The following is a 115,343-nucleotide window of genomic DNA, read 5'->3' on the forward strand; positions in this document are numbered from 1 at the left end:
TCGGTACGTTTGCTTTTATTCCCCTTTTTGCGTTCCTAGTTGTTATGATTTTTCCTTTACTACTAGGAGTTGCGATGACTTTTACTACTTGGACTGGCTTTTCGGGTTCATTATTAGAATTCAGAGGTTTTGAAAATTATGCGATAGCTTTTTCAGACTCAGGATTTTGGGACTCGATGAAAATTACGTTTAAATACGTAGTCTATACGTTAGTCTTAACTAATGTGATTGCTTTTGGGTTAGCGTTACTCGTAACAAGTGGAATGAAAGGGCAAAACTTTTTTAGAATGGGCTTTTTTACACCAAACTTAATTGGTGGTATTATTTTAGGTTTCATTTGGCAATTTATTTTTACAAGAGTTATCGTCCACTTCGGTGAAGCTACGGGGTTATCTATTTTTTCTTATTCATGGTTAGCTGTTCCAGAAAAAGCTTTTTGGACACTTGTAATTGTTGGAGTATGGCAAAGCTCAGGTTATATGATGTTGATTTACATTGCAGGATTAATGGGCATTAATAAATCGTTGCTTGAAGCTGCTGATTTAGATGGAGCTAATCCTTGGCAACAAATGTTGAAAATAAAAATTCCATTAATGATCCCAGCGTTCACGATAAGCTTATTCTTAACATTGCAACGTAGTTTCTTAGTTTATGATACGAATCTTTCGTTAACTAGTGGTGGTCCGTTTCGATCGACAGAATTAATTGCGATGCACGTATACAATGACGCATTTCTTTATCAAAATTTCGGTTCTGGTCAAGCGAAAGCATTTATTCTTTTCATTATCGTCGCAGCAATTGCCATTACTCAAGTTAGAATTATGAAGAAAATGGAGGTTGAAGCATAATGAAAAAGAGGAGAAAAATAAAATCAATCATTTTACTAACTCTTTCAGTTGTTCTATTTATCTTATATTTTTTCCCATTTGCCTTAGTTTTTATTAACTCATTTAAAGACCGTCTAGATATTGTTAGTAATCCGTTGGCACTACCGAAAGCACTATCATTTGAAAATTATATTTCTGCTTTTCAAACAATGAATTTTATGTCGGCATTATGGAATTCAATATTAATTACATTAATTTCGGTTTTATTAATCATTGTATTTGCTTCGATGCTTGCTTATTTTCTCGTGAGATGGAAATGGAAAATGAATGGTGTGATTTTGATGTTATTAGTAGCGTCGATGATAATTCCTTTCCAAGCTTTAATGATTCCTTTCGTATCGATTTATGGAAATTTAGGTTTGCTAAACAGTAAATGGATGTTAATGTTCTTTTATTTAGGCTTTGGATTAAGTTTAGCAACATTTATGTATCATGGATTCATGAAATCTATTCCAGTAGAGCTTGAAGAAGCTGCATTAATTGATGGTGCTTCAAGATTACAAGTTTTTTGGTTAGTTGTATTCCCAATGTTAAAGCCGATTACGGTAACAATTGTTATATTAGATGTCCTATGGATATGGAATGACTTCTTATTACCATCATTAGTGTTAGTTTCAGAAGGAAATCGAACAATTCCATTATCAACCTATTATTTCTTTGGACAATATACATCTAGTTTTGGGCCTGCCATGGCGGGACTTATCTTAGCAATGATACCGATCGTTATTTTCTTTATTATTCTGCAAAAACAAGTAATTAAAGGTGTTATCGATGGAGCAATAAAATAATAGGACAAAGTGGCACAATAAATAAAAAGAATTAATGAGAAGTTAAAGTTAGATTGTAATATTTTGTAGACCGAATTGAATAGAGGAAAAAAATGATGAGGGTACCTTTAGTTGTGTTTAAAGGTACCCTTAAAAATTTGTAATAATAAAGTTCTGTAGAAAAGTTCACGGGCTTTTCACGAAACGACTATTATATACTTGCAGGAATGGCTGTAGTATCTCTATAATAGTTTTAGAAAAAGTTATTTCAGTTTCATTATAATAAAAATATGATGTAATAAGGAGACAATTGAATGAAGAAAAAAATCTTAGCAGCTTTTTTTCTATTGCTTGTTGTAGTAATTGCTGGCTGTAATGGTGGCGACGATACACAAGAAACAGAAACAGTAACGTTTAGTAAAGAAGCCTTCGATATTTCACTTTTAGATAATACGGAAAATTTTGTTAACATTAGCCCTGAAGGAAAAACAATTTATGCATACTTTACAGGAGTTGGCTGACAAATTTGCATCACTCAGCTAGTTGAGCTGAATAAATATAGTAATGATGAATTGCAAGGTGTAAAACTCTATGGGATCAGTTTATCGACGCCTGAAGAACATGCTTATTTACAGGAGGTATTTCCTCTTGACAATTTCGAGTTTTTGACGGATTACCAAGGTGAATTTGGTCAAAAATTTGGTTTTCTTGATTTAGATGGAAATCAGGTTGTTAGGTACGAAAGAGGTTATGTAGGTGTTAATCCTGAAACAGAAAACATGGTCGTGGAAATAGACTATTTAATTGGAGAGAAGATCAACGAAGTTTTGAAAAAAATGGAAGAATTATAAAAGTTAGAAGAAGCGGTAACGGTTAATGTTATCGCTTCTTATTATTATAGAAAGTATAAAATTTTTTTAGTGAAAAGCTAACTATCTGCCTGCAGCTCATTTTAGGGATCGAGAGTAAGGAGTTTGAGGCTTTTCTTATTAGAAGGAGGAAATATGAAACCAATTATGGCTCATAGAGGTTGGTCCAGCAGGGCACCTGAGAATACTTTAGCTGCAATTAAGTTGGCTATTGATGAAAAGTGGATCCAATCGATTGAATTAGATGTACAGCTAACCAAGGATGGCGTACCAGTCATGATTCATGATTTTCGCTTGGAAAGAACGACAAATGGAATTGGCTTTGTAAAAGATCTATCCTTAAAAGAACTTAAAAAGTTGGATGCTGGAACCTGGTATTCACCAAAGTATCAAGATGAAAAAATTCCTACTTTGGAAGAAGTACTTCAGCTTTGTAAAGGGAAGAAACGTTTAAATCTTGAATTAAAAACAGCAGGTAATATGTATAAAGGTTTGGCAAATAAAGTTGTTCAGTGCGTTCAAAATATGAACATGGATCTAGAAGTTGTGATAACGTCTTTTGATCATGAGGAAGTAAAAAGGGTAAGAGAGCTTACTTCATGTATTCAAACAGGTTTAATTATTGTAGGAAACCCTACCTTACTCAATGAACAGTTGGAGCATGTCGAAGCTAATACAATTTCTATCTCATTTCCCTTTTTAACGAAGCCTTTTGTAGATAGCCACCTAGCAAAAGGAAGGAAAATTGTTGCTTGGACGCCAAATTCAGCTCAAGAAATTGAATATGTTAAACGACTGTCAGGAAAAATAGAGGTTTGTACAGATTACCCGGAGAGAGCATTATGAAAAGACAGGGGATATATTTAGCTGGAAATTTGAAATGTTTGTGACTTTTACTCAATATCAATAGGAATCAAAGAAAATCCTTACACTTGCAAATGTTGTTTTAACAACATTTATGAGTGTAGGGATTTTTTTATTCACAATTACGTTTTTTCCCTACAAGGAGTATCTGTTTTTCTGATAGAGAAAAAAGTTCTAGATCATGCAAAATGAGATTATCAGAAAGGTGAGCACGACCTACCTAACCTTTTCCAAAGGATATAAAGTATAAGTTTATTTGTGCAATGTTTCACAGGTGGTTACGTAATATTGTACGTTATTCGCGTAGAGGGGAAAAGAAGGTAAATAATTAATATTAAGGAGGCGTTTCACATTTTAACGAACATCGGAATTCCAGGGTTGATATTGGTCTTAGTTATCGCACTAATCATTTTCGGTCCTAAAAAACTTCCAGAAATGGGTAGGGCAGTTGGTGACACTTTAAAAGAATTTAAGAAATCTACAAGAGAGTTAACTGCAGATGATATAGAGGAAAAGAAGTAAAGATAAAAATACAAAAAACTACTTTGGTATGTAACTACGATTGGTAAAAGACTAATAAATGACTACATTTATTAAAGAGTCTACAGTCAAATCTACTAAAGATTTATTACGCGCGCGTAAATCACTTATAAAAATAGATTTAAATAAAGCATAAGCTATGAAGTTAAAGACTTCTTTATGAATTAATGGAGGTGGTATTTGTGAAAGTTAATAGAAGGAATTTTATTAAATTATCAGCTGTAAGTGGTCTTTTTGTAGCAGGAGCAAGTCAAACAAAGCCTGCGTTGAATGCATTTACCAAAAATACTGAAGCTGCAGCTAAAAACGAACCACAAGGTGAATGGATTGCAAGTACTTGTCAAGGCTGTACAGCTTGGTGTGCGGTTCAAGTGTATCGTATTAATGGGCGAGCCACAAAAGTAAGAGGAAACCCAAATGCAAAAGCAAATCATGGACATTCCTGTGTTCGTTCACACCTTGCTCTTCAACAAGTGTATGATCCAGATCGTGTAAAACAACCGATGAAGAGAACGAATCCCAAAAAAGGTAGAGATGAAGATCCTGGTTTCATACCTATCTCTTGGGAAGAAGCAATGGATATAATCGCAGATAAAATCATGGATCTTCGTAAAAGAAATGAAACTCATAAGTTTTCAGTATGGCGCGGACGTTATACCGCACTTAACGGTATTCTTTACGGTAATATGCCAAAGATTATTGGTACACCAAATAATGTTTCTCACTCATCGATCTGTGCGGAAACAGAAAAACACGGCCGTTACTATACAGAAGCGTATTGGGGATATGCCGATTATGACCATGAAAATGCTTTTTACGAGTTAATGTGGGGAGCTGATCCAATTGCCTCAAACCGTCAAGTACCTCATACTGCAAGCTTATTTGGTAAATTAAAAGATCAAGCGAAAATAGCAGTAGTTGATCCAAGGTTATCAACTACTGCAGCCAAAGCAGATGAGTGGTTACCGGTTATCCCAGGTGAAGACGGAGCGTTAGCGATTGCGATTGCACACGTATTATTAACGGAAGAACTTTGGTATAAGCCATTTGTAGGAGATTTTAAAGATGGTGTAAATCGTTTCGAAGCGGGTCGAACTGTTGATAAAGAAGATTTTGAAGAAATCCAAACACACGGATTAGTCAAATGGTGGAACATCGCTCTGAAAGATGCAACTCCAGAATGGGCTGCTGAGCGCAGTGGAATTCCAGTAGAACAAATATATCGAGTGGCAAGAGACTTCGGTCGTGCCGCACCGAGAGCAATTTCTTTCATGTCACCCGGCTCGAATATGGTCGTTCGTGGTGGATATACTGCACAAGCAATGGCAGCTTTAAATGGATTAGTAGGATCAGCTGATAATGTTGGAGGAGTAATTTGTGGTGGCGAAAGCTGTCCAGTAAATAGTTTCCCAGACTTTGAGAAATATATAGATCCTATTGCTGCGAATGGTAATAGCATGCCACGTGCTGATTTTGGCGGAAGAAAATTAGAAATGCCAGCGATGAATGCAGGTAATTCTGGTGGGATCAAGCCAACAAATACAATAGCCGACTCAATATTAAACGAAGATCCATATAGTTTGGAAGTAGTGATGAGCTACTGGACGAATTTCAACTATAGTAATCAGGGGACAGAGCGTTGGGATGAGGCATTAGCTAAATTACCATTTATGGTACACATGACATTAAACCCAGCAGAGCAAACACACTTTGCCGATATTGTCTTGCCTGTACCACACCACATGTTTGAGCGTTTGAGTGCCGTTCGTGGAAGTAATGGTAATTTATACAGACATTGTCATATTCAAAATGAAATTATCGAGTCACCTTTTGACGTAAGAATTGATGAAACAGAGGTTCCGTGGATGCTAGGTGAAGCATTAGAAAGAAAAGGATTCTCTAACCTTATTGATTATTTCCGCAACGAGTTTGTGGATCCAGAAACGGGTAAAAAACCTACAAATGGAAAAGAATTTAATGAAATTGCAACAAAAATATATACTCAACCATTATGGGATCCAACAATTGAAAAACAAGGTGATGTCATTAACGGCTGGGAAGAGTATAAAAAGATTGGAACGTGGAACTCAATTCCTTATCGCTTCCGTCAAAAATGGAACGGTAACTGGGGAACTGAAACAGGACAGTTTGAATTCTATAGTGAGACATTAAAGAAAGCCTTAGAAGCCCATGCAGAAAGACATAATGTAAATGTAGATAAAGTGATGGAAGCAACAAATTATACCGCACGGGGAGAGTTAGCGTTTGTTCCTCACTACGAACCAGCCTACCGTGTTGGGGATGAAAATGAGTATCCACTTATTTTCTCTGATCACCGTTCAAAATTAAATCGTGAAGCTCGTTCAGCTAATACCTCATGGTATCAAGAATTTAAAGATGCTGATCCAGGGGATGAAGCATGGGACGATGTAGCGAAAATTAATCCAATTGATGCGAAAAAGTTTGGAATTGAAAATGGTGACATGATTAAGATTACTTCAGCAACAGGCTCAATCACTGTCAAAGCAAAGCTATGGGAAGGTACTCGTCCAGGTGTTGTAACGAAGTGTTACGGTCAAGGCCACTGGGCTTACGGTCATATCGCATCTCTAGATCGTAAAAAGCAAATTGCTCGTGGAGGAAACAATAACACAATTTTAGCACCTGTTCATGAAGCACTAAGCGGAAGTGGTGCAAGACATGGTGGCCAATCAAGAATTAAGATAGAAAAAGTTTAATAGATCGTTAAAAACGTACGGAGGTGACGGTTGTGGCTAAAAATTATGCAATGACAATTGACCTACAATCATGTATTGGTTGTGCAGCATGTTCAGTTGTATGTAAAAATGAAAACAATACAGAACCAGGCATGAATTGGTCTCATCACATTCATAATACTACGGGTAAATTTCCAAATGTAAAATATGAATATATTCCAACATTATGTAATCACTGTGAAAATGCGCCATGTGTGAAAGCTTGTCCGGTAAAAGCGATGTATAAAGACGAAAATGGCTTAACTTTACACAACGCGGATAAATGTATCGGTTGTAAAAGCTGTATGGCGTCCTGTCCTTATGGAGTTATCTGTTTTAATAAGAAAGATCCACACCAATATTGGAATGAAAAAGAAGCGTGGAGTGAATTATCAGCGACACCTGCTGAAATTAAAGAGAAAATTGGTACACCAATCCCTTATTATAATCCTGAGCGTGATTTTAATTATGAAGCCATTCGTTACCGTGGGATTGTTGAAAAATGTCAACTTTGTGATCATCGGCTAGATCGTGGTGAACAACCATATTGTGTTACTCGCTGTCCAGCAGAAGCGAGATATGTAGGAGATTTAAATGATCCAAACGATAAAATTCATGAACTATTAAGGCATGATCATAAAGGGTTACGAGAAGATCTTGGAACAAAACCAAAAGTATTTTACTTAAGAAGCTTCTAAAATAAACAAACTAACTAGAATAGTAGGGGAAGTGACTAAGTATGGGAGAGAAACTAGGAGTTTTTCAACATAAGGCAAACCTTTATAAAGTGTTGTCTGAATTATTTAACAAGCCGAATCAGGATTTGCAAGTGTTGTTCGAACCATTAAGAAATAGTCTACAAACTCTTTACCCTGACCTTGTCACAGACGGTAAAGAGCTAGAGAATGAGTTCAATAGAATATTTGAACAAGATGAAGAATTAACAACATTAGCAGTAGAACATGCAAAGTTGTTTATTGGACCTTTTGATGTACTTGCACCACCCTATAGCTCTATTTATCTAGAAAATGGACGTCAGCTTCAAGGGGAATCCACTACGTACGCTGAACAAATGTATCAAGAAGCTGGCATTGTCATGTCAAAGGACTTCAAGGATGTTCCTGATCACATTAAAGTGGAGCTTGAGTTTATTTATTACCTTTACTTTCAATATGTTCAAACGAATGAACTGTCATATTTAAACTTACTTACGAAGTTTATTCATACTCATTTAAGTAGGTGGATACTACCGTTTAAAGAACAAATAAACAAAAGAGGAAATCTAGATTTCTATAAAAAACTAGTAGATTTAACTGCTAAAGTAGTTATGTGTGAACGTGAAGAATTACATCCACAAACATCAATAAATAATTAATATTTTAGGAAAGGGGCGAACTACGAATGTGGAGTAAGTTTCTATTAAAGCGAATGGTTGATAAAAGTTTTGTTCGTCTAAGTGAAAGTCGCTGCCTGAGAAACCGCAATAAACATTCACAATGTTCTTTATGTGAAGAAGTTTGCCCCCAACCAGCTATAAATATTACAGATGGAAAGTTAACGCTTGATAGCTCTAAGTGTAGCAACTGTCGATTATGTATACATGTATGTCCGACAGAAGCGTTCAATTATGAATTTGAACAGCTCCATAAATATGAACAAAAAATTCAAAGCTGTGAAAGTGTTTGTTTCTCATGTGAAGAACAAGGTGACCCTAGTACAGATGTAATCCTACCGTGTGTCTCTTCGCTTAGACCTGAAATGTTAATGATAGGAACATTGTATGAAAAAGAGATACAAATTTTATGGAATGAGAAACGGTGTCTTTCCTGTAAGTCTAACTGGACCCACAAACGAGATTTAATTTGGATAAATGAATGGAATGGTAGTAATATTTCAGAATGTAATGTTGAGATCATCGATAATAAAGACGCAAGAATAGCTTCTAAACGGAAAGTATCAAGAAGAGAATTATTCTCTTTATCAAAAAATAAAACGAAAGATCAAGTAGCACATCTTGTTTTTGACTCTTTTGATCAGTCTAGTAATCTTAGAGATAAACTTTCGTTAACGGATCGAAGAAAATATTTATTATCTTGCCTAAAGGGAAAAAATAGTATAGGGAATATACCAGATAAGATTGCTAAAAAGCTGGGAATTGTAAAATTAGAAGTTACTAACAATTGCCAGTTGTGTCGGAAATGCTCTGCTACATGTCCAACTGGAGCGCTTAAATTAGAAGAAACAGAGGAAAAAACCTCGCTTATATTTCAAGCGCATTATTGCATCGATTGTGATATTTGTGAAAATGTCTGTTTAGAAATTCGTAAAAGCTCAATTAATTTTGAAGAAATCCGAAAAAGTACATTGCTTCACGAAACAAAATTAAATGAGTGTCCTGGATGTGGAGATAAAAAAATAGAAACAAAAACGTATTGTGAAGAGTGTAATGTAAAACAAGTGCGGAAAAGCATTCTTTATCAAAACGGGGAATTTGATTAATTGGCAATGTCCAATTAAATAATAAGGAGGGAACTAGCAATGACAGCCAAGCAATTGACAAAGGGGTTACCTGTCGTAATCCTTGCTAGTATTGTTCTAGCTATTGGGATATTTAGTATGGGAAACACAATCGTACAAGGTCAAGTAGTGTTTGGATCTACTGATCAAGTACCTTGGAACATTTTAATCGTAGCCTATGTATTTTTAGCTTTAGCTGCTAGCGGAATGTGTTTAGTATCAACATTCGGCCATGCATTAGGATTTAAAAGATTTGAGATTATTAGTAAAAGATCTCTGTATTTAGCTATTTCAGTTTTACTACCTGCTTTACTAGTCCTTGCCATGGATTTAGGAAGGTTGGACCGTGTGTTTTATTTTATTACTTCACCTAATCTACAAGCGCCAATGTGGTGGATGGGTGCAACTTATGGAATATATGTAGTTGTATTACTATTTGAATTTTTCTCGGTACAAACAGGGAACGAAAAAGCAGTTAAAGTAGCATCGTATATTACTCTTTGTGGAGCAGTTGCAGCGACAAGTATTTTAGGTGGGATCTTTGCTGTTGTTATTCAACGCCCACTTTGGTTTGGAGGAGCAACATCAGTTTATTTCGTACTCTCAGCGTTAATAACTGGAATTGCAACGTTATTAATTGCAACAGTATTAACATATAAAGTAGCTAAAGATGAGGTTAACTTTCAGTTACAAGAAGTATTAAGTTATTTAGGGAAAGCAATGGCTATTTTATTAGCTGTAGCTTTAGGTTTTCATGCATGGCGTTTAATCACATTGTTCTATGTAGGTTCAGAGAACTTTACTATGATCTTAAATGGAACCTATTCAGTTGCTTTTTGGGGTGTCGTCATTGCTTTAGGCTTAGTTATACCAATTTTTATGCTAATGAAGAATAGAACACCAGGAAAGTTAGTTTTAGCAGGACTTCTAGTTTTAGTAGGAATGTTTGTAGATAAATATATTATGGTTATCGGAGGGCAACTTGTGCAACCATACGGAGAAGTGGCTATCTACACTTCTACCTTTACAGAATGGGCAATCATTGCTGGTGGAATAGCAGCCGCAGTCCTCATTTACATGTTTGGAGTAAAGAAATTCTCCTTAGATGCTTACGGTCATGAAGATACGAAGGTTATCAGAAGTGCTAATCCATCTAAAATCGGATAACTTAGAAAGTAAAAATTTTCGAAAGGCTGTTGGTATTTGACCGACAGCTTTTTTTATAGTATCAGAATTTATAACTTTCTAACTTGGAAACTGTCTAGCTCCAGGCGCCATCGGCTCGATCACTTCAGACAAGCAACGGACTTCAATAACTACTTGAATAACGTCTCTGAATAGCTTCATGCAGCTTTGCTTCGAGGAAGCCTACTTCGAAGCAAAGCTGTCAGACGCAGAAGCACATAGATTTCGGTCAAAAACCGACCGCTACGAGCAGGTCTTCCAGTGTTTGTCGCCGATAGGCGGGCGCCTTGCGCTTTTCTTATGTTTTTACCATATGGATCTCAATGTATACAGTTTGAATAAAATGGTATTGCTTCCATTTGAAATCTAACCGTTTGGTGACAATTAAATAAAAAAAACTTTTTTAGTACATCAAAATGTATAATAGAATGATGAGATAAATATTAATCTTTAAATAAATTTAATTTTAAAAATAAGAATTCTAGGGGGGATTGTCATTAGACGGTTTTGGACGATGATCATTTTATCATTAATAATAGTAGTTGCTTGTAGTGAAAAACAAGAACTAACCTACGTTCCCCTTATCTCAACAGAAGAGGAGAATGACACTTCTCTTCTTGAAGAATCTGAGAATGTTATTCGTACAGCATTTGCTTCGGTTGTTTCCCCTGAAGAAACAAGATATAAGTATGATTTATTAATTAAATATTTGGAAGACCACCTCGAGCGACCAATACTGATTATTCAAAAACAAACGTACGATGAGGTTAATGAGCTATTAAAAAACGGAGAAGTTGATTTAGCGTTTATTTGTTCACTTTCCTACGTTATTGGCACTGAGGAAGGGTATATGGTTGATGTAGCAACTACTATTATTGACAATAGTGATACGTACAGATCCTATATTATTACTCATAAAAATAGTGGCTTAGAAACGTTGGCAGATTTAAAAGGAAAGCGTTTTGCTTTTGCTGATCCGTATTCTTATACAGGAAGGTTAGCAGCTTTAGAAATGATAGACCAAATGGGTTATACAGCTAACGATTTTTTTGAGGAGACATTTTATACGTACAGTCATGATTATTCAGTTAGTGCAGTAGCAAGGGGAGCTGTTGATGGTGCAGCGGTAGATAGTATTTTATTTGATATGTTACTAGATTTGGAGAATGAAGATGCAATGCAAATTCAAATTGTACAAAAAGGACCTTGGGCAGGGGCACCTCCAATTGTTGTGTCTCATAAAACGGATGAAAACTTAAAAACAGAAATTAAGGAACTAATTTTATCGCTTAATGAAAATCCACGTGGGCAACATATATTACAAGAATTGAAAATTCAGGAGTACGTTCCTATAAATCGAGAAAAGTATCAACCAATAAGAGATGCAATGAAGTTTATGGGTGAAGACTAATGTTGAGACATGTAAAGGTTCCGAGCTTTATGACAAGTTGCTCTATTCATGTGAAAATTTATGGAATGGTTTTTGCGATCATTTTTTTAATAACAATTATAAGTTTAATAGGAGTAAGGATCTCCATTACAGAAACGTTAACACAACAATTGGATGAAAGGGTTAAATCAATTGGAAGTGATGTAGCATCTAAAAGTAGTGACTTATTGCTTACCAATAATATATACGCCTTGCAAAAGTTAGTGAATGATACGATACAAAATAATAGGGATATTGAGTACGTATTTATTTTAAATGAAAACGGAAGGACGGTTGTTCATTCGTATGAGGATGTATATATAAGTACTGAATTACTTCATGTTAACGAAGTAGACAAAGATGATCTTCATAATTTGGTTATGTTCGACACTGAAAAAGGAATCATTCGAGATGTGGCTGTTCCGATTGTTAAAGGTTTTGGTGGTACAGCGAGGGTCGGTTTACGCAGTGATTCACTTGATCAAGCGCTTCAAGATGTCACACAGCAAATGTTTGTCACGATGTTAATTGTACTTATGCTCTCTTTATTAATTGTGTTAGGGCTCACAAGGGTTATAACTTATCCGATCACACAATTAGTAAATTTAACGAAACAAGTAGCGAAAGGTGATTTTTCATCACGCATTCATAACTTTTCAAATGATGAAATCGGTAAACTCACTCATTCATTTAATTCAATGTTAGAGAATTTAGAAAAGGCAAGAAACGAAAAAGAAAAATACTATAAAGAAGTGTTAACAAGAAACAGAGAATTAACATTATTAAATAACATCTCTGCAAATATAAAAACAGTTGAGGAATTAAGAAACGTTTTAGAAAAATTTGTAGAGAATTTAGTAAGTGAACTTTCCTTAAACAGTGCCTTAATTCAAATAAAAGTAGATAATGATTATGAAACGTTTTTTAATTCGAAAGAAAACTGTTTAGTAGAATTTGAATTACTTAATAAACAAGATAGCCATTGCCTTTGTACTAGTACCGAAAAAAAGGTTAATAATTCACTACCTCTTATTGTAAAGGAGCAAAATGTTGGGAAAATAGAAATATGTAGTTTAAAAGAGCTCGACCCTTACTCCGTAAAAATAATAAAATCTATTTGTAATCAATTATCTGTCACTATTGAAAATATACAACTATGGCAAGAACTTAGGAAGAAAGAAAAAGTTCGACAAATGCTCCTTGGAAAAGTAATGACGGTACAAGAAGAAGAACGGAAACGGATTGCACGAGAACTTCATGATGAGACGAGTCACTCTTTATCATCAATATTGTTAGGGTTAAAGGTATTGCAAGAGGTAGACGATGAAAATCAGAGACAGCGTGAAATTACGAAGCTAAGAAACTTGGCTCATCAAACAATTGAAGAAGTTCATGACTTAGCCTGGCAACTACGTCCGAGCATCTTGGATAAGTTTGGATTAAAAGTAGCTATTGAGCGCTACACTGATGAGTTTAAAAAGAAATATCCTGTAGAATTTGATTTGATTTTAAAGGGTATTGAGAAAGAAAGACTTAGACCGGAAGTGGAAACGGCTATATTTAGAGTTGTCCAAGAGTCGTTAACCAATATTTTGAAATATGCAAATGCAACATCTGTTAGTGTCATTATTATGAAGAATGGCCAGATGATTTCTGTGATCATTGAGGATGATGGTATAGGTTTTCAAGTAGAAGAAGTGTTAAATAAAGATCCTTCAAAATATAATTTAGGGATTAGAGGGATGCAAGAAAGAGTTTCGTTATTAGGTGGAACGTTTAATATTGAATCTGAAATTGATGAAGGGACTGCTGTCATGGTGAAAATCTCATTAAAAGATGGAGGAGGAGAACTTCTTGACAATCAAAATCATGCTAGCTGATGATCACCCAGTTTTTCGCTCAGGTTTAAAAAATATAATTTTAACAGAGAAAGATTTTGAAATTGTAGCGGAAGCCGAAAATGGAAATATTGCTATTGAGAAGGCAGAAAAATATACACCTGACATTATAATCATGGATATAAATATGCCCCAAAAAGATGGAATTGAAGCGACGAAAATAATAAAAGAAAAAGTTCCAGATACAAAGATACTAATCCTAACGATGTATTCTGACGAGGCCTATTTAAAAGAAGGATTAAATGCAGGAGCATCAGGGTATGTTTTGAAGAGAGCTGTTGATACGGAGTTAATTGCTGCTGTTCAGACGGTATTAAGTGGAGAGCACTATATATATCCTACATTAATCCCTAGTTTATATGCTAAACCTAATGAAAGTGAACAAGAAAGTGAAGTAGGATCAGAAGTTGACTTATTGAGTCCAAGAGAGAGAGAAGTATTAAAATATATCGCTCTTGGTTATACACAAAAAGAAATATCTACGGAATTATTTATTAGTATTAAAACCGTAGATACGTATAAGGCAAGAATAATGGAAAAAATAGGCGCAAAGAAAAAATCAAATTTAGTTAGATATGCACTAAAGCATGGGATTATATCTAGTAAAGATTAATAATGTTGGCAGTTTTTTAATGTAAAATACATTGGAAAACTGCTTTTTTTGAGGGAATGAATTTAATGTTGTGAGTGATTTTGCTACTTTTTGCAGTCAAAGTTGGATTTGTGCAAGTAGGAGGGTGAACTCTCGTAAGTGAAACTTTAAAATGAAAAGTGAAAGGATCAACCCAACAAGAAAACCGTCAGTAAATGCCTCCTTTTAGACCTACTATTTCCACATTATCTTCATCAACTATAAAAAAATTCCTTTTTCATCCTTTCATCCCCTTGACAAAAGTCAGAAATTTTCTTAAAATCTTATTAAGTAATTAAACATATGAAAATACTCGGAATTAAAAACTTGGAATTGAGCTGACTAGACAAACTAGAGGTGACATTAAGTTTCTAAAGGGAACTTTGTGTCGCCTTTTTAAAAAAGTAATAACAAACAATTAGGTTTACGTAGAAACAGTTATCAATCAACTATCATTAATGAATTAAAGCGCATGAAAAATTTATGAACTGTAAAAATTTGAACGTGAGGGGGAAGCTCAATGGCGAAACTGTCCTACAAAACAGTGACAGACGATGAGTTGAAGAATTTAAATGAACAGCTTGCCAAAAAGGATGCTATCGATATTTTAAAATGGGCATATAATCACTTTGGTGACGATATTGTTTATGCATGTAGCTTTGGTGCAGAGGGAATTGTACTTATTGATTTAATTAGTAAAGTAAATAAAAATGCTACCATCGTATTCTTAGATACTGAGTTACATTTTGAAGAAACATACGCACTTATTGAAAAAGTAAAAGCAAAATATCCAACATTAAACATTGAATTAAAGAAGCCTGAGCTTACAGTAGCAGAACAAAATGAACAATATGGAAATGAACTGTGGAAAACGAGTCCTGATCAATGCTGTAAAGTTAGAAAGTTAAAACCTTTAGAAGAGGAATTATCTAAATACCAAGCATGGATATCGGGATTAAGAAGAGAGCAGTCGGAAACTAGAGCACATGTCCAATTCGTAAACCACGATAATCGCTTTCAATCTATAAAAGTATGTCCTCTCATTCATTGGTCTTGGGATGAGATTTGGATGTATATTAAATTACATCAACTTCCATATAATGAGCTTCATGATCAAAATTATCCGAGTATTGGCTGTGCAAACTGTACGCTCCCAGTAGCCGATGGGGGAGATACACGTGAGGGTCGCTGGGCTAATTCTGGTAAGGTAGAATGTGGGCTTCATCAATAAAGTAAGTAATATTTTTTAGGAGGAGTTAATAATGAGTTTAAGTATTCCACACGGTGGTTCTTTAGTAAATCGTTTTAATAGTCAATATGATTTTTCACATATAAAAGCTGAGGTAGAGTTAGATGATTTTGCCTTATCAGATTTAAAGTTAATTGCTAATGGTGCATTTAGTCCTCTTACAGGATTTTTAGGAGAAGCAGATTATGAGAGAGTCGTTAATGAAATGCGTTTAGCGGATGGTACGGTTTGGAGCATTCCAATTACCCTCCCTGTAACAAAAGAAAAAGCAGATCAACTAACAATTGGCGAAGAAGTAAAACTTACAGTTAACGGAACAGTTTATGGTGTACTAGAGCTTAAAGAAGTTTATGTACCAAACAAAACAGAAGAAGCAGCGAACGTATACAAGACGACAGACCTTGCTCATCCTGGTGTAGCAAAACTTTTTGCTCGTCCGGATGTGTATATTGCTGGTCCTATTACTCTAGTGAAAAAGATTGAAGCAGATAGATTTCAAGAGTTTTATCTTGATCCAGTTGAGACGAGAGAAAAGTTTACTAGTTTAGGATGGAATACAGTTGTAGGTTTCCAAACTCGTAATCCAGTTCATCGCGCTCATGAATATATTCAAAAGTCAGCTTTAGAAATTGTCGATGGCTTATTTTTAAATCCATTAGTTGGAGAAACAAAGTCTGATGATATTCCTGCTGATGTGAGAATGGAAAGCTATCAAGTGTTACTTAAAAACTATTATCCAGAAAACCGAGTTTTCTTAGCAGTTTTCCCTGCAGCGATGCGCTATGCTGGACCAAGGGAAGCTATCTTCCATGCCATGGTTCGTAAAAACTATGGATGTACTCATTTTATTGTTGGGCGTGACCATGCTGGTGTTGGTGACTATTATGGAACGTATGATGCTCAATTAATTTTCCGTAATTTCACTGAAAAAGAGCTAGGTATTACACCACTTTTCTTTGAACATAGTTTTTATTGCAAAAAGTGTGGGAACATGGCAAGTACAAAGACGTGCCCACATGGTAAGGAAGATCGAGTTATCTTATCTGGTACAAAAGTACGTCAAATGCTTAGTAATGGGGAGGTTCCACCTCCAGAATTTAGTAGAAAAGAAGTTGTTGAAGTATTGATTAATGGTCTAGCCGGAAAAGTAGCACAGCTAACAAAATAGTTTATGGGCAATGTAGTAGAAGAAGTTTGATTGAGCGAATAAGACAGTCACCTAAGTATAAATGGTATTCACTTAGGTGACTGACAATTGTAGCCAGCTGACAAAGAAGTTTGCCGTTTATCAATTGCCAAAACACGTTACAATTTCCGATAGTAGGAAAGGAAGAGGAAGATGGTATTAATCATCGTAGCTTTTATTATTGCCTTCTTTTTTGCGATGAACATTGGTGCTAGTGGAACGGCTGCAGCAATGGGACCTGCATATGGAAGCGGTGCAGTTAAAACGAAAAGAACAGCGATGCTTATTGTAGCAGTTTTTGCTTTTTTAGGAGCATTAGCAGGTGGAGAGGTTGTTAAAACAATTGGAGGGGGGATTATTCCCTCTGACATTGTAAATGTTGAAATTACAATCATCATATTAGCTGCTGCGTGTTTGACATTATTTATCGCTAATTTACTAGGTATCCCACTCTCAACAAGTGAAGTTGTAGTAGGTTCACTCGTTGGAGCAGGTATGGCCTTTCAAGCAGTATATTTCGACCGTCTCATCGTAATTGTTTCTTTTTGGGTAATTGTACCAATTGTTGCGTTTGTTTTAGCTATTGCTGCTGGTCATCTTATTCGTTTTTTAGAAAGGAAGTTTCCGGCATTAAAGAACAAAGGGAAATGGCATAAATGGCTCGTATTTTTATTAGTTATTTCAGGTGGTTTTGAAGCCTATGCTGCCGGAATGAATAATGTAGCAAATGCGGTTGGTCCCTTAGTAGGTGCAGGATTGATTGAAGTAAGTACAGCTGTTATTGTTGGAGGCTTGTTCGTTTCATTAGGTGCAGTAATTCTTGGTGGGAAAGTACTTGAGACAAATGGTAAGAAGATTACTAGACTTTCATTATTACAAGGAAGTGCCGTTTCTATTACCGGTGGGTCATTAGTTATTATTGCTTCCATCTTTGGTTTACCTGTCCCATTAACACAAGTAACGACCTCAGCAATTATTGGAATTGGAACAGTAAATAATGGTTTTAAGGTAATGCAAAAAGATATTATAAAAAAAATCGCAATGGTCTGGGTAGTTTCGCCTGTTTTTTCTCTAGTAATTTGTTACGGTTTAATTACACTCTTTTTAAAAGCAGATTTTTACACAAGCTTTGTTATTATTAGTGTGTTTATTGCGACGATTGGATCGGTCCAACTGGCTCAAGCAGCGAGAAGAGAAAGAAGCGCTATTCACGATCAAGGTGGCGGAATTTAAATTTTAAAAAGTGGGGGTTACTATGTCAAGCAATATTGTCTGGCACGAAACGACAATTTCAAAGAGTGAACGTCAAGAAAAGAAAGGTCATAAGAGTTGTATCTTATGGTTCACAGGTTTATCTGGCTCTGGAAAGTCTACCTTAGCCAATGCTGTTGAAGCAGCATTAATTCAACGTAACGTACATTCATATGTACTAGATGGTGATAACGTTCGACATGGATTAAATAAAGGCCTTGGGTTTACCGAAGAAGACCGAAAAGAAAACATTCGCAGAATTGGAGAAGTTTCAAAATTGTTTGTAGATGCGGGTGTTATTACATTAACAGCGTTTATCTCGCCTTTCCGTGAAGACCGTGATCAAGTAAGAGCACTAGTAGAAAAAGGGGAATTTATCGAAATCTTTGTAAATGCATCACTTGAAACATGTGAGAGCCGCGATCCAAAAGGACTTTATGAAAAAGCTCGTGCAGGTATTATTCCTAATTTTACAGGAATAAGTTCTCCGTATGAACAACCAGAAAATCCAGAGTTAACAATAGAAACCGATAAACTTTCAATTGAAGAAAGCGTAGCAAAAGTTATTCAATACCTAGAAACGAAAGAAATAATCTAGTCGTATCTATCCTGATGTATAGGAAAGTTTCAAAACTGACTAGTCTTTATTAAAAGAGCGTTTGTTCATAACTGTGTGAACAAACGCTCTTTTATACTTTAAGAAAGTTTAACTTCTCTAAAGGAATAAAGTATAAGAAACACTAGGGCTTTCGCTTTAGGACTTGGTGATAAGCCAAGCTTTTCTAACATTCATTGTGTCCATTTTAGGTAGAATCTCAAACTTAGGTGTCATTTACAGTCTCTTTACCATAGATTAGTAATAAGACAACGCTCATCAGCCATATACATTATAAAATATTAAAACTTGAGGTGAGGCATTGATGAAGGGTATTGATTGGCAAATGGTAAGTTTTGTTGGCTTAACGCTTTTCCATGAATATATTACATGTCGTCGTCTACCGAAAGTGTATTATTGGAATCGACAGTTTATGAAATAATTAATCTTTAGTATAAATGGGTGTATACAAAGTGTATATTCTATTATTCTATCAAAAATAAGGGCAGTTGTTTAGAAGTGTAACTTCTAGCAACTGCCCTATTTTACATAATCAGAATTTATAAATTTCTAACTTGGAAACTGTCTAGCTCCAACGCCCTATCGACTAGAAAGCTTCCTTCGTCTCGTCTAAGATAAGTCGAGAACGAAAGTCTAACGACTTTCGACTCTCCTACATCTCACTCGACTCAGTCAAGCTTATTACGTCTAGAGCTGCGGCGCTTGCGCTTTTCTTGCTGTACTCTAAAAGGAAAGTTTTTATCCCACTCTTAAGGGGCAAGTAAGACCCCCACCTCAAAACTTAAGAAAATCGAGAAGTTTAGGTGGGGGATAAACTGCCCCTAAATGTCCGATATAGAATAACTTTCATCAGTGAAGCTGATGATTAGTTATTCTTATGCCCGTGGTATAAGTTGAACTAACAATCAGTGGGGGATGAAGGAAAACCCCCACTGATTGAAGTTCAGCTTTATTTAAATAGTCCGCCAAACATCTTCATAACTGGGCTTACTTGGTTTACGAAACCCATTGCTGTTTGAACCCCATTTCCAATTTTTTTAAAATCGAGTTTGCCTTCTTCATTATGGAATATACCCTTTTTTGGCTGTTGGAATGAAGACTGAGGTGCCATAAGCTGTTGTGAATAATATTGATGTGAATTTGGTTGTTGATAATAGTGAGGGGGTGGCAACTGCTGATGTTCAAAAGGAGTACCTAATTGTCTTCGTTTCCCAAACAGTCCTTTTGGTCGTGGACTTTCCTGATAGCCATATGGGTGTTGTTGATAGTAAGGATAATGATATCTATGAGGTGGCTGTTGGTACATTTGACTTCTTTGTGGAAACACTTAATCTAATCTCCTTTCTTTATATCTTGTAACAATACTATTTTAATTTATGAATTAAGAAGTAAAAAGGAACGGTTTATTAACTATGAAAATCAAATTTATATAAAAATAGTGAAACTATACTAGTTTGTAGCCTTTTTTATAAAAAAATAGTATATGTACAATCAAAAAATGAAGCTGCAAATAAGATAATTAAAGAATAGGAAAAGGAGGTTACTATGAGTTATTACCAGATTTGTTGTCAGCATAAAGGTAAAGTTGTGCACATTTATGAAAAAACAGGAAAAGTGCATTACGGAAGAATTGTAGAAGTAGACACAGAATATGTTTGGCTAGATCCAATGATTAGAGGACCAAGAGGTTTTGGATACGGCTACGGTGGTGGCTATGGCGGTTATAGATATGGTAAAAACCCTTATTTTGTCCCAGTTGCTCTAGCGGCAGTAGGTGGTTTTGCTTTAGGAGCCGCATTCTTCTGGTAAAAATCCCTTCAATAAAGAGGCTGTCTTTGACAGCCTCTTCTGTGTAAATATTATGCAGTTTATCCCACTCTTAAGGGGCAAGTAAGACCCCCACCTCAAAACTTAAGAAAATCGAGAAGTTTAGGTGGGGGATAAACTGCCCCTAAAGGTCCGATATAGAATAACTTTCATCAGTGATAGCTGATGATTAGTTATTCTTATGCCTGTGGTATAAGTTGAACTAACAATCAGTGGGGGATGAAGGAAAACCCCCACTGATTGAAGTTCAGCTTTATTGAGCTTCATTAATACAGTTATAACGCAACAGTTAATTGTATACTAAACAAAACGGGCGTCATTACGATTGACACTACTTATTTCTCTTAAAGCCAAGCAGTACCGATAATTACAAGTAAGATAAATAATACAAGAATTAGTGTGAAACCACCTATATAACCTGTTGTTGGTGTTGTACAACCTGTCATTTTAAAAAAACTCCTTTTTAAAGTTGGATACAATGTAATGTATGCATACAAACCTAAATTGATAGTAAGCTCTGCACATAACCATTAAATGGTAGATAAAGGTATTTTTTGGCCAAGCTTTGCATAATAATGTAGAAATAATTTTTGGAGGGGAAAAGATGGATAGTACGCTCATGATGTTTTTTATAGCACTTTTATTGTCAGTGATTGTTCATGAATTTGGCCATTATGCTTCATTTCGTCTTTTTGGTGGTAGGGTTGAGGAGATTTCTCTTGGTTTTGGTCCTACACTTCTTCGTAAAAAAATAAATGGTAGTGTACTTTCAATACGTATTTTACCATTAGGTGGTTTTGTGCAACCGAATGAGAAGGATTTTAGTAAATATAATTACATTCAAAAAATTATTTTCTTTTCTGCTGGTATTTTTATGAACTTTGTCTTATATTTTGTCAGCATTGGTTTAACAAGTATAGGTCAAGGGAGAAGTTTTATTAATGGGTTAGTAGTAGCTATGGATGGGTTAATTTACATAGTCACTCATTTAGGGGAACTGTTCAAGTCTCTACAAATTGACCTGTTATTTGGTAGCCAAGGTAGCGTTGAATCTCAAGTTCAAATGGTTCACGATTTCGGTCATAATATGGAATTTTGGATGATGTTAGCTGCAATTAATATTACACTTATTTTGTTAAATAGCTTACCAATCCCTATCCTTGATGGGGGAAGGATTGTCATGACAACAGTTGAACATCTTTTTTTGAAAATTGGTGTTGCCAAGGGGAAAATTGAGAAAGTAACTAATCCTATTTACTTTTTGTCATGGATGTTTGTTATGGGGCTAATTTGTCTACAAATTATTTCTGCCAATACATTTCAACTAATTGAAAATGCAAAGGACTTGAAAGATAATTACGGAATGACAACTATTGAACTGTTCCTTTGGCTAAGTTTAATAACTGTATTTTTTATAAACATTTTTGTATTTGTTTCTAACCGTTTCAAAAGTGTCAGACCCTAACGGACACAGGATACCTTATTTCACCGAATTGATCAAATAATTCGAGCTATCGGACATGAAGTACGCTATTTCATGAAAATCTGCAATATTTGGAGCTAAATTAAGTAAATAACGAACCTGATGTCCGTTAACCCTTTTAAAACACTCCTTTGTTCACAAATAACGGCTCTCTTGTCCGATAGAGTTAATATAATCAACACCGCTTATTGCACTAACATCCTTATTTGAACAACAAATGTCAGTTATTTGATACCATATATTTTGTATCTCATAAATTCAAGAATGGAAAAGTTAATACAAGTAAATATAGGAACGAAAAATGCGAATATAAGTATGCCTAAACTTGCAAATAATCCATCTACTTCTTTCACATTGAAAATTTTGTGAAAAATAATTGTTGCTCCTAATAATAGAAGTGTATTGATACATAAACCTATTAACATTCCTAACCACTTATTTGTTTTCTTTTTATATATCCAAATAGAGGTGATGGTAGATACAATTAAAGAAAATAATAAAGTCATATAAATAGCAATATTCAATTTAAACATCCCAATAATTTCTTGTTCTATTATAGCTTTCGTTAGCTTACTATGTTGCCAGAAAATAGCGTACCACATTGCAAATTGGTACGCTATTTCTATTGCTATATGTTATTTTCTCTCCAAAAGCTGAACTCGTTACTAAATGTGACAGTCCTTTTTAAGGATAAATTCGAACTCAGTGAATAGCTACCATTTCCCCCTGCGATTACTCGCCGTACAAAACATTGCTTCTGCATAAACAAAGGGTGGCCCTTAATCTATAAGACTGATATTACTGGATTTTCTTGTGAATTTTTTGAATGAACTGATGTTCTTAAATAGATAATACGTTGGTTACGACTTCCGCGATAGGTTAGGGAAAGGTCTTTTTCTTTTTCAATGAATCGACCATCTACTAGCACGTCAACATATTCAAGCAGTTCGAGTTCATGTTGTTTTCCTCGTTGTAATAGTTCCTCGATTGTATAGCCAGTGTATGCCCAAATATTTTTTCCAGCTTGCTTCAAAGCTTTTGCTAATGGAACAATGTTTTTAGCTTGGAAAAATGGATCTCCTCCAGAAAAGGTAATATCGTTCAGAGGATTTACACATACTCTTTGCAAAAGTTCTTCCAAAGTATAATCATTTCCGGCATGTAATTGCCAACTTTGTGGATTATGGCAACCCGGACATTGATGCGAGCAACCCGCAAAGTAAATGACTGTCCGTAATCCTTCTCCATCAACAATTGAATCTTCTTTGATTCCAAGGACTTTCAATATTTTCAATCCTTTCTGTTAAGAAGACCTATGCTTAACACGCCTACCTTCTTCTTGTAATTTTGCGTTATTCCAACGTTTCAAGTCACCTACTAAATAACCAGTTATGCGGCGTATTCTTTCAAAGTTTAGCTCTTCAGTTTCACCGCAATTAGGGCATGTATTACCAATAATTCCGCTGTAATCACATGTAATACAACGATCAACAGGATGGTTGATAGATCCGTACCCAATATGCTTTTCTTTCATAGCTCTCACGATTTTTTCTAGAGCCTTTATGTTTGCTCGTGCATTTCCGTCCAATTCAATGTACGTGATATGTCCTGCAAGACACAACTTATGAAAAGGAGCTTCTCTACGTATTTTTTCAAATATTGATATGTTGTACTCAACAGGAATATGAAATGAATTTGTATAATAATCCTTATCTGTAACCCCTTCAATATTTCCGAATTCATCGCGATCTTTTTTTGTGAATTTACCTGAGAGACCTTCGGCAGGCGTTGCAATCACACTAAAGTTAAGCTGATGATCTATTGTCGCTTGTTCTGCGCGTTCTTTTAAACATCTTATAATGTTGTAGCCTAAGTCCAAAGTTTCCTCACATTCTCCATGGTGCTTGCCAGTAAGTGCAACTAGAGTTTCAGCTAGTCCGATAAACCCGATACTTAACGTACCTTGTTTTAGTACTTCGCTGACACTATCATTTGGATTAAGCTTTTCTCCGTCTCGCCATACCCCTTGTGAATATAAGAAGGAAAATTCGCTGGCCGTTTTCGTGCATTGAAATTGAAACCGTTCAAGAAGTTGTTTAATAGTGATGTCTACAGCTTGATGTAATAATTCATAAAACTTGTTGATGTTCTTTTTGGCATTTAGTCCAAGTTTAACTAAGTTGATCGAACTAAATGAGAGGTTACCGCGACCTACTGATGTTTCTTTTCCGTGAATATTACCCATTACCCTTGTTCTACAACCCATGTAAGCAACTTCGCTTTCGGGTGTACCGTCATCATATTGTTGATTAAAAGGAGCATCAAGGAAAGAAAAATTAGGAAATAATCGTTCACTTGTAGTTTCTAAGGCGAGTTGGAACAAATCATAGTTTGGATCACCCTCATTAAAGTTAATTCCCTCTTTTACTTTGAAAATTTGAATTGGAAAAATAGGTGTTTCACCGTTACCTAGTCCTGATTTTGTAGCTTTTAATAATTCCTCAACTAGTAAGCGACCTTCAGGAGAAGTGTCTGTACCATAATTGATAGAGACGAAAGGGACTTGACCACCACCTCGCGAATGCATGCTGTTTGCGTTATGAATAAAGGCCTCACATGCTTGATATGTTTGACGTCTAGTATCTTCCCAAGCTATTCTATCAACCTCTTCATTTGTAAGCTTCCCATTAACTAGCTTCTGTATGGAAGCCTGATTGCTTTCGTAAGTTAACCGAATATACGGAGCCAAATCATAATCAAATTTTTGATATGATTGCCCACCGTGTTGAGTATTTTGATTAGACTGAAAAATAATTGATGCTAGGGCCATTGCGGTTTGAATCGATTTTGGTGGCCGTATTGAACCGTGACCAGTGTTAAACCCTCTTGCTAATAATTTATCTAATGGTATTTGGCAGCAAGTCGTCGTTCCTGTAGGATAGAAATCTTTATCGTGTATGTACAATATATTATCGTCGAAGAATTTTCTAATATCCTCAGATAAAAGGAAATGATCGGTAAACCACTTTCCACTTTCAGAAGCAAATTTATTCATTTTACCTAAAGGAGAACGTCCATCTACATTGGCATTTTCATTTAGGATATCTTTATTCTCATCTACTATTTCTTTGAAACTTTCTATCAATATTTCCAAATTATTGCACCCCTTGTCAAATATTATCAGGTCAAAATAAAAAGCCCTTTCAAACTTGAAAGAGCATGAAACGGCATAGTAAAAGTAGAGAAAAAAAGTTTTTTCCCTTTTTGGCCATTTCAAAATCTTACTCCCCGAAGAAATGAAATCTTTGGAATGAATGGCAGGTCTCCTGGCTAATGCTTCATCCTACTACCTGAGCCTTCCCGTAAAAAAAGTAGTTTTTATACAGTGGTTGTCTCAGTTCGTCAGCACTTACAGTTGCGGGGACAGCTCCGGCTTTAAACCGAATTCCCTATTAAGTCTGAAAAGACACCTTTCCATTCCGATATATAGTATTTTTGTGTGGAAAACACACTAGATATTGAATAAATAAATGATAATTGATTCATAGTTTTTTAGCAAGGTATTTCGTGAATTATACCTACTTTTTTTGACAAATAATTCACGAATATAATTTAACTTTGTTCATTTAGTAATCGTTTTTTGAAAGTATTAGCTAATAAAAATAAGCCAAACCAATATTTGATAATAGTAAGACAATTAGTTTTCCTATCGGTTTCTTTTTATAAATTGTGTAAATACTAGTGTGAATGGTGAGCAGAAAAAGAAAAGGATAATTATTGTATTTGTTTTTCATACGTAATCCTCTTCCCTTAATTAAGCTTTAACAATAGTATTGGTTTTTCGTTAATATCTAATGAGTGAACTTCAACAGTAAAATATGTTTGATACAATTCTAAATGGAGTTAGAGGCGGATTAATTTAGAGACTAGTAATAAAAATTTACATTTTTTGTAATAATATAAAAGTCGAAGTAGGGAGGAGAATAAGGTACAAAAAACTAAAAGTGTGTTAAATAATATAATACATTGGAGGGTGTGTATATGTAGGAATTCACGCTTTTTCAGAAGTGGAGAAATGTACCAAAACCTCTTTGTTAAAAGATGTTTAAGGAGCGGAAAATGAAACAAGGAAAACGAAATTACGAAGCTTTATTTTGGAGTATTGCACTTCCAGGTTTTGGTCAATTTATCAATAAAAAATATTATAAAGGTACCATTTTACTAATCCTTGAAGTCGTTATTAATGTAATGAGTAACTTTAATTTAATAATTGTATATTCATTTAACGGTAACATTGATCAGGCTATAGGAGCGACGAATTATCAATGGCTAATGTTTTATCCGTGTTTTTATTTGTTTTCGTTGTGGGATGCGTATCGAGATGCTAACGAAAAAACGAAACCTTATTTATATTTACCATTTGCTTTTGGAGCATTCTTTGTAACGGTAGGGCTTATATATTCTCCACGTTTACTAATTTTTGGTGTGCTATTAGGTCCTGTTTTTTTACCGATGTTATTTTTAATACCTGGTTTTTTCTTTGGTTTAGTACTTAGAGGACTTTTATTGAAAAGAAATTATCGTGAATTAAGAGTAGGATAAAAAAGGTATAAAATATAAAATTATTACATGCGTGAATTTCATCATTACCAAAACTGAGCTACATAAAAATTGTTAACTAGTCAAAAACTGTTCATTGATGGATGAGAATAATCAATAATAAATCATTTACACTGCATAGAAGCCGCTTGGAGCAAAGCGGCTTTATACATGTTATAGGGAAGTTTTAATTTCACCCCACTCTTAAGGAGCAGTAAGACCCCCACCTGAAATTTAAGAAAATCGAAAAGGTTAGGTGGGGGAGTAACTGCCTCTAAAGGTCCGATATAGAATAACTTTCATTAGCGAAAGCTGATGATTAGTTATTCTTATGCCCGTGGTATAAGTTAACCTAACAATCAGTGGGGGATCAAGGAAAACCCTAACTGATTGAAGTCCAGCTTTATTGGATTAATTTACTTAATAAGAAAGTGTGTTGTCTATCGCGATCTAAGATTTCTTCGATTAGTTCACGACTTTCATCGTCTAAGTCGCTTTTTACAATTTCTTCAGACATCTGAATCCCAAAATCTTCCCCTTTAAGAGCTCCTTTAATTAATCCTTCAGGTGTGTCAGGGAGATTTAGTTGATTAATAAATCCTTGGATAGAACCTACAAATCCTTCATCATCAACAGGTTTGCCTCCTAGATTTTGAATTCTCTTTGCTACTTTCATTGCATGAATTTTATGCTCTTGTTGAATTTGTTGGAATTCCTTCTTAATTTTAGAGTCTTCTAGCTTTTGGATATAATGCTCGTAAGAATGAATTCCCATGTATTGACCTTTCAAAAATTCATTTAGCTCTTTAATAACATGTTCCATTTTTTCACCACCTTATTAATAGTATTTGTGGAATTATTAATGTCATTCTTAATATCTATTTGCCAGTATTTCTTTTCAATTAGTTTGAAACTATTCACTCATAAGACCCTGATAAATTCCCCTTAATTAATCCAGCAGTTAATACAAAAATACAATTGAACCCCAAATTACAATAAACAAAGAAAAGGTAATCAACCAATCTTGTTCAGTCACTCCTAAAATACCAATTTGTTGCTGCTGCTCTGAATTCTAGATATAAGTTTCAAATAATTAATCAAGACTAGATGGGAGATGAAGGATTTCTCCTTCGAAAAAAGACTTGAAATTTTATCCAGAGACGTTATAATAAAACTGTACCACTTAATATAATACGGATAGTACACGTAGTACTATTTGAGAAATAGTTATTTCTAAAATTAATACTGTAATTGTCTCGTCGTCCACTTTTTTAACTGAGTTAGCAGCTTCGAGGTCTGTTTATCCCACTCTTAAGGGGCAAGTAAGGCCCCCACCTCAAAACTTAAGAAAATCGAGAAGTTTAGGTGGGGGATAAACTGCCCCTAAAGGTCCGATAAGTTGAACTAACAATCAGTGGGGGATGAAGGAAAACCCCCACTGATTGAAGTTCAGCTTTATGTAGTATTGAAGGTTTACTTACCTTTAACTTATTAAATCCCAAACAAATATTCTCTACCAAAATGTAGGAGGAAAAAATTGGTTCAAGAGAAACTCTTAAAATATCTACCAAGGTAGATACCGAGTGTCATCATACGAAAGGAGGAAAATAGTGTATGTTTCAATTAGACATGCGTAGTAGGGTTCCAATATATGAGCAGCTAGTAGAAAAAATGAAGGAATTGATTATTCATGAAGTCGTGAAAGCTGATGAACAACTTCCTTCAGTTAGGGCGTTAGCAGCCCAATTAACGATTAATCCAAATACGATTCAAAAAGCTTATCGAGAGTTAGAAAACCAAGGTTATATTTATTCGGTTCCTGGAAAGGGAAAATACGTTGCTCCACAAGCAGATACCACTAATAACGAAAAGGTGAAGAAGATGAAAAAGGAATTAGTGAAATTGATATCTGAAGCGTTATACCTAGGTATGAAAAAAGAAGAGATTTTATCTTTAATATCCATAGCGGAACAATCTGTAAAAGGGGGAGAGCAAGATGATTCAAATTGAAAATATTAAAAAAATATTTGAAGGAAATGAGGCAGTAAGTGACCTTAATCTCTTTATTAAAAAAGGCACTATTTATGGATTACTAGGTTCAAATGGTGCTGGTAAAACAACATTATTAAAAATGATTGCTGGTATCTACAAAGAAGATTCAGGCTCTATTTTTGTAGATGGTCAACCAATTTATGAAAATGTGAAACTAAAACAAAGAACAATATTATTAACAGATACTCTTTACTTTTTCCCTCAATCTACTGTAAAGCAAATGGCTAGCTTTATGAAAAATATGTATCCGAAATGGAATGAAGAACGTTTTCAAAAGTATAAGGAAGTCTTTCCTATTAACATAAATAAGAAAATTCACCTTATGTCTAAAGGAATGCAGCGTCAGGTTGCTTTTTGGCTAGCTTTAGCAGCAATGCCAGATGTATTAATACTAGATGAACCGCTTGATGGTCTTGATGCGGTAATGCGGCAAAAGGTGAAAAATTTGCTTGTACAAGAAGTAGCAGAAAGGGAAATGACGATTTTAATCTCATCTCATAATCTTCGAGAAGTTGAAGATTTATGTGATCATATCGGAATTTTACACAATGGAAAATTAATCATTGAAAAGGAGCTAGATGATTTAAAGTCTGATATTCACAAAATACAAGTGGCGTTTAAAGGTGAAGTCCCAGAGTTATTTCTAAAGCCATTTGATATTTTGTATAAAGAACAGCGTGGTAGTGTCTTGTTATATATTGTTCGAGGTAAAGAAGAAGAAGTATCAGCTCATATTGAGTTTTACCACCCAGTGTTATTCGATGTTTTACCGCTAACGTTGGAAGAAATCTTTATATATGAAATGAGGGATGTTGGATATGCCATTGAAAACGTTATTGTTTAATCGGGGTGTTTTTATTGAGAACACGAAAAATATAGGCTGGATAGGTATTGCCTATTTCCTGTCTTTATTCTTTGCCGTACCATTACAAATTTTAATGATTTATACAAGAGATAACTATTATCGTAGCTATACTTTAGTAGCTGATAACTTATTTCGATTATCTGACGGATTTCAATTAATTTTACTTTCTGTTATCCCAGTGTTACTGGCACTCGTTTTATTTCGTTATGTACATGTCAAACTATCAACTGATTACATTCATAGTCTACCAATAAAGAGGGAAGCTTTATACCATCAGCATGTGTTATTTGGATTAGGAGTACTTGTTATACCTGTTTTTTTTATAGGCCTTATTTTATTAATCATTAGCAGCTTTATAGAGTTGCCACATTTATTGAGCTTAGCTGATATCGCTACTTGGATGGGGACGACAATACTATTCACAGTCTTTATATTCATGGCAGCTGTATTTGCAGCAATGTTTACAGGAATGTCAGTTTTACAAGGAGTTTTGACGTATATTTTGCTGTTCTTTCCAGCTGGAGTGACCATGTTGTTATTTATGAACGTGAAATATTCCTTTTATGGAATTGCGGTAGATTATTATTTAAGCAAAAAAATAGAAAAACTTATTCCTTTTGTTAGAGCAAGTCAATTAGGCTTTGAGGCATTAACTGGAAAAGAAATTTCCGTGTATTTCCTCTTTATTGTGGTATTTTATGTAATTGCACTCTTAGCTTATTGTAAACGAAAGGTTGAAGTAGCTTCACAAGCAATTGCTTTTAAGTCACTAGAACCGGTATTTTTATATGGGGTTACCTTTTGTGCCATGCTTCTTGGTGGGTTGTATTTTGGAGAAACACAAAATTCAACCAGTTGGTTGCTATTTGGTTATGTTTTTGCATCTATCATAGGTTATTTTGTAGCCTTAATGATAGTCGAAAAAACGTGGCGTGTTTTGACAAAATGGAAAGGGTATGGAATTTATGCCCTAAGCATATGTGTGTTGGCAATTGTATTTCAATTTGATATAACTGGATTTGAAAAACGAATTCCAGCCGTAGGAGATATTGAACGTATATATTTTGCTCCTCATTTTTACTTAATGGACGGTCATGATTATTATATAGAAGAGGAATATTTGACTCAAAACTATTATTATCAGGACGAACAAAATAAAGAAAACATAGTTGCTCTTCATGAACAAATTATTAAGAAACAAAATTCTAACGAAAAAGGTGGTTGGGAACGAAGGCAATTCGCAATAGCATATGAATTGACAAGTGGAAAACAGCTGGTTCGCCACTACCAGGTTCCTGTCACATTTCTAGAAGAGCATAAGGGTTTGTATGGAGCAATCATTGAATCTGACGAGCACAAATATAACGTAAATTCAGTATTAAGAATTACTGATACTAACACAGTTGATAAAATTACCATTATTTCTAACCGAGGAACTCAACAAGTTTCTTTAAATAATCGTTCTGATATTTCAGAATTTCATCAAATTTTACAGACGGAAATAATGGATGAAACTTATGATGATTTGATGGATGATAGGTCTGAATGGTCAAATATTGAGTATTTATTAAGTGATGACAAAAGGGTATTTTCAAGTTGGAAAAAATCTCATGATCAGATTGAAGCTTGGCTTCAAGAGAGAGATTTAGTGAAACAAGCACGATTAACGGCTGATGATATTGATTTTGCAGTAATAGTTAAAAGAGATGAGCGGCATCTATATGAATACATGAGGTACGAAAATGATCTACTTAACTTTGAGAAAACACCTGGTAGTATTCGAATTGAAGAGTTTGATGAGTTAGAAGAATGTTTACTAGCATCATCATGGAATGATTCAGGTAAATATGTTATCGCTTATTATTATGAAAAAGATACTTTCTCACCTTTATTTGAAACGATAGATGATAAACACGTTCCTGAGTTTATTAGGAAAAAATTAAATTAACATCTAACTCTGCAGTTCGGATAACGTGAAAAAACATTAAAATATAGAAAACGCACAGATCATTCTGTGTGTTTTTTAGTTAGATTAATATTTATGGTTTGCATGTTTACCTGCTCCTTAGGACACAGGTTCCGTTATTTTAGAAAGAAAACGAATTTTTACACTTTCGCGGACATCATGAAGTTAGAATAATATGAAAAACACACTTTCAAGACTAAATAGCGGATTTTGTGTCCGTAAAATCCATAAATTAAGGCTTTTTTTCAAAATAAGGGATCTGGTGTCCAAAAAAATTTTAATCTCTCCCTTTTCTAACTTAGAAACTGTCTAGCACAAGCAGCCTACGAGCTCGGTCCCTTCAGTAAGTTTATAAATATATACTAATACGATTTGTTGCTCTCACCTTTTTGAATATTTCCCTTGGAAAATCGACAAGATTCATATAATCTTATATTAGTTTACCCCATACTTAAGTTGAGAGTGACCTACTTAAAACACAAGGGTCGGGGATTAATGGTTATGAAAGATAGGATAGGCTAAACTTATAATCAGTTGGAGGAGGATCGAACCCCACACTGATTGAGGTTCAGATCAGCTTTAAAAGTGAGGAGAATTGTATCTAGTGTGGTCTGAGAAATTTTTTACGAATTCATATGGAATTATTTTGTCTGCAATTGTTTGTACAGCTTTATGGGGCAGTGCTTTCCCAGTTATTAAATTAAGCTATGAGGCATTAAATATTCAGCAGGATGAAACGGCTCAACAAGTTTTATTTGCAGGATATCGTTTTTTCCTATCTGCGTTACTTATTTTTACCTTTATGATTTTGATTAGGAGAAAAGTTAGCTACAAAAAAGGTTCTTTTAAGCCTCTATTAAAGATTAGTTTTTTTCAAACATATTTTCAGTACGTTTTGTTTTATATTGGACTAAGCTATAGCACTGGAATCCAAGGAGCAATTATTGCTGGAACAACTTCTTTTTTTCAAATTATTTTTGCTCACTTTATGTATAAAAATGATAAAATTTCGATGCGTAAAACGGTAGGGTTATTCGTTGGTTTTACTGGTGTTATATTAGTTAATATTACACAAGGGACATTTGAGTTTCAATTCGGATTTGGAGAGTTATGTTTATCAGTAGCGATGATTTCTAGTGCGTATGGAAATATTCTTGCACGTAACGGTGCGCAGACGTTGAATGTTATGTATTTAACAGCATCACAAATGCTGATTGGCGGATTTGGTTTATTAATCACGGGCGTTGTTTTTGCTGGATTTATGCCATTTCAATTTACCCTCTATTCATTTGGATTACTCTTGTATTTATCTTTTTTATCTGCAGCTGGGTTTGTTATATGGAATAATGTTATGAAATATAATAATGTAGGGCAAGTATCAATGTATTTATTCTTGATACCTGTATTTGGAGTTTTGCTTTCTTCAATACTGTTAGATGAGGTCATTCATCTTTTTGTTCTACTCGGACTAAGCTTTGTTACATCAGGTATAATTATCGTTAACCGTAAAAAGTCTGATAAGCAAGTTAAGATAAGGTCTGCAAGTTAATAATATAGTTTTTTGGAAAAAAACAATGATTTTAGTATGAATTAAAAAGCTGAGGAAGGTGAAATAAATGAAAAAAATTGCTGTTTTTTGTGGATCAAGAACAGGTCATGATCCAAAATATATGGAAGCTGCAAAACAACTAGGAAAAAAACTCGCTGAAGCTAAGATAGATCTCGTATATGGTGGTTCTATGGTTGGATGTATGGGTGCTGTCGCTGATGCGGTAATGGAAGGTGGCGGTGAGGTTATTGGGGTCATTCCAAAAAAATTAGCCAAAATTGAAGTTGCGCATCAAAATTTAACGAAGCTTCATATTGTGGAAACGATGCATGAAAGAAAGGCGATGATGGCTGATCTTGCCGATGGTTTTATTGCATTGCCGGGTGGAAGTGGAACAATGGAGGAATGGTTTGAAGTGTTAACTTGGGCACAAATAGGTTATCACAAGAAGCCTTGTAGCTTGTTGAATATTAATGACTACTATACCCCTTTAATTTCTTTTTTTGATCATATGATTGAACAAGGCTTTGTAAATAAAGAGCATAAACAGTTGATCATAGTTGAAAATGAAATTGATAAATTAATTAATATTCTTAAACAATTTTAATATGAATCCTTTACTTCATGAAATAGAGGTTACCTTCTACACCCCTAAATTTTTCTAATTTAAGTTTTAAGCTGGATTTTGTGTATTAATTTAAATAAAAGCTCATCAATGAAGGTGAGCTTTTATTGTGAAATAACTCGAGTTGCTCCTATTACTACTTTTTTCCAGTAAAGATCTAAGTCAGAAATTACTACTTTTTTTCCTTTTCGGTGAGTGTGAAGTATTTGATTGTATCCTAGAAATATAGCGACATGACCTATTTTTTCAATTCCTTTTCTGTGGCTTCTATTTTTGGTTGTGAAAAATAATAAGTCTCCTTTTTTTATGTTAGAAACAGTTATTTTTACTCCAACTTTATATTGCTCGCGTGAATTTCGTGGAAGAGCAATTCCGTTTTCTCTAAAAATATATTGAATAAAAGAACTGCAATCAAAGGTCTTTGTTTGTAATGAGGGAGAGTTAAAAACGTAAGGCTTATTCAACTGTTTTAACCCTGTCAAAATAATTTTATCAGCTATTATCATACTAATCTCCTTTCTATTCGAAAAGTGACACTATATTTTATTAACTTATTTCGAAATTGATTGGACAAGAAGAGTAGATAAATAGCATATTTTTGAGTATGTTATTAAATGAAAGGAGTATAAAATTTAAAAAGTTGGTAAACTGTCATCTTCAACACAGACTAGCTCGGGACTTCTAACTTCTTCGAAAGATCTATTAATCTATCTCCAATCCCATGATTATTGCACTGTGAAACGTATGATTTTCGTAAAAATATCTAGAAATTTTTCCTTCGACAACAAAACCTAATTTTTCGTATAAATGAATGGCATTGATATTCTCCTCATGTACTTCCAAGTTAATCTTTCTAGTAACCTTATTTGTTTTTGCCCAATCTATCAAAAAGTACATCATTTTTTTAGCGATACCTAATCCCCAGTATGCTTTTTTCACACTTACACCAAATTTTCCGAAATGGATTGTTTTTGATCTAGTGCCTGAAGAAAAGTATAAATTACCAACAATTTTACCACGGATTTCAGCAACTAAAAATATACTTGTATGATCTTGAAGACTCATTTCAATTATGTCTTCTTCTTCCTCAACAGTTGTGTCAAACTCTCCCTCACCAAATGTAAGGAATTTTGATTCGTTAGCAATTGTCTTTACTAACTCAATTAGTTGGCTTGCATCTTCCTTTTTAGCCTCTCTTATAATGAATTGTTTATCTACCATTATTTAACAACCCTCCTTTGGTAAATTTTCAGTACATGAATGGATTTCATCATACATATTTTCAAGGTACTTTATTTAGTGGTGTGGTTACGCTTTCAAATAGCTACCGTTGTAATAGTTACTAATTGCTATAAGGGGGAGATTTTAAACTGAACTTGTTACATTAACGAGTGTATATTAATTAATGACTATCTTATCTTCTCCACTCTACTTTAACAAGAAATATGCACCCTTTCATTTAGATTGCTATAGTTTTTGACACTATAATAATTTATTTCATCCCACTCATAATGGGCAGTAAGCCCCAAACTCAATACTTAAGAAAATTGAGGTGGGCGATAAAGGTCCAAAATAGAATATTTTTCATGTGAAAGCTGGTGATTAGTTATTCTTATGCCTGTATTATAAGTTAAAAACAACAACAATCAGTTGGGGATGAAGGAAAACCCCTATTGATTGAAGTTCAGCTTTATAATAAGATTTTATGCGCATAAGTTTTTTTATAGTTTGGTGTCGTTGGATTTCTGGAATCATGAAATTCATTCATATAGAAAAAATTTCCTATTTGCGTAGAGTTGATCCCTTATTTAGAGTTATACTAGTTTTGTAAAGGTAAAATAACATTCTATATTAAGGTGGGATAAGTATGAAGGTAATGCCGTTACAAAAAAGAAAGATTTCAAACAGTCGTCTCCTGTTTGGGTGTATGGGTTTAGGTGGCGGTTGGAATCAAAATGGTATAACTGAGGAAGATATCATCCTTGCAGAAAAAGCAATTGATGCGGCTCTTTCAATTGGGATAACCATGTTTGATCATGCTGATATCTACACATTTGGTAAAGCGGAGCAGGTTTTTGGGGAGGTTTTAAAACGTAGCCCACAATTAAGAGAACAAATCGTTCTCCAATCGAAATGTGGGATTCGCTTTCCAGAAGGTAAAATTCCAAACCGCTACGATTTTTCAACTGAACATATCATAAACTCTGTTGATGGAATACTTGCGAGACTTGGTGTTGAATACATAGACATATTATTACTACATCGTCCAGATCCATTAATTGAACCTGATGAAGTAGCTGATACTTTCGAAATTTTAGAGAAGTCAGGCAAGGTTAGAAATTTTGGGGTTTCTAATATGAATGTTGCCCAAATGAAGTTATTACAATCTTATTGTTCTTCGCCGATTGTCGTAAATCAACTAGAAATGAATTTACATAAGCTAGACTGGTTAGAGCAAGGAGTTTTAGTAAATCAAAGTTTAGGAACTCAGTATAACTTTTCTGATGGAATTATCGAACATTGTCGATTAGAAGATATTCAAATCCAAGCTTGGGGACCGTTAGCAAAAGGTATCTACTCAGGAAAAGAGGTAGAGAATGTAACGGAATCTTATTTACAGACGAAACAATTAGTCAAAGAAATGGCTGAAAAAAAGGAAACGACAATGGAAGCTATAGTTCTCGGGTGGCTAATGAGACATCCAGCTCTTATTCAGCCAGTAATTGGTTCAGCTAATGAAACTAGGATAAAAAATTGCGAAGATGCTACAAGACAATCACAGCTTATGACAAGAGATGAATGGTATTCTTTATATGTAGCTTCACGTGGGAAGTTGATGCCTTAATTAGTGGTGATCGAAATTAATGAAAGAGGCTGTCTGTTTAAATTTAGACAGCCTCTTTCTCTTTATCCAACTCTTAAAAAGGGCAGTAAGACCCTCACTTTTACTTAATGTAATTGTTGTTGAGCCATTTGTACAAGGCGTTTCGTTATTTCTCCACCAACTGAGCCGTTGGCACGAGAAGTTGTATCAGGTCCAAGTTGAACTCCAAATTCTTGTGCAATTTCATACTTCATTTGATCGAGGGCTTGCTGAACTCCAGGTACTAATAGTTGATTTGAACTGTTGTTTCTCTGTGTCATTACAATTACCTCCTTAATAAAGTTGGTAATAGTATGTGTGTATAGAAATAGGATATTCATATTTCTTGCCACTTCCATAAAAAGGATGTATTAAGATGTTGAACGTTTATTTTGTTTATTTTCCATTAAGAATAAACCCCTTCTCATTATTTCTTTTCTTAAAATGGCAATGAATTCTGCATCTAGATTTAGTTCCTTAGCTTTTATATAACTATCCAACAAAAGGCTATCCTTTAATTGATGCAAAAAAATCACCTCCTAGATTAACTTACATACATAATTCCCTAAAATAAGAAAAGAAAACCTATAATTCGATTCTAATCAAACGTACGTACTAATTAAATAGAGAATTTAAGTTAATGAATTTCATAATTGTTTATTTTCGTTACTCTGATACTAAATGTTGTTAGATGAAGACCGTTTCCAACAACATTTAGACTTATGTAGCTCCATTTAGGTAATTATGAAATTGACTCAAGTAACATAAGTTTGTATGTTATTTTTTTACAATTTTTTTGATACGTTTTCGAAAAAAATATAGAATGTGAAAGTATTTTACATAGTTAAAAAGGTTTGGAAATTAGTGTAATCGTTAAATGGAAAAGTAGCATTTATTACTGGAGCTGGAAAAGGAATAAATAGGTAGAGCTACGGCCGACTGAAATCATCAAAAACCATGATGTAATCGGCGGTACTTTGGTCAACAAATCCATAAATCTGGTACTCATAAACGTAGTTAATTTATGGCGAGGAAAAAAGCACATTCAACTTCGAATGTGCTTTATTTTTTAAAATTCTTAAAGTGAGAGGCTTTTGATTAAGACCACTTTTAACAATTGTTGTTATTTTTACAATTTGTTAAATCCTGAGCATCGTTTTCATTAGAAAATTCAGTATTTACATCATCAATGTTAAGATCGAGATTGTTATCGTTATTATCGTTAACATTATTATTTTGTTTATTGCGATTAAGTTTCTTGTTCGCCATAATATATCACCTCCCTGAATTAATTTTTCCTTATTTTCGTTATTAATTCTGTAAAGTGCAGACATTTTTTTTGATGTGTCTAACATATGAATTTTTTACTTTCAAATATTAAATCTAAAACCAATGGGTAAAATATTAAATTTGCACAAAAATTATTGTTAATTTTATTGACAAACATAATTTATTTCGTTATCCTCAGTTTAGAATTAAATACCTCGTTAGGTGAGGCTCCTGTGTTGGAGAAATGCTGCTGCCCAAAAACGTCGAAAGACGCCAATGGGTCAACAGAAACCATCGACATAAGGTGGTTTTTAATGTAGCTGGATTTAAATCCTATGCCACACAGTGCTAAAGCTCTACGAATGGAGGAAATCAAGATTTTTTGTGTTGCCTTGGGCAATACATATTATTTTGTCATGCAAAAAACACCTTCATTCGTGATGGTGTTTTTTTATGTTTGACTAAAAAGGGGGTGGGGTAATGGATAGTGACTCGAGTAGTAGGATACACAATACCATCATCATATTTGATACAAAAGTAACACACACTACTAAAAAGATAATGAGGAATTCCATTACAACATCTCAGATGAAAAGTACGGTGAATTCCTACTAGGAGGGAAACCACCATGGTAAGATTAGACCAACAAAATCGTGAGAACTACACGAAACAAATTATTCAAACACTTGTGGATGCGAATCTGACTGATTTTAGAGAGTTATTTTTTGAATTACATCCAACTGATCAAATTGATTTATTAAATTCCGTTACAAAAAAGCAAAGAAGTGTTATTTATAAATTTGTTAAACCTGAGGAATTTGCAGAAATATTCCAAGGTTTAGAAGTTGATAAACAAAAACTTTATATTTCTGAATTACAACAAAATTATGCTATTGATGTTATCAATAATATGCCATATGATGATATCGCTGACTTCTTAGGGGAACTTTCAGAAGCTACAAAAGAACTTTATCTAAGTAAAATGAAAAAAGAAGAAGCTGAAGAGGTTATCCAACTATTAAAATATGACGACCAAACAGCCGGTGCAATTATGACAACGGAGTATATATCTGTTTCGTCAACAGATACGGTTGTTAATGTTATGGGACGCTTACGATTAGAGGCTCCAGAGGCGGAAACGATTTACTATCTTTATGTTGTCGATGAACAATTAAAATTGGTGGGCGTAGTTTCTTTAAGAGATCTAATTATAGCTCCTTTAGAACAGAAAATTGAAGAAATAATGCTCACTAGAGTTAGATCAGTGGAGACACATACTGACCAAGAAGAAGTGGCTAGAGTTATGAGAAAGTATGACTTTTTAGCCATCCCTGTTACTGCTCAAGGGAAACTTGTTGGGATCGTTACTATTGACGATATCATGGACGTTGTTGAAGAAGAAACAGAAGAAGATTTTGGAGAAATTTCAGCGACGCGTGGTTCAATCGATGCCAATATCTCTTCGTTTTCAGCAGCGAAAAAGCGTGCACCTTGGATTATTATGTTAATGTTTTTAGGTCTTATTACTGCCGGAGTTATAGGTGAATTCGAAGAAACTCTTGAAGCAGTAATCATTCTTGCTGTTTTTATTCCATTAATTATGGATTCAGCTGGAAATACTGGTACACAAGCTTTAGCTGTTGTGGTACGTGGTTTAGCTTTAGGTTCAGTGGATAATTCCTCTATAGGAAAAATGTTGAAACGTGAATTTGGAACTGGTTTATTACTTGGTTTATTTTGTGCGATTACATTATTAATCGTTATTCCTTTCGTTTACCCTGAAGGGGGACTAATTTTAGCAGGAATTGTAGGGGTGTCATTATTCTTTACGTTAAGCTTTTCAACGATGGTTGGGGCGACTGTTCCTTTAATTATTAGAAAGCTTAATATTGATCCAGCGGTTGCTTCTGGTCCTTTTATTACAACGATAAATGATATTATGGGCTTAATAATATACTTCTCAATTGCAACAGCCCTTTTAGATTATCTACCTCAATAATAAGCTCACTGTCCATAAAGTGAGTTGAAAAATAATTGCTTCGTTAGGTGAGGCTCCTGTGTTGGAGATACGCTACTGCCCAGAAATGTCGAGAGACGCCAATGGGTCAACAGAAACTATCGACTAAGGTAGTTTTTAATGTAGCTGGAATTTTCCTATGCCACACAGTGCTAAAACTCAACATGGAAGATATGTGTATGCTTAATTTTTTGGCGCCTTCTTTTGTTGAAGGTGCCTTTTTCCTTATTTAGGGTATGCTAACAAATGTTATTAAAGTTAAAAGAGGGTGAAAAACATGGTTTTTAAAGAAGAAATATTATTGAAGTTATGTATTGCACTTATTTTTGGATTGTTAATTGGTATCGATCGTCAGTTAAAACATAAACCACTTGGCTTAAAAACAAGTATGGTTATTTGTGTTGCAAGTTGCTTAGTCACGATTGTGTCAATTGAGTCTTTTTATAACTTCTCCTCTCCTACATTTAATGCTATGGACCCGATGCGTTTAGCAGCTCAAATCGTGAGTGGTGTAGGTTTTTTAGGAGCAGGTGTAATTTTACGTAGACAAAATGATGTGATTTCAGGTTTAACGAGCGCTGCGATGATATGGGCGGCTTCAGGCTTAGGAATTGCTATTGGTGCAGGATTTTATTTTCCGGCGATGATTGCCGTTTTTCTTTTAATCATAGCCGTAAACCTTTTACCGACTGTAGTTAAATCACTTGGACCAACTGCATTACGGCAAAGAGATGTTGCGGTACGTATTGTCATGGAGCCAAATTACAGAATGACAGAATTAATTACAGCGATTGAGAAAAAAAGTGAGGGGTTAAATGAAACTGAAAAGAGTGATCTGAAAATAAGACATCTTAAAATAAAAGATATTGAAAATGGTAATCAACAAATTGATTTAACCCTTTCTGCTCCAGAAAAACAATACACAACAGAGATTTATTACTTAATAAAAAAAATCGATTATGTTCTTACCGTTGAAGTTGAGCATTTATAAGTGGATGAGGGGAGGTTCTATTCATGAAAAAAATCACTGTGAAAAATAGAGAAGAATTTACGTATTATCTCTTTTTATATTTAAAAAACGAGGATGAAGAAAGATTTCGTGAGGAGTTTTTAGAATTACATCCAACAGATCAAAATGAAATTTTTAAATTAATGAGCAATGAGAAACGAAAGCGTGTCTATAACTATATAACAGCAAGGGAATTTGCAGATATTTTTAGTGGGTTACAACATTATGAACAAAAAATGGTATTTAGTGAACTTGAAGATTCATATGCACTTGAGATGTTAAATGAACTTCCAGCTGATGAGATTACTGATTTTTTTAGTGAGATACCTGAACATATTTCTCAGTACTTATTAGAGAAAATGGATAAAACAGAAGCAGATAACATTAAGCATTTATTGTCTTATAAGGAAAATACAGCAGGTTCCTTAATGACAACTGAGTTTGTTACCGTATTACCTTCACAAACGGTTTCGGAAATTATGGAACGTTTGCGAATGGAAGGAACAGATGCGGAAACCATTTATTACTTATATGTAACTAACGATACAGGAAAATTAATTGGGGTTGTTTCATTACGAGAGCTTATCACAGCTTCACTTAATGAAAAGGCTGAGAAAATTATGAAGGAACAATTAATCTCAGTTTCACCACTAGCAGATCAGCAGGAGGTATCAAAAGTTATTAAAGATTATGACTTTCTGGCTGTCCCTGTTGTGACTTCTAATGGAAAGATTGTTGGGATTGTTACTGTAGATGATATTTTAGATGTAATTGAGGAAGAAACATCCGAAGAAATTGGAGAAATTTCTGCAGTAAAAGGAGCGCTTGATCTTGAAGTAAGTTCTATGGAAGCTACCAAAAAACGATTACCTTGGCTAATACTTTTATTATTTATTGGCATGTTTACTGCAGGATTAATTAGTAGTTTTGAGTCTACAATTGCAGAAGTAGCTATGTTAGCGGTGTTTATTCCTCTTATTGCTGATATGGCGGGAAATACCGGTACACAGTCTTTGGCAGTCGTTGTTCGTGGATTAGCACTCGATAAATTTGATCGAACAAAGGTTTTTCGTCTATTAAAAAGAGAGAGTCTTACAGGATTGATGATGGGTATTATTTGTGGGATCTTAGTTTCGATTATCGCGTTACTAATACCACAAGGAAATGTCATATTAGGTTTTATCATTGGAACATCCCTATTTGTAACCATCCTATTTTCAACAATTTCAGGAACAGTTATTCCACTAATTGTTCATAAATTAAAAATTGATCCAGCCGTAGCATCGGGCCCGTTCATTACAACGATTAACGATTTTATTGGTTTATTGACTTATTTTTCAATTGCAACTACATTATTACATTATTTATAAATAAAGATGAGTTGGCCTAGTAGATTATATTTCACAGACAAACAAATCTAGTTTGGAATGTTATGACTAGATTTGTTTGTTCGCGGAGTTGAAGTAGTATTTGAAAATTATGGAATTTGAAAAAGATTATTTTAAGCTGTTATTGATATTTATCGTTTTCTAATTCATAATTGTATCATGCTATTATCAATGATTCTAAAGTATTGGATAAAGGTTGTTTTATAGTGCAACCATTTTAGGGAGACAGGATATGACTGAAGAAAATATTACTAGAATACACTTAGAAGGTAAGGAATTTATACTTATAGGAACTGCTCATGTATCAAAGCAAAGTGCCCAACAAGTGAAGCAAGTGATCGAAACTGAAAAACCAGATGTAGTTTGTGTCGAATTAGATGAACAAAGGTATCAATCCATCATAGAGGGTAGTAAGTGGAAGGATATGGATATCTTTAGGGTAATTAAAGAAAAAAAAGCAACATTGCTTTTAATGAATCTAGTTATCTCTTCATTTCAAAAACGAGTGGCAAAGCAATTCGGAATTAAGCCTGGACAAGAAATGATACAAGGAATTGAATCAGCTAAAGAAGTTGGGGCAAAGTTAGTATTAGCTGATCGAAATATACAGATAACCTTTTCGCGAATTTGGCATCAAATTGGACTATGGGGAAAAGCGAAGCTTCTCATGCAAATGATCTCAAGTATTTTCAGTAATGAGAGTATTTCGGAAGAAGAGCTCGAAAAATTAAAATCAGAAGATATGCTTAACTCTATGCTGGATGATTTCACAAAAACATTTCCTAAATTAAAAGTGCCATTAATTGATGAGCGCGATCAATTCTTGGCTAAAAAAATTAAAGATGCTCCAGGTAAAAAAGTTGTTGCTGTATTAGGAGCTGCGCATGTTCCTGGTATTAAAAAAGAAATGAATAAAAACCAGGATTTAGAGGCAATTTCTAAACTGCCACCTAAATCGAAAGTACCTAGGTTCATTGCCTGGGCAATTCCATTACTTATTATTGGAATAATCGCATATACGTTTTGGGCTAATCCAACAGCAGGTTTTCAACAAACAGTAAGTTGGATACTATGGAATGGGACGTTCTCAGCAATTGGAGCAGCGATTGCATTTGGACACCCGCTTGCTATTTTAACTGCATTTGTTATCGCACCATTGAGCTCGTTAAATCCATTAATGGCTGCTGGGTGGTTTTCAGGAATAGTACAAGCGTATTTTCGTAGGCCGAGTGTAGGTGATTTTGAAACTCTTTCAGAAGATGTATACACAGTGAAAGGCTTTTGGGGGAATAAAGTAACGCGTATTTTATTAATTGTTGTGCTAACAAATTTAGGGAGTACAATAGGAACTGTCATTGGCGGAGCTGACGTTGTCAGACTGTTCATAGAAAATTTATAAGTTTTTTAGCTTGTTACGTTACCCTATTGAAAATATTGCCAAGAAAATGGAGATGCTTAGTAAAGTTAACGGGTTCAGTTGAAAGATTTAAGACTTGTTTTGACACCCATAATGACAAGTTTTTTTAATCAATATTTATTAAGAAAAAGGATGGCATTTGCCATCCTTTTTGAAAAGGTAAGAATTTAAAAATTTCTAACTTGGAAACTGACTAGCGCAAGCAGCCTACGAGCTCGGTCACTTCAGTCAAGCAACTGCTCGTGCCCGAGGCGCTTGCGTTTATAGAACGTTTACTCGTTTTAACGGACACAGGAGACCCTATTTTACCGATATGATGCATTTTTTCAAGCTATCGGACATGAGGTACGTTATTTCATGAAAATTTACTAAATTAGGTGCTAATTTAAGTAAATAGCGTACCTCATGTCCGTTTACCCTTTTAAAATACCCCTTTGTTCACAAATAACGGCTCTCTTGTCCGTTAAAGTTTAAAAGTTTAATATTAACAACTTCGTTTATTACAGAAAAGCTGCACGTTTGTTTAAGCACAGTTATTTACATTCTTTATATTTTTCCTCTTCGTTTTTCATGCATGTATTTCATCCATTTTTTTAACTTAAAACTGTAAATAAAATATCCGATACAAGAGAAGACAGATACTCCGACTGAAAGCTGCAAAATAAGTTGATGGGAAGTATATATCCCTGTCCCCATTCCGATAAAACCAAGGAGTGTTAATTGAAATAATTGTTTTTTGTGATTTTCAAATATAGAAAATTGAAAATGTCTTCGCTGCTCGATTTCTTTTATATTCTCCAGTTTTTGAGGGAGTTTCAGAAATTCTGTAAAGGAATGGACCGTCTTAAATAAAGGTTGTGACTGCAACCAAAACCAAATAAACGACCACTTGTTATTTCCTTGTTTACTCAACCAACCCATAAAAACTTTTTTTAAAACAGTAATGAGATCATCCTCTGATGCCAAGTTCCGAAGCATTCCTTCCATCGTAATGAAAGAACGCCCTAAGAAGACAAATCTCGTTGGTACTTGAATTGGAAGTGCTTGAATTATATCGTTTATTTCCAATTTTAAAGCTATAAGGTCCATTTCTTTCAATTGCGCAGGTTGAAAAGACAATAATTCAGCCAATATCTTTTCCATCGTCCTTGGTTCTGCTTCAGGGAGCAAGAATCCTAAATGAGTCAAGCACTCCACAGCTTTAGGGTAATTTTTTGATAGTAAACCCTCTATCAATGTTTGAAAATATATAGAATCCTTCTTAGAAATTTCCCCTACCATCCCGAAATCTAGTAATATAATTTTTCCTTCCTTTGATACGAGTACGTTTCCTGAATGGGGATCAGCATGGAACATACCTGGTTCAAGCCATTGGGGAAGAAAAACTTCAATGAGACGCTCTGCCAATTCACGTTGGTTAAATTCTAATTGACTTACTCCTTCTTCATCTGTCAGCTTTATTCCCTCGACCCACTCCATTACCAAAACTTTTGACGTACTCAGCTCGGAATACACGTCTGGAATTTTTACTCCATCTACATCCTTAAATCGTTCTTGAAAAAAGAGTAGGCTATTTTTTTCCTGCGAAAAATCAAGCTCCCGCACAATAACTTCCTTGAGTTCTTTAAATAAAAGCTTTAAATTTATAAACCCTTTTGGCATGGGGACAAAATTATGGGCAAACCATATAATAATACTTAACGTACGGAAATCAGTTTTTATGATTGATTGAATATTGGGACGTTGTACTTTAATGGCAACTGGTTGGCCATCTTTTAAAATACCCTTATAAACTTCACCTATGGAGGCAGAAGCTACTGCCTTTTTATCGATGGAAAGTAAGGAATGATCCAGGGGACCTCCCCATTCTGCTTTGAGAATTCCCTCAATCTCCTCCCATTCTGAAGGAGGAACTTGATCTGTAAGGTCTTGAATTTGACGGATAAACTCATTAGGAAGCAAGTCCGCACGAATGCTTAGTAATTGTCCAATTTTAATAAGTAATCCTTCTAATTCAAATAATGTTTTTCGAAACCTCCCCCCTATTTTTTTCCACAATTTTTCCCAATCAGCTTCAGGTTTTTTTCTAACTTTATACCAATAAATTTGAATGAAGATGACAAATGCCATTGATAACACCTTTGACATCCGCTTTAATTTACTCCTTGATTTCATCAAATCACATCTTTTCATTATTAATTAACTATGTATTCTGCTTCGTTAGAGTTCAATACTTTATCTATTACTATTTCAACTTATAATTGTCAATTCCTGTTAAGGAAAATCCATTTACTCGATTTTGAATTATTTACCCTAAGTAATTGGATATCCTTTTGGCAAGGAAATTGACACAAGAAATGACTTCATTTTTCTCTTTCCATAATTTATTTCCACTTAAAAAATAACACCATTATCTAGCTAACACTAATGATATTCCCTCTAAACAAGTTGAAATTAACAACAAAAAAGGCGTTGGGAATTATTGTCAGTTTCAACGCCTTTTTATCTGTTATATTAAATTTTACATCCCTTAACTGAACCCGTTACTAGTTAAGTTGTCTCCTATTTCTGTCAATGAATTAATGAAGTTAAGCATGATCGTTAAATTTCTCATTTACCATTTTATTTAAGACATGATTAATACCTATTGTTTTTTCTACTTGAAGAACGAATGAAATTCCTTTGCCGGGTTGATTAATACCTGCCTCTATGTCAATTTGTTCTAAAACTTGTTCGGTTTTAGTGCGATCAATTAACGTTAGAACAATATCTTTTTCGGGCTCAATAAGTATATTAAATAGCTTTGCTTGTTCGTGAATTCCTGTTCCTCGTCCTGAAATGATCGTTCCACCTTCAGCCCCTGCATTTTTTGAAGCATCTACAACGAGATCAGCATCGCCTTTATTCACAATCGTAACAATAAGATCGTAAAGAATTGCTTGAGATTCCACTTGAGATTTCCCCTCCATATGTTCATTGGTATCATTTAAACCTATTAGATGATTAATTCCCATTATTTGTTTCGGACATAACATGATTGCAAGCCCTGTCCCTGGATGACAAAGTTTTGCTTCTTCATTAATGGCGCTTAGTACTTTATTGCATATCTGACTATTAACAAGAGTTAGGATAATTTCTTTTTCAGGTGCAATTGTAATTCCGAGGAAAGATTTGTTTTCGTGAACTCCTGTTCCAGATCCAATTAATACAGTACCACCTTCAGCACCGGCAAGTTTTGAGGCTTTTACGACTTTTTTTGCACATCCTTTTTTTACAATTGTTATGATAAGTTTATGCGCCTTGTTTATGGTGATCATTATTATGTTGTCGCCCCTTTCCTTCATATAATAGACCTAATGTGAGAACAGAGATAATGGGGGATAATGCAACTAATGCAATCATACCAAATCCATCAAGAAGAGGGTTGCGTCCATCAATCTCAGATGCGACACCAACACCAATTGCTAAAATAAAGGTGACAGTCATAGGTCCAGTTGCTACTCCTCCTGAATCAAAAGCGATAGCTGTAAAGCGTTTTGATGAAAAATACATTAGGATTAGCGCAATAAGGTAACCAGGGATAATAAAATACCACAATGGGATTCCAAGCAGAATACGCAACATCGATAAAGCAATTGAAAATGCTACGCCAATTGACAATGTGTATAACATTACTTTTTGAGAAATAGATCCACCTGAAACTTTTTCAACTTCGTGGTTTAAAATTCTGACGGCAGGTTCTGCGAAGGTTGCTACAAAACCAAATATGAACCCAATTGGTACTAGTATCCAATTAAAAGACAAACTTCCTAATTTTTCACCAATCATTTCCCCTACTGGAAAAAAACCTACATGGACCCCTTGTAAAAAGAAAGCTAAACCTAAAAAAGATAACAAAATTCCTTTACCAATGTTAAATAATTTTCTTCGATTTAATTTTAAAAAGAAAAGTTGAAAAAGAAGAAACAAGATTACTAACGGTAATAATGCATAGGTAACTTCTAGCAAAACATGACCAAATCCTTTAAATATTTGAATATTCATCCGAAAATCACTCCTAAGATTAAAACCGCCAAGATTGGTCCTATGGACGCTAATGCTACAAGACCAAAACTATCACTTGCAGATGCTTTGCCTTTCAATACAGAAGCTACTCCAACACCTAATGCTAAAATGAACGGAACCGTCATTGGCCCGGTCGTAACACCGCCGGCATCGAAAGAAATAGGAATAAAATTGTCAGGAGTAAAAGCAGCCAATAAAAAGGCTACTCCATAGCCTAATATTAAAATGTGGATAATTTTAATGTTGAAAATAATTCGAAGCATTGCTAATGCAACAAATATACCTACGCCTAATGCAACTGAATAAATAAGAATATTACTTGAAATTTCTCCATTAGAAACAAGATCAATTTGTGTTGCTAACACTCTTACATCGGGTTCAGCAACGGTAACAACAAAACCAAGAAGGAAACCGAAAAATAAAATCACCCACAATTTCTTTGTTTTTGGCAAGGCTGATCCAACCATTTTCCCTACGGGTAGAAGACCGATGTGAACACCTAGAAGAAAGAGGATTAGACCAATGCTGACAAAAACGACACCAACTAAAAATTGTAGAAACATTTCTATTGGTAACCAGATGATTGTAAATTGAAGTATGATAACTACTAGCGTAATAGGGAGTATTGCATATACAACTTCTTTAATCGTATCTTTAACATCTTGCATAATCGTCTCCTCTCACGTTTCATCATTATATTTTATTAAAAAGGGTGATTAGGTTTTGAGGAAGAAATATCTCTCTTTCCTTTTCCGTTACAACGAGGACAATTCACTTTTACTTTTAAAAGTTTCAAAAAAACTTTCGTAACTTTACCGGTACCATGACATTTTTTACAAATCACAATAATTGCCATAATCCCACCGCTTTCTTAAGTTTATCATACTTAATTCGAAAATTCAGAATTTTTGTTTTGTAGCAAGGAGTAATGGTCGTTTATTATCCTAATAATTCCTATTATAATGTATATTCAGAATTTACGTTACTTATAACTATGGTATAATTATATTATGTAACATTAGAGGAAAGGTGACTAACAAATATGGAATTTGTTGAGGCCATTAAAGACCGCAAAAAAATAAAAGAAATTAAAGAAGTTTTATTCAAAAGATCGAAAAGAGATTATCTTTTATTTACTTTAGGTATAAACACTGGACTAAAAGTAAGTGATTTGTTAAATCTTAAAAAGCATGAAATCGTCGAAAGAAATGATTGTGTTAAAGACTATATTAGTGTCTGTGACAAGGAGACAAACCTAGTTTATTTAAATGAACAAGTAAAAACTGCTGTGTATGATTATGTGAAAACGGTTCCTTTCTTGTCTGATGATGATTACGTGTTTAAATCCAAAAAAGGTACCGCTCCAATTACTCGGCAACAAGCATATCGAATTATTAATTCTGTAGCTAAAGAAGTGGGGATAAATTCCAAAATTGGTACACATACTTTACGGAAAACTTTTGGCTATCATGCGTATTGTGGTGGTGTAGCAGTTTCAATTTTACAAAAGTTATTTCACCATTCTTCAAAAGGGGAAACAATGAAATATATTGGCATTGAAAAAGGAGAAAATATACGCTCTCAAATTGATGTGAATTTATAGGAGAAAAGGTAGGTGTTTCGATGAAAAGATTTTTAGATTACTTGTTATTAACAGCTGGTTCAATCATTGTTGCTGTAGGTCTTGAGTTAATCTTAGCCCCGAATGGGATGGTAGATGGTGGTGTAACTGCTATTGCTATTATGAGCAATGCATTATGGAATATCCCAATATGGTCTGTTTTTATTTTATTAAATATTCCGTCTTTGATTATCGCTGGTAAGTATATGGGGAGAAAATTTGTTTTTCGTACACTTTATGCTAATGTCTTAACTTCAGGAGCATTAATATATTTTGCACCTTTTCCAGCGATTACCTCATCTGAAGTATTAATTGTATTATACGGTGGGTTATTACTAGGACTTGGTATTGGTTTGGTTGTGACGGCTGGTGGTGCGATAGATGGCTCTGAAATGATAGCTATTTGGATGAATAAAAAATATGGAGTTTCTGTAAGTAAGTTTTTATTAGCCATAAATGCTATTATCCTCTCGATGGCAGCCATTGTTTTTACTTTAGAAAAAGCGATGTTCTCAATAGCAGTATTTTTCATTGTTGCAAAGGTTATTGATTTTATTTTAGACGGAATCAATCAAGGTAAAGCAGTAATGATTATTTCGAGCAAGCCAGAAGAAGTAGGGAAAAAGTTAATTGATGAATTAGGTATTTCAATCACTTACCTTAAAGGAGTAGGTGGGTATACTGGTGATGAAATTCAGCTCATTTATTGTATTACTGATAGATTAATGTATCCGAAGTTAAAGGACGTGGTCTTATCTATAGATTCATCTGCCATACTTGAAGCGTCTCTAGTAACAGAAACAGCTGGTGTAAAGAAAAGATCATTGATTAAATAGGGTTGAAACTCACAATCCTAGAAATAAAATAAATATTGAACTTTGTTTTTCTGTAAAATATACTTTTATTAGTAATTAGGAAGATCATAGTAATAAAAAAATTTTAAATACAAAGTCAGAATTTTAAGATGAAACTACAATTGAGTGAGTTAATAATAATGAGTTATTCTCGGTTACACCTACCTGGTTGATTTTTGGGTAGATTAAATTTCTAAGGAGTGGAGAAAGTTGTTACATAGTCAATATGTAGTTTTTAAGCTAGAAGAAGGTGAATATGGAATTGATATTATGAACGTAAAAGAAATAACCGAATGTCAAACTATGACAATGGTTCCTAATTCACCAACTTATATTGAAGGTGTTATTAATTTAAGAGGAAATGTTATTCCGGTTATTAATCTAAAGAAAAAATTTCATTTGATAGATACAAAAATAAAGGAAACTAGTAAGGTTATTATTAGTAGTTTAGAGGATAATCAAGTTGGTTTTATTGTAGATGATGCTTCTCAAGTTTTAACGTTAATGCAATCGGACATTCAAAGTCGTCCAGAGTTACTTGGTGTAATTAATGAAAAATATGTAAATGGTATTGCAAAAGTTGAAGAAAAATTAATTATTCTAATAGACCTATTGGAAACATTAACAGCTGATGAAATAGAAGCTATAAAAGATACGAAAGTAGGTTAATCTTTAGATTATTCGTAGTGAATTTAGGGATTTATCCCACTCTTAATGGGGAGTAAAACACTAAATGATTGAAGGTTAACTTTATCAATATTAATTTTTTATTAGGGTAAAATATGGTATTCATAGAGGAAAAGACTTTGTTCAAAAAAGTCTTTTCCTCTATTTTCAATCATCCATTAATCAGCATGAGACTGTGTTCACTACATAATTTTACTGCTCCTCTTAACAAATGTTGTATTTCCTGTATAATAAAATCTGAAATAAGTTTATCTTTACTATCAAAATACACGCTTCATAATGGTCTTTAAATTTTTTCTATAATGAAAAGGAATTTAGCAATTATTAGAGTAAAAAAGTTGAAAGAGAGTGAGAACAATATGGGCCGTAAGTGGAACAATATTAAAGAAAAAAAAGCATCTAAAGATGCTAATAATAGTCGTGTCTATTCAAAATTCGGATTGGAAATTTATGTGACGGCTAAGCGGGGTGAACCAGATCCAGAATCAAACCAAGCACTAAAATTCGTTATTGAACGGGCAAAAACGTATAATGTACCGAAAGCCATTATTGACCGTGCTATTGAAAAAGCGAAAGGTGGTACTGAAGAATCTTATGACGAACTTCGTTATGAAGGTTTCGGTCCAAACGGATCAATGGTTATTGTTGATGCCCTAACGAATAACGTAAATCGTACTGCAGCTGAAGTGCGTGCTGCATTTAATAAAAATGGTGGAAATTTAGGGGTAAATGGATCTGTTGCTTACATGTTTGACGCAACAGCAGTAATTGGGGTCGAAGGTAAAACTGAAGAAGAAGTTCTTGAATTACTGTTGGAAGCGGACGTAGAAGTGCGTGATATCTTACAAGAAGATGAAGCAGTAATTATTTATGCAGAACCAGATCAGTTTCATGCCGTACAAGAAGCATTCAAGAGTGTTGGTATTACTGAGTTCACAGTTGCTGAACAAACAATGCTTCCGCAAAATGAACTATCCCTTACTGAGGATGCGAAAATAAAATTCGAAAAAATTATTGATACGTTAGAAGATTTAGATGATGTTCAACGAGTGTACCATAATGTTGATTTAGGTGAATAATTATAAAAAGCAAACCTTTTAGTATTGAAGGTTTGCTTTTTTCAAAGGGGGAATTAATAATTGTAGTAGGAAACCTATCTAATTTAACACCTACCTGAACGAGGTTACTTCACCTGATTTTATGAAGGTAAAAAGTGGGCTTTATGTAATGGGAGAAATTTACTATTGTACGTGAAGAAGGCGTTTTGTATATCTTATAATGAAACTATAGTAATAGCTAAAATATGAGCTCGTATTTTTAAAGTAAAATGATATAATCAAAAAGTAATGCTTGTTTTCTTATATTTTCCTTATTTACTAAGTTTATAAAGGTGGTGATTGGTTGGTTAATTTACTATTAAATGTTCTTACCATTTTAATAGGAGTATTCATATATTATATCTTTGTTTTTAATAAACAGGTTCATGATAAATATCAAAAACCTCTCATCGGCTTCGTGGCAATTGTTAGTATTGTGCTCTGTATGATATTTCCTGCTGAAAATATCAATGACTATCTTTATGATTTAAGAGTAATCCCTTTTATTATCGGGGCTATTTATGGTGGCAGAAATGTGGGAGGGGTCCTTTTAGTTGCTTTTATCCTGTCACAATACATACTTATTGGTAGCGGTACCGGGTTTTATTTAACAATTTTTCAGGGTCTTTTATTACTGATTTTCACACATATTGTAAGCCCTAATTTTAAAAGTTATAGCATACGAAAAAAACATCTAATAGGATTAGCATTCTTGTTAGTAAGTTGGATAGTAAATGTCTTAAATCATTTCTTTTTCATGCCGCATACGTTAGATTATTATTTCTTATCAATATTAATCTTCCATTCTGTTACTCTGCTTTTAACTTATTCATTGGTCATTCATATTATTGAATACATTAGACAAAATCAAAAAATGCAAGAAGAAATAAATGAAATAGAAAAACTAAGAGTTATAAGTGAACTTGCTGCTAGTGTTTCACATGAAGTACGCAATCCACTTACTGTAACGAAAGGCTTTCTACAATTGTTAAAGGATAATGAAATTACCTACGACAAGAGAAAAGAGTATTTAGATTATTCTTTATGTGAACTAGATCGAGCTAAGGCCATTATTACAGGTTATTTAACATATGCCAAACCTTCTAATGGGAACGCACTAACAAGTATAGAGGTTTCTCGGGAAATAGACAAAGTCTTTCAGGTGCTGATGCCGTATGCGCTTATGCGAGGAGTAGAACTTTCTGTAGAAAATATAATGGAAGTTTATGTCATTGGTGATCCCAAAAAGTTTCAACAATGTATTGTAAACATTGTAAAAAATGCAATTGAGGCAATGAACGAGGGTGGAAAAGTGATTGTCAATACAAAACTAAAGCACCAAACGTTAATTCTTTCAATTCAAGACTTTGGTGAAGGGATGTCGAAGCAAGAAATTTCATTACTCGGTTTACCATTTTATTCAACAAAGGAAACTGGAACTGGTCTTGGTATAATGGTTGCCTATAGTATTATTAAATCAATGGGATGGAAAGTAGAAATAAAAAGTAGAGAAAGTGTTGGAACTACTTTTTTCTTGGAAATCCCATTATCTAATTCGAATAGTAAAAGTTATATTAGCTGAGTTAATTTCATAATTACCTAAATGGAGCTACATAAGTCTAAATGTTGTTGAATGAAGACCGTTTCCAACAACATTTAGTATCAGAGTAGCGAACAATTATGAAATTCATTAAGCTAAGTAAATATACAATAAAAGTTCCGTCATTCTTGCTACTAGGCGATTATATATAATTGTGTAGGTTTGATCATAACTAGATAAAGAGTTATCTAGCTTGCTTTTGGTAATTATGAAATTTACTTAATTAAAAGTTAAGCGAATTTTCTTACTGAATTAAGATATCCATTAAATAAAACATCGGATGGATCTGACTGTGAGGGTTAATGATAATGAATTTTCTGCTTTTAAATGTATTGATTATATTACTATGTGTGTTTATTTATACTATCTTTTTCTTAAACTCAAAAATGGAGATCACAAACCGGAAAGTTATCTTAGTCGTAATATCAGGTGTTGGAACTGTACTTTGTATGTCATTTCCGTTTAGTGATATTTATGGTCATTACTATGATTTACGCTTAATTCCATTTATGTTAGGAGCGTTATATGGTGGAAGAGCTGTTGGCTTATCAGTGTTTCTTATCATGATTTTTTATCGCTATTTCATAGATGTAGGTAGCGGATTTTACTTAGCTGTTGCCCAAGGATTTATTTTATTAGTACTCACCTATTTCTTTAGTCCTCAATTTAAACAATATGTTTTTAAGAAAAAATTAGCTTTTACCTCAAGTATCACTCTTTTATTAATAGTTATGACTTTTTCTATTAACATTTTTCTTATACCTAGTAAATTAGATCAACACCACTTTAGTGTTCTATTAAACTATTCAATTGTATTATTCCTAACATTTTTCTTAGTTATCTATATGATTGAATATATACTTCGTAATCGGAAAATAGCGCTAGAATTTTCTGAATCAGAAAGACTCCGTGTAGTTAGTGAGCTAGCAGCAAGTGTTTCTCATGAAGTAAAAAATCCGTTAACAGTAACCAGAGGTTTTATTCAATTGTTGTATGAAAGAGATTTGGATCAAAACAAAAAAGAAGAGTATATTGATTTTTCACTTCAAGAGCTAGATCGAGCGCAAGAAATTATTTCTGATTATTTAACATTTGCTAATCCAACTGAGAAGAATATGTTTATTTCAATAAATGTGAATAAAGAAATAGAATATTTAATTCAAGTTATGACTCCGTTTGCATTAACAAATAAGATTAAATTAATATTTGAAGAAAGTTCTGATTGTTACTTAATAGGAGATAAGCAAAAGTTTCGTCAATGCTTAATGAACATAGTTAAAAATGGTATCGAAGCAATTCCAAATGGAGAAGGTGGCGAGATTACCATAAGTGTTAAAATGTTGGAGCGTGAAATCATTATTAGTATTAAGGATAATGGTATCGGTATGTCTCACCAACAGCTCAAAAAACTGGGATTGCCATATCATTCTACAAAAGAAAAAGGAACAGGACTAGGTACAGTCGTAGTATACAATGTGGTTAAGGCTATGGGTGGCCTAGTTCAAGTTGAAAGTGAAAAAGGAAAAGGAACGACATTTACGTTAATATTTTCGAACATCAATGAAAAAGCACCACACACAAATAAGTGAATGGAGCTTTAGTTTTTACATTACGCAAAAGCAGCTGCTCGTGACCAAGGCGCTTGCGCTTTTCTTGTTAAAAGTTATGCCAATTTGACATAAACCAAAACGTACCTATTGTGATAATGATGTAACCGAACCCAATCGTTGAGATCTTTCTTAAATGTTTTTGTTGTGCTTCTATATCTTTTTCTAATTGATATAGTTTTAGTCGTTTAGAGAATATTCCTAGAAAAGCTCCAATTACTAGCACTAATATAACTGAAATCCATACACGTAAAGAAGTGTAATCTGGAAAAATAATAAATCCTGTAATTAGAGATACAAATAAAGCTAAGTTAGCGAGCATAACAAGAATTTTCCATAGCTTTGGTGTTGGTAGCTGTTGTTTCGTTCTGCTTTTTACAAAAGCGATAATTGGCAGTGGGAAAAGTATTAAAAATAATATTGAAATAAGTTGATGAGCTATTAATAATAACATAAGTGCGTACCTCCTATAATTCTCACATGAACATACAATATCAATATAGTCAAAGAGAATCAAATTTAATGCATAAAAGAAAAACAAACGCGAGGGTTAATTATTTTTGTAAATTTCTCACCAATCGTTTAATGTTATAATAAAATATATATATTAATACGAATTCACCTATAAAATTTGGTAAACATAAAAGTTAGAATATTGTTTGAAAGGAGTTAAACATGGCAACTACACATAGATATTCAAAAGGTGAGGAAATTGCAAACGCCATAAGTCATGGGGTTGGGATCGTATTTAGTATTTCTGCATTAACATTGTTGATTGTGTTTGCTTCTATCGAGGGGGCAGTTTCAAGTATAATTAGCTTTACTGTTTACGGAGTGACGATGGTACTATTATATGTATCATCCACATTACTTCACGCATTCCCAGAAGGTAAGGTGAAAAATCTTTTTGAAATTTTTGACCATTCCTCTATTTATTTGTTTATTGCAGGCTCTTATACCCCGATCTTAGTAAATGTTATTGGTGGCAAATTGGGTTATTCATTACTCGCTTTACTCTGGTCTATTGCTGGAATAGGTATTGTTTTTAAAGTATTTTTTGTTCGCCGTTTTTTATATACATCTACTCTTTTGTATATTTTGATGGGTTGGTTGATTGTCTTTGCATGGCAACCGCTTGTGAAGAATTTTCATGATATTGGTGTTATTTTGTTAATTATTGGTGGACTATTATATACAGTCGGTGCTTTATTTTATATGTTTCGTTGGTTCCCTTTTCATCATATGGTATGGCACATTTTTGTTTTAGCAGGTACAGTTGTACACTTTTTGGCGATATTATTATTTGCATAGGGTACATCGGTTAGTAAGTAAATATAATAAAAAATAAGAGCGTTCAAAGTGAAATTTGAACGCTCTTATTCGACATTCCTAGTTAGTATTTAACAAATGCAGCGCCAATGATAACTAGTAAGATGAACAGAACTAGAATTAACGTAAAATCAGTGATTGGCTTAGGGGCTGGTGGGTAATAACTCATGTAATTCACCACCTTTCATTATGGTTAGTACATACTATGCAAGGCATTTTAGAAAGATATGGATAAAAGTACTGTAAGTAGAGAAATGTATTTTTGTGTAATAGATGATTGTATTTTATCCCACTCTTAAGGGGCAGTGAGACCTCCACTGACGTAAATTGGAAAAAGTTGGCTAACTAAGGCATAGCTAGCTTCTTTAGACTAGGTTTGCTAAGTTTTTTTATCCCACTCTTAAGGGGCAAGTAAGACCCCCACCTCAAAACTTAAGAAAATCGAGAAGTTTAGGTGGGGGATAAACTGCCCCTAAAGGTCCGATATAGAATAACTTTCATCAGTGAAAGCTGATGATTAGTTATTCTTATGCCTGTGGTATAAGTTGAACTAACAATCAGTGGGGGATGAAGGAAAACCCCCACTGATTGAAGTTCAGCTTTATTTCATTTTGCCACGCGCATCGACTAACCATTCATCGACGATTAATCCGTTATGATGCACAATGTAATGATCAAAAAGGTTAGCTACGGCACAAGAATGGTTTGGAATAATTTGAACTTTATCAGTAAGTTTTAATGAAGTTTTGCTAGAAAGAGTACCGACACCGTGTTCCTCTGATAGTCGCGCAAGAGTAACTTCAGGGTAATTAATGATCGAACCATATCCAACAACACTCTTGTTTCCATGAGCCCCTTGATCCAGTGATAAAGCTTTACTACCTGTATCAAAAATAATCCGTTCCTTCTTACAACTAACGACTGATGCAAGGATGGTTAATGCACATCGAGATGGAGTGGTTACACCTAAGCCGACCTGACACATATCAAAAAAGGCGGCGTTTCCAGGACGGATTTCTGTTATCCCTTTTATTTTTGCACCAAATTTAAATGTCGGTGTAGAACCTATGCTACGATGTTTGATAGGTATATTTACTTCTTCACATGCCTTTGCACTTTGTAACACAACTTTAGCTTCAGCCGTAGCAATGGCTTTAACTTCCTCTAGTGAACTTGCAGCATAAGAATGCCCTGCATGTGTAAAAATACCTGTTAATGTTAGGTTAGGTAATTTTGTAATAGCTGTAGCTAACTCGACGACTTCCTCAACCTCAATACCACAACGGTTTAGTCCGGAATTTATTTTGATCCAAACCTCTAGTCGCTTTCTTCCTACAAATGCTTTATTTACAAGAATAGCTTGCTCAATTGAATCTATAGCAATGGTCGTTTCTGTTTTTTCTGCCAAAGATTGCAGACGTTGTAGTTTACGAGAGTTAGAAAGAGGGTAGGCAATTAAGATATTAGTAATTCCTGCTTCAGCCATTATTTCGGCCTCTTCAAGCTTTGCTACTGTTATTCCACAAGCTCCTTTAGCCATCTGCATTTTAGCAATTTGGATACTTTTATGAGTTTTTATGTGCGGTCGCCACTTGATGTTGTTTGTTTTAGCGATGGTGCTAATTTCATTTACGTTTTGTTCAAGTTTAGTTAGGTCAAGTAACATGGCTGGAGTATCTAACGAAAAAATTGATTTATTTTTCAAGATTTATCACCTCATAAGTTCATTAGATTATATTTTTTTATGAAAGTATAGATTCTTAAAGTAGCTTCATTTTCTACAGAATGCACCACTTTCCCTTGGCGAAAAGTAACTAGTGATGCATTCTATTGCTTATCCTAGTGATCAAGACTGCATACGTATTTAGAAAAAGACAATTTTATTTACTATGTGCCTATCCACCATTTACAATGGATATTAATGGAACTTCTAATTTATTATTGGAATGACAAATTTAAAGAGTCCCAATTATAAGAAAAACGAAGCGAATCATAATCGGTTTGTGATTAGTTAAGTTTTTCTAATAGGGAGTAGATGGCCAAATGGAGATAGATGTTTTAAAGAATTTATTAAATGAACTCGGTTATTTTGGTGTTTTTTTATGGTTATGGTTAGGAATGCTTGGTATACCAGTTCCGAATGAAGTGGTCGTAGCATCAATAGGTTATTTGTCAACTACACCTTTATTAAAAATAGAGAAAGTTATTATTATTGGTTATTTAGGGTTAATATCTAGTTTAACTACTAGCTATCTACTAGGTAGAATCGTAGGAAAACGGTTTGTGAGATACTTTTCTATAAAGCCTGGATCAAAATCCTCACTCCGTAAAGCTTCCAAATTTAATAAAAAAATATCATGTGTATTCTTTAATCATTAGCTATTTTATACCTGGTGTACGTAATTTTGTCCCATTTTTATATGGTATGATGCGGCATTCTTATTTAAGGTTTGCTCTACTTTCCTATTTTACAGCTTTTGTTTGGTTTAGTCTCTTTTTTTATTTAGGAATGATCACTGGTCAAAATAGTGATAGTTCAACCTTTGTCACTATATCAGCATTAATAATTCTTATATTAGGATTTTTATCCCACTCTTAAGGGGCAAGTAAGACCCCCACCTCAAAACTTAAGAAAATCGAGAAGTTTAGGTGGGGGATAAACTGCCCCTAAAGGTCCGATATAGAATAACTAACAATCAGTGGGGGATGAAGGAAAACCCCCACTGATTGAAGTTCAGCTTTATTTGTTAACTGGATTAAACGAAAAAAAGAGTCGAAGAACAGTTACATGGGTGAAGTTGTAAATTGAAAAATCTTGTAGGGAGGGGTGAAATGGTGAGAGAAGCAGTCATCGTTCAAGCGGTACGAACACCAATTGGTCGGAGAAATGGGATATTAAGTAGTATACGCCCAGATGAAATGTTATCTCTTGTTCTTAGTGAGGTTGTAAAAAGGGCAGGAATTAGTAAGAAAGAAATAGATGATGTCATTTGTGGCTGTGTTACTCAGTGTAGTGAGCAAGCAGCTAATATTGCTAGGATAGCTGCGCTTATCGCTGGTTTTCCTAAAGAAGTTCCTGGAGTAACGATCGATAGACAGTGTGGTTCTAGCGAACAAGCTATTCATTTTGCAGCGCAAGCAATTCTTAGTGGCGACATGGATGTCGTTATTGCTTCAGGTGTAGAGAGTATGTCAAGGGTGCCGATGTTTTCACAGTTTCAAGGTCGTAAAGAAAGTAAAAGGCTTTCTGACCAATATGAAATGGTACATCAAGGTTTGTCAGCTGAACGAATTGCCGACAATTGGAACTTGAGCCGTCAACAATTAGATGAATTTGCATTGAGTAGTCACCAAAAAGCAATAAGGGCGAGAGAAAAGTTTAAACAAGAAATGATGCCATTGGACATTGAAGTTAATGGTGAAAAACATCGTGTAACTGAGGATGAAGGTCCAAGGGATAACACTTCTTTAGCCAAACTATCTAATTTAAAAACCCCATTTTTAGAGAATGGGAGAATAACAGCTGGTAATGCTAGTCAAATCAGTGATGGTGCAGCAGCAATTTTAATTATGTCAAAAGAAAAAGCCTTACAGTTAGGAGTGAAAGGAAAATTTCGAATTGTAGCTCGAACCGTAGTCGGTTCAGATCCTACTTTAATGCTAACAGGTCCAATTTTTGCGACAAAAAAGGTATTACAAAAAGCAGGGTTAACCTTGAAAGATATTGACTTATTTGAAATAAACGAAGCTTTTGCGTCTGTGCCTTTAGTGTGTGAAAAAGAATTAGGGATTAATAGGGATAAGATAAATGTAAACGGTGGTGCAATAGCATTAGGACATCCTCTTGGTGCTACAGGAGCAAGAATGATGACAACGTTATGCCATGAATTAGAAAGAAGTGGCTTGCGGTATGGACTTACAGCTATTTGTGAAGGATATGGAATGGCCAATGCGACTATTATTGAACGTATTAAGTGAACTACTAAATAAGACACCCATAAGTTGAATGGGTGTCTTATTATAATCGAAGATTATGTTTCTTTCTATTCACTAAGCTTAAATCCTTCATCAAGGGTAACGAAAGTAAATCCTTGCTCTTTTAATAAAGGAATGGCTAATTTCACACCCTCTGTTGTTCCCTTTAAAGGCTGATTCATATGTAACAAAGCTATTGATCCGGGTTTTGATGACAGTAAGGCTTCTTTGACTTGGTTTGCTGAATAGGTAGCTCCAGCATCACCAAGAATGTCATAGTTTACAACTTTCATCCCCAAATCTTCAACAATTTGAACAGCTATTTCATCATAAAAAGCTGTACCAGAACGGAAATAACGAACTTTTAGACCTGTAAGTTCGTATATTTTTTTATAATTATTGATCACTTCGTCAATCACCTCATGGACACTCGATGTTGCATTAATTCCCCAAGCAGTTCCACCTTTAATTGATAAAGGTCGATGATTAGTCCCGTGGTTTTCAATTTGAAATTGTTTAAGGTTTGCCAAATAAAGAAATTCCTCCAAGTTATTGTTAATCCACCGACTATTAATAAATAATGTAGCAGGAATTCCTTCGTCCACTAAAAAGTTGATTAGTTCCTTATCGTAGTCACTTCCCCATTCCCCACCACATGCATCAAACGTTAATGCTATGACTTTTTCCTGCGTTGGTAGTCTATGTATAACGCCAGAAACATTTTCGCCCCATTGCTTTGGCTCCGGATACTGTTGGGCATTAATTTGCATAATTTTTTCTTCTAGCAAATAAAAACTATTATTTTCTAGAAAAGAGATACTCAAAGGTACATTAATTAATAATTTACTTCTCATTATATGGTGATGATCGTCAGCCAAGGTTATTCTTTCTTTTTGAAAAAGAAAAAAAGCGAAACTCCCAGCGACAATAATATTGACCATTAGTATCAAAGTAATTTTCCTTACCACTATTTTTTACCACCTTTATGAGTATGTTTGACCTATTAATACTATAAATTAAAGTTGTGTAAAAATATACAAAGTTTTATTTGTGATAAAGTCAATTTATATCATGTGAAATAATTTGTGAAGGTTATAACGCTGTTGTTATATAGATATAGTTATTTAGGTGCGTAGGTAAGACCGACTGATTGTAAAGTTTTAAAATTTCTCTTTTGTAAGGTTATATTTCTTTTCTAGAAAAATTATCTTGAGAAAGTACCTGTTGTAACAAAGTGTTCACAGGAAGTGATGAAAATCACAGAATCTAAGCTGACGTTAATGGTACTCTTTTAACTGTTAGATGAGATAGCTCGTTACTTGTGATTTTTTGAACTATCAGAAAGTATAAAATTTTATGGATGATAGTATAAGAAAAGCTAAGGCTTTCGCCATTAAGACCCCGCGATAAGCCAAGCTTTTCTAACATAATCAGAATTTATCCCACTCTTAAGGGGCAGTAAGTTAAACTAACAATCAGTGGGGGACGAAGGAAAACCCCCACTGATTGAAGTTCAGCTTTATAAATTTCCAACTTGGAAACTGTCTTGCGCAAGCAGCCTACGAGCTCGGTCACTTTAGTCAAGCAACTGACTTCAGTTACCTCTTGAAATCCTTCGTTGATTAACTTCATGCAGCTTTGCTCCTGCGATTACTCGTCGCACGGAAAACAACTGCTCCTGCGATTACTCGTCGCACGGAAAACAACTGCTCCTGCGATTACTCGTCGCACAAAACACTGCTTCGAGGAAGCTTACTACGAAGCAGTACTTGAAGACGCAGAAGCACGTAAGAAGCCAAAGAACGGCTTCTGTCAAAGGCCGCCCCAGTGAAGCTACTACTTGAATTACTTCGAAGCGGCTTTGCGAAGAGCAAACGGAGTGGCACACGAGCAGCTGCTCGTGACCAAGGCGCTTGCGCTTTTCTTGTCCAAGAGTCTGGGGAGACTTATAAAATAAACGATACTCATAACGTGAAAATTAAAAATAATAGGTTTTTGGAAGAAACTTGGCTCCTTACATTGTGACACTAGAAAAATAGGAAAGTTTCAAGTTCAAATTCTTCTTAATTAAAATTTTCATGAAGGGGCTTTGTTCTTTATTGGTGAATACGGAACAAAAGAGAACGGTTACATTTAGTTTGGTTTCAATGAACGTTTAGGGGAGTATTGATGATCCGAAAATATTGTCCGGATGAGTTTCCAATAACGCTATATTTAGATTTAATCAAACTGATTTGAACTTAAGGGTCATAGACCCCCACCTCTAAGCGTAGCGTAGGTGGGAACTTCCATTCAGGTGGAGTTGAGACTCCATCTGAATTTCCGATGTTCTAGCGAAGCTAGAACGAGTTCTCTTGGCGACATATCAACTAGCAGAACAGGACTTGTAGATTAGACAGTCGGTTTCTTACGTACGCCAGTAAGTGATAAATCTGATATTAGCATTTTGGTAGCTGTAGTTGTGGGTCGTATCTTTTTATGTATTATCCATTGAAACTCTAAAGTATCTTAAGGAATGATAAAAAGTGATGTACCGGTTAAATACGCCAAAGAGCATTATGGAAATTCGTATGATGAATTAGTAACAAAAAGTTGAAATTAAAGAAGTAAAATCTCAGAATAGCAATAAGGGAGGCGTAATGCTTTCCCTCATCTTATCGAATAAAGGAAACAAAAACAGAAAGCTGTCCCCACTAGTGGACAGCTATTTTTTTCTAATTTTAAATTTCATTTTGAACAGGATCAACTATAACGATGCGTTGTATATATGAACTCAACAACAAACTCCCAAATTATATAAACCTTCAAACATTCATTTCTGCGAAACAAACAGGATGGATGAAGCAATTAGATAAGTCAGAAGTTGTAGAAATAAAGTCAAATATTGAAAAAAGTCTCCAATCATTGCTCGAGTAAAAATGAACGTTTATGATGGGAATATAAAGGATAGATCATAGAATTAACAGATTTTTTAGGAGAACAAGATGAGAACATCGAAAATGGTGTGAATAAATTAAAGAAAATGGCTTTGTTTTATCGAAGGAAAATGAAGGATTCAAGAATTAAGATAGAAAGTGTACTCATTGTATCGTCACAGTAAAACATTTTTATTTAAGAAAGAGGTGTGCTTCTTTGAAGGCAGGGGCAGTAATATTAGCAGGTGGAAAGTCGAGTCGCATGGGGAAAAATAAAGCCCTTTTACAAATTAATGGAATTACGACTATTGAAAGAACAAAAAATAGTTTGAGAGAAGTATTTGATGACATTCTTTTAGTTGCTAACGATGCTGAAAAATATCGATTTTTGAATGTCCCAATTACAAAAGATAAAGTAATAGATAAAGGGCCACTTGCAGGAATACATGCTGGATTACTTACAGCTAACCATGATACGAACGTTTTTGTAGCTTGCGATATGCCTTTCATTTCTTCAAAGTTAGCAAAATTGTTAGTAGAGTTAAGTGATGGATATGATGCAGTTGTTCCGGTAATAAACGGTGAACAACATCCTTTGTTCGCTGTCTATAAAAGATCTATTATAAGAGTGATAGAAAATTGTTTTGAAACTAAACAATTAAGAATTAAGTCACTGCTCAATCAAGTTAATGTAAAATACGTGACAGAAGATCAATTGAAAAATAAAGAAATTGATAAACTTGAACAAGTTTTCTATAATATGAATCATCCTTTTGAATATGAAAAAGCAAAGATAATCGCAAAACAATAGCAACTCTCATAGGAAAAAGGAAGGATGGTTAATAATGCAATATTTCACTGTGAAAACAGTAGAGGAAACGTATAAACAAATTAAAGAATTAGTAAAATCAGTTCAGGAAACTGAGGAAATGCCGTTAGAAAGTTCTCTTCACCGTATAGTAGCTGAAGATGTAGTTTCTACAGGTGGTCAAGGAAATAGAAACAGTCCCAACGAGTGATGCGTTAGGAAGGGTAACGGCATTACCGGTTTTTGTTAATCTTTCAATGCCTCATTACCATGCATCCGCTATGGACGGTATTGCTGTCCGTGCAGAAGATACATATGTAGCCCATGAACAAAGGCCTCTTCTTTTTGTAAAAGCTCTTCTTTTGCAAGGTGTCTCGGTTTATCTTCACTTTACGCTTTATTTCACTTCCACTCAGAAGTAGAAATAGAACTTTACAAATCATCTGAGGATATTAAAAAGGCTATTCTTTTTACAGGGAGTCATGATTTATCGATTGACATTATTTCTACTTTATTGAAAAAGACTGAAGGAAGCAGGCAAATTAACTCTTCGCATGGTGGGAGTTTAGCACGGGTAATGGCAATAAAAAAAAGGAGAAGCTCATGTAACCGGAATTCATCTTCTAGATCCTGAAACAGGGACATATAATCTACCGTGCGTGGAAAAATATTTAGCGAAAGAAGAGGTAGTAGTTATTCCATTTTTAAAACGACAGCAAGGTTGAATTGTTGCAAAAGGAAACCCACTTCAAATTAAAACTGTAGGAGACATAGTAGAAACATAAAGTAGTACGGTATATGGAGCCTAATTTTTTATAAATTAAAATTAGTGAGGAGGATTAACATGTTAAGCAATATAGGAATTCCGGGGTTAATATTAATCTTAGTGATTGCACTAGTTATTTTTGGACCGAAGAAGCTTCCTGAAATTGGTAGGGCTATGGGTCAAACACTAAAAGAATTTAAGAAATCAACTAGAGAATTAACGAGTGAATTTGAAGATGACGATAAAAAAAGTAAAACCTCTGAAAAATTAGAGAATGCAGAGAAGTAAGAATCAATAGTTGAAATCGTTTATTTTAATATGTTTTAACTGACAGGATAACTACAAAGATAGTAGAGAAAAAGAGGTTGACTGAAAATCAAATATGGGCTCTTTTGAGATCAACCTCTCCTTTTTCATATATAAAAAAATATTATAATAAAGAAAATTAAATCTATAAAAATAATAAGAAGGAGAGTGTCCTTAGGCTTGCTTTTGGAAACCCTCCTTCGTTTTACTTGAAACGCGATTAGTGAATTAAGCTAGTATAATTAAACTTTTAGGTACAGGTATTGTGACTGTACTTTGTTAAGTTTGTTCTTTATAGTTTCTCAACATTTACTGCTTGTGGTCCACGATTGCCTGTTTCAACCTCAAAGCTTACAGATTGTCCTTCTTCTAACGTTTTAAAGCCGTCTCCTTGAATTGCAGAAAAATGAACAAATACATCATCTTGTCCTTCCACTTCAATAAATCCAAAGCCTTTTTCTGCATTAAACCATTTAACTTTACCTTGCATAAAAAATTTCCTCCTAAATAGTTACCTAAAATTTATTTCCATTTACTTATTCTTTATTTAGTAAAGAACTTTAACTTGATTTAAATCCAAATAATGAATATTATCATTCATTATTTTGCCACTAAGATACTTTATCTACTTACGTTGTACCGCTCGTAACTTGATATAGTTTTATGTGGCATAGTTTTGATAATTGTGACATGTACTCAAGTAAATGGACATTGATAATTTTCCCATATATAAGAAATATATTCATTTTATTTTATGACATTTATAATTAAACCAACCTTCGCTACGTATCATTCTATGGCGCAACTGGATGTCGTATGACAGATTTAGATTATCCTAAATATATTTTTGATAATGGCCTTTATTTGTTTAAGAATAGATTTTTTTATTTCTAAAATAATAAGACAAGGATTATTACTTCATTGAACCCAGTACCATACTTTTAATGTGAAGCGGGGCGAGGTTATTATGGCAGAGAAAAAAACATGGGATCTTGTGTCCTTGGCTTCAATTCCCTTAGTAATGACGTTAGGGAATTCAATGTTGATTCCTGTCCTTCCAACTATAGAGAAAGAATTACAAATTACTTCTCTACAAGTTAGTTTGATTATTACTGTATATTCAGTCGTTGCTATTGTCTTAATTCCAATTGCAGGTTATTTATCTGATCAATATGGAAGAAAACGAATCATTATACCGAGTTTAATTATCGCTGCTTTAGGTGGTTTGATTTCTGGGTGGTCTGCATGGCAATTGAAAGATGCTTATGGGGCAATCATAGTTGGTAGGCTACTTCAAGGGGTAGGGGCAGCTGGAGCCGCACCTATAGTCATGCCGTTAGTGGGCGATCTTTATCAAAATGAAAGTGATGTAAGTAACGGTCTAGGTGTTATTGAAACAGCAAATACATTTGGGAAAGTCTTGAGCCCAATACTAGGGGCAATTCTAGCTGCTTCAGTGTGGTTTATGCCATTTTTTGCTTTCCCTGTGTTTTGTTTGATTTCAATTTTTATGATGATCTTTCTAGTGAAAACACCTCCGTTATCAATTATCCCTCCAAAAATAGACGTATTTTTCAGATCATTAAAGTACATTTTTAAAAATGAGGGTCGTTGGTTATATGCAGTCTTTGCGATAGGCTGTATCTGTATGTTTGTTCTTTTTGGTGTTTTATTTTACCTATCAACAATGTTAGAAGAACAGCACAACATTGAAGGAATTAAAAAAGGGATCATCCTTGCGATCCCGCTAGCTGCTCTCTGTTTTTCTTCTTATATTACAGGGAAAGGTATCGGTAAGGAAAAACAACGTATGAAGGTAGTTACTACTGTTGGTTTACTAATTCTAACAATTGCAAATTTTTCCGTTGCTTTTACAAAAGATATTTATGTATTACTAACGGCGATGTTTGCTTCTGGCTTAGGAATTGGATTTGCCTTGCCAAGTTTAGATGCTCTGGTTACAGAAGGAATAGAAAAGGGAGAAAGAGGTACAATTACGTCTGTTTATAGTAGTATGCGATTTGTTGGTGTAGCATTAGGCCCACCTATTGTAGCTATTATTATGAAGGTTTCTCATTTTATTTTATTTGTTATTATTACATTCATTAGCTTAATAGCCGTTTTAATATCAATAATTTTTATTAAACCATCAGAGGATGATTAAAATGAGATACATAACTTCTAAAATAGGGAAGCCGATTAGATATGCATTTTTCTTTTAACTGTGTATAATAAAGGAAAATTAGGGAGATTGGAGTGTCATTAGAAACGTTGCTTAATCAAACATTTTCATTTGTCGACTATTACAAAAATACAGTAGAACTTTCATTTGTACCTAATGCATTCTCTAAAAATCCAAAGCACGTTTGGATTATTTGTCAATTTAACAATAAATGGCTTCTAACTTGTCATGAAGAACGAGGATTTGAATTTCCAGGTGGGAAAGTAGAGGAAGGGGAAACTGCAGATCAAGCTGCTGTTCGTGAAGTTTACGAAGAAACAGGTGGAATTATAAAAAAAATACTCAAATTAGGTCAATATAAAGTTACAGCTAAACATGAAATAGTCATTAAAGATGTTTACTATGCACAAATTGACCGTTTAGAAAAAAGAGAGCATTACTTTGAAACTAAGGGTCCTACTTTATTTAACGACCTTCCTGAGAATATTCGAGAAAATAAACAATTTAGCTTTTTAATGAAAGACGGTGTTCTCACCCATTGTTTAGATATAATAAAAAAGAAAGAACTTAGTTTTTAACTGAGTGAATTTCATCTTAACTTAAATGGAGCTACTTAATTCTAAATGTTATTGGAAACGGTCTTTATCCAATAACATTTAGTATCAGAGTAGCAAAAATAAACAATTATGAAATTCATTAAACTATGTAGCTTCTTACCGTGGAGAATTATATTGGGAAAAAATTATAATGACACCAAATCTGTTATTTTGATAAATGTCTAAATAATTGATGTTTTCCGACAGAGCATCCGCTATTTAGTCTTGAGATAGCTATTTTTTATGGGTTTGATTAAATAGTGATCTTGTGTCTGCGAAAGTATAAAAACGCACAAATGTGCGTTTTTATGCTAATATGGTCTCGTGACCTAAGGGTTTGCATCTTCTATTTATCGCTGAAGTTGTTTCATTAATTTTCGTTCTAATAACTCAACACCTTGATACATAACTGTTGCGAGTATTGCTATAACTAACAAGCTTAGTATGACTAAATTGAAGTTGAATACTTGGAAACCGTAAATTATCATATAACCTAATCCTTTTTTAGAGACAAGAAATTCTCCTACAATGACACCGACCCAAGAAAGTCCCACATTTACTTTTAATGTTGAGACTATTGTTGGTAACGTAGCTGGTAAAATGACAGATTGAAACGATTGAGATTTAGTTGCTCCAAAGGTCTGCACAACTTTTAAATAGTTCTCATCTACATTTTTAAATCCATTATAAACGACTAGGGTCGTAATAATAACCGAAATTAAAGCACCCATAGCAATAATCGAAGAATACCCTGGCCCAAGACCAACAATTAAAATAGGGCCAAGAGCAATTTTAGGCATAGAGTTTAATACTACAAGGTAGGGGTCAAGAACGCGCGAAACAAACGGAGACCACCATAATATCGCGGCTAACATAGTTCCTATAAATGTTCCAAGAATAAAACCTGCAATCGTTTCGAGTAAAGTCACAGATAAATGAGTAAATAAAGAACCATCTATTATTTTCTCAATGAAAAGTTTCCAAACCCGTGAAGGCATACTAAATAATAAAGGATCTATCCACCGTAGCCTGGAAGCAGTTTCCCAAATAGCAAAAAATGAGACTAAAATGCTTAATTGAACAACCTTTATTTTAATTTTTTCAATACGTTTATTTTGCTTATATTCTTCATGGAGTTTAGATACTGAATTACTCAAGGCTCTCCAACTCCTTCCATATTAGTTGAAAGAGCTCATTAAATCTTGGATGATTTCTTGCTTGGAATGGCATTAAAACTCTTAGCTCTTGAGGGATTTCAAATATTTGATAAATAGTCCCAGGGCGTGCTGATAATAGTACAATCCGATCTGACATGGCAATTGCTTCCCCAATGTCATGGGTAACTAATATTGCTGTTTTTTTCTGCTCTTTAATAGTATGAGAAACGAGATCTTCAAGCTTTAGTTTTGTCTGATAATCTAGTGCTGAAAAAGGTTCATCTAATAAAAGAAGAGTTGGTTGTGTTGCAAGCATACGAACTAAAGCAACACGTTGTCTCATCCCCCCAGATAATTGACTAGGGAAATCATTTTTTTTATCTATTAACCTCATTTTATCTAGTAACGACAATGCGTGTTCCTTTGTATCTTGCGTAAGTTTTTTCATAGTTTTTAAACCGATTGTAATATTTTGCTCGATTGTTAACCAAGGAAATAAATAGTCTTGCTGAAGCATATAACCAGTTTTTGGTGATGGACGCAAGATTTGCTGCCCCTCAATAATAATCTCTCCATTTGTCGGTTGAATGAGGCCTGCAATTAAAGATAATAATGTTGTCTTGCCACAGCCACTTGGACCGATGATAGAAATAAATTCCCCATTATCAATAGAGAGTGTAATATCTTTGAGGGCGGTTGTTGCGGTTTCTTGTGAAAAAAAAGTTTTATCTACATTGTTAATATTTACAATAGACACAGCAAAACCTCCCTTTTTGTGTACATTTACTATGAATTGAATCGCAAAGGGTCATTAAGTCGACTCTTGCAATACTCTTACCTCTACAAAGCTATTCCATTACCTTATCAGCAAATTTTGTATTTACTAATTTTTCATATTCAACTTTCATTGGTAGCTCCCCAGCTTGATCCATGATTTGTTGTAGATTCTCCCAAGCTTCTTCTTTAATTCTAGGTGTTGTTGCGTAAGAGCCTTGAGATTTATAGTTATGAACCACGTTTTCAATTATTTCTATATCAGTATCGCTGAAAAATGGTTGAATTGACCTCGCTATTTCTTCATTTGAGCTTGACTCTACCCATTGTTGTGCTTTATATAATGCTCTTGTAAATCGTTCAATAACATCACGATTGTTTTTAATAAAACTTTCCTTTGCCATAAAACCAGTGTAAGGTACTGTACCAGATTCTATTCCAAATGAGGCCACTATGTGACCAATCCCATCTAGTTCAAATTGTGTAGCTGTTGGTTCAAATAATTGAACATAGTCTCCAGTTCCGGAAGCAAAGGCGCTAGGGATATTACCGAAGTCGATGTTTTGGATTAAATTTAAGTCTCTATGAGGGTCGATTCCGTGTTTTCTTAAAACGTGTTCCCCAACCATTTGAGGCATTCCACCAATGCGTTGACCGAGAAATGTACTGCCTTTTAACATTTCCCAGTCAAAGTTACTAATTTTTTCTCTAGAGACAAGGAATGTTCCATCTTGCTGAGTAAGTGCAGCAAAGTTAATTGCAGGATCATTCGCTTCTTGAGCATAGACATAAATAGAAGTCTCTGCTCCGACTAGTGCGATGTCCGCACCTCCCGCAAGAAGTGTTGTCATTGTATTATCGCCACCCCAAGTAGTTGTTAAGTCTACTTTAATCCCTTCTTCCTCAAAAAAACCTTCAGAAATAGCTACATATTGTGGAGCGTAAAAAATTGAACGTGTCACCTCTGCTAAGCGAACGGTATCTGTATCATCATCGGATGAACACCCTACAAAAAATAACATTGAAACAGCGGTCAAAAGTATTAAGAAAATTTTACTACTACCTTTCATTATTAATTCCTCCTGAAAAACGTATTTATTTTATGTGATACTATATGTTAATCCGCCCAGAAGTGTGTGTAGAGCAATAGAAAAAGTGACTATTTCGTTAGTACTAGAGTAAATTTCAAAATGACCAAAATCAATCCGCATAATCTAGTTATAAACGGTTTAACGTAACTTAAAAATAGAAAATTAGTGGTGAGAATAATTATGAAACTTTCTAAAATAAAAAAACACGCTAGAAAAATTATAGCGTGTTAGGAAAATATTAAACTTTAGGTCCAGCGTTTATAATACGTTCTGAAACCTTGTCAAACTTTTTAAAGTTTTCTTGGAACTTACGTGCAAGTTCTTTTGCTTTTGTGTCGTAAGCATTTTTATCTAACCATGTTTCTCTAGGTTGGAGTATTTCATCTGGAACGCCTGGACAATGGATAGGAATACATAATCCAAAAATAGGGTCAATAATCGTTTCAACATTGTTCAACTCTCCGTGGAGTGCAGCACGTACCATTGCTCGTGTGTAAGGTAACCTCATACGCTTACCGATACCGTATTCTCCGCCAAACCAACCTGTATTTACTAAGAACACTTTAATATCATGTTGGTTAATTTTTTCTTCCAACATTTTTGCATAGTAGTAGGCAGAGAGCGGAAGAAAGGGTGATGCGAAGCAAGGAGAGAAAGTAGCTTCTGGTTTTGTAACACCTCGTTCAGTTCCTGCTACTTTACTTGTATACCCAGATAAGAAGTGGTACATGGCTTGATCCTTTGTTAATTTACTAATAGGTGGTAATACGCCAAATGCATCGGCAGTTAAGAAAATAATTGTATTAGGTTGCCCCGCGACACTTGGAATAATAGAGTTAGGGATAAGCTCAAGTGGATAAGCTACACGGGTGTTTTCAGTTAGTTGTGTATCATCGTAGATGGGCTTTCTATTTTCATCTAGGACAACATTTTCTAATACTGATCCAAACCTGATAGCATTGTAGATTTGTGGTTCTTTTGTTTCGGAAAGGTTTATACACTTGGCATAACAACCGCCCTCAATATTAAAGATGCCAGTATGTGACCAACCGTGTTCATCATCACCAATTAAATGACGCTCTAAATCAGCAGATAAAGTCGTTTTTCCAGTACCTGATAAGCCGAAGAATAAGGTAATATCACCTTCACTCCCTACATTTGCTGAACAATGCATAGAGAGAATATTTTTTTTAGGTAACAAATAATTCATGACCGTAAAAATCGATTTTTTTATCTCTCCAGCATATTCAGTCCCACCAATTAAAATAATACGTTTTTCAAATGAAATAATAATAAACGTTTCTGAAACAGTTCCATCAATTTTAGGGTTAGCTTTAAACCCTGGTGCCGATATGATTGTAAACTCGCTTTTGTGGCTTACTAATTCTTCTTTTCTAGGGCGAATAAATAATTGACGAGCAAAAAGATTGTGCCAAGCCAATTCGTTAATAACTAAGATTGGTAAACGGTACCCTTTATCTGCGCTAGCAAAGTTTTTCGATATATATATTTCATCTTTATTTTCTAAATAGGAGAGGACTTTTTTTAAAAGATTTTCAAAAACTTCTCTACTTATAGGTTGGTTTATAGAACTCCAATTAAGATCTTTAATAGAAGCTTCTTTTACAAAATATTTGTCTTTTGGAGATCTTCCAGTATAGTTTCCAGTTGTTGTTTGTAGAGCGCCACTAGATGTTAAAACACCTTCTTTTCTTTCGAGAGCTTTCTCTACTAATTGTGAAACAGGTAAATTGTTACATACATTTTTTCCTTTTATTATTTTGTCTAATTCTAGTTCAAAATTAAATGTACTCATACTTACCAAGACCCTTCCTCAAATTAAAGTTATCCAATAGTTATATTTACTATTATATAATAGCTCTTAGAAAATTCTACTAATAAACATCATGAAATAAAAAGTTGTGGTAATTAATATCCTTCGACAAAATCGGCGCTGTCAACTAAAAATGATTGACATTGTTAGACACGTATTATATGATATGTCCCGAACGGATACTCTTATTCCGAGTCGGTGGAGGGACAGGCCCAATGAAACCCGGCAACCAACACTTCGTGTAAGTTTATATCTTCACGTTACATATAGTGAAAAGGTGCTAACCTGCAAGACTTATGTCTTGATCGATAAGAGGCGAAAGGCGGATAATCAAAACCTTTTCCTCTATAAGGAAAAGGTTTTTCATATGGGGCTGAATTCAAGAGGCCACACATCTAATTTGTTTTGGGTAAATTAAGTGTGTGAAGTCGTACATGAATTAACCTATTACTTAGTGTAATCATTACGAAGATGGAAAAGCTAAGTTAAAGAAGGAAAAGATTTGTTCTTTCAATACAATATTCTGTTTGACTTTTTTAGTCATAGGGAAAATGAGTACCGTATCAAAGAAGTGCATATCCTAAAGGGGATAAAGGAGGTACAAACATGTCAGAAAAGAAAAAACGTCATTTATTTACATCAGAATCAGTTACAGAAGGTCATCCGGACAAAATTTGTGACCAAATTTCTGATTCCATTCTTGATGCTATTTTAGCTAATGATCCTAATGCACGAGTTGCTTGTGAAACATCAGTAACAACAGGATTAGTACTTGTAGCAGGGGAGATTACAACGTCTACATATGTTGACATTCCAAAGATCGTACGTGAAACGGTTCGGGAAATTGGTTATACTCGTGCTAAATACGGATTTGACTCAGAAACTTGTGCTGTTTTAACATCGATTGACGAACAGTCTCCAGATATTGCTCAAGGTGTTAACCAGGCTTTAGAAGCACGTGAAGGTCAAATGACTGATGCTGAAATCGAAGCAATCGGTGCGGGAGATCAGGGGTTAATGTTTGGTTATGCTGATAATGAAACACCTGAATTAATGCCACTACCAATTTCCCTTGCTCATAAACTTGCCCGTCGCTTAACAGAAGTAAGAAAAGAGGAAATTCTTCCTTATTTACGTCCCGATGGGAAAACACAGGTAACAGTAGAGTATGATGAAAATGGTAAACCAGTACGCATTGATACGATTGTTATTTCAACTCAACATCACCCGGAAGTTACTCTAGAACAAATCCAACGAAATTTAAAAGAGTATGTTATTAAACCAGTGGTTCCAGCCAATTTAATTGATGATGAGACAAAGTACTTCATTAACCCAACAGGTCGATTTGTTATCGGTGGGCCTCAAGGGGATGCAGGTTTAACTGGGCGTAAAATAATTGTTGATACGTATGGTGGTTACGCTCGTCATGGTGGGGGAGCTTTTTCTGGTAAAGATCCTACAAAAGTGGATCGTTCTGCAGCTTATGCAGCTCGTTATGTTGCAAAGAACATTGTAGCGGCAGGACTTGCTGATCGCTGTGAAGTTCAACTTGCTTATGCTATTGGTGTAGCTCAACCAGTTTCCATTTCTATCGATACATTTGGAACTGGTAAAGTGACTGAAGAAGTACTAGTAGAGGTTGTTCGTAACAACTTTGATCTTCGTCCAGCTGGTATTATTAAAATGTTAGATTTACGTCGTCCAATCTACAAACAAACTGCTGCATACGGACATTTTGGACGAACAGATATTGAATTACCATGGGAATTCACAGATAAAGCTGAGGCATTAAAAGCTCAAGCATTAAAATAAATTTAAAAAACAGGTAGTTGTTATTAATAACAACTACCTGTTTTTTTTAGAGAATGCTCTGTTATAAAACTATGTACGAAGGTGATTTGTATGGCTTTGAGAGAAATTATTAAAGAGATTGAGCAACTATACCATATTTAAAATGTGATTAACTATCACAGCCGTCTCAAAGGATGGATTGACCGTTTTAATGGTGTAGCTACTAAATACCTCGACTATTATTTGAGTTGGTTTCAATTCTTGGATAATATTAAGCATCGAAATGACGATACTACTATTAGTAAGATGATTAATGAGAGTTGTTGATTTTCCACGAATGTAACTAACGAGAGTATTAGAAAAATAGAAATATTAAACGAAACTTTATCAATGTAATACCGTATATGTATTTAGAACTAATTGTATTATTTATTTTGGCTATAAGGAGTTGAAGTTTATGTTGGGTATAAATGTAAAAAAATCTAATGGCATAGTTATTATTAAGTGGCAGTTATCGAAGGTGGAAATTCCTACATCTGAAATTATCGATGTATCTTTAGACGATACGTATGGTGGTGAGGAAAAAGAAGCTATTAGGATTGGCACACCATATGGAACCACCGATAGATTAGTAATTAAGACGAAGACAAAGACTTATATTCTTTACACCACAAATCCTACTTCCATCAAAAACAAAATACTGTCATAAAAGGAACCTATAGTGGTTCCTTTTCATTTTTCATAATTATCAACAATAAAATTTAACAGAGCCTAGAGAATTAATGTTATAAACAGGAAAAATATACCTATTTGTAACGTTTTTCTCCCGTTTTCTGGAAAAAACAACGTGACTTCCGTTAAGGGTCTTTCGTTCGGGAAAAAAACATATGTATTTTTCTTGTTATTATTTCGCACTTCTTGGCACCTTTTCACTGTGAAAAAGATCGAAATATGAATTTTTATGTCAAAAAAACGAATACAATTCAGAAAAATATCGATTTTGTGCGATAAAACAAATAATTTGTTGTAAGAAATTAGTAACACTTTGCTAGTAGATTTATTTACAATAAATTTAGTGAAACTAGTTATTTTAAAAAGGATTTTGTCTCAAAGGTGTCGAAAAAATACATAAATACCTAATTTTGTATAAGTGGATTTCAATGTTCGTAAGAGTCCATTAATAAAATGTTTTTTTCTGCTCGGATAAAGTCATATTAAATCTAGTATCAAAAGTAAAAAGTGTAGGGGAGAAGATAATGACAGATATAAAACTTAGTGATCACGACCTTTATTTATTTCATCAAGGTAATTTGTTTCATAGTTACAATTTTATGGGTGCGCACATTTCTAAAGAGAAAGGGGAAAAGGGTGTCCGCTTTACGGTGTGGGCTCCTAATGCTGTCGAAGTAAGAGTAGTGGGCAGTTTTAATCATTGGAATGGTTATGAACATAAAATGGAAAAAATAACCGACAATGGAATTTGGACGATGTTTATACCAGGTCTTAAAGAGGGAGATTTGTATAAGTACGAAATTCTAGCAAAATCAGGTGAGGTATTTCAAAAGTCAGATCCATACGCTTTTTACTCCGAATTACGACCAAATACTGCCTCGAAAGTAACTTCTCTAAGAGGATATAAGTGGAATGATGATGAATGGCAACAAAAGAAGATGGAAAGAAACGTTTATGAGGAAGCTCTCCTAATTTATGAAGTTCATTTAGGTTCATGGAAGTTAAACGAAGAAGGTGAGTTTTTAACATATCGAGAGCTTGCACATGAACTTGTCGATTATGTGAGTGAGATGGGCTACACTCATATTGAAATTTTACCTATCAATGAGCATCCGTATGACCGTTCATGGGGTTACCAATTAACTGGATATTATTCAGTGACTAGTCGTTTTGGTACACTGGATGATTTTAAATATTTCGTTGATATGTGTCATCAAAAAGGTATTGGTGTCATTCTTGATTGGGTACCAGGGCATTTTTGTAAAGATGCTCACGGCCTTCGACTTTTTGATGGTGGTCCTGTTTTTGAATATGAAGATATACATAAAGCTGAGAAAAAAGAATGGGGTACACTTACGTTTGATTTTGGAAGACCAGAAGTTCAGTCATTTTTAATTTCTAACGCTCTGTTTTGGATGGATTTATTTCATATTGATGGACTTCGAGTAGATGCTGTTTCTAGTATGCTTTATTATAATCACGGAAAAAGTGATGATGATGTAGATGTTAGAAATATATATGGTGGTTATGAAAACTTAGAAGCCATTTCATTTATTAGAAAATTAAACGAAACGGTTTTCCATTATTATCCTAATGCTTTAATGATGGCCGAAGAATCAACAGCATGGCCGAATGTTAGCGGACCAACGTATTTAGGAGGGCTAGGTTTTAACTTTAAGTGGAACATGGGTTGGATGAATGACATGCTTAAATACATGGAAATGGATCCGATTTATCGAAAGTTTCACCATAATCTCATTACTTTCTCGTTCTTTTATGCCTATTCAGAGAATTTCCTTTTACCAATGTCTCACGATGAAGTAGTTCATGGAAAAAAATCTTTATTAAACAAAATGCCAGGAGATTATTGGCAAAAGTTTGCTAATTTAAGAGCATTTTATGGATATATGGCTGCGCATCCAGGTAAGAAGCTATTGTTTATGGGTAGTGAATTCGGTCAATTTTCTGAATGGAAGGACCTTGAAGACTTAGATTGGGAAATACTTGGATATGAAATGCATGGAAAGATGCAAAAATTTGTAAATCAATTGAATAAGTTTTACTTGAATGAACCAGCTTTTTGGGAGCAGGATCATGAACATCAAGGTTTTCAATGGATTGATCCAAATAATTACGAACAAAGTATTGTTTCTTTTATTAGGAAAGGACATAAGGAAAATGAACAATTAATCATTTTATGCAATTTTACACCTGTCGTTTACCATGATTATAAAATTGGTGTTCCATTCTATGCTGATTACGTTGAAGAGTTTAATAGCGATAGTATGGAGTTTGGCGGATCGGGTCAAAAGAATGAAGGTATTAGAAAAGCAATTGATGAAAATTGGCATAATCAACCTTACTCGATACAAGTAACAATTCCGCCGTTATCATTCGTTGTTTTTCGTCCAACAAACATACAAGTAAAACCAAAAACTAAGGGGGGCAAACAAGATGGAAATGAAAATGAAAAAAGAGTGCGTCGCAATGTTACTAGCAGGGGGAGAAGGGAAAAGACTAGGACGGTTAACGAAAAACTTAGCTAAACCAGCTGTTTACTTTGGTGGTAAATATAGAATTATTGATTTTCCATTAAGTAATTGTACGAATTCTGGGATTGATACAGTAGGCGTTCTCACCCAATACTCACCACTTATTTTAAACTCTTATATTGGTATAGGCTCTGATTGGAGTTTAGACCGTAAACATGGTGGTGTGTCGGTACTTCCTCCTTTCCAAGCCCAAGGTGGCGGTGGTTGGTATAGTGGTACGGCAGATGCAATCTACCAAAATATTAATTTTATTGAACAATATAATCCGAAATATGTCCTTGTTTTGTCAGGAGACCATATTTATAAGATGAATTATGCAAAAATGCTAAAATACCATAAAGAACAAGAGGCTGATGTTACAATTTCTGTTATCCAAGTACCTTGGGAAGAAGCAAGTCGTTTTGGTATATTAAATACCAATGACGATTTACGGATTCATACCTTTGACGAAAAGCCAGCTGAACCGAAAAGTAACTTAGCTTCCATGGGTATTTACATTTTTAACTGGGAATTGTTAAAAAGTTACCTATTGGAAGATGCAAAAAAACTAGAATCAAGTCATGATTTTGGTAAGGATTTATTACCTACTATGTTAAATGATGGAAAGCGTTTATATGCTTATGAGTTTGAAGGTTATTGGAAAGATGTAGGTACGGTTGATAGCTTATGGGAAGCGAACATGGATTTGTTAGCTGATGAGCCACAATTCAATTTAAATGATACTAATTGGCGCATGTATTCTGTAAACCCTAACCAACCACCACAATATATTTCACGAAGTTCAACTGTCAATCAGAGTCTTATTAATGAGGGCTGCTTAGTATATGGGAATATTGATCACTCTATATTGTTTTATGGAGTCGAGGTAGGAGAAGGAAGTAGTATTAAGGATTCTGTCATTATGCCTAATGTAAAAATTGGTAAAAATGTCGTAATTGAAAAAGCGATTATCGCTGAAAACACGATCATTGAAGATGATGTAATCATTCGCCCTGAACCGGGGAGAGAATCAGAGATTACGCTGATAGGTGAAAATAGTGTCATTACGGCAGAAGCTGCTGTCCATACTAACGTATAAATTGGGGGTCTAAAAGATGGAGATTATGGGAGTCATTAATCTAGATAACGAGCAAGAGTTTTTAAACGAATTAACGTATTTTCGCTGCGGGGCAGCAGTGCCATTTGGTGGAAGGTACCGTCTAATTGATTTTGTCATTTCAAATATGACAAACTCTGGAATGATAGATATTGCTGTTTTTACAAGACACAAATATCGTTCGCTCATGGATCATCTTGGTAAGGGTAAAGCATGGGATTTAGATATGAAATACGGTGGATTGTTTATCCTACCGCCAGACTGGAATGATCCAACTGATATTTCAAAAGGTGATTTACAGCATTTTCATAATAATCTAGATTATTTCTATCGAGGTAAAGCAGAATACGTATTAATTTCTGGAAGTCAACATATAGGGAATATAGATTACAAAGAAGTCTATGAACAACACGTAAAAACTGGTGCTGATGTGACTCTCATTCATAAAAAAGTAGATATGTTAGAACCGGAACATAAGCAATGCCAGAAGCTTGAAGTTACTCCTGAAGGCCGAGTAATAAAAGTAACAAACGAAGAGTACAACAATAACGTGTACATGAACATGTACCTAATTAATAAGAAGGTACTTTTGCAGATGCTTGAATACGGTATTGCTCACGGCGCGACTCACTTTTTTAACGATTGTATCGTAAAAGAACTTCAAAATTTAAATGTCCAGTCCTTTGAATATAAGGGTACTCACTCAGTGATTAACTCAGTTCAAAGTTACTACAAAAATAGCTTACGTTTACTAGACCCTATACATTATAGAAAGTTATTTTTTGGAGAACAAACAATTTATACAAAGGTAAAAAATGAACCGCCAGCGAAATATTTACAAGGAGCTAATGTATCAAATTCATTAGTGGGTAACGGCTGCCTTATTGAAGGTACTGTAGAAAATAGTATTTTGTTCCGTGGAGTTGTTGTTCAAAAAGGTGCAGTTGTGAAAAATTCTATTATTATGCAACGTTGTGAAATTAAGGAAGGTTCAATTGTGGAAAATGTAATTCTTGATAAAGATGTTTCATTATCAGAAGGTAAGCGATTAATTGGGAACGAACATTTACCGTTTGTTATTCCGAAAAGAAAAGTAATATAAAGTTAGGAGATGTTTAATGATGAAAGTCCTATTCGTTGCTACAGAGTGTACCCCGTTTATAAAGACAGGTGGATTGGCTGATGTAGTTGGTGCTTTGCCAAAAGAACTACAAAAAGAAGGAGTAGATGTACGCGTCGTACTTCCAAAATATGAAAAAATCTCACAGGACTTTAAAAACGAGATGGAACACATATACAGTGGAGGTGCACCAGTAGGATGGCGAAATCAATTCTTAGGTGTAGAGGTGCTCGTAAAAGATGACATCACGTATTACTTCATTGACAATGAATATTATTTTAAACGAGTAGGACTTTACGGGTATTATGACGATGGTGAGCGCTTTGCTTATTTTAACCGAGCGGTATTAGAGATGCTTCCTCAAGTTGATTTTCAACCTGATGTTATTCATTGCCATGATTGGCAGGCGTCTCTAATTCCGTTATTCTTAAAAACACATTACAGAAATAATTCCTTCTATCAAGAGATTAAAACTATGTTTACCGTTCATAACTTGAAATATCAGGGGATTTTCCCGAAAGAAGTCCTACCTGAGTTACTTGGTTTAGGGGACGAGCATATGGGTGGTGTAGAGTTTGATGGTTGTGTAAACTACCTTAAAGGTGCACTATTCCATGCAGATGTATTAACGACAGTAAGTGAAACATATGCAAATGAAATACAAGATCCTTATTATGGAGAAAAGCTAGACGGGTTACTACGTGATCGCTCAAATGATTTATGTGGAATTATTAACGGACTTGATTACACAGAATATGATCCAATGAAGGATGAAAATTTGTCGTTCCCTTATCGGAGTTCGAAAGTTAAAAAACAAAAAAATAAGCTGCAATTACAAGAGCAACTTGGGCTTCCGCAGTCTGCAGATACTCCAATGCTAGCTATTGTTACAAGACTAGTAGAACAAAAGGGTCTTGACCTTGTCACTAGTATTTTTGACGATCTAATGAAAAATGATGTGCAATTTGTAATTTTAGGTACTGGCGATTATGAGTATGAGCAATTTTTCCGTGACGCAGCTTATCGCTACCCGGAGAAAGTGTCAACTCACATTACGTTTAACGAGGGATTTGCTCGTAGAATTTATGCAGCTAGTGATATGTTTCTTATGCCTTCGAGATTTGAGCCTTGTGGTATCGGTCAGTTAATAGCTCTACGTTATGGAAGTGCACCAATTGTCCGAGAAACAGGTGGACTTGTTGATACTGTTACCCCTTTTGATGAAGAGAGTTTACAAGGGAATGGATTTAGTTTTTCGAATTACAATGCGCATGACATGCTTTTCACTATTAATAGGGCAATTTCAATCTACAATGATTCTTCACTATGGACAGCCTTATTAAAAAACATGACAAAGTCTGATAATAGTTGGAACAGGTCTGCAAAAGCATACAATCAACTTTATCACAATCTAATAGGAGTAAACTAATGAGTATTAATAATAGCGTGAACCGTAGAGGTGTAAGTTTGGAGAGATCTAATATGTTTAGTGACAAAGAAGTCTTTAAAAAAGAGTTTATCGAAACACTAGAATATACAAGTAGCAAAACTCTTGATGAGGCCTCACCGATAAATTTATACAATACACTAGGAACTATGATCCGAAGTTACGTAAGTAAAAATTGGATTAATACAATAAAAACTTATCAGCAATCTGGGGAAAAACAAGTTTATTATTTTTCAATGGAGTTTTTACTTGGAAGACTACTACAATCTAATATGCTTAACTTAAACATATTAAATATTGTAAAAGAAGGTCTTGATGATCTTGGAGTTAATATTGATGCTATCGTTGAACAAGAACATGATGCGGGACTTGGAAACGGTGGTCTTGGACGTTTGGCAGCGTGTTTCTTAGATTCAATTGCATCTCTACAATTACCAGGTCATGGTTGTGGAATCCGGTATAAATACGGACTCTTTGAACAAAAGCTGGTTGACGGTTATCAATTGGAGTTACCGGACTACTGGTTAAAAGAAGATTATGTCTGGGAAGTACGTCGTACTGACCGTTCTGTTCATGTTCGTTTTGGTGGTCATGTAGAAATGAACCAAGATAATGGTGAACTAACATTTGAACATAAGAACTATGAAACTGTTTTAGCGGTACCGTACGATGTCCCTATTGTAGGTTTTGATAATAATACGGTCAATACGTTACGTTTGTGGAGTGCCGAACCAGTCATTACTGGATACGATATGTATACATCTGATCGTGAAAATTATTATAAATTTCTAAATTATAAACGCTCTATAGAAACTATTTCAGAATTTTTATATCCTGATGATTCTCATTTTGAAGGAAAGAAACTTCGCTTAAAGCAACAATATTTCTTAGTTTCTGCTGGCTTACAAAGTATTCTTCAATCTTATAAACGTAAAATAAAAGCTAGTTTACGAGATTTACCTGAAAAAATCGTTTTACACATTAATGATACTCATCCTGCCCTTATTGTTCCCGAACTGATGAGAATATTAATTGATGAGGAAGGCTTTAGTTGGGAAGATGCTTGGCGGATCACTACACAAACGTGTGCTTATACTAATCACACAACATTAGTCGAGGCTTTAGAAAAGTGGCCTATAAGTCTATTTAAAGAACTACTTCCACGTATCTACATGATAGTTGAAGAGATTAATGAAAGATTTTGTCGTGATCTTTGGCTCAAATATCCAGGTGAATATAATAGAATCTCAGAACTGGCAATTATTGCGGATGAACAAGTCAGAATGGCCCATTTAGCGATCGTTGGTTCATTTAGCGTAAATGGAGTAGCAAAGCTACACACAGACATATTAAAAGAACGAGAGATGAATAATTTTTATCAAGTATATCCTGAGAAATTTAATAATAAAACGAATGGAATTACTCATCGTCGTTGGTTAATGAGCGCTAACCCGAAGCTTGCAAGTCATATTACAGACGCAATTGGAACACGGTGGATTAAGCAACCAAGGGATTTAATTGGATTGTTAAAATATGCCAATGATTCCAGTTTTCAAGAAAAGGTATCGCAAGTTAAACTTGATAATAAAATTGCTCTAGCAAAATATATAAAAGCTCAGACTGGCATAGTGGTGGACGAGCATTCCATTTTCGACGTTCAGGTAAAAAGACTTCATGCATATAAACGGCAGTTGCTTAATGTATTTCATATTATGGAGCTTTATAATTTATTAAGGGAAAATCCCAACTTAGACATAGTTCCGAGAACATTTATTTTTGGGGCTAAAGCAGCACCAAGTTATTTCTTTGCAAAAGAAATTATTAAGCTTATAAATACTGTTGCTAATGTTGTGAATAACGATCCACATATTCAAGGCAAACTTAAGGTAGTATTTCTTGAAAATTATGGTGTTTCAATTGCGGAGAAAATTATTCCAGCAGCAGATGTAAGTGAGCAAATTTCCACAGCCAGTAAAGAAGCATCAGGTACAGGTAATATGAAATTCATGATGAATGGAGCATTAACGATAGGAACCCTTGACGGTGCTAACGTAGAAATATGTGATATGGTAGGAAGAGACAATATCTTTATTTTTGGGTTAACATCTGAAGAAGTATTAAATTATTATAGTCATGGTGGTTATGTAGCAAGGTCGATTTATAATAATGATCCAAGAGTACGTACAGTCCTTGACCAACTAATGGATGGATTTTGTGGGAATGATAAAGTTGAGTTTAAAGATATTTATTACCACATTCTATCAAACAATGACGAATATTTCGTACTGAAAGACTTTGATAATTATGTAGAAACTCATCAGAAGGTCGATCTAACTTACCGAGATCAAAAGGATTGGGTAAAAAAATCAATTGTTAATATTGCCCATTCCGGAAAGTTTTCAAGTGACCGGACAATAGGAGAATATGCTACAGACATTTGGGGAATTAGACCTGTTATAATAAAATAAGAATAAAAATAGCTTAGGGTTTATATTCCCTAGGCTATTTTTATTCTTAAAATCGTCATTTCTTTTACTATATCTTCACTTAGTTTTCTCTTTCGTTTATGTTATTTTTTAGTTAGTATAATATTTATAAATAGGTTTTAAACCTATTTTAGGAGGGTACTATCCCTACCTAAAAACATAAGAGAAGCAAAAAAACGTAGATAAGTAGAAATAACACTCGTTAAACTACCAGCTTATTGAATTGTTTCACCAAAAAAGAATTCAACGTACGTTTATTAAGCGGATTCTAATTTAAACTAAATAAATAATTTCATTGTTTTAATTGCGAAATAAATTTAAAGGGGGAAGGGAATAGATGTGGGAGTGGGAGGCAAAAGAAGCAAAGGGAGTATTTGTTATTGTCCATGGCGCTAATGAATATCATGTACGCTATAAATGGTTAATTGAAAAGCTGAATAATAGTGGATTTCACGTAGTTATGGGGGATTTACCAGGACACGGAGTAAATCCCATAAGTCAAGGCCATATACATTCATTTTCTGAGTATATTGATACCGTTGAAAAATGGTATGAACGTGCTGTGCAATTTCATCTACCCATTTTCATACTTGGCCATAGTATGGGAGGGTTAGTGCTAATACAAACGATGATAAAAAAGAAATTTAATGTTTGTGCGGTTATTTTATCCTCACCATGCTTAGGTCTGACTAATCCACCTTCAAGACTAAAACATTGTAGTGCTTATCTCATACATAAAATTTACCCGAAATTTCGACTTCCAACAAATTTAGCAGAAGGTACTCGGTGTAAAGAAATGATACAACGAGATGATAATGATCCTCATCTTGTTAAAAAGGTATCTGTTCGTTGGTATTTCGAATTAACAAATGCAATGGAAAGTAGTCTTCATGAAGTTAGTAATTTTCCTAATGTCCCCGTACTTGTCTTACAAGGTGGTAATGATTTGATCGTAGATAAAAGCGTGGTAATTCAGTGGTTCAATCAACTAAAAAATACAGAAAAATATTATAAAGAATGGCCAGGACTTTACCACGAAGTGTTTAATGAACCAGAAAAGGAAAAAGTGTTTCGTGTAACAAAGACATTTACCGAGATGCATTTAAAATAAATTCGGTAGCTTTTTAAGGAGGAAATCAAAGTAAAATGAGTATCCCGAAAAAACCATTATCAATGATGATAAAAATTTATAAAGAAGTCTTGCCAAGAGTTCATTATTATTTAAATGAGTGGAAAGAAAAAGCAAACAATATTCCAAATCCTGAACTTCGCAAACAAGCATTAGCAAGTATTGAGACTAAGACATTTCATTGTGAGGGGGGAAGCATTTACGGTCTTTTAGCAGAGGAAGAAATAGATAAAGTCATTCGTTTTATCGTAGCCTATCAAACTATAAGTGATTATTTAGATAATCTATGTGATCGTAGTACCTCATTAGATCCAAATGATTTTGAAGCATTGCATAATTCAATGCTCCATGCATTAACGCCAGGAGCTGTTTTAGAAGATTATTATCGGCACCGAGAAGAAAAAGATGATGGTGGCTATTTACATGAATTAGTTATGGCCTGTCAAGATGTTATTTCTACGTTACCGGCTTATGAGAATATTTATCCATGTAATATAGAACTCGCTAAATATTATTGTGATTTACAAATCCATAAGCATGTGAAAAAAGAAGATAGAGTTCCACGGTTAGAAAAATGGTTTAATAGTCATAAAGATAAATTACCCGCTATGGCTTGGTATGAATTTTCCGCTTGTGCAGGTTCGACGTTAGGAATTTTTTGTCTAACTTCTTATGCAACAAAACCTAATTTCTCAAAAAAAGATGCAATTTCTGTTAAAGAAAGTTATTTTCCTTGGGTGCAAGGATTGCATATTATGTTAGATTATTTTATCGACCAGGAAGAAGATCGGATAGGTGGCGATTTAAACTTTTGTTTTTACTATGAGGATGAGAAAGAATTACTTAATCGTCTTGAACATTTTGCAGTTGAGGCAGACAAAAGTATTAATAATTTACCACATCAACAATTTCATTACTTCATCAATAAAGGTTTGATGGCTATATATTTAGCAGATGAAAAGGTAAGAAGTCAAAAGCAGGTGAAGGAAATATCGAAGCGATTAATTCGTGTAGGTGGTAGCTCTACATTGTTCTTCTTTATTAATGGATGGATTTATCGAAGATTAAAAAAATAGTAAATTATCCCTCTTCAGTTAGGAAATGAAGATATTCTATGTTCATTATGAATTGACCCGTTTTTTATTTAAAAGAATGGGTAAGATAATAAAAAAGATGACATGATTCTTAGCTGGGGATTTGAGAATATCAATATTACTGATAAGGGGAAATTTACTGTGAAACTTACTCCAGAACAGCGAATAACTTTACACGGATTTAATAATTTAACAAAGTCTCTAAGTTTTAATATGTATGACATTTGTTTTACAAAGACAAAGGAAGAGCGGGAAGCTTATATCGCGTACATAGATGAACAATATAGTGCTGATAGCTTAACTAAAACTCTTAGTCATGTTTCAGAAATCATTGGCGCCCATGTATTAAATATTGCGAAACAAGACTACGTTCCTCAAGGGGCTAGTGTTACAATGCTTGTGTCTGAGGGGCCTGTTGTAGAAGTGCCTACGGAATCCTATGAAGAATCGCCAGGACCTTTACCTACTGCCGTTACGATGCAGTTAGATAAAAGTCATATCACTGTTCATACATATCCTGAATATCATCCAAGTGAAGGAATAAGTACATTTAGAGCAGATATTGATGTTGCTACATGTGGAGAAATCTCTCCGTTAAAAGCTTTAAATTATTTAATTCATTCTTTTGAAACGGATGTTATGACAATGGATTACCGCGTTCGTGGATTTACAAGAGATATTAGTGGTCAGAAATTGTTTATTGATCATGAGATTAATTCAATCCAAAATTACATACCAGATGAAATTAAAAAGCTATATGATATGATCGATGTTAACGTTTATCCAGAAAATATTTTCCATACGAAGTGTAAGTTGAAAAAATTTGACTTAAATAATTATTTATTCGGGTATAAAAAAGAGAAACTAGAGCCAAAAGAAGTAAGGGAAATTGAAGAACGACTGAAAGCTGAAATGGATGAAATATTTTATGGGAAGAATATGGTTTAAACACAGATAAATAAGGGTACGGAAAAAAGAGCGTCCACTTGGACGCTCTTTTCATTCGATATGGTAATGAGCTATTGTTATCTTTTTTCGATAGCAATAATAAAAGGAGGATCATTTTTTTGGTTTAAAAATTGATAAGTTAACACGTGAGCTTTTGTTTGATCCATATTTGATACAAAGTGAAGGAGTTCATCCTTTTCTTTTTTCCCTTCATTGTGTCCATGGTAAACCACAAGGACAATAATCCCTTCTTTTTTTAACATAGAGAATATGTCACTGATAGCCTTTATTGTCGTTTCAGGGATTGTTACAATTTCTTTATTTCCACCAGGTAAGTAACCAAGGTTAAAAATAGCACAAGCAATTTCCCCATGATGTTTTTCGGGTATAACTGTTTTAACCATTTCATGGCCCTTCTGAAAAAGCGTTACTCCGGAAAGGCAATTATGTTCTGTTAATCGTTGTTTTGTTTTATTTATCGCAGCCTCTTGAATATCAAATCCGTAAACATGACCTAGCTCACCAACAAGGTTTGCTAAATATAACGTGTCATGTCCATTGCCAGTAGTTCCATCGATAACAATATTCCCTTGTTGAACAGCATTGCTAATGAGTTTTCTTGCAAATGGTAGAACACCTAGAACTTTCATTTATTCTTAACCCCTTTGAAAATATTTACCTTGCCAACTATTGCGTTTTTTTAATTCGGCATCAATAGCATTGAGTACTTCCCATTTGTTTAAACTCCACATCGGACCTATCATTAAATCGCTTGGACCATCACCTGTCAACCGGTGAATGACCATTTCGGGTGGGAGTACTTCTAGCTGATCACATACAAGGTTAATGTACGTAGGTAAATCCATAAATTCAAGTAAGCCTTTTTCGTATTGCTTAACCATCGCAGTTTTTCGTAAAAGATGAAGTAGGTGAATTTTGATTCCTTGAACGTCAAGTTTTGCAACTTCTTTAGCTGTTTCCATCATCATCTCATAATTTTCAAGAGGAAGCCCGTTAATAATATGGGAACAAATACGAATGTTGTGCTTTCTTAATTTTTCTACACCATCAACATACGTTTGATAATCATGGGCTCGGTTGATTAAGTCTGCTGTTCGTTGGTGAACGGTTTGTAAACCTAACTCTACCCATAAGTATGTTCGTTTATTTAACTCTCCCAAATATTCAACAACATCGTCTGGAAGGCAATCGGGTCTTGTAGCGATTGAAAGACCTACAACATCATCTTGTTGTAAAATGACTTCATACATTTCTCTTAGTTCTTCCACTGGAGCATAAGTGTTCGTATAAGCTTGAAAGTACCCAAGGTATTTACCAGTTGGCCATTTTTTATGCATTTTTTCTTTAATTGTATTGAATTGTGTAACGAGATCATCTTTTCGGTCACCAGCAAAATCTCCGGAGCCTCGCTCACTACAAAATGTACAACCACCACTAGCGACACGTCCGTCACGGTTAGGGCAATCAAATCCTGCATCTAACGGTATTTTAAATATTTTTTCGCCAAATTGTTGGCGAAGATGGAAGTTCCATGAATGGTAGCGTTTGTCTCCAAACATAATAGGCACTTGTTGATCGATAGATTTCATAGTTGTTCCTTTCTTTCGTTAAAATAGATAGTGAATTTTATAACTACTAAAACCATATTTGTTACGACTGTTCAACGTAACTAGATATAGTGTCTTAGTAGCGAGAATAATAAATTTAAGTTGTGATAGAAATCTCTATATTATTTTAAATTCAAAACTTTATTTACCGTTTCTTTAATATTTTCTTTACTTACATCATAATGAGTTGTAAATCGAATGGTTTTTGGTCCAAAAGGTACTGCAAGAATCCCTACTTGTTTTAGTGCTTCAATAAATTTGTCTGATCGCTTTCCTGTTTTTGTAATATCAATTAAGACAATATTTGTTTCAACCTTATTAATGACAGAAATAAAAGGGTGTTTGTCCAAACCGTCTGCAAGTATTTTAGCATTCTCATGGTCAATTGCCAAACGATCAACCATTTTTGTTAGTGCTACAAATCCAGCTGCACCTAGAATACCAACTTGTCTTAACCCGCCCCCTAAACGCTTTCTCCACTTTTTAGCTTTATTATACTAGAATTATAGTTTTAGGATTGAGGAGAAAACAGAAGATGCCCATTAAAATATAACTCAAAAGGAGCAAAAATTAAGTTTATCGAAAGGAAATTTCGAAAATTAAGATTGGTTTTGGACAGATAAAATATATGAAGTTTTCCTGAAAATATCGTTGCCAAATATAATAAAATGACATACAATTCCTTTAGAGAATCGAAATAAGAGAGAGGTAGAGATAAGTATGCCAAAGGCGTTATGGTTACTAATTATCGGAATGGTAATAAATGTAACTGGCGCTTCTTTTTTATGGCCACTAAATACGATTTATATTCATCAAGAATTAGGTAAGTCGCTCAGTATTGCAGGATTAGTCTTAATGGCTAATGCAGGAGCAGGTGTTATCGGTAATTTAATTGGTGGAAGATTGTTCGATCGAATAGGTGGCTATAAAACCATTTTATTTGGAATTTCCATTACAGTGGTTAGCGCATTTACATTGGTATTTTTTCATAGTTGGAGTTATTATGTTGTTTTATTAATTGGCTTAGGTTTAGGTTCAGGGATTACATACCCATCTATGTACGCAATGGCGGGTTCTGTATGGCCTGAAGGGGGGAGAAAGGCATTTAACTCACTTTATGTAGCGCAAAATGTTGGTGTAGCTACTGGTGCGGCTTTAGGTGGTTTAGTTGCATCCTTTAGATTTGATTATGTTTTTTTAGCAAACGGTATTATGTATATAATTTTCTTTTTTATTGCTTCTATTGGATTTAAGAATATGAAAGCTGATGTAAGTTCGAGAGGACAAACGAGTATATTAGATCAAAGAATGATAGTTGAGAATAAAGCTAAATTTAAGGCTTTATTAATTCTTTGTGTTGGGTTTATTATTTGTTGGATTGCTTATGTACAGTGGGCCTCAACGATATCTGTTCATACACAAGCGCTAGGTATTAGTATTGAACAATATAGTTTAATTTGGACTGTTAACGGAGCTTTAATCGTGTTGGGACAACCTGTTATTAGTACTTTGATTAAAAGATGGTTCCATACTTTAAAGGGACAAATTTATTTTGGTTTAGCTGTATTTATGCTTTCATTTTTTGTATTGGCACAGGCGGAAGTTTTTATCATATTTGTTGTAGCAATGGTTATTTTAACGATAGGAGAAATGTTTGTTTGGCCAGCTGTACCTACGATCGCTCATCAACTAGCACCTAAAGGGAAAGAAGGTTTTTATCAAGGCGTCGTAAATAGTATTGGTACTGGTGGTAGAATGATTGGACCATTTTTGGGTGGGGTAATTGCAGATCTATTTGGGATGCAAGTGTTATTATACAGCTTAATGCTCCTTTTTTCTGTTGGATTTATAAGCACATATTTGTATGATCGCCAACTTAAACCAACTGTTGAGCAGGAGGTTATGATTGCACACAAATCATAGGGACCGTGCTGAAACAAGTGGATTCCAGAGAATGTAAGTAAGATCGTACACAACTGAAGAGAAACGTCCAAAAAACGTAGCGGATCGATCAGAAATTAAGTGTAATGGCGCACAACCGAGTGCAATGATCAAAAATTTAGTGTGCGGCACACTACCTTTAACTACTAAATGATGTAAAAACCTTTCCGTTGTATAAAGTGAAAAAAAATTGTCAACAATTTTAATATTGTATTGACAACCAATCGACAAATTAATACAATACAAACTATGATGTTAAATTAAATAACAAACCAGTGAAATACAATGATGAGGAGTAGTAGTGGAACCTCTTGTATTAGAGAATTGACGGTTGGTGCAAGTCAATCATAGAGAACCATGAACTCGCCTATTAGTTGCAAGAGTGAACCTTAGTAGTTCTTGTCGTTAATCCGCGTTAAGGTGTAAAAGAAGTGAGTGTATCCAACACTAATTTGGGTGGTACCGCGGGAATAATTATGCTTATTAACCTCTCGTCCCTAACGATTACGTTAGTGGTGGGAGGTTTTTTAATACTTTTAGGAAATTAAGAAGCAAGCTAATAATTGATATATAACCATTGGCTTAATGTTTATATTCTTTAATTTTAAGTTATCATTTTATTTACATAGTTAGAATTAAAATTTTTAACAAAAATTCAGAAAAAATAAGGAGGTAGTATAATGTCATTTTCACATCAAGAGATAGAAAAGAAGTGGCAAAATCTCTGGGAAGAAAACAAAACGTACAAAACAGAAGAAGATGAAACAAAAGAAAAATTTTATGCGCTAGATATGTTTCCATATCCATCAGGAGCAGGACTTCACGTAGGGCATCCTGAAGGGTATACAGCAACTGATATCTTATCTAGAATGAAACGAATGCAAGGCTATAACGTTCTTCATCCAATGGGGTGGGATGCTTTCGGTTTACCAGCAGAGCAATTTGCATTAGATACAGGGAAACACCCAAATGAGTTTACACAAACAAATATTGATAATTTCCGACGTCAAATTAAATCATTAGGCTTTTCTTATGATTGGGATCGTGAAGTGAATACAACTGACCCTAATTATTATAAATGGACGCAATGGATTTTTCTTCAGTTATTTAATAAAGGACTAGCTTATGTAGATGAAGTACCTGTAAACTGGTGCCCTGCATTAGGGACAGTTCTTGCAAACGAAGAAGTTATTGATGGAAAAAGTGAGCGTGGTGGGCATCCGGTTGAACGACGCCCAATGAAGCAGTGGATGTTAAAGATCACGGCATATGCGGATCGTTTGTTAGAAGATTTAGAGGAACTTGATTGGCCTGAAAGCATTAAAGATATGCAGCGCAATTGGATTGGTCGATCTGAAGGTGCGGAAATAAATTTTGCAATAGAGGATCACGATCAGGAATTTACCGTTTTTACAACGAGACCTGATACGTTGTTTGGAGCAACATATGCAGTTTTTGCGCCAGAACATAAATTAGTAGACAAAATAACAACTGCAGAACAAAAAGATGAAGTTGAAGCATATAAAAAGAAAGTTTCAACAAAAAGCGACTTAGAGCGAACTGAACTTTCAAAAGAAAAAACAGGTGTTTTTACAGGGGCATATGCGATTAATCCTGTAAATGGTGCTAAGTTACCGATATGGATTGCCGACTACGTATTATCTACATATGGTTCAGGAGCGATCATGGCTGTTCCAGCACATGATGAGCGTGATTATGAATTTGCACGTACGTTTGAGTTACCAATTATCGAGGTTGTTTCTGGTGGAAATGTAGAAGAAGAAGCCTTTACAGGAGATGGAACTCTTGTAAATTCCGATTTCTTAAATGGATTAAATAAAAAACAAGCGATTGGAAAAATGATCGAATGGCTTGAAGCGGAAGGTAAAGGAACGAAGAAAGTAACGTATCGCTTGCGGGACTGGTTATTTAGCCGCCAACGTTATTGGGGTGAGCCTATTCCAGTTATTCATCTAGAAGATGGTACGATGAAGGCCGTTCCAGAAAGTGAACTTCCATTAGCCCTACCAGAAATGGATGAAATTAAACCATCAGGAACTGGAGAGTCTCCACTAGCAAATGCTAAAGAGTGGTTACATGTAATAGATCCAGAAACAGGGTTGAAAGGTCGTCGTGAAACGAATACAATGCCGCAATGGGCAGGGAGCTGCTGGTATTATCTTCGTTTTATTGACCCACATAATACAGAAGCGCTTGCTGATCCAGAAAAATTAAAAAAATGGCTCCCAATCGACATTTATATTGGTGGCGCTGAGCATGCAGTTCTTCATCTTCTTTATGCACGTTTTTGGCACAAAGTTCTTTACGATATTGGGGTTGTCCCTACAAAAGAACCATTCCAAAAGCTGTATAACCAAGGTATGATTTTAGGTGAAAATAATGAAAAAATGAGTAAGTCAAAAGGAAATGTTGTCAATCCAGATGATATTGTTTCAAGTCATGGTGCTGACACACTTCGTTTATATGAAATGTTCATGGGACCACTAGATGCTTCAATTGCTTGGAGTGAAAATGGCTTGGATGGTGCAAGGCGTTTCTTAGATAGAATTTGGCGCCTATTTATTACTGATGAAGGAAAATTGAACCCGGCAATTAGTGATGTCGAAGGATCTGAAAGTTTCCAACGTATGTATCACCAAACTGTGAAAAAAGTTTCTGATGACTTTGCTGGTTTACGATTTAACGTAGGAATTTCACAACTTATGGTATTTATTAACGATGCATATAAGCAAAAGGAATTACCAAAAACGTTAATGGAAGGTTTTGTGAAGCTGCTTTCTCCAGTGGCGCCACATCTTGGTGAAGAACTATGGGAGAAATTGGGTTATACTTCCACAATTAGTTATGAGTCTTGGCCAACATATGATGAGAATATGCTTGTAGAAGCGGAAATTGAAATTGTTGTTCAAGTAAATGGAAAATTAAAAGCCAAGATCTCTATTCCAAAAGATGCTAGCCGAGAAGATATGGAGCAATTGGCTAAGAATGATGAAAAAATTCAAGAAGAACTTGAGGGAAAAACAATTCGTAAAGTCATTGCAGTACCTAATAAGCTTGTCAATTTTGTGGCTAACTAATAGAAAACCGACTACCACTTTTGGTAGTCGGTTTTCATGTTTTTCAAGTATGTCAATTTTCATTGTATATGCTTATTCTAAACTACTTTCCGCAGCTCCTTTGCCAGCTGTATAACCTGTGGAAAAGGCAACGGTTATATTATATCCACCAGTATACCCGTGGATATCTAACACCTCTCCACAAAAAAATAGTCCATTCATAAGTTTTGATTCCATTGTTTTCGGATTTACTTCTTTAACTGAAACCCCCCCACCAGTTACAAAAGCTTTTTCTAATGGTAATGTTCCATTTACAGTAAAGGTGAAGCCTTTTATTAATTTGGACAATTGACGAAGCGCATCGTTCGAAACATTAGCAAATGTTGAGTTACCATCAATCCCAGTTTTTTCTAAGTAAAAGTGAAGTAAGCGTTCTGGAATATATCCTTTTAAACTGTTTTTAATCGATTTTTTTTCTGATTGTTTAGCAATTGCATTAATTTCTTGAAAGATATCTTCCGCTGATTTTTGAGGAAAAAGGTCAAGACTCATGTTAATGTAATCAGCAGAAAATTTCTTCAACGCTTTCACCACATATTGGCTACAGCGTAGTGAAATTGGTCCAGATATACCGAAGTGAGTAAAGATCATGTCACCGTCGTGATGGATGATTGTTTTGCCTTTAGGGTTAATCACAGACAAACGAACGTCACGTAAAGACAAACCTTGTAACAGTTTATTTTTAATAAAAATTTCGTTTGAAGTTATTGGAACTTCGGTGGGAAAGAGGTCCGTTATCGTGTGTCCGGCTTTCCGAGCCCACGGATAGCCGTCACCAGTGCTTCCTGTATGAGGTACACTTTTCCCACCAACGGCGATAATTACAGACTTTGTTGAAAGTATCTTACCATTGTTCAACTTTATAGCATTCACTCTTCCATCTTCATAAAGAACATCTTTTACTGGTGTGTTTGTAAATATTTGGACCTTTAAATTTCGTAATTTTTCTAATAAACTCTCCACCACCGTACTCGCTTTGTCACTTACTGGAAACATTCGACCTCGGTCTTCTTCTTTTAATTTAATCCCTAGTTTTTCGAAAAAATTTATAATATCTTCATTGTTAAAGACAGAAAAAGGACTATACATAAATCGTCCATTCCCTGGTATATGTGCTATTAGTTCTTTTTCATCCATTCGATTCGTGACATTACAACGCCCCCCACCAGAAATAGCGAGCTTACGACCAAGTTTATCTCCTTTATCTATAAGGATTACTTTTGCTCCGTGTTCACTAGCAGAAATTGCAGCCATAAGACCAGATGGTCCACCACCAATTACTACCACATCATACATACGTATACACCTACTTATTCATTCAAATTAACTTACGTATTATAACATAGTATTGGCCATGTTATAGAAGTTCAAAAGTGAATTTTTCACAAATTGTTCATTGACACCAATATTTACTATTTCATATAATCTCTTTAGACTTATATGAAAATGATTATCATTATTGTTTACTAACGTAGGAATGGTGTTAACTACATATTTTTTGATCAAATAGCTTAATTAAACCTTAGTCTACCTTTTTTGGAAGTGTCATTTTCTTATTATTTCTATTAAATTTACGAAATATGAAAACTTAATTTAAGAGGGGAACTGAACAATATGAAAAAAAGATTATCGACCATTGTTATTTTATTAGCTTTATTATGTTTAAGTTTATTTGTTGTAGGATGCCAATCTTCTAGTAATGAAGCTAGTAAAGAGCAGGAAGAAAATAAAAATAATATTTCAACAGAAGAAGTAAAAAATGAGTTGATTTTTGCTAACTTTAGAGATATTCGTGATTTAAATCCGCATTTGTACGGTGGGGAGCTTTACGCGCAAAATATGCTGTATGAATCTTTAGTTAAAGTTACGGAAAATGGAATAGAACCATGGTTGGCTGAGCGTTGGAAAATTAGCGAAGATGGTAAAGAGTATACGTTTTTTCTAAGAAAGGATGTAACGTTCCATGACGGAGAAAAATTCAATGCAGATGCTGCAAAAGCAAATATTGATGCGATATTAGATAACATCGAAAGACACGGTTGGTTAGAGTTAGTAAGGCTTATGGAAAAAGTAGAAATCGTTGATGAATATACATTACAAATTGTAATGAGTGAACCTTATTACCCTATGTTGACAGAGTTAGCGGTAACAAGACCTTTCAGATTTATTTCTCCAAATGCAATGATTGATGGAACGACAAAAGATGGTGTTAGTGAGTATTTTGGTACAGGTCCATATGTTCTTACAGAAAATAAACAAGATGAATATGCTGTATTTTCTGTTAATGAAGATTATTGGGGAGAAAAACCTACTATTGAAAAGATTACTGTAAAAGTAATTCCTGATAATCAAACGAGGGTAATGGCATTGCAAAACGGTGAAATTGACATGATTTATGGAAAAAATATGATTGATGCAGAGTCATTTACGATGTTAGAAGGAAATTCAAATTTTGAAACGATTATGTCAGAACCGATTTCGTCCAGAATAATCCTACTTAACACAACAAATTCAATTTTAAATGATGTAAACGTTAGAAAGGCTTTACAACATGCAGTAAGTAAAGAAGCGATTTCTGAAGGAATATTCAACGGAAGTGAAGCACCTGCCGATACATTACTTGCTAAAACCGTACCTTACGCAAATATTGATCTAAAGCCATATGCGTTCGATAAAGAGATAGCAGAGCAGTTATTAGAAGAAGCAGGTTGGGAAAAAGTAGAGGGGCAATCGTTGAGACAAAAAGATGGAGAAGTTTTACAACTTCAATTGCACTATAACAATGATGCAGTGGCTGAAAAATCGATTGGAGAATTTATGCAAAGTGAATTAGCTTCTATCGGTATTGGGCTAGAGATAATTGGAGAAGAAGAACAATCTTATAGAGACAGACAAAAAGCAGGTAATTTTGATATTATTTTTGATATTTCATGGGGCACACCTTATGATCCACAGTCCTTTTTAGCTGGTATGAAGCTTCCTGTATACGGAGATTATTATGCACAGCAAGGGCTTGAACAAAAGCCACAAATTGATGAGAGTATAACGAATGCTCTAATAGCAACGGATGAAGAAGAAAGGCAGGAACTGTATACTTATATACTAACGACACTGCATGAAGAGGCTGTTTACATTCCGCTTACTTATGAAAGAAATAGAGCAGTTTTTAGGCAAGATTTAAAAAATGTAACATTCAATCCTTCTCAATTTGAAATCCCATTTGAAAAAATGTATTTTGGGGAGTAGAACTCTTGGTGCATTTAATGTTTATTTCTGAATGTGAGTTATATAAAGATTATATCTAACATTCATGTAGAGTTATAAGGTTACCTAAATTTCGATTTCCATAATTTGAGTTGGAGTTAGGGTGAAATTAGAAAAAACACAAAAAGTCAAACTTTTGCTTTGCGAAAGTTTGACTTTACGTGTATTTAAAACACTCAGATAAAAAAGTAGGAGACAATATGAAAAAATGAAAAACTATATAATTAAGAGAATAGTTTCGATCATCCCTATTATTTTTGCTATAACTTTTTTAGCATTTATCTTAATAAACATCGTTCCCTCTGACCCTGCTGAAGTTGCGATAAGGGTAAATGATGCAGTCGCTACTCCAGAAGCTATTGAGATTACAAGGGCAGAGCTTGGACTTGATGATCCTTTTTTTGTAAGGTATTATAATTGGTTAAGAAAAAGCGTGCAACTTGATTTTGGGAATTCTTATATTAGTAAGAAGCCTGTTTTAGATGAACTCCTTAGAGTCCTACCGGCAACAATACAGCTCGCACTTGCTTCTTTAGTAATTATTATCATTATCAGTATTCCAATAGGTGTTCTTAGCGCAGTTTATAAAGATAGTTTGTTTGACAAAGGTGTTAGAAGCATTGTTTTTATTGGGACGGCAATGCCTAATTATTGGATTGGTTTACTGTTAATTTGGTTATTTTCAGTAAAGTTAAATCTTCTACCGACAAGTGGTAAAGGAGATATTAAACATTTGATTCTTCCATCTATCACTTTGTCATTAACATATATTTCTATATATATTCGTTTGATTAGAAATAATATGCTTGAAAATATGAGGGAGAACTATGTATTATATGCAAATGTTCGCGGATTAAGGCAGAGGAGTATTGTTTTAAAACATATCCTAAAAAATTCAATCCATTCCTGTATTACAGCATTTGGTATGAGTATTGCACAACTCATTGCTGGTACGTTTGTTATCGAAAGTATTTTTGCGTGGCCTGGTATTGGTATGCTCTGTATTTCAGCAATTTTTAATAGGGATTATCCGGTCATTCAAGCCTATATACTTATGATGGCTTTTATCTTTATTATCTGTAATCTCGTTGTGGATATTATTAATTATTATATTGATCCGAGAATGAGGAAAGGAATCGATGCAAAATGATTCATCTTCTGAAAAAGCTAGTAAAAGATAAAATAGCTTTGATCTGTCTGACTTTATTGATCATCACCATATTTGTTGGTGTTTTTGCACCACTTATAGTCGTTAACGATCCAAATCTAGTAAATATAATTAATAAATTTGCAAAGCCGTCCTTAAACTATCCGTTAGGTACAGATCACTTAGGGAGATGTATTTTATCTAGATTAATTTTTGGTGTAAGAACAACTATTTTCCTAGCATTACTAACCATGTTAGCAACTATTTTTATTGGTGTGGTTTTAGGTATTATTTCTGGTTACTTTAAAGGGAAAATTGATGAAATATTGATGCGGATTTGTGATGTGATGCTTTCGTTTCCTAGTCAAGTGATGATATTGGCGATTGTTGGTATGTTAGGACCTGGGATTTTTAATGTTATAGTAGCTAATATTATCGTTAAATGGGCTTGGTATACGAGAATGATCCGTGGCATCGTTTTAAAAGCAAGTGAAAGTAATTATATCCTTTACTCAAAAGCAGTAGGAACGAGTACACCATTTATTCTTGCGAAACACATACTACCTAGTAGTCTTTCGCAAATTATCATACTTGCAACCTTGGATACAGGTTGGGTAATTCTTAACATTTCTGCGCTCTCTTTTTTAGGTTTAGGAGTTCAACCACCTACAGCAGAATGGGGAAGTATGTTAAGTGAAGCTAGAAATGTCTTAATGAGTCACCCCACGCAAATGTTAGCTCCTGGTATAGCGATTTTAGTAGTTGTTGCAGCATTTAATTATTTAGGTGATAGTTTAAGGGATGTGCTAGATCCAAAAGATGCGTAGGAAGGGGTTTCTTAATCATGAATAATCTACTAAAGATTGAAAATTTAACCGTAGAATTAAAAAGAGATAAACAAATAAATCGTATTATTAATAATATATCATTTGATTTAAAAGAAAACTCTTGCCTAGGGATTGTCGGAGAGAGTGGAAGTGGAAAAAGTATGACTTGTAAAGCAATTATGGGGTTATTGGATCAGAGCTTTCATGTTCAAGGCGAAGCTCATTTTAATGGTCGTAGCTTGTTGAGTATGAATAAAGAAGATTTGAGACGTGTAAGGGGAAAGGAAATAGGTATGATACTACAAAATCCAATGACAGCATTTAATCCTTTATACACGATTGGAAATCAAATTATTGAAACATTAAGAGAACATGTTTCCATCTCAAAAAAAGAAGCATTGACAATAGCTATTAATACATTAGAGAAAATGAAATTAAAAAACCCTCAAAACCTTTTAGAAAAATATCCACATCAATTAAGCGGTGGAATGTTACAAAGAGTGATGATCGGGATTGCAATTGCCTTGAAACCAAAGTTAATTATTGCAGATGAACCTACTACTGCATTAGACTCTATTACACAATTCGAGGTTATTAATGAACTTATAAATGTTCGAAAGCATTTTAATACTTCGATAATTATCATTTCTCATGATCTAGGAGTAATTTCAAAGTTAGCAGATCATGTACTTGTATTAAACGGTGGTCAGATGGTTGAATATGGAGAGTTAAAAAACATTTTTACAAACCCACAACATGAGCATACAAAATACTTAATTCATACGAAAATAGCCATGATGAAAAGGTATCATCAAGTATTGAATAGAGGATATATAGAGGAGTCTAAAATTAATGCTACTGGAAGTTAAAGATATTTATAAAAGCTATCCAAAAGAATCTAATATACTATTTAAAAAAACGAAAATTGACGTTTTATCAGAAGTTTCATTTGAATTAAATGAAGGTGAATGTTTGGGAATTATTGGAGAGAGTGGTAGTGGGAAAAGTACACTTGGAAAAATCATCATCGGTCTTGAAAAGCCAAGTACCGGTAATGTCTATCTTGAAGGGAAAGATATATTTAAGTTTAAATCATATAAAGAACAAGTGAAGATGAGAAGGGATCTAAGTGTTGTTTTTCAAGACTACACTTCTTCGGTAAATCCTAGATTTACAGTTTTTGATATAATTGCTGAACCATTATGTATCATCAGTAAGCCTGATAAGCAACAATTAATTAAAAAAATTACAACATTACTAGATAAAGTCGGGCTGAGTATAACTTATTTACATAGGTATCCCCATGAGTTAAGTGGAGGTCAGCTACAACGCGTATGTATTGCTCGAGCGATAGCTACAAATCCAAAATTTATAGTATTGGATGAAGCGATAAGTTCTTTAGATGTTTCAATTCAGAAACAAATTCTAGATCTACTTATCGAATTAAAGCAAGAATATAAATTATCATATGTATTTATAACGCATGATTTAACTGCCATTACTTATATATGTGATCGAGTGATGTTTTTGAAGGATGGAAGGGTTGTTGAACGAGTTGAAGAAATTCATGAATTATCTAATATTAAACATGAATATTCAAAGAGATTGTTAAACGCTGTATTAGATATTGAATGTCATAATAAAGTGATTTCGATATAGAATTTTAAAAAATAGTTAGGAGATATTTTATGCAAAAAGAAGCTTTGAATTCAAATGCTTGTATTACATGGAAACAGTACTTGGCATTAGTAGTTCCGATTACATTGGCGGCTGTAACTACGCCTCTTTTGGGTGCGGTTGATACAGCGGTGGTAGGGCGGATGCCTGATCCCTCTTACATTGGAGGGGTTGCGATAGGTACACTAATTTTCAATACCATTTATTGGCTTCTCGGATTTTTAAAAGTAGGTACATCAGGATTTACGGCTCAAGCTAGCGGTAATCAAAATCAGCAAGAATTAATTTCAGCTTTTATTCGACCAGCTTTTTTAGCGATATGTTTTGGTGTACTATTTATCATTTTACAAATTCCGATAGAAAAGACAGCTTTTCTCTTAATCGAATCAACTCCGTTAGTAGAGAAAATGGCATCTGATTACTTTTCAATACGAATTTGGGGAGCACCATTTGCTTTATTAAATTACTGTATTTTAGGGTGGTTAATAGGTTCTTCAAGAGTAAAGATTTCATTAGCATTACAGTTATATATGAATATAAGCAATATTATTTTAAGTATTTTACTTGTTCTTGTATTTCATTTCGGCGTGAAAGGAGTAGCATTTGCGACACTATTTTCTGAAGTTAGTACAGTTATCATCGGTTTAGTCATATTAAAAAAGCTAAATGTTTTTTCTTTATCTTATTTCAAATCAGGTGCACTTTTTGATAAAACAAAATTTATGGCCATGTTAAAAATGAACCGTGATTTATTTATTCGTACCGTTTGTTTGCTAACTGTATTTGGCTTTTTTACTGCCAGAGGTTCAGCAATGGGAGTGGAAATTTTAGCTGCTAATGCTATTTTATTTCAAATCCATTATTTAATAGCCTATATGTATGACGGACTTGCAGGTGCAAATAGTATTTTAACAGGCAAAGCAATCGGCCAACAAAATTACCTCCTATTTAAACAAACGAAGAAAATGTCGTTTGTTTGCGGTTTTGCCTTGTCGACATGTATCTTTTTCCTCCTCTTACTATTTAGAGATCCTTTCGTATATCTTTTTACCACATTAGATAGTTTGAAAGAACTCGCGGTAGATTATTATTTCTGGATTTTACTTTATCCATTTGTTACCTTTTGGGGATTGTTGTTATATGGAATGTTCACAGGAGCTACTGAAGGGGTACCGATCCGAAATTCGACTGTATTTGCACTATTATTATTTTTCCTTGTCTATACAATAAGCTTTCCTTCCATGCAAAACCATGGTTTGTGGCTAGCGTTTTTGGCATTTAGCTTCGGACGTACATTGTTCTTAGGTGCATATACTTCCCGATTATATGATAAGTTAAAGAAGGTATGTGCAGCTGCATAGCTATATTTAGAGATAGAAATTATTTAACCCCATTGCTTATTTTAGTAATGGGGTTATTTGCATTAGCTGTTCTTTAGCTTAAAAGGGAATTATCTCCTATAAAGAAACTCAACGATTAGCAACAATTTTAAATTTATATTCGTCACTTTTAAAGAACAATTCGCTATATTCAAATACTTCACCAGTTTGTAATGTTGACCATAATTTTACTTTTAGAATGGGAATAGCTTCTTTCAAATTAAGGAGATTTGTTACAGCTTCATCTGGAATGATAGGGATAATCTCTTGAAAGCTTTGTTTTATTTTCCAATTTTTGTTCTCTTCAATAAACTTATATTTTGATCCTTGCATGATCTCGTAAGAAAGGTCAGGAAAAAGCTTCACTGGTAAATATGTATTTTCTAACACTAGTGGAACTCCATCAACATAACGTAATCTACTGACAAAAAAAGTAGGTTCTTCTTCATCTATTTGTAAGATTTTCTGAATTGAGTCACTAGGAATTTTCATTTCATATTTTATTATCTTGTTTTCAGTTATTTTTTTTAGGGTTGCCATTTCTTCAGTAAAACCTTGCAGACGGAATATGTCATGTTCAATTTTTCTTTCTTTTACATATGTTCCGCTTCCCTGTACTTTTTCTAATAATTCTTGACTAACTAATAGATCAATGGCTTGTCTAATGGTGACACGACTAACATTGTAAGTTTCAGCTAGTTTATTCTCAGATGGAATTGCATCGCCAGAAGCTAAATTCCCTTCTAAGATTTCTTTCTTTAACCTTTTCGCAATTTGTTTATATAACGGCGAAGAATTCACTCATTAGCTCACTCCTTTATCAAAACATCCTACTACTATCATAACCTATTTATACGTAACTTCAACTTTTTTATAAAATAAGCGTTGACCTTGTATTTAATTTGTATTAAAGTTATGTCATACGAGATAAAACAAATACAATACAACTTTGTAAACGTATTAAAAATTAGGAGGATGAACATGAAAAAACAAAATTTAGTAGTTGTTGGTGCAGGTAGTACGTATACTCCGGGTATGATTATGAGTTTAATTGAGGAAAAGAAAAACTTCCCATTAAAAAGCATCACATTCTATGATACAAATGCAGAAAGACAAGAGAAAGTTGCTAAAGCTTGTGAAATTATCCTTAAAGAAAAATATCCAGAGCTTGAGTCGTTCCATTATACAATTAGTAAAGAAGAAGCTTTCACAGATGTTGATTTTGCTTTCGTACAAATTCGTACAGGTGGACTAGCGATGCGTGAGAAAGATGAGCAAATCCCATTAAGCCATGGTTGTGTTGGTCAAGAAACATGTGGACCAGGTGGAATGGGGTACGGTCTACGCTCAATTGGTGATATGATCCAGCTAATTAAGGAGATCCGTCAATACTCTCCAGAAGCATGGATTTTAAATTATACAAATCCAGCGGCCATTGTTGCTGAAGCACTGCGTAGAGCTTTCCCAGAAGATAAGAAGATCCTTAACATTTGTGATATGCCAGCGGCGATTATGGTTAGTTATGCTAGTATCTTAAAGAAAGAAATTTGGGACCTTGTTCCAGAATACTTCGGTTTAAACCACTTTGGTTGGTTTACGAAAATGTATGATAAAGAAGGAAATGACTTAACAGATGAAATTAAAAACCACATCTTAAATAAAGGGTTTTTACCTGAAGATTCTGAGATTGTTAATGATCCATCTTGGATTAAAACCTTTAAACAAGTGAAAACAATGCTAACAGATTTCCCAGAGTATTTACCAAATACGTATTTACAATACTACTTGTATCCAAGTGATATGGTAAGTAAAGAAGATGTATCTAATACAAGAGCTAGACAAGTTATTAATGGTCGTGAGCAACGTGTTCATCAATTATGTGATGGCATTATTGCGAATGGTACAACTGAAGGTGCTCATTTAGAAGTTGACATTCACGGTTGCTACATGATCCGTGTAGCTGCATCTTTAGCTTACAATAACGGTGATATTTTTATTGTTATCGTTGAGAACAATGGTATTATTTCAAATCTTCAAGATGATGCGATGGTTGAAGTTCCAGCAATGCTGACAAACCGTGGTCCAAAGCCATTTGCAGTTGGAAAAATCCCAACATTCTATAAAGGAATGATTGAAGGCCAACTTGCGTACGAAAAACTTGTTGTCGATGCGTACTTTGAAAATGACTATAACAAAGCGTTACAAGCATTAACGTTAAACCGTACGGTTGTAGATGCGCCTGTAGCAAGAAACATTCTTGACGATCTAATTGCTGCCAATGAGAACTACTGGCCAGAGTTAAAAAAAGAACGTGAATTAGCTACTGATAAGGACCTTACATTAGTTTAATAATGAAAACTCTCTTCTTATGTTCTACAAGAAGAGAGTAACCCATTTTTGTTCGAAAGATTAATGAAAGCGTTTAAGGAGGAGAAGTAATTTGAAAATTGATTTTAGTAGTCTTCAAAAGTTTGGTAAAGCCTTAATGGTTCCAGTTGCTTTACTACCGGCTGCCGGAATTTTGTTAGGGATTGGTGCTGCTTTAACTGGTCCATTGGCTCAAAATGTACAATTTTTACAAAATCCAGTAATTGCTCAAATAAGTGCTGGTATGTTACAGGTTGGTATTAGCTTGTTCGTTAACCTACCGATTATTTTTGCACTAGGTATTGCCATTGGTTTAACAGGTGGCTCGGGTATTGCTGCACTTGCTGCTTTACTTGGTTACCTTATTATGAACACAACTATTTCATTTGTCTTAGGGATTACACCAGAAATGGCTGCAACAAGTGGCGAATATGGAATGGCATTAGGGATTCCGACACTTGAAACCGGAGTTCTTGGTGGTATCGTTGTTGGATTTTTAGCTGTTTATATTTATAGGAAGTTTCATAAGTTCCAACCACCTGAGATGCTTGGTTTCTTTGCAGGTGACCGTTCTGTCGGTATTTTCATGGTATTTGCTTCAATTATTCTAGCGTTTGCGATGATGATCGTTTGGCCACCAATTCAAAGTGGAATTAATGCTGTTGCAAACATTATCGCTACTGATGCAACAAATCCAGCTTATGTTGGTTTGTATGGTGCGCTTGAACGTTTACTGATCCCAACTGGTCTTCACCATATCTGGTATGCACCATTTTTATGGACGGGCTTAGGTGGTACGACTGAAGTTGCAGGTCAACTAGTTTCAGGTGACCAATATATTTTCTTAGCACAAATTGCTGCTGGTGTTGAAGTAACAGCAGGGCGCTTTATGGCAGGGAAATTCCCTATCATTATGTTTGGTTTATTAGGAGCAGCACTTGCGATGTACAAGCGTGCAGACGCTGATAAAAAGCCGGTTGTTAAAGGGATGTTAATTGCAGCAGCAGGTACGGCATTTTTAACTGGTATTACTGAACCAATTGAATTTACGTTCTTATTTGTTGCTCCGTTCTTATACGTATTTCATTCTTTATTAACAGGTATTTCATATGCTCTTACGTATATGCTTGACGTTCACCTTGGATGGGCAGGTGGTTCAGGATTTATCGATTATATTCTTGTTAACGTTCTGCCAGGTACACCAAATTGGTGGATGAACATTGTTTTAGGTGCTATGTTCTTTGCGATTTACTACTTCTCGTTTAGTTTTGTTATTAAAAAGTGGGATATTGCAACACCTGGACGTGGCGGACAGGAAGCAAAGCTATTCACTAGAAAAGACTATAATGCAAAAAAAGATGGGTCTAAATCTAGTAAAGAAGAGAGAAATAAAGAAATTGCTTTGCATACAATTGTAGCCTTAGGTGGTCCTGAAAACCTTGTTCATGTTGATGCTTGTTTTACTCGCCTACGAGTAGAAGTTCGTAAAATTGAACTTGTTGATGAGAATTTATTAAAACAATTAGGTGCAGCCGGTGTTGTGAAAATAAAAAATAACATTCAAGTAATCTTTGGAGGAAATTCTGATCTTTATAAAAATGAAATTAATGAATTACTTCAATCCCAAAATTTACAAGAAGAGCTTAATCAATTTACAGAAGATGTGGCTTCAACAACAGAAAACCAGGAAGAAGTAAAACAAAATACATCTTTTCAAGCAGATGAGATAGCTATACCAATAAAAGGGAAATTATTACCTATTACTGAAGTTCCAGATGCAGTTTTTTCCGAAAAAATGATGGGTGATGGATTTGCGATCGTACCAAAGGATGGAACAGTAATTTCTCCTGTAAAGGGAAAAATTTTAAACATCTTCCCTACAAAACATGCAATTGGTATACAAGCTGATAACGGCTTAGAAGTTTTGATTCATGTAGGTCTTGATACAGTTAAATTAAATGGAGAAGGTTTCGAGTTGTTTGTTGAAAAAGGACAAGAGGTTAACCAAGGTCAAAAACTATTAAATGTTGATCTCGACTACATCAATAAACATGCAACCTCAATCATAACACCAATTTTATTTATGAATTTAAAGGAAAACGAGATGGTCTTCGTTGAAAAGAGTGGCGATGTTGAAGCTCACGAATTAAATAGAATTAAGATTAAGTCAGTCGAACAAAAAGGAGCATAACCAAATATGGTGTGACACCATATTTGGACAAAATGCTAATATGTCTGACATTACCAAAAAAAGCTACCGCATTTCGGTGGCTTTTTTTGGTAATGTGGTATGGTACTTATAAGAAATCACCCTTGGTGATTGTAGCTTACCTTCCAACCTGTTAAAATGAATGACAGTAATATAAAAGGTAAATCCGATATAATAGGGGTTGAGTTCGAATGGTAAAAAAGATGATGATACATACCAATAATAGAGATGGAATGGTTGAAATAACAGATCAAGTTCGTGAATATGTTAAATCTCAAAACCTAGAAGATGGAGTTGTAGTTGTTTATTGTCCTCATACAACAGCAGCTATTACAATAAATGAAAATGCAGATCCAGATGTGGTACATGATATGCTCTATAGATTAGATGAGATGGTTCCATGGGAGCATCACCGCGACCTTCATGGTGAAGGTAATTCAGCAGCTCATGTTAAAGCAAGTATGTTCGGCTCATCAGAAACTATTATCGTTCATAAAGGAGATTTATTACTTGGTACATGGCAAGGAATATATTTTTGCGAATTTGATGGACCAAGAAAGAGGAATTATTTTATTAAGATCGTATAAATAGTAGTTATGAATATAAATGAAAAATTAATATAGAATATAGAAAATGTTTTCAAATTGAATTTGTAAATTTAAAATTAAGAGGTGTTTTATGACCGATGCAAAGTTAGTTAGAGGTACTATGATTTTAACCGCCTCGATTTTTATTTCAAAGATCTTAGGTTTAATTTATATTTTTCCTTTTAAGGCTATAGTAGGCTTAGAGGGATTAGCGCTGTATACGTATGGTTATGTTCCCTATACAGTGCTTTTAAGTGTGGCAACTCTAGGTATACCACTAGCTGTTTCGAAATTTGTATCTAAATACAATTCATTAGGAGATTATGAAACAGGTAGAAGACTTTTTAAATCTGGTCTTATCGTTATGTCTATCACAGGCTTAGTTTCATTTTTAATTTTGTTTTTATTAGCAGAACCAATTGCAAACCTAGTAGTAGATGGGAAGGATTTGAAAGGAAATTCAATTGAAGATGTTATTTTAACGATCAGAATGGTTAGTGTTGCCCTTCTTATTGTGCCAATTATGTCTTTAATACGTGGTTACTTTCAAGGATATCAATCAATGGGACCTACAGCAGTTTCTCAAGTTATTGAACAAATTGTGAGAATTATCTTTATCCTTTGCTTGACGTTTATAATTGTTCACATGATGAACGGTTCAGTTGGGTTAGCGGTATCCTTTGCGACTTTTGGTGCGTTTGTAGGTGCGCTAGGTGGATTAACAGTTCTACTTATTTATTGGTTTAAAAGGAGAGGCAATATAAATAAACAAATCCAGGAAAGTAAAGTAAATCATCAGCTTCCACTTAGAAAGATATATAAAGAACTTGTATCCTATGCCCTACCTTTATCTTTTGTGGGGTTGGCCATTCCACTTTACCAGTTGATTGATTTACTGACGTTTAATAATGCGCTTATGGGGGTTGGGTATGATCAAGCAACGGCTGAAGAGGCATTTGGAGCTTTTGCTCAAGCAGCCCATAAATTAATTTTAATACCAGTTTCAATTGCAACAGCTATGTCTTTAACGTTGTTACCAACCATTACAAAATCATTTATTGATAATGACCAAAGTCTTTTACAAAAACAAGTAACTCAAACATATCAAATTATTTTATTTTTAACCTTACCAGCTGCAGTAGGTTTGTCCATCTTAGCTTATCCTGCTTATGGAACGTTATTTGGTTTAGAAGATGTTCATATTGGGGCAGCTGTTTTGAGATACTATGCTCCAGTATCGGTATTATTCTCATTATTTGCTGTAACATCAGCAATTTTACAAGGAATTAATCAACAGCGTTTTGCAGTAATCGGGCTACTAGCTGGATTATTAGTGAAGCTGAGTCTTAACATTTATCTAATTGCTAATTTTGAAGCGATAGGAGCAATTTATGCAACAGGATTGGGGTATGTTACTTCATTAGGTGTAAATATTTGGGCAATTGGAAAACATGCTAACTATCGTTATTACTTTATTTTAAAGCGTTCACTACTTATTGTGTTTTTTACAGCTATAATGGCTTTTGTCATCATCGCTGTAAAGGAATTTCTAACGATTTGGTTACCTTTAGATAATCGCGTATATTCTTTTATCGTTTTGTTGGTCACTGTTCTATCTGGAGGAGTAGTATATTTATATGTTAGTGTTAGAACAAATTTAGCAGGGCAAATACTAGGATCACGGTTTAAATTTCTAAAGAAAAAAGCGCGGGGGTAAAAAATCTTTCCGTTCTTTTGCAATCTGTCCACATCTAGAAATTGAGGGAATTTAGTGTACTTTATCTTACTAAAAAAAGAAACTATAGCTTTTAAACATTGGGGGAAAGCCCCCCAATGTTTGAAGTAAAGTTTAGAGAATTGGTAGATTTCGATGTTAATCATCTAGAAAAAAACTAAATCTTCAACGTATACCGTATTTCTTAGTATTGTGGTCCAGGCCCACCAAATCCATGGCCTAATTGACGTTCTAGTCTACGCACACGACGAGTTAGTTCATTAATTTGTTCGCCTTGGCGTTGAGTAATTCTTTCTAACTGGGAAACGCGACGTTCAAGGTCACGTGGACGTGGAGTTGGCCCCGGAGTTGGTGGGAATGGGAACCCAGGGAAAAATTGAGTTTCAGGGAATTGTCGATAATAATCCATATGATCTCTCCTTTAATATTAGGTATCTGTTCATTCAGTAAATAGTCTATGCCCACACGTGAAGGTTGCGTTAATTGAAACGCCTATTTTAATAAAGTTGGGCCAGGTTTGATAATTTTGGAAAACTCTTTTTATCAAAAAAGTAGTTTGATATAATAAAATCTATATTGTACATTATTATTGTATACCAAGGGGGTTAGTATGGAAAATTCAGTAAAAAAAGAAAGTGATTGGATTTTGCTCACTGCAATAATATTACTAGCTTCATTTGGTTTAATAATGATTTATAGCTCTAGCTATGTAGTTGGATTCGACAAGTATGGTGATCCTTTTTATTATTTCAAAAAGCAGTTACAATGGATTGCTGTCTCTACCGTACTTTTTATAATATTTATGAGATTTCCTTATCGTTTTTATCAAAAACTTGTATTTCCAATTGTCTTTTTATCATTTCTTTCATTGTCATTAGTAGTTTTTTCCCCTTTAGGGGTAGAGTCAAATGGAGCGACTCGGTGGCTAAATGTAGGGATGATTTTGCAGCCATCTGAGTTTGTAAAGCTAGGCATTATCATTTATTTAGCTCATGTCTATTCAAGGAAACAAAAATATATAAATCAGTTTACTAGAGGTGTGATGCCACCTTTATTAATTGTTGGTGGGATTTTCCTGTTAATTATGAAGCAGCCAGATTTAGGGACAGCAGGATTAATATTAGCCGTTGCTGGTTTAATTGTTTTTTGTTCGGGAGCGAAGTTGATCCATTTATTCGGATTAGGTGGATTTGCAGCTTTCATTGTTTGGTCGTATGCTAATTCTGAATCATACCGGATGGATCGTCTTATTGGTTTTATGGATCCGTTTGCCGATTCAACTGGGACGGGCTATCAACTGATTCAGTCTTACATTGCGATGGCTCATGGTGGCATTACTGGGGCAGGATTTGGACAAAGTGTACAAAAGCTTTTCTATTTACCAGAAGCTCATACGGATTTTATATTGGCAATTGTAGCAGAAGAGCTTGGTTTGCTTGGTATTTTATTCGTTTTTATATGTTTAGGTGTCATATTATTTAGAGGGATTTTGATAGGCGTTCGAAGTAATACGCCATTTGGTAGTCTCTTAGCTTTTGGTATTACTTTTCAACTTACGCTTCAAGTATGTCTAAATGTCGGTGCAGTCTCAGGTCTGCTACCAATTACGGGAATTCCACTTCCTTTCATGAGCTATGGTGGATCTTCATTATTAATTACTGCCGTTAGTGTTGGAATACTTGCTAATATCGCTAGAAATAATACTATAAAAAGTACACATAATATTGAACACGATAAAGTGGGATAAAACTTTTAAGTGCTTATAGACTAAGCACTTTTTTGTTAGGATAAAAATAAAAAAGGTGATGATATATTTCAGCATTTTTGTTTGTTATATATCCTAGTTAAAAATACCTTTGTTAAAAAAAATAAGCTATGATAACATTAGAAAAGGCTTTTCAAAATTATAAAATAAAGCTTTAGTTATAAATTAGGCAATCATTAAACGGAGGATACAAGCCATGCAAGAACGTAAAACCTATTTACAACAGTTAGATTATACGTTGCTATTTTTGCTGTTTTTATTAATGTGCATTTCCTTGCTTGCCATTTATAGTGCTGCTATGGCTGGACAATACTCTGTAGAGCCTTCACATTTTGTTAAGAGGCAAGTTATTTGGTTCGTGATAGGAACTGCACTAATGCTTGGAGCAATGGTCATTGATTATGATTTATTTAAAAATTTTACAATTCCACTTTATGTAATAGGGATTATATCGTTATTAGCTGTTCATTTTTTTGGAATTGAGCGAAACGGTTCGCAACGTTGGATTGGAGTAGGGAACAATTTATTTCAGCCGTCAGAGTTCGTGAAAATATTTCTTGTATTAGCTCTAGCTCATTTACTATTTCTAATAACAAAAGAGTATAGAGAAAGGTCATTAAAAGAGGATTGTATAGTTGTACTAAAAGTGTTGGCGGTAGGTTTACCACCGTTTTTTCTTATTTTAATACAACCGGATTTAGGAACAGCATTAGTTATTGCTAGTATAATGGGTACGATGTTACTAATGGCAGGGATTTCTTGGAAGATCTTTGCTGTTCTTGGGACGATCATTACATCAATTTTAGCTATATTAGTTTGGCTTCACAATAATTACTTTGCGCTTTTTAGTAAGTTTATCAAATCTCATCAGTTAGATAGAATTTATGGATGGTTAAACCCATATAATGACCCAGGTGGACTTGGATATCAGCTTCTCGGGGCGATCCAGGGGATTGGCTCTGGTCAGCTTTATGGAAAAGGTTTCACTGAAGGTGTATTATCTAAAAGTGGGCGTGTCCCAGAAATTCATACAGATTTTATTTTTACTGTAATTGGTGAGGAATTCGGTTTTCTTGGTGCTACGATATTAATAGTTGTTTATTTCCTACTGTTCTATAGAATGATTATTATTGCTTTTAGTTGTAATAATATGTATGGTAGTTATTTAGTAGCTGGTGTAATAGGGCTTTTAGTCTTTCAGATATTCCAAAATATCGGGATGACTATTGGTCTTATGCCGATTACAGGTTTGGCTTTACCGTTTATAAGTTATGGTGGTAGTGCTTTACTAACGAATATGATTGCTATCGGTATTGTTCTTAATGTTAATGTTCGTACCAGACAATATATGTTTGGCTCAGAGGAAATGTCGTAAATTCGATTAAGAAACTGTAATCAAAAAAATTGATTGCAGTTTTTTCTTACATTTTCGATTATATGTAGTGATATTAATTTGGTGGTAATTTATCAATTCATCTGTGGCTTTTGTTGGTGAAAATGTAACTGGGGATGGTGACTATGAATTTAATTGTAGGATTAGGAAAATTAGCACAAAGTGTATTAAAATTATGTTCATACAAAGAGGAGATTTTTGTTTACACTAGAAAGAAACAAAAAGTTGAAGATTTTCAAAAACTGGATAATCGTATCGTCTATTTAGAACCAAGAAATTTTAATAAAGTACGTCATGTTTTATTAATGCTACCTGCAAATAATGTTATTCCATTTCTTAATACATACGAAAAGTATTTTCGGGATGATGTTAAAATTTATCTTTTTGCTACTGCTTTACATAGTAATGAGGTGAATAAGCTTTTTTCTAAGAAGATTATACCTTGTAAATTAGCAGGGCATGCCAAACAAATGGTAGAAGATCAAAATGGACTTTTTGTTGTACCCATTCAAGAAGAAATTGAACCATTAAGAAACTTTTTAGGTGAAAATTTTACGATTGTGAATGGAACCGAAAAAGAAGTATTGTTGGCAAATACAATAGGAACAAAGGCATCGATTGAAATGGTACTAAAATTAGAGGAAGAACTAATAAAGTCTGGAGTTCAGCCTATAGTAATTAGACAAACGTTATCACAGATTACGCGCGGAAACGTAAAAGCATATTTAAATAATGATTTAGGAGATTTTGCAAAGAATATTGTGCAACAAATAACATTAAGGGGGAAAGAGGAATGAGGTTAGATAAGTTTTTGGCCAATATGGGCTATGGAAGTCGAAAAGAAGTAAAGAAGCTATTAAAAACAGGGGCAGTACGTGTAAATGAAGAAGTCATTAAGGATGCCAAAAAGCATATTGCAATAGAGCAGGATCAAGTTGTAGTTAATGGTGAAGAAGTAGAGTATAAGGAATTTGTCTATTTAATGATGAATAAACCTCAAGGTGTTATTTCAGCTACAGAGGATGCTCATGAGCAAACAGTTGTTGATTTATTAGAATTAGAAGATGCTCGCTATGAACCATTTCCAGTCGGGAGGTTAGATAAAGATACAGAAGGATTTGTGTTATTAACAAATAACGGTAAACTTTCTCATGAGCTTCTTTCTCCTAAAAAGCACGTTCCAAAAACGTATTACGCACGAATTCAAGGCAAAGTAACTGATGATGATATTGAAAAGTTTAAAAATGGTGTTACCCTTGATGATGGTTACAAAACAAAACCAGGAGAGTTAGTGATTTTAAAATCAGACGAAGTTTCTGAAATTGAACTTACAATTACGGAAGGGAAGTTTCACCAAGTCAAACGAATGTTTCAAGCCGTTGGTAAAAAAGTGACTTACTTAAAACGTCTATCTATTGGGCCGTTATTACTTGATTCAACGCTAGATTTAGGCGAGTACCGAGAATTGACCGAGGATGAAGTTGAGAAGTTAGTTAATCGTTAATTAATCTTGTTTTGTTTAGAGTTGTACCTAACGATCTTTTAGGTTGGTTAAGGATACATTTGAATGATAATTGAGTAAGGAATAAAAATTCCCCAACGTTCATCGTTGGGGGAGTATTTAACTTGCTTTCTATTTAGTTTTTTACTTTAGGAAACCTTTGTTTTCTTTTTAGTTATAGTCCATTTGCCACGGCTAGGACTCTTCACGAGCTTATTATATTCTAGTATGTTTAAATCCCGTTGAATTGTCCTTGAGGTAATTCCAAATTCTTCAACTAATTCATTTGTCGTAACAATGCCTCTTTTTTTAATATAGAGGTAGACAGACTTAATTCGGTTTATCATCCGATCAGTTGAAGTTTCCAAAAAACCACTCCTTATTCTTTTTTCATTTCTTAAAACAAAAAAGTACATAGGCATTTCTTAACCAGCTGATTAGCAGCTTTAAAAATGAATTTCTTACTATCAGAAAATATATGGAATTCCTTTTAATAATGTAATTGTATAATAATTTGAAATATTTAGCAAAGGAAAGTGGGAGAATTCTTGTAAGGTTTTGGTAAAATTATTAAATTTCCTGTATCAAAATCTAACAATAGAAGTAAACTAATTGATTGAGTATGTCAAAATACCAAAAATGAACCGTATAAATTTATATCCAGTTACAAACAGTTTAGTATAAATGAATAGATGAAGTACCTCCGTTGTGAGATCATGAATTGTGAAATTCATGATTACTAAAAAAAATCAGGTTGAGAGAATCTCAACCTGATTTTTTAGTACGGCAAGTAAAAAATGAACTTGGAACGCTTTTGCTCAGCTCTACCTGTTAGAAGTTACTTTGCTATTGACCAAGATACTTACTCTTTTTAATTTTCAAAGTCAAACAAATCGGTTGATAAATAACGCTCACCAGTGTCACAGGCAATTGCTATTACGACATCTTTTGGTGAAAGACGCTTTGCTACTTCTAAAGCTGCAAAGCAAGCAGCTCCTGATGATGGACCAACAAGAATACCTTCCTCACGTGCAAGACGTCTTGTTACATTGTATGCATCATCATCTTCAACTTTAAAAATTTCTCCATAAACATTTTCATTTAAAATTGGTGGGATAAATCCTGGGCTTGTACCTACAAGTTTATGAGGTCCAGGTTTTCCTCCAGATAGAACAGGTGATCCTGCAGGTTCTACTACATGGACACTAACATTTGGGTACAGTTCCTTTAGTTTTTCACCAGTCCCCGTAATTGTGCCACCGGTCCCTGAAGCAGCTACAAAAGCAGTTAGGTTCTTCCCGATACTATCTAACGCTTCCTTAATTTCTAATGCTGTTGTTAGACGATGTGCTTCAGGATTAGCATCATTTTCAAATTGCATTGGCATATAGCTATTAGGGATTTCTTTCAAAAGTTCATGTGCTTTATTAATCGCTCCAGGCATTTTTTCATCTCCAGGAGTAAGTACTACCTCAGCGCCATATGCCTTTAATATATTAATACGTTCCTTTGACATTGTATCGGGCATTGTTAAAATAGCTTTATAACCACGA

The 115,343-nt window shown here is 34.3% G+C and carries 106 protein-coding genes, 2 pseudogenes, 4 riboswitches and 1 other annotated feature (2 of these 113 running past the window's edge); of the genes and pseudogenes, 76 read left to right on the forward strand and 32 right to left on the reverse strand.

Annotation, left to right across the window (positions count from 1 at the left end):
- The 18 genes from BKP45_RS10960 to cysC all read left to right on the forward strand — a co-directional run.
- On the forward strand, positions 1 to 848 hold the 3' portion of the coding sequence (locus tag BKP45_RS10960) for a carbohydrate ABC transporter permease (RefSeq protein ID WP_071389730.1). 40 nt of this gene lie to the left of the window's left edge; 848 of the gene's 888 nt are visible here — the last part of the coding sequence; its start codon lies beyond the left edge, outside the window; it ends in the stop codon at positions 846 to 848.
- Positions 848 to 1,675 (forward strand): carbohydrate ABC transporter permease, encoded by an 828-nt coding sequence (locus tag BKP45_RS10965; RefSeq protein WP_071389731.1) that lies wholly within the window; start codon positions 848 to 850, stop codon positions 1,673 to 1,675. Before BKP45_RS10960 ends, BKP45_RS10965 begins: the two co-directional genes overlap by 1 nt.
- 293 nt (positions 1,676 to 1,968) lie before the next feature.
- Positions 1,969 to 2,175: a hypothetical protein gene (locus BKP45_RS10970; protein ID WP_071389732.1), complete on the forward strand. Its 207-nt coding sequence runs from the start codon at positions 1,969 to 1,971 to the stop codon at positions 2,173 to 2,175.
- A 51-nt stretch (positions 2,176 to 2,226) separates the two neighbouring features.
- Positions 2,227 to 2,505, forward strand: a complete 279-nt coding sequence (locus BKP45_RS10975) for a hypothetical protein (RefSeq protein ID WP_139193811.1) — start codon at positions 2,227 to 2,229, stop codon at positions 2,503 to 2,505.
- Between the two features lie 153 nt (positions 2,506 to 2,658).
- Positions 2,659 to 3,369: a glycerophosphodiester phosphodiesterase gene (locus BKP45_RS10980; RefSeq protein ID WP_071389734.1), complete on the forward strand. Its 711-nt coding sequence runs from the start codon at positions 2,659 to 2,661 to the stop codon at positions 3,367 to 3,369.
- A gap of 369 nt (positions 3,370 to 3,738) precedes the next feature.
- Positions 3,739 to 3,909: a twin-arginine translocase TatA/TatE family subunit gene (locus BKP45_RS10985; protein ID WP_071389735.1), complete on the forward strand. Its 171-nt coding sequence runs from the start codon at positions 3,739 to 3,741 to the stop codon at positions 3,907 to 3,909.
- A gap of 200 nt (positions 3,910 to 4,109) precedes the next feature.
- A complete protein-coding gene (locus tag BKP45_RS10990) occupies positions 4,110 to 6,665 on the forward strand; it encodes a molybdopterin-dependent oxidoreductase (RefSeq protein ID WP_071389736.1) in 2,556 nt (851 codons plus the stop codon).
- 32 nt (positions 6,666 to 6,697) lie between these two features.
- A complete protein-coding gene (locus BKP45_RS10995) occupies positions 6,698 to 7,381 on the forward strand; it encodes a 4Fe-4S dicluster domain-containing protein (protein ID WP_245747439.1) in 684 nt (227 codons plus the stop codon).
- A gap of 41 nt (positions 7,382 to 7,422) precedes the next feature.
- The gene (locus BKP45_RS11000) at positions 7,423 to 8,058 is read left to right on the forward strand and encodes a TorD/DmsD family molecular chaperone (RefSeq protein ID WP_071389737.1); all 636 of its coding nucleotides are present in this window, start codon (positions 7,423 to 7,425) and stop codon (positions 8,056 to 8,058) included.
- Between the two features lie 26 nt (positions 8,059 to 8,084).
- Positions 8,085 to 9,182: a 4Fe-4S dicluster domain-containing protein gene (locus BKP45_RS11005; RefSeq protein WP_071389738.1), complete on the forward strand. Its 1,098-nt coding sequence runs from the start codon at positions 8,085 to 8,087 to the stop codon at positions 9,180 to 9,182.
- 39 nt (positions 9,183 to 9,221) lie between these two features.
- A complete protein-coding gene (nrfD, locus tag BKP45_RS11010) occupies positions 9,222 to 10,367 on the forward strand; it encodes an NrfD/PsrC family molybdoenzyme membrane anchor subunit (RefSeq protein ID WP_071389739.1) in 1,146 nt (381 codons plus the stop codon).
- 532 nt (positions 10,368 to 10,899) lie between these two features.
- Positions 10,900 to 11,796, forward strand: a complete 897-nt coding sequence (locus tag BKP45_RS11015) for a substrate-binding domain-containing protein (protein ID WP_071389740.1) — start codon at positions 10,900 to 10,902, stop codon at positions 11,794 to 11,796.
- Positions 11,796 to 13,694, forward strand: coding sequence for a sensor histidine kinase (locus BKP45_RS11020; protein WP_071389741.1), 1,899 nt, complete (start codon positions 11,796 to 11,798; stop codon positions 13,692 to 13,694). Before BKP45_RS11015 ends, BKP45_RS11020 begins: the two co-directional genes overlap by 1 nt.
- Positions 13,669 to 14,325: a response regulator transcription factor gene (locus BKP45_RS11025; protein WP_084787843.1), complete on the forward strand. Its 657-nt coding sequence runs from the start codon at positions 13,669 to 13,671 to the stop codon at positions 14,323 to 14,325. The genes BKP45_RS11020 and BKP45_RS11025 overlap by 26 nt, the downstream gene beginning before the upstream one ends.
- A gap of 538 nt (positions 14,326 to 14,863) precedes the next feature.
- The gene (locus BKP45_RS11030) at positions 14,864 to 15,574 is read left to right on the forward strand and encodes a phosphoadenylyl-sulfate reductase (protein ID WP_071389743.1); all 711 of its coding nucleotides are present in this window, start codon (positions 14,864 to 14,866) and stop codon (positions 15,572 to 15,574) included.
- Between the two features lie 31 nt (positions 15,575 to 15,605).
- Positions 15,606 to 16,760 (forward strand): sulfate adenylyltransferase, encoded by a 1,155-nt coding sequence (gene sat, locus BKP45_RS11035; RefSeq protein WP_071389744.1) that lies wholly within the window; start codon positions 15,606 to 15,608, stop codon positions 16,758 to 16,760.
- A gap of 171 nt (positions 16,761 to 16,931) precedes the next feature.
- Positions 16,932 to 18,011, forward strand: coding sequence for an inorganic phosphate transporter (locus BKP45_RS11040; protein ID WP_071310214.1), 1,080 nt, complete (start codon positions 16,932 to 16,934; stop codon positions 18,009 to 18,011).
- A gap of 22 nt (positions 18,012 to 18,033) precedes the next feature.
- The gene (gene cysC, locus BKP45_RS11045) at positions 18,034 to 18,627 is read left to right on the forward strand and encodes an adenylyl-sulfate kinase (RefSeq protein WP_071389745.1); all 594 of its coding nucleotides are present in this window, start codon (positions 18,034 to 18,036) and stop codon (positions 18,625 to 18,627) included.
- A gap of 967 nt (positions 18,628 to 19,594) precedes the next feature.
- On the opposite strand, the gene BKP45_RS11050 is transcribed toward cysC, so the two are convergent.
- Positions 19,595 to 19,972, reverse strand: coding sequence for a YppG family protein (locus BKP45_RS11050; protein WP_071389746.1), 378 nt, complete (start codon positions 19,970 to 19,972; stop codon positions 19,595 to 19,597).
- A gap of 218 nt (positions 19,973 to 20,190) precedes the next feature.
- Between BKP45_RS11050 and BKP45_RS11055 the strand changes: the two genes are divergently transcribed.
- On the forward strand, positions 20,191 to 20,454 hold the full coding sequence (locus tag BKP45_RS11055; RefSeq protein ID WP_071389747.1) for a hypothetical protein: 264 nt from the start codon (positions 20,191 to 20,193) through the stop codon (positions 20,452 to 20,454).
- Between the two features lie 362 nt (positions 20,455 to 20,816).
- On the opposite strand, the gene BKP45_RS21595 is transcribed toward BKP45_RS11055, so the two are convergent.
- Positions 20,817 to 20,918 (reverse strand): YjcZ family sporulation protein, encoded by a 102-nt coding sequence (locus BKP45_RS21595; RefSeq protein WP_084034718.1) that lies wholly within the window; start codon positions 20,916 to 20,918, stop codon positions 20,817 to 20,819.
- Between the two features lie 158 nt (positions 20,919 to 21,076).
- On the opposite strand from BKP45_RS21595, the gene BKP45_RS11060 reads away from it, so the two are divergent.
- On the forward strand, positions 21,077 to 21,937 hold the full coding sequence (locus tag BKP45_RS11060; protein ID WP_071389748.1) for a site-2 protease family protein: 861 nt from the start codon (positions 21,077 to 21,079) through the stop codon (positions 21,935 to 21,937).
- A 242-nt stretch (positions 21,938 to 22,179) separates the two neighbouring features.
- Here BKP45_RS11060 and BKP45_RS11065 read toward each other — a convergent pair whose 3' ends face one another.
- The 3 genes from BKP45_RS11065 to BKP45_RS11075 all read right to left on the reverse strand — a co-directional run bounded on the left by BKP45_RS11065 (position 22,180) and on the right by BKP45_RS11075 (position 25,133).
- On the reverse strand, positions 22,180 to 22,488 hold the full coding sequence (locus BKP45_RS11065; RefSeq protein ID WP_169824099.1) for a hypothetical protein: 309 nt from the start codon (positions 22,486 to 22,488) through the stop codon (positions 22,180 to 22,182).
- Positions 22,489 to 22,739: 251 nt separating this feature from the next.
- Positions 22,740 to 23,240: an anaerobic ribonucleoside-triphosphate reductase activating protein gene (gene nrdG, locus BKP45_RS11070; RefSeq protein WP_071389750.1), complete on the reverse strand. Its 501-nt coding sequence runs from the start codon at positions 23,238 to 23,240 to the stop codon at positions 22,740 to 22,742.
- Between the two features lie 18 nt (positions 23,241 to 23,258).
- The gene (locus tag BKP45_RS11075) at positions 23,259 to 25,133 is read right to left on the reverse strand and encodes an anaerobic ribonucleoside triphosphate reductase (RefSeq protein WP_071390138.1); all 1,875 of its coding nucleotides are present in this window, start codon (positions 25,131 to 25,133) and stop codon (positions 23,259 to 23,261) included.
- A gap of 121 nt (positions 25,134 to 25,254) precedes the next feature.
- Positions 25,255 to 25,444: riboswitch (cobalamin riboswitch) on the reverse strand.
- Between the two features lie 630 nt (positions 25,445 to 26,074).
- On the opposite strand from BKP45_RS11075, the gene BKP45_RS11080 reads away from it, so the two are divergent.
- Entirely contained in the window at positions 26,075 to 26,557 is a 483-nt protein-coding gene (locus BKP45_RS11080; protein WP_071389751.1) for a hypothetical protein, read from the forward strand.
- 400 nt (positions 26,558 to 26,957) lie between these two features.
- On the opposite strand, the gene BKP45_RS11085 is transcribed toward BKP45_RS11080, so the two are convergent.
- Complete coding sequence (locus tag BKP45_RS11085; protein ID WP_071389752.1) at positions 26,958 to 27,377, reverse strand: ferritin-like domain-containing protein; 420 nt, start codon at positions 27,375 to 27,377, stop codon at positions 26,958 to 26,960.
- Positions 27,378 to 28,168: 791 nt separating this feature from the next.
- On the opposite strand from BKP45_RS11085, the gene BKP45_RS11090 reads away from it, so the two are divergent.
- The 5 genes from BKP45_RS11090 to BKP45_RS11110 all read left to right on the forward strand — a co-directional run bounded on the left by BKP45_RS11090 (position 28,169) and on the right by BKP45_RS11110 (position 33,593).
- Positions 28,169 to 28,564, forward strand: coding sequence for a GntR family transcriptional regulator (locus tag BKP45_RS11090; protein WP_071389753.1), 396 nt, complete (start codon positions 28,169 to 28,171; stop codon positions 28,562 to 28,564).
- On the forward strand, positions 28,551 to 29,450 hold the full coding sequence (locus BKP45_RS11095) for an ABC transporter ATP-binding protein (protein ID WP_071389754.1): 900 nt from the start codon (positions 28,551 to 28,553) through the stop codon (positions 29,448 to 29,450). The genes BKP45_RS11090 and BKP45_RS11095 overlap by 14 nt, the downstream gene beginning before the upstream one ends.
- Complete coding sequence (locus BKP45_RS11100; protein ID WP_071389755.1) at positions 29,425 to 31,419, forward strand: LTA synthase family protein; 1,995 nt, start codon at positions 29,425 to 29,427, stop codon at positions 31,417 to 31,419. Before BKP45_RS11095 ends, BKP45_RS11100 begins: the two co-directional genes overlap by 26 nt.
- Before the next feature lie 622 nt (positions 31,420 to 32,041).
- Complete coding sequence (locus BKP45_RS11105) at positions 32,042 to 32,986, forward strand: DMT family transporter (RefSeq protein ID WP_071389756.1); 945 nt, start codon at positions 32,042 to 32,044, stop codon at positions 32,984 to 32,986.
- 67 nt (positions 32,987 to 33,053) lie between these two features.
- Positions 33,054 to 33,593: an LOG family protein gene (locus tag BKP45_RS11110; protein WP_071389757.1), complete on the forward strand. Its 540-nt coding sequence runs from the start codon at positions 33,054 to 33,056 to the stop codon at positions 33,591 to 33,593.
- A 122-nt stretch (positions 33,594 to 33,715) separates the two neighbouring features.
- Here BKP45_RS11110 and BKP45_RS11115 read toward each other — a convergent pair whose 3' ends face one another.
- A complete protein-coding gene (locus tag BKP45_RS11115) occupies positions 33,716 to 34,117 on the reverse strand; it encodes a C40 family peptidase (protein ID WP_071389758.1) in 402 nt (133 codons plus the stop codon).
- 196 nt (positions 34,118 to 34,313) lie between these two features.
- The gene (locus BKP45_RS11120) at positions 34,314 to 34,832 is read right to left on the reverse strand and encodes a GNAT family N-acetyltransferase (RefSeq protein ID WP_071389759.1); all 519 of its coding nucleotides are present in this window, start codon (positions 34,830 to 34,832) and stop codon (positions 34,314 to 34,316) included.
- 646 nt (positions 34,833 to 35,478) lie between these two features.
- On the opposite strand from BKP45_RS11120, the gene BKP45_RS11125 reads away from it, so the two are divergent.
- A complete protein-coding gene (locus BKP45_RS11125; RefSeq protein ID WP_071389760.1) occupies positions 35,479 to 36,456 on the forward strand; it encodes an aldo/keto reductase in 978 nt (325 codons plus the stop codon).
- A gap of 104 nt (positions 36,457 to 36,560) precedes the next feature.
- On the opposite strand, the gene BKP45_RS11130 is transcribed toward BKP45_RS11125, so the two are convergent.
- From BKP45_RS11130 to BKP45_RS22530, 3 genes are all read right to left on the reverse strand, one after another.
- A complete protein-coding gene (locus BKP45_RS11130; RefSeq protein WP_071389761.1) occupies positions 36,561 to 36,755 on the reverse strand; it encodes an alpha/beta-type small acid-soluble spore protein in 195 nt (64 codons plus the stop codon).
- A gap of 90 nt (positions 36,756 to 36,845) precedes the next feature.
- On the reverse strand, positions 36,846 to 37,001 hold the full coding sequence (sda, locus tag BKP45_RS21600; RefSeq protein ID WP_139193812.1) for a sporulation histidine kinase inhibitor Sda: 156 nt from the start codon (positions 36,999 to 37,001) through the stop codon (positions 36,846 to 36,848).
- 583 nt (positions 37,002 to 37,584) lie between these two features.
- Positions 37,585 to 37,743 carry a hypothetical protein gene (locus BKP45_RS22530; RefSeq protein ID WP_169823148.1) on the reverse strand — a complete coding sequence of 53 codons (159 nt, stop codon included), beginning with the start codon at positions 37,741 to 37,743 and terminating at the stop codon, positions 37,585 to 37,587.
- A 207-nt stretch (positions 37,744 to 37,950) separates the two neighbouring features.
- Positions 37,951 to 38,118: riboswitch (M-box (ykoK) riboswitch) on the forward strand.
- Between the two features lie 253 nt (positions 38,119 to 38,371).
- Between BKP45_RS22530 and mgtE (BKP45_RS11135) the strand changes: the two genes are divergently transcribed.
- The 4 genes from mgtE (BKP45_RS11135) to BKP45_RS11150 all read left to right on the forward strand — a co-directional run bounded on the left by mgtE (BKP45_RS11135) (position 38,372) and on the right by BKP45_RS11150 (position 43,556).
- Positions 38,372 to 39,742 carry a magnesium transporter gene (gene mgtE / locus BKP45_RS11135; protein WP_071389762.1) on the forward strand — a complete coding sequence of 457 codons (1,371 nt, stop codon included), beginning with the start codon at positions 38,372 to 38,374 and terminating at the stop codon, positions 39,740 to 39,742.
- 32 nt (positions 39,743 to 39,774) lie between these two features.
- Positions 39,775 to 39,937, forward strand: a riboswitch (M-box (ykoK) riboswitch).
- Positions 39,938 to 40,037: 100 nt separating this feature from the next.
- Entirely contained in the window at positions 40,038 to 40,751 is a 714-nt protein-coding gene (locus BKP45_RS11140) for an MgtC/SapB family protein (RefSeq protein ID WP_071389763.1), read from the forward strand.
- 23 nt (positions 40,752 to 40,774) lie between these two features.
- On the forward strand, positions 40,775 to 42,139 hold the full coding sequence (gene mgtE, locus BKP45_RS11145; protein WP_071389764.1) for a magnesium transporter: 1,365 nt from the start codon (positions 40,775 to 40,777) through the stop codon (positions 42,137 to 42,139).
- Positions 42,140 to 42,389: 250 nt separating this feature from the next.
- Complete coding sequence (locus BKP45_RS11150) at positions 42,390 to 43,556, forward strand: TraB/GumN family protein (RefSeq protein WP_071389765.1); 1,167 nt, start codon at positions 42,390 to 42,392, stop codon at positions 43,554 to 43,556.
- 564 nt (positions 43,557 to 44,120) lie between these two features.
- On the opposite strand, the gene BKP45_RS11155 is transcribed toward BKP45_RS11150, so the two are convergent.
- The 4 genes from BKP45_RS11155 to BKP45_RS11170 form a co-directional block, all read right to left on the reverse strand.
- Positions 44,121 to 45,722, reverse strand: coding sequence for an ABC1 kinase family protein (locus BKP45_RS11155; RefSeq protein ID WP_245747441.1), 1,602 nt, complete (start codon positions 45,720 to 45,722; stop codon positions 44,121 to 44,123).
- Positions 45,723 to 46,162: 440 nt separating this feature from the next.
- Positions 46,163 to 46,891 (reverse strand): P-II family nitrogen regulator, encoded by a 729-nt coding sequence (locus BKP45_RS11160; protein ID WP_071389767.1) that lies wholly within the window; start codon positions 46,889 to 46,891, stop codon positions 46,163 to 46,165.
- Positions 46,866 to 47,618 carry a DUF1538 domain-containing protein gene (locus tag BKP45_RS11165; RefSeq protein WP_071389768.1) on the reverse strand — a complete coding sequence of 251 codons (753 nt, stop codon included), beginning with the start codon at positions 47,616 to 47,618 and terminating at the stop codon, positions 46,866 to 46,868. The genes BKP45_RS11160 and BKP45_RS11165 overlap by 26 nt, the downstream gene beginning before the upstream one ends.
- Positions 47,615 to 48,307 carry a DUF1538 domain-containing protein gene (locus tag BKP45_RS11170; protein WP_071389769.1) on the reverse strand — a complete coding sequence of 231 codons (693 nt, stop codon included), beginning with the start codon at positions 48,305 to 48,307 and terminating at the stop codon, positions 47,615 to 47,617. The genes BKP45_RS11165 and BKP45_RS11170 overlap by 4 nt, the downstream gene beginning before the upstream one ends.
- A 374-nt stretch (positions 48,308 to 48,681) precedes the next feature.
- Here BKP45_RS11170 and BKP45_RS11175 point away from each other — a divergent pair, with 374 nt between their 5' ends.
- From BKP45_RS11175 to BKP45_RS11200, 6 genes are all read left to right on the forward strand, one after another.
- Entirely contained in the window at positions 48,682 to 49,242 is a 561-nt protein-coding gene (locus BKP45_RS11175; protein WP_071389770.1) for a tyrosine-type recombinase/integrase, read from the forward strand.
- Positions 49,243 to 49,262: 20 nt separating this feature from the next.
- Entirely contained in the window at positions 49,263 to 50,096 is an 834-nt protein-coding gene (locus BKP45_RS11180; protein ID WP_071389771.1) for a YitT family protein, read from the forward strand.
- Between the two features lie 228 nt (positions 50,097 to 50,324).
- On the forward strand, positions 50,325 to 50,783 hold the full coding sequence (locus BKP45_RS11185; protein ID WP_084787850.1) for a chemotaxis protein CheW: 459 nt from the start codon (positions 50,325 to 50,327) through the stop codon (positions 50,781 to 50,783).
- Positions 50,784 to 51,160: 377 nt separating this feature from the next.
- A complete protein-coding gene (locus tag BKP45_RS11190) occupies positions 51,161 to 51,880 on the forward strand; it encodes a YebC/PmpR family DNA-binding transcriptional regulator (RefSeq protein ID WP_071389772.1) in 720 nt (239 codons plus the stop codon).
- Positions 51,881 to 52,202: 322 nt separating this feature from the next.
- Positions 52,203 to 53,480: a sensor histidine kinase gene (locus BKP45_RS11195; RefSeq protein ID WP_071389773.1), complete on the forward strand. Its 1,278-nt coding sequence runs from the start codon at positions 52,203 to 52,205 to the stop codon at positions 53,478 to 53,480.
- A gap of 326 nt (positions 53,481 to 53,806) precedes the next feature.
- Positions 53,807 to 55,087, forward strand: a complete 1,281-nt coding sequence (locus tag BKP45_RS11200) for an ATP-binding protein (RefSeq protein ID WP_071389774.1) — start codon at positions 53,807 to 53,809, stop codon at positions 55,085 to 55,087.
- A 67-nt stretch (positions 55,088 to 55,154) separates the two neighbouring features.
- Here BKP45_RS11200 and BKP45_RS11205 read toward each other — a convergent pair whose 3' ends face one another.
- Positions 55,155 to 55,559: a hypothetical protein gene (locus tag BKP45_RS11205; RefSeq protein WP_071389775.1), complete on the reverse strand. Its 405-nt coding sequence runs from the start codon at positions 55,557 to 55,559 to the stop codon at positions 55,155 to 55,157.
- Positions 55,560 to 55,780: 221 nt separating this feature from the next.
- Here BKP45_RS11205 and trhA point away from each other — a divergent pair, with 221 nt between their 5' ends.
- Positions 55,781 to 56,416, forward strand: coding sequence for a PAQR family membrane homeostasis protein TrhA (gene trhA / locus BKP45_RS11210; RefSeq protein WP_071389776.1), 636 nt, complete (start codon positions 55,781 to 55,783; stop codon positions 56,414 to 56,416).
- Between the two features lie 82 nt (positions 56,417 to 56,498).
- On the opposite strand, the gene BKP45_RS21605 is transcribed toward trhA, so the two are convergent.
- On the reverse strand, positions 56,499 to 56,603 hold the full coding sequence (locus BKP45_RS21605) for a YjcZ family sporulation protein (protein WP_084787854.1): 105 nt from the start codon (positions 56,601 to 56,603) through the stop codon (positions 56,499 to 56,501).
- A gap of 432 nt (positions 56,604 to 57,035) precedes the next feature.
- Positions 57,036 to 58,139, reverse strand: coding sequence for an alanine racemase (locus tag BKP45_RS11215; protein ID WP_245747443.1), 1,104 nt, complete (start codon positions 58,137 to 58,139; stop codon positions 57,036 to 57,038).
- 338 nt (positions 58,140 to 58,477) lie between these two features.
- On the opposite strand from BKP45_RS11215, the gene BKP45_RS11220 reads away from it, so the two are divergent.
- The 3 genes from BKP45_RS11220 (at position 58,478) to BKP45_RS11225 (ending at position 60,412) form a co-directional block, all read left to right on the forward strand.
- Positions 58,478 to 58,813 carry a DedA family protein gene (locus BKP45_RS11220; protein WP_071389777.1) on the forward strand — a complete coding sequence of 112 codons (336 nt, stop codon included), beginning with the start codon at positions 58,478 to 58,480 and terminating at the stop codon, positions 58,811 to 58,813.
- The gene (locus BKP45_RS23560; protein ID WP_407639595.1) at positions 58,794 to 59,033 is read left to right on the forward strand and encodes a DedA family protein; all 240 of its coding nucleotides are present in this window, start codon (positions 58,794 to 58,796) and stop codon (positions 59,031 to 59,033) included. The genes BKP45_RS11220 and BKP45_RS23560 overlap by 20 nt, the downstream gene beginning before the upstream one ends.
- A gap of 236 nt (positions 59,034 to 59,269) precedes the next feature.
- Positions 59,270 to 60,412: a thiolase family protein gene (locus BKP45_RS11225; RefSeq protein WP_071390141.1), complete on the forward strand. Its 1,143-nt coding sequence runs from the start codon at positions 59,270 to 59,272 to the stop codon at positions 60,410 to 60,412.
- Positions 60,413 to 60,477: 65 nt separating this feature from the next.
- On the opposite strand, the gene BKP45_RS11230 is transcribed toward BKP45_RS11225, so the two are convergent.
- Entirely contained in the window at positions 60,478 to 61,377 is a 900-nt protein-coding gene (locus BKP45_RS11230) for a polysaccharide deacetylase family protein (protein ID WP_245747445.1), read from the reverse strand.
- An 859-nt stretch (positions 61,378 to 62,236) separates the two neighbouring features.
- On the opposite strand from BKP45_RS11230, the gene BKP45_RS22115 reads away from it, so the two are divergent.
- The 6 genes from BKP45_RS22115 (at position 62,237) to BKP45_RS11245 (ending at position 65,186) form a co-directional block, all read left to right on the forward strand.
- The gene (locus BKP45_RS22115; protein WP_139193813.1) at positions 62,237 to 62,434 is read left to right on the forward strand and encodes a hypothetical protein; all 198 of its coding nucleotides are present in this window, start codon (positions 62,237 to 62,239) and stop codon (positions 62,432 to 62,434) included.
- A 1,107-nt stretch (positions 62,435 to 63,541) separates the two neighbouring features.
- A complete protein-coding gene (gene mobA, locus BKP45_RS11240; protein WP_071389779.1) occupies positions 63,542 to 64,135 on the forward strand; it encodes a molybdenum cofactor guanylyltransferase in 594 nt (197 codons plus the stop codon).
- Between the two features lie 34 nt (positions 64,136 to 64,169).
- Positions 64,170 to 64,343: a hypothetical protein gene (locus tag BKP45_RS22535; RefSeq protein WP_169824100.1), complete on the forward strand. Its 174-nt coding sequence runs from the start codon at positions 64,170 to 64,172 to the stop codon at positions 64,341 to 64,343.
- On the forward strand, positions 64,309 to 64,554 hold the full coding sequence (locus tag BKP45_RS21610) for a hypothetical protein (RefSeq protein WP_084787856.1): 246 nt from the start codon (positions 64,309 to 64,311) through the stop codon (positions 64,552 to 64,554). The genes BKP45_RS22535 and BKP45_RS21610 overlap by 35 nt, the downstream gene beginning before the upstream one ends.
- Positions 64,555 to 64,746: 192 nt before the next feature.
- On the forward strand, positions 64,747 to 64,857 hold the full coding sequence (locus BKP45_RS22995) for a substrate-binding domain-containing protein (RefSeq protein WP_084787916.1): 111 nt from the start codon (positions 64,747 to 64,749) through the stop codon (positions 64,855 to 64,857).
- Positions 64,858 to 64,976: 119 nt separating this feature from the next.
- Positions 64,977 to 65,186, forward strand: coding sequence for a twin-arginine translocase TatA/TatE family subunit (locus BKP45_RS11245; protein WP_071389780.1), 210 nt, complete (start codon positions 64,977 to 64,979; stop codon positions 65,184 to 65,186).
- A gap of 310 nt (positions 65,187 to 65,496) precedes the next feature.
- On the opposite strand, the gene cspD is transcribed toward BKP45_RS11245, so the two are convergent.
- Positions 65,497 to 65,694: a cold-shock protein CspD gene (cspD, locus tag BKP45_RS11250; protein WP_071389781.1), complete on the reverse strand. Its 198-nt coding sequence runs from the start codon at positions 65,692 to 65,694 to the stop codon at positions 65,497 to 65,499.
- A gap of 477 nt (positions 65,695 to 66,171) precedes the next feature.
- On the opposite strand from cspD, the gene BKP45_RS11255 reads away from it, so the two are divergent.
- Complete coding sequence (locus tag BKP45_RS11255; RefSeq protein WP_071389782.1) at positions 66,172 to 67,368, forward strand: MFS transporter; 1,197 nt, start codon at positions 66,172 to 66,174, stop codon at positions 67,366 to 67,368.
- Between the two features lie 92 nt (positions 67,369 to 67,460).
- Positions 67,461 to 67,964, forward strand: a complete 504-nt coding sequence (gene ytkD / locus BKP45_RS11260) for an RNA deprotection pyrophosphohydrolase (protein ID WP_245747447.1) — start codon at positions 67,461 to 67,463, stop codon at positions 67,962 to 67,964.
- A 368-nt stretch (positions 67,965 to 68,332) separates the two neighbouring features.
- Here ytkD and BKP45_RS11265 read toward each other — a convergent pair whose 3' ends face one another.
- The 4 genes from BKP45_RS11265 to pckA form a co-directional block, all read right to left on the reverse strand.
- Complete coding sequence (locus tag BKP45_RS11265; RefSeq protein WP_407639597.1) at positions 68,333 to 69,088, reverse strand: ABC transporter permease; 756 nt, start codon at positions 69,086 to 69,088, stop codon at positions 68,333 to 68,335.
- A gap of 43 nt (positions 69,089 to 69,131) precedes the next feature.
- Positions 69,132 to 69,896 (reverse strand): ABC transporter ATP-binding protein, encoded by a 765-nt coding sequence (locus tag BKP45_RS11270; protein WP_071389784.1) that lies wholly within the window; start codon positions 69,894 to 69,896, stop codon positions 69,132 to 69,134.
- Positions 69,897 to 69,987: 91 nt separating this feature from the next.
- Positions 69,988 to 70,935, reverse strand: coding sequence for an ABC transporter substrate-binding protein (locus BKP45_RS11275; RefSeq protein WP_245747464.1), 948 nt, complete (start codon positions 70,933 to 70,935; stop codon positions 69,988 to 69,990).
- Between the two features lie 307 nt (positions 70,936 to 71,242).
- Positions 71,243 to 72,820, reverse strand: coding sequence for a phosphoenolpyruvate carboxykinase (ATP) (pckA, locus tag BKP45_RS11280; RefSeq protein WP_071389786.1), 1,578 nt, complete (start codon positions 72,818 to 72,820; stop codon positions 71,243 to 71,245).
- 200 nt (positions 72,821 to 73,020) lie between these two features.
- Positions 73,021 to 73,153, forward strand: a riboswitch (SAM riboswitch).
- Between the two features lie 291 nt (positions 73,154 to 73,444).
- On the opposite strand from pckA, the gene metK reads away from it, so the two are divergent.
- From metK to speD, 11 genes and pseudogenes are all read left to right on the forward strand, one after another.
- Positions 73,445 to 74,650, forward strand: a complete 1,206-nt coding sequence (metK, locus tag BKP45_RS11285) for a methionine adenosyltransferase (RefSeq protein WP_071389787.1) — start codon at positions 73,445 to 73,447, stop codon at positions 74,648 to 74,650.
- A gap of 123 nt (positions 74,651 to 74,773) precedes the next feature.
- Positions 74,774 to 74,956 (forward strand): annotated as a pseudogene (locus tag BKP45_RS21620) (IS1595 family transposase); the annotation flags it as partial.
- 130 nt (positions 74,957 to 75,086) lie between these two features.
- On the forward strand, positions 75,087 to 75,338 hold the full coding sequence (locus tag BKP45_RS11290) for a SunI/YnzG family protein (protein ID WP_071389788.1): 252 nt from the start codon (positions 75,087 to 75,089) through the stop codon (positions 75,336 to 75,338).
- Positions 75,339 to 75,885: 547 nt separating this feature from the next.
- Positions 75,886 to 77,907 carry a 1,4-alpha-glucan branching protein GlgB gene (gene glgB, locus BKP45_RS11295; protein ID WP_071389789.1) on the forward strand — a complete coding sequence of 674 codons (2,022 nt, stop codon included), beginning with the start codon at positions 75,886 to 75,888 and terminating at the stop codon, positions 77,905 to 77,907.
- Complete coding sequence (locus BKP45_RS11300; protein WP_071390144.1) at positions 77,822 to 78,991, forward strand: glucose-1-phosphate adenylyltransferase; 1,170 nt, start codon at positions 77,822 to 77,824, stop codon at positions 78,989 to 78,991. Before glgB ends, BKP45_RS11300 begins: the two co-directional genes overlap by 86 nt.
- Positions 78,992 to 79,007: 16 nt before the next feature.
- Positions 79,008 to 80,111 carry a glucose-1-phosphate adenylyltransferase subunit GlgD gene (gene glgD, locus BKP45_RS11305; RefSeq protein ID WP_071389790.1) on the forward strand — a complete coding sequence of 368 codons (1,104 nt, stop codon included), beginning with the start codon at positions 79,008 to 79,010 and terminating at the stop codon, positions 80,109 to 80,111.
- A 19-nt stretch (positions 80,112 to 80,130) separates the two neighbouring features.
- The gene (glgA, locus tag BKP45_RS11310; RefSeq protein WP_084787917.1) at positions 80,131 to 81,558 is read left to right on the forward strand and encodes a glycogen synthase GlgA; all 1,428 of its coding nucleotides are present in this window, start codon (positions 80,131 to 80,133) and stop codon (positions 81,556 to 81,558) included.
- A gap of 53 nt (positions 81,559 to 81,611) precedes the next feature.
- Positions 81,612 to 84,044, forward strand: a complete 2,433-nt coding sequence (locus BKP45_RS11315; protein WP_071390145.1) for a glycogen/starch/alpha-glucan phosphorylase — start codon at positions 81,612 to 81,614, stop codon at positions 84,042 to 84,044.
- A 355-nt stretch (positions 84,045 to 84,399) separates the two neighbouring features.
- Complete coding sequence (locus BKP45_RS11320) at positions 84,400 to 85,173, forward strand: alpha/beta fold hydrolase (RefSeq protein WP_071389792.1); 774 nt, start codon at positions 84,400 to 84,402, stop codon at positions 85,171 to 85,173.
- Between the two features lie 35 nt (positions 85,174 to 85,208).
- Positions 85,209 to 86,267, forward strand: a complete 1,059-nt coding sequence (locus tag BKP45_RS11325) for a tetraprenyl-beta-curcumene synthase family protein (protein WP_071389793.1) — start codon at positions 85,209 to 85,211, stop codon at positions 86,265 to 86,267.
- Between the two features lie 159 nt (positions 86,268 to 86,426).
- Positions 86,427 to 87,233, forward strand: a complete 807-nt coding sequence (gene speD, locus BKP45_RS11330; protein ID WP_071389794.1) for an adenosylmethionine decarboxylase — start codon at positions 86,427 to 86,429, stop codon at positions 87,231 to 87,233.
- Positions 87,234 to 87,310: 77 nt separating this feature from the next.
- Here speD and BKP45_RS11335 read toward each other — a convergent pair whose 3' ends face one another.
- From BKP45_RS11335 to BKP45_RS11345, 3 genes and pseudogenes are all read right to left on the reverse strand, one after another.
- A complete protein-coding gene (locus tag BKP45_RS11335) occupies positions 87,311 to 87,883 on the reverse strand; it encodes a class I SAM-dependent methyltransferase (RefSeq protein ID WP_071389795.1) in 573 nt (190 codons plus the stop codon).
- A gap of 6 nt (positions 87,884 to 87,889) precedes the next feature.
- Positions 87,890 to 88,843: a TIGR01212 family radical SAM protein gene (locus BKP45_RS11340; protein WP_139193814.1), complete on the reverse strand. Its 954-nt coding sequence runs from the start codon at positions 88,841 to 88,843 to the stop codon at positions 87,890 to 87,892.
- Positions 88,844 to 88,983: 140 nt separating this feature from the next.
- A pseudogene (locus BKP45_RS11345) lies at positions 88,984 to 89,340 on the reverse strand (beta-eliminating lyase-related protein); the annotation flags it as partial.
- Positions 89,341 to 89,581: 241 nt separating this feature from the next.
- Here BKP45_RS11345 and BKP45_RS11350 point away from each other — a divergent pair.
- Both BKP45_RS11350 and leuS read left to right on the forward strand, forming a co-directional pair.
- Positions 89,582 to 90,784 carry an MDR family MFS transporter gene (locus BKP45_RS11350; protein ID WP_071389797.1) on the forward strand — a complete coding sequence of 401 codons (1,203 nt, stop codon included), beginning with the start codon at positions 89,582 to 89,584 and terminating at the stop codon, positions 90,782 to 90,784.
- A gap of 294 nt (positions 90,785 to 91,078) precedes the next feature.
- Positions 91,079 to 91,304 (forward strand) — a binding site (T-box leader).
- 178 nt (positions 91,305 to 91,482) lie between these two features.
- Complete coding sequence (leuS, locus tag BKP45_RS11355) at positions 91,483 to 93,900, forward strand: leucine--tRNA ligase (protein ID WP_071389798.1); 2,418 nt, start codon at positions 91,483 to 91,485, stop codon at positions 93,898 to 93,900.
- Positions 93,901 to 93,972: 72 nt separating this feature from the next.
- Here the strand turns inward: leuS and BKP45_RS11360 are convergent, their stop codons facing one another.
- Positions 93,973 to 95,235 (reverse strand): BaiN/RdsA family NAD(P)/FAD-dependent oxidoreductase, encoded by a 1,263-nt coding sequence (locus BKP45_RS11360; protein ID WP_071389799.1) that lies wholly within the window; start codon positions 95,233 to 95,235, stop codon positions 93,973 to 93,975.
- A gap of 318 nt (positions 95,236 to 95,553) precedes the next feature.
- Here BKP45_RS11360 and nikA point away from each other — a divergent pair, with 318 nt between their 5' ends.
- The 6 genes from nikA (at position 95,554) to BKP45_RS11390 (ending at position 102,215) form a co-directional block, all read left to right on the forward strand.
- Entirely contained in the window at positions 95,554 to 97,185 is a 1,632-nt protein-coding gene (gene nikA, locus BKP45_RS11365) for a nickel ABC transporter substrate-binding protein (protein WP_071389800.1), read from the forward strand.
- Between the two features lie 226 nt (positions 97,186 to 97,411).
- Positions 97,412 to 98,353 (forward strand): nickel/cobalt ABC transporter permease, encoded by a 942-nt coding sequence (opp1B, locus tag BKP45_RS11370; protein WP_071389801.1) that lies wholly within the window; start codon positions 97,412 to 97,414, stop codon positions 98,351 to 98,353.
- Entirely contained in the window at positions 98,350 to 99,177 is an 828-nt protein-coding gene (gene opp1C, locus BKP45_RS11375) for a nickel/cobalt ABC transporter permease (protein WP_071389802.1), read from the forward strand. The genes opp1B and opp1C overlap by 4 nt, the downstream gene beginning before the upstream one ends.
- A gap of 17 nt (positions 99,178 to 99,194) precedes the next feature.
- Entirely contained in the window at positions 99,195 to 100,046 is an 852-nt protein-coding gene (locus BKP45_RS11380; RefSeq protein ID WP_071389803.1) for an ABC transporter ATP-binding protein, read from the forward strand.
- Positions 100,030 to 100,836, forward strand: a complete 807-nt coding sequence (locus BKP45_RS11385; RefSeq protein WP_071389804.1) for an ABC transporter ATP-binding protein — start codon at positions 100,030 to 100,032, stop codon at positions 100,834 to 100,836. Before BKP45_RS11380 ends, BKP45_RS11385 begins: the two co-directional genes overlap by 17 nt.
- Positions 100,837 to 100,865: 29 nt before the next feature.
- Positions 100,866 to 102,215, forward strand: coding sequence for an MATE family efflux transporter (locus tag BKP45_RS11390; RefSeq protein WP_245747454.1), 1,350 nt, complete (start codon positions 100,866 to 100,868; stop codon positions 102,213 to 102,215).
- A gap of 108 nt (positions 102,216 to 102,323) precedes the next feature.
- On the opposite strand, the gene BKP45_RS23315 is transcribed toward BKP45_RS11390, so the two are convergent.
- On the reverse strand, positions 102,324 to 103,034 hold the full coding sequence (locus BKP45_RS23315; protein WP_071389805.1) for a GntR family transcriptional regulator: 711 nt from the start codon (positions 103,032 to 103,034) through the stop codon (positions 102,324 to 102,326).
- 180 nt (positions 103,035 to 103,214) lie between these two features.
- Here BKP45_RS23315 and BKP45_RS11400 point away from each other — a divergent pair, with 180 nt between their 5' ends.
- From BKP45_RS11400 to BKP45_RS11415, 4 genes are all read left to right on the forward strand, one after another.
- Positions 103,215 to 104,582: a 6-phospho-alpha-glucosidase gene (locus tag BKP45_RS11400; protein WP_071389806.1), complete on the forward strand. Its 1,368-nt coding sequence runs from the start codon at positions 103,215 to 103,217 to the stop codon at positions 104,580 to 104,582.
- A gap of 91 nt (positions 104,583 to 104,673) precedes the next feature.
- The gene (locus BKP45_RS11405; protein ID WP_071389807.1) at positions 104,674 to 106,791 is read left to right on the forward strand and encodes a glucose PTS transporter subunit IIA; all 2,118 of its coding nucleotides are present in this window, start codon (positions 104,674 to 104,676) and stop codon (positions 106,789 to 106,791) included.
- Between the two features lie 209 nt (positions 106,792 to 107,000).
- Positions 107,001 to 107,396, forward strand: a complete 396-nt coding sequence (locus BKP45_RS11410; RefSeq protein ID WP_071389808.1) for a secondary thiamine-phosphate synthase enzyme YjbQ — start codon at positions 107,001 to 107,003, stop codon at positions 107,394 to 107,396.
- A gap of 91 nt (positions 107,397 to 107,487) precedes the next feature.
- Positions 107,488 to 109,113: a putative polysaccharide biosynthesis protein gene (locus BKP45_RS11415; RefSeq protein WP_071389809.1), complete on the forward strand. Its 1,626-nt coding sequence runs from the start codon at positions 107,488 to 107,490 to the stop codon at positions 109,111 to 109,113.
- A 202-nt stretch (positions 109,114 to 109,315) separates the two neighbouring features.
- Here the strand turns inward: BKP45_RS11415 and BKP45_RS11420 are convergent, their stop codons facing one another.
- Positions 109,316 to 109,540: a hypothetical protein gene (locus tag BKP45_RS11420; protein ID WP_071389810.1), complete on the reverse strand. Its 225-nt coding sequence runs from the start codon at positions 109,538 to 109,540 to the stop codon at positions 109,316 to 109,318.
- A 201-nt stretch (positions 109,541 to 109,741) separates the two neighbouring features.
- On the opposite strand from BKP45_RS11420, the gene ftsW reads away from it, so the two are divergent.
- The 4 genes from ftsW to BKP45_RS11440 all read left to right on the forward strand — a co-directional run bounded on the left by ftsW (position 109,742) and on the right by BKP45_RS11440 (position 113,793).
- Positions 109,742 to 110,878 (forward strand): putative lipid II flippase FtsW, encoded by a 1,137-nt coding sequence (ftsW, locus tag BKP45_RS11425; RefSeq protein ID WP_071389811.1) that lies wholly within the window; start codon positions 109,742 to 109,744, stop codon positions 110,876 to 110,878.
- A gap of 214 nt (positions 110,879 to 111,092) precedes the next feature.
- Positions 111,093 to 112,271, forward strand: a complete 1,179-nt coding sequence (gene rodA / locus BKP45_RS11430; RefSeq protein WP_071389812.1) for a rod shape-determining protein RodA — start codon at positions 111,093 to 111,095, stop codon at positions 112,269 to 112,271.
- Positions 112,272 to 112,414: 143 nt separating this feature from the next.
- Positions 112,415 to 113,086, forward strand: a complete 672-nt coding sequence (locus BKP45_RS11435; RefSeq protein ID WP_071389813.1) for a hypothetical protein — start codon at positions 112,415 to 112,417, stop codon at positions 113,084 to 113,086.
- Positions 113,083 to 113,793, forward strand: a complete 711-nt coding sequence (locus BKP45_RS11440; protein ID WP_071389814.1) for a pseudouridine synthase — start codon at positions 113,083 to 113,085, stop codon at positions 113,791 to 113,793. The genes BKP45_RS11435 and BKP45_RS11440 overlap by 4 nt, the downstream gene beginning before the upstream one ends.
- A gap of 146 nt (positions 113,794 to 113,939) precedes the next feature.
- Here the strand turns inward: BKP45_RS11440 and BKP45_RS11445 are convergent, their stop codons facing one another.
- Positions 113,940 to 114,158, reverse strand: coding sequence for a DeoR family transcriptional regulator (locus BKP45_RS11445; protein ID WP_071310148.1), 219 nt, complete (start codon positions 114,156 to 114,158; stop codon positions 113,940 to 113,942).
- 503 nt (positions 114,159 to 114,661) lie between these two features.
- A protein-coding gene (cysK, locus tag BKP45_RS11450; protein ID WP_071389815.1) for a cysteine synthase A crosses the window boundary here: on the reverse strand, positions 114,662 to 115,343 show its 3' portion. 254 nt of this gene lie beyond the right edge of the window; the window shows 682 of its 936 coding nt (coding positions 255-936); the start codon falls outside the window, past its right edge; its stop codon occupies positions 114,662 to 114,664.

The organism is Anaerobacillus alkalidiazotrophicus (genome assembly GCF_001866055.1).

Excerpts from the sequence above, each read along its gene's own strand:
- BKP45_RS11085 (WP_071389752.1), bottom strand. The coding sequence starts at position 27,377 with ATGGAACATGTTATTAAAGAGCTAAATGAATTTTTGAAAGGTCAATAC.
- BKP45_RS11000 (WP_071389737.1), top strand. The coding sequence starts at position 7,423 with ATGGGAGAGAAACTAGGAGTTTTTCAACATAAGGCAAACCTTTATAAA.
- nrfD (WP_071389739.1), top strand. The coding sequence starts at position 9,222 with ATGACAGCCAAGCAATTGACAAAGGGGTTACCTGTCGTAATCCTTGCT.
- pckA (WP_071389786.1), bottom strand. The coding sequence starts at position 72,820 with ATGAGTACATTTAATTTTGAACTAGAATTAGACAAAATAATAAAAGGA.
- BKP45_RS10980 (WP_071389734.1), top strand. The coding sequence starts at position 2,659 with ATGAAACCAATTATGGCTCATAGAGGTTGGTCCAGCAGGGCACCTGAG.
- BKP45_RS11350 (WP_071389797.1), top strand. The coding sequence starts at position 89,582 with ATGCCAAAGGCGTTATGGTTACTAATTATCGGAATGGTAATAAATGTA.
- BKP45_RS11415 (WP_071389809.1), top strand. The coding sequence starts at position 107,488 with ATGACCGATGCAAAGTTAGTTAGAGGTACTATGATTTTAACCGCCTCG.
- mgtE (WP_071389762.1), top strand. The coding sequence starts at position 38,372 with ATGGTAAGATTAGACCAACAAAATCGTGAGAACTACACGAAACAAATT.
- BKP45_RS10965 (WP_071389731.1), top strand. The coding sequence starts at position 848 with ATGAAAAAGAGGAGAAAAATAAAATCAATCATTTTACTAACTCTTTCA.
- BKP45_RS11400 (WP_071389806.1), top strand. The coding sequence starts at position 103,215 with ATGAAAAAACAAAATTTAGTAGTTGTTGGTGCAGGTAGTACGTATACT.
- BKP45_RS11190 (WP_071389772.1), top strand. The coding sequence starts at position 51,161 with ATGGGCCGTAAGTGGAACAATATTAAAGAAAAAAAAGCATCTAAAGAT.
- BKP45_RS11435 (WP_071389813.1), top strand. The coding sequence starts at position 112,415 with ATGAATTTAATTGTAGGATTAGGAAAATTAGCACAAAGTGTATTAAAA.
- BKP45_RS11360 (WP_071389799.1), bottom strand. The coding sequence starts at position 95,235 with ATGTATGATGTGGTAGTAATTGGTGGTGGACCATCTGGTCTTATGGCT.
- BKP45_RS11040 (WP_071310214.1), top strand. The coding sequence starts at position 16,932 with ATGGTATTAATCATCGTAGCTTTTATTATTGCCTTCTTTTTTGCGATG.
- glgA (WP_084787917.1), top strand. The coding sequence starts at position 80,131 with ATGAAAGTCCTATTCGTTGCTACAGAGTGTACCCCGTTTATAAAGACA.
- BKP45_RS11130 (WP_071389761.1), bottom strand. The coding sequence starts at position 36,755 with ATGACACAGAGAAACAACAGTTCAAATCAACTATTAGTACCTGGAGTT.
- BKP45_RS11335 (WP_071389795.1), bottom strand. The coding sequence starts at position 87,883 with ATGAAAGTTCTAGGTGTTCTACCATTTGCAAGAAAACTCATTAGCAAT.
- trhA (WP_071389776.1), top strand. The coding sequence starts at position 55,781 with ATGGCAACTACACATAGATATTCAAAAGGTGAGGAAATTGCAAACGCC.
- BKP45_RS11380 (WP_071389803.1), top strand. The coding sequence starts at position 99,195 with ATGAATAATCTACTAAAGATTGAAAATTTAACCGTAGAATTAAAAAGA.
- glgD (WP_071389790.1), top strand. The coding sequence starts at position 79,008 with ATGGAGATTATGGGAGTCATTAATCTAGATAACGAGCAAGAGTTTTTA.
- BKP45_RS11275 (WP_245747464.1), bottom strand. The coding sequence starts at position 70,935 with ATGTTATTTTTTGTAGGGTGTTCATCCGATGATGATACAGATACCGTT.
- BKP45_RS11055 (WP_071389747.1), top strand. The coding sequence starts at position 20,191 with ATGAGTTATTACCAGATTTGTTGTCAGCATAAAGGTAAAGTTGTGCAC.
- BKP45_RS11245 (WP_071389780.1), top strand. The coding sequence starts at position 64,977 with ATGTTAAGCAATATAGGAATTCCGGGGTTAATATTAATCTTAGTGATT.
- rodA (WP_071389812.1), top strand. The coding sequence starts at position 111,093 with ATGCAAGAACGTAAAACCTATTTACAACAGTTAGATTATACGTTGCTA.
- BKP45_RS11160 (WP_071389767.1), bottom strand. The coding sequence starts at position 46,891 with ATGATCACCATAAACAAGGCGCATAAACTTATCATAACAATTGTAAAA.
- BKP45_RS11015 (WP_071389740.1), top strand. The coding sequence starts at position 10,900 with ATGATCATTTTATCATTAATAATAGTAGTTGCTTGTAGTGAAAAACAA.
- BKP45_RS11115 (WP_071389758.1), bottom strand. The coding sequence starts at position 34,117 with ATGATAATAGCTGATAAAATTATTTTGACAGGGTTAAAACAGTTGAAT.
- BKP45_RS11390 (WP_245747454.1), top strand. The coding sequence starts at position 100,866 with ATGCAAAAAGAAGCTTTGAATTCAAATGCTTGTATTACATGGAAACAG.
- BKP45_RS11175 (WP_071389770.1), top strand. The coding sequence starts at position 48,682 with ATGGAATTTGTTGAGGCCATTAAAGACCGCAAAAAAATAAAAGAAATT.
- BKP45_RS11385 (WP_071389804.1), top strand. The coding sequence starts at position 100,030 with ATGCTACTGGAAGTTAAAGATATTTATAAAAGCTATCCAAAAGAATCT.
- BKP45_RS11150 (WP_071389765.1), top strand. The coding sequence starts at position 42,390 with ATGACTGAAGAAAATATTACTAGAATACACTTAGAAGGTAAGGAATTT.
- BKP45_RS11205 (WP_071389775.1), bottom strand. The coding sequence starts at position 55,559 with ATGTTATTATTAATAGCTCATCAACTTATTTCAATATTATTTTTAATA.
- BKP45_RS22530 (WP_169823148.1), bottom strand. The coding sequence starts at position 37,743 with ATGGCGAACAAGAAACTTAATCGCAATAAACAAAATAATAATGTTAAC.
- BKP45_RS11030 (WP_071389743.1), top strand. The coding sequence starts at position 14,864 with ATGGCGAAACTGTCCTACAAAACAGTGACAGACGATGAGTTGAAGAAT.
- BKP45_RS11125 (WP_071389760.1), top strand. The coding sequence starts at position 35,479 with ATGAAGGTAATGCCGTTACAAAAAAGAAAGATTTCAAACAGTCGTCTC.
- BKP45_RS11090 (WP_071389753.1), top strand. The coding sequence starts at position 28,169 with ATGTTTCAATTAGACATGCGTAGTAGGGTTCCAATATATGAGCAGCTA.
- BKP45_RS11420 (WP_071389810.1), bottom strand. The coding sequence starts at position 109,540 with ATGGATTATTATCGACAATTCCCTGAAACTCAATTTTTCCCTGGGTTC.
- BKP45_RS11120 (WP_071389759.1), bottom strand. The coding sequence starts at position 34,832 with ATGGTAGATAAACAATTCATTATAAGAGAGGCTAAAAAGGAAGATGCA.
- BKP45_RS11065 (WP_169824099.1), bottom strand. The coding sequence starts at position 22,488 with ATGTTTAAATTGAATATTGCTATTTATATGACTTTATTATTTTCTTTA.
- nikA (WP_071389800.1), top strand. The coding sequence starts at position 95,554 with ATGAAAAAAAGATTATCGACCATTGTTATTTTATTAGCTTTATTATGT.
- BKP45_RS11440 (WP_071389814.1), top strand. The coding sequence starts at position 113,083 with ATGAGGTTAGATAAGTTTTTGGCCAATATGGGCTATGGAAGTCGAAAA.
- BKP45_RS11320 (WP_071389792.1), top strand. The coding sequence starts at position 84,400 with ATGTGGGAGTGGGAGGCAAAAGAAGCAAAGGGAGTATTTGTTATTGTC.
- BKP45_RS11200 (WP_071389774.1), top strand. The coding sequence starts at position 53,807 with ATGAATTTTCTGCTTTTAAATGTATTGATTATATTACTATGTGTGTTT.
- leuS (WP_071389798.1), top strand. The coding sequence starts at position 91,483 with ATGTCATTTTCACATCAAGAGATAGAAAAGAAGTGGCAAAATCTCTGG.
- BKP45_RS11325 (WP_071389793.1), top strand. The coding sequence starts at position 85,209 with ATGAGTATCCCGAAAAAACCATTATCAATGATGATAAAAATTTATAAA.
- BKP45_RS22535 (WP_169824100.1), top strand. The coding sequence starts at position 64,170 with ATGCAATATTTCACTGTGAAAACAGTAGAGGAAACGTATAAACAAATT.
- BKP45_RS11300 (WP_071390144.1), top strand. The coding sequence starts at position 77,822 with ATGAAAATGAAAAAAGAGTGCGTCGCAATGTTACTAGCAGGGGGAGAA.
- BKP45_RS11255 (WP_071389782.1), top strand. The coding sequence starts at position 66,172 with ATGGCAGAGAAAAAAACATGGGATCTTGTGTCCTTGGCTTCAATTCCC.
- BKP45_RS21595 (WP_084034718.1), bottom strand. The coding sequence starts at position 20,918 with ATGACAGGTTGTACAACACCAACAACAGGTTATATAGGTGGTTTCACA.
- BKP45_RS11170 (WP_071389769.1), bottom strand. The coding sequence starts at position 48,307 with ATGCAAGATGTTAAAGATACGATTAAAGAAGTTGTATATGCAATACTC.
- BKP45_RS11140 (WP_071389763.1), top strand. The coding sequence starts at position 40,038 with ATGGTTTTTAAAGAAGAAATATTATTGAAGTTATGTATTGCACTTATT.
- BKP45_RS11340 (WP_139193814.1), bottom strand. The coding sequence starts at position 88,843 with ATGAAATCTATCGATCAACAAGTGCCTATTATGTTTGGAGACAAACGC.
- sat (WP_071389744.1), top strand. The coding sequence starts at position 15,606 with ATGAGTTTAAGTATTCCACACGGTGGTTCTTTAGTAAATCGTTTTAAT.
- BKP45_RS11410 (WP_071389808.1), top strand. The coding sequence starts at position 107,001 with ATGGTAAAAAAGATGATGATACATACCAATAATAGAGATGGAATGGTT.
- opp1B (WP_071389801.1), top strand. The coding sequence starts at position 97,412 with ATGAAAAACTATATAATTAAGAGAATAGTTTCGATCATCCCTATTATT.
- BKP45_RS11060 (WP_071389748.1), top strand. The coding sequence starts at position 21,077 with ATGGATAGTACGCTCATGATGTTTTTTATAGCACTTTTATTGTCAGTG.
- cspD (WP_071389781.1), bottom strand. The coding sequence starts at position 65,694 with ATGCAAGGTAAAGTTAAATGGTTTAATGCAGAAAAAGGCTTTGGATTT.
- BKP45_RS11290 (WP_071389788.1), top strand. The coding sequence starts at position 75,087 with ATGTTGGGTATAAATGTAAAAAAATCTAATGGCATAGTTATTATTAAG.
- glgB (WP_071389789.1), top strand. The coding sequence starts at position 75,886 with ATGACAGATATAAAACTTAGTGATCACGACCTTTATTTATTTCATCAA.
- mgtE (WP_071389764.1), top strand. The coding sequence starts at position 40,775 with ATGAAAAAAATCACTGTGAAAAATAGAGAAGAATTTACGTATTATCTC.
- BKP45_RS11080 (WP_071389751.1), top strand. The coding sequence starts at position 26,075 with ATGAAACAAGGAAAACGAAATTACGAAGCTTTATTTTGGAGTATTGCA.
- BKP45_RS10970 (WP_071389732.1), top strand. The coding sequence starts at position 1,969 with ATGAAGAAAAAAATCTTAGCAGCTTTTTTTCTATTGCTTGTTGTAGTA.
- BKP45_RS11020 (WP_071389741.1), top strand. The coding sequence starts at position 11,796 with ATGTTGAGACATGTAAAGGTTCCGAGCTTTATGACAAGTTGCTCTATT.
- cysC (WP_071389745.1), top strand. The coding sequence starts at position 18,034 with ATGTCAAGCAATATTGTCTGGCACGAAACGACAATTTCAAAGAGTGAA.
- BKP45_RS11180 (WP_071389771.1), top strand. The coding sequence starts at position 49,263 with ATGAAAAGATTTTTAGATTACTTGTTATTAACAGCTGGTTCAATCATT.
- BKP45_RS11220 (WP_071389777.1), top strand. The coding sequence starts at position 58,478 with ATGGAGATAGATGTTTTAAAGAATTTATTAAATGAACTCGGTTATTTT.
- BKP45_RS11005 (WP_071389738.1), top strand. The coding sequence starts at position 8,085 with ATGTGGAGTAAGTTTCTATTAAAGCGAATGGTTGATAAAAGTTTTGTT.
- ftsW (WP_071389811.1), top strand. The coding sequence starts at position 109,742 with ATGGAAAATTCAGTAAAAAAAGAAAGTGATTGGATTTTGCTCACTGCA.
- opp1C (WP_071389802.1), top strand. The coding sequence starts at position 98,350 with ATGATTCATCTTCTGAAAAAGCTAGTAAAAGATAAAATAGCTTTGATC.
- BKP45_RS11095 (WP_071389754.1), top strand. The coding sequence starts at position 28,551 with ATGATTCAAATTGAAAATATTAAAAAAATATTTGAAGGAAATGAGGCA.
- BKP45_RS11110 (WP_071389757.1), top strand. The coding sequence starts at position 33,054 with ATGAAAAAAATTGCTGTTTTTTGTGGATCAAGAACAGGTCATGATCCA.
- BKP45_RS11165 (WP_071389768.1), bottom strand. The coding sequence starts at position 47,618 with ATGAATATTCAAATATTTAAAGGATTTGGTCATGTTTTGCTAGAAGTT.
- BKP45_RS11315 (WP_071390145.1), top strand. The coding sequence starts at position 81,612 with ATGTTTAGTGACAAAGAAGTCTTTAAAAAAGAGTTTATCGAAACACTA.
- BKP45_RS21605 (WP_084787854.1), bottom strand. The coding sequence starts at position 56,603 with ATGAGTTATTACCCACCAGCCCCTAAGCCAATCACTGATTTTACGTTA.
- BKP45_RS11155 (WP_245747441.1), bottom strand. The coding sequence starts at position 45,722 with ATGTCAAAGGTGTTATCAATGGCATTTGTCATCTTCATTCAAATTTAT.
- metK (WP_071389787.1), top strand. The coding sequence starts at position 73,445 with ATGTCAGAAAAGAAAAAACGTCATTTATTTACATCAGAATCAGTTACA.
- BKP45_RS11100 (WP_071389755.1), top strand. The coding sequence starts at position 29,425 with ATGCCATTGAAAACGTTATTGTTTAATCGGGGTGTTTTTATTGAGAAC.